The following is a 90,616-nucleotide window of genomic DNA, read 5'->3' on the forward strand; positions in this document are numbered from 1 at the left end:
GGGCAGGGGAGGGGCGGCGGGCAGCCGGCCCGGTTGTTGCTAAGTCTGCGGTGGCTGCTGGTCAGCAGCGGCGGTTCTGTTACCGGCGGCGGCACTTTATCGCGTCCGACGCCGGTGCCGGCTGGTCAGGGGAGCGTGAGGATCTCGGCGCCGGTATCCGTGACCAGCAGGGTGTGCTCAAACTGGGCGGTGCGCTTGCGGTCCTTGGTCACCACTGTCCAGTCATCGGCCCACATGTCCCATTCCACCGTCCCCAGCGTGAGCATCGGTTCAATGGTGAACACCATGCCGGCTTCGATGACGGTGTTGTAGGCGGGGGCGGCATCGTAGTGCGGGATGATCAGCCCGGTGTGGAACGCTTCGCCAACGCCGTGACCGGTGAAGTCCCGGACCACGCCGTAGCTGAAACGCTTGGCGTAGGACTGGATGGCGCGGCCGATCACGTTGATCTCCCGCCCCGGGGCAACCGCCCTGATGGCCCGGTTCAGGGATTCCTGCGTCCGTTCCACCAGGAGACGCGATTCCTCGTCAACATCGCCCACCAGGAAGGTGTAGTTGGTGTCCCCGTGGACGCCGCCGATAAAGGCGGTGATATCGATATTGATGATGTCGCCGTCCTGGACCACTGTGCTGTCCGGAATCCCGTGACAGATGACCTCGTTCACGGACGAGCACAGGGACTTCGGGAATCCCCGGTACCCGAGGGTGGAGGGATAGGCGTGGTGGTCAAGGAGGAACTCGTGGCCCACCTTGTCCAGGTGGTCCGTGGTGACGCCGGGTTCGATGTGCTTGCCCACCTCGACGATCGCCTGTGCGGCGATTTTGGCGGCCACCCGGATCTTCTCGATGGTCTCTGCGGACTTGACCTCCGAGCCGGTGAATTTGGCGGGCGCCGGCTTGCCGACATACTCCGGCCGGGGGATGGACGCCGGTACTGGACGCTGCGGGCCCACGGTTCCCGGGGTGAGGGTGCCGATGGGTGCAGTGGAGGCAAGGGAAGGCATAGATTGATCATATAAGGCACCACAGAAGGCCTAACAACCGGGAGCCGCGTCCGTGCCGCGTAAGAATTTAAGTTACGCGCGTCACGTAAGCAGCTTCCTGCCGGCGGAACGGGGAAGAGCGATGACCGAGTACTGGTACAACATCAAGACCCACGAGGTGGAGGAGGACCGGCTTTCGGACTGGAGCCAGCTGATCGGACCCTACAAAACCAGGGAAGAGGCCGAGCACGCACTTGAAAAGGTCCGCGCGCGCAATGAGGCGTGGGACAAGCAGGACGACGACGACTGAGGGCTTTGCCGGGCAGGGCGTCTTGGCGGCACTACTCCGCGGACTGCCTCGGCCGCGGGCGGCCTCACCTTGACGTCCGCTTCCGCAGTACCCCCAAGACACCATCAAGGCGCCCCGACGGTTGCTGGCTGCCGGCCCCGTGTCAGTAGGCGCCGCCGGGCTTAGAAGGTGTGTTCCGGGCCGGGGAACTGGCCTGACCGTACGTCCTCACCGTACGCAGTGGCTGCATCAAGCAGCGTGGTGCGCAGGTCCGCGTACTGCTTGACGAATTTGGCCATCCTGCCGCCCCGGAGGCCGGCCATGTCCTGCCACACGAGCACCTGGCCGGTGGTTTCCTTACCGGCGCCGATGCCAACGGTGGGAACCGTGACGGCCGCGTCCACCGCCGCCGCAGTCTCGGCGGGAACCATTTCCATCAGGACGCTGAAGGCGCCCGCCTCAGCCAGCGCGACGGCGTCGTCAATCAACCTTTGGGCATCGTCGCCGCGGCCCTGCACCCGGTACCCGCCCAGCGCGTGCTCGCTTTGCGGCGTGAAGCCGATGTGGGCCATAACGGGAATCCCGGCCTGCACCATGGCCCGGACAGTAGGGGCGTAATACTTGCCGCCCTCGATCTTGACCGCGTGCGCGAGGCCCTCCTTCAGGAACCGCACACCAGCGGCGACAGCCTGCTCCGGCGAGACCTCGTAGCTGCCGAACGGCAGGTCGGCCACCACCAGCGCGCGCTTGGCCGAACGCGCCACAGCCCGGCACAAGGGAAGCAGTTCGTCCACAGTCACCGGAAGGCTGGTTTCGTTGCCGAAGACATTGTTTGAGGCCGAGTCCCCCACGAGGAGCACCTCGATGCCGGCGGCATCGAAGATCTCTGCCGTGTACTGCTCATAGGCGGTCAGCATGGCAAACTTCGTGCCGGCATCCTTGGCCTGCTGGAGGTGGTGGATCCGGACCTTTGCCGGTTTCCGCGCGGAGGCAGCCGCGCCGCCCTGGGCAGGTCCGCTGCCATAGGGGGCGGGAACGTCTGCGGGCACGCTGGAATCGGAGCTGTTGCTTGAGGCCATGGCATGAGCGTAGTGCCGCACCTGCCGTCCTAGCTACCGGTTGAGGGCACCGCCCAGGTGATTCGCGTCATATGGGCGGGGGAGCCTGGCCGCGATGCCGGTGGTGTGGCCCGTGCGCGTCAGGGGTTCCGGTGTGTTAATGCTGTGTTACGCGCCCCGCCGTCTCCAGCATCGCCGCCAATTGCTTAGTACAGTGTTGGTGAACTGCTTTCCGGCTTCCTCCTCTGCGGACCGGGGCATGGACGTTGACCGACAGAAGAGGCCATCATGGACCGCCAGCAAGAGTTTGTCCTGCGCACTATCGAAGAGCGCGACGTACGTTTCGTGCGCCTGTGGTTCACCGACGTCGTGGGTTCACTCAAGTCCGTGGCCCTGGCGCCCGCCGAAGTTGAGGGCGCCTTCGAGGAAGGCCTCGGCTTCGATGGTTCAGCCATTGAAGGGCTCGCCCGCGTTTTCGAATCCGACATGCTGGCACAGCCGGACCCCTCCACCTTCCAGATCCTGCCGTGGCGCGGCGAAACCGAGCAGACCTCGCGCATGTTCTGCGACATCCTCACCCCCGACGGCGAGCCCTCCGCCGCCGATCCCCGCAACGTCCTCAAGCGCACCCTGGCCAAAGCGGCGGACATGGGGTTCACCTGCTACACCCACCCCGAGATCGAGTTCTACCTCCTCAAATCGCAGGAGCCGGGACCGGACGGGGCTCCCGTGCCCGTCGATGAGGGCGGCTACTTTGACCACGTACCGGGCGGCGTAGCGCAGGATTTCCGCCGGACCGCCGTGACCATGCTGGAATCCGTGGGAATCTCCGTCGAGTTCAGCCACCACGAGGCCGGGCCGGGCCAAAACGAAATCGACCTCCGGTACGCCGATGCGCTGCAAACCGCGGACAACATCATGACGTTCCGCACCGTGATCAAGGAAGTGGCGCTCCAGCAGGGCACCTACGCCACCTTTATGCCCAAGCCCTTCACCGCGCACCCCGGCTCCGGCATGCACACGCACTTCTCCCTGTTCGAGGGCGACACCAACGCCTTCTACGAGGCCGGCGCGGAGTTCCAGCTGTCCAAGACCGCCCGCCAGTTCATTGCCGGCATCCTCAAGCACGCCCCTGAATTCACGGCCGTCACCAACCAGTTCGTGAACTCCTACAAGCGCCTCTGGGGCGGCGGCGAGGCCCCGAGCTACCTGAGCTGGGGACACAACAACCGTTCCGCGCTGGTCCGCGTTCCGCTGTACAAGCCGGGCAAGGGCCAGTCCGCGCGGATCGAATACCGCGGCATCGATTCAGCAGCCAACCCCTACCTTGCCTACGCCGTCCTGCTGGGCGCAGGCCTCAAGGGCATCGAAGAGGGCTACGACCTGCCGGCCGCTGCCGAGGACGACGTCTGGTCGCTGAGTTCGGCCGAACGCCGCGCCATGGGCCATGACCCCCTTCCCGCGAGCCTGCATGACGCCATCAGGTCCATGGAGGATTCGGAGCTGATGCCGCAGATCCTGGGCGAGCAGGTCTTCGAACACTTCCTGCGCAACAAGCGCGCCGAGTGGCAGGACTACCGTCTCCAGGTCACGCCCTACGAACTGCAGCGCAACCTGGGCATCCTCTAGGGAGCGGTGGTGAGCCTCGCACGGCGCCTGATCTCCGCCGGCTTCAGCGATCTCGAAAAGGGCGAGCGGTTCCTCGCTGCCCGCGAGCTCGAAGGACTGGACGAAGACAGGCTCTTTGCCGGGCTCCAGATGGCTGCCAGCCCGGATACAGCCCTGCAGTCCCTGGTCCGCCTGATCGAAAAGCATCCGGCCCTGCGGGAGCTTGCGGCCGCCGACCCCGAGACCAGCGAGCCGCTGTACCGCGTCCTGGGAGCGTCCGAGGCGCTGGGGGAGTTCCTGATCCGCCACCCTGAACACCTGTCCGCCTTTGAAGTGCGGCCCAGCCCTGAACCCCAGCCGGCCGATCCGCAGGAGCTTCGCGCCACCCTGTTGCAGTCCGTGGGCGCCGATCCCCGGGCCGCGCGGCCGGTGGCAGCAACCACCGGAACCGACGCCTACGCGGCCCTTCGGACGGCCTACCGCAGGGGCGTTGTGGACCTGGCAGTCAAAGACCTGTGCGCCGCGGACCCGCTGGACTTCATGCCGTCGGTGGGCGGGGAGCTCGCAGATCTCGCGGGCGCCGCCATCGAGGCCGCCCTTGCCGTCTCGCGTGCCGAAGCGGCCGGCCAGTTCAGCGCCGCGGACGTGGCCGACGTCGGCCTGGCTGTTATTGGCATGGGCAAATGCGGGGCCCGCGAGCTGAACTACATTTCCGACGTCGATGTGATCTATGTGGTGGAGCCGGGCAGCCTGGACGACGCTGCCGCTGCCACCATCGGCACGGCCCTGGCCAGCGGGATCTCCCGGGCCATCTCATCGGTGGCCCGCGAACCCGGGCTCTGGGAGGTGGACGCGAACCTGCGGCCTGAGGGTAAATCCGGGCCCCTGGTCCGGACCCTGGCCTCACACCAGACGTACTATGCGCGGTGGGCGGAGAGTTGGGAGTTCCAGGCACTGCTCAAAGCACGCACCATCGCCGGTGACGCCGCCCTTGGCCAACTGTACGAAGAGGCCATCACGCCGCTGATCTGGAGTTCGGCCAGCCGCGACGGCTTTGTCGAATCAGTCCAGGCCATGCGCCGCCGCGTCACCGAACACATCCCGCCTGCGGAGGAACAGCGGCAGATCAAACTGGGCCGCGGCGGACTGCGGGACGTTGAATTCACCGTCCAGCTGCTCCAGCTGGTGCACGGCAAATCCGATGAATCGCTCCGCCGGCGCGACACTACGTCCGCCATTGCCGCCTTATCCGCAGGCGGCTACATTGGGCGTGCCGATGCTGCAGCCTTCGACAACGCCTACCGGTACCTGCGGCTCCTGGAGCACCGCATCCAGCTTTTCCAGCTGCGCAGGACCCACCTCATGCCGGTGGGGGAACCGGCACTGCGTGCACTGGCCAAGGCAGTGCTCGGCCCGTTTTCCAACGAACGCCCGCACCCGGACGCCCTGCTCGCTGCCTGGCAGAAGACCAAGCGCTCGGTGCGTGAGCTGCATGAACGGATCTTTTACCGGCCCCTGCTCAACACCGCCGCCAAGCTCAGCAGCGAGGACGCCAAGCTGACGCCCGAGGCCGCCGAGGGCCGGCTCGCCGCCCTCGGTTACCGGGACCCGAAGGGTGCCATGCGCCATATCGAGGCCCTCACGGCGGGCGTGAGCCGGCGGGCCGCACTGCAGCGGCAGTTGCTGCCCATCCTGCTGGACTGGCTGGCCGAAGGCGTGGATCCCGACGGCGGCCTCCTCGCCTTCCGCCGGGTCAGCGAAGCCCTGGGCACCACCCACTGGTACCTGGGCATGCTCCGGGACTCCAAGGCCGCCGCGGAGCGGTTGTGCCATGTGCTGGCCAACTCGCGGCTCATCGCCGACCTGCTGGAAGTGTCCCCGGAATCGGTAGCCTGGCTTGGCCATGACAAGGACCTAGTGCCGGTCACCTTTGAGGCACAGTGGCAGGAGATCACCTCCAAGATGTCCCGCCATGCAGATCCGGAAAGTGCCATGCGGCTGATCCGGCTGATCAGGCGGCGCGAGACGCTGCGGGTCGCCATCGCCGACTCCGCCGGACTCCTGGACCAGGATCGTGTGGGAGCCGCCCTGGCGGACGCCGACAGGGCCGCGGTGCTGGGCGCACTGCGCGTGGCCGAAGGAATCGTCTCAGCCAAGGGGCCACTGAAAACCGCTGTCCTGGTGGTTGCCATGGGCCGGCAGGGCGGGCGCGAGATCGGCTACGGGTCCGACGCCGATGTGATGTACGTCCACCGCTCGTTGCCGGGCTTCTCCGAGGAAGAAGCGCAGGAGCAGGCCTCGCGGATCGTGTCCAAGGTCTCCAGCCTCCTCACCCAGCCGCTGAAGCCGGCCATCATGGCCGAACGGGTCCTCCAGGTGGACGCCGACCTGCGCCCCGAGGGCAAGAACGGTGCGATGGTGCGCTCCCTGGATTCCTACGCCGAGTACTACCGCCGCTGGTCCCTGATCTGGGAGGCCCAGGCCCTGCTGCGTGCCAGGCCCATGGCCGGCGACGACTCCCTGGCTGCGGACTTCCTCGAACTCATCGATCCCATCCGCTACCCGGAGTCTGTATCCGAGCATGACGTACGCGAAATCAGGCGGATCAAAGCACGGGTGGAGTCCGAACGCCTGCCCCGCGGAGCGGATCCGGCCCGGCACCTCAAGCTGGGCCGCGGCGGGCTCAGCGACGTCGAATGGCTGGTCCAGTTGCTGCAGCTGCAGCATGCGGGCAAACACCCGCAGCTGCGCACCACTTCAACCGTGGGTGCGCTCCAGGAGGCAACCCAACTTGGCCTGCTGGCGGCCGACGATGCCGACCTCCTGGCGGCTGCCTGGCGTTTGGCCAGCCGGATCAGGTCCGCCAACGTCATCTGGAGCGGCAAGGCCTCGGACCTGCTGCCGTCTTCGCGGCGCGACCTGGAAGCCGTGGCACGCTGGTGCGGTTACGAACCAGGCCAGGCCGCGGCCCTGGAGGAGGACTACCTGCGGGTCAGCCGGAGGGCCCGTGCCGTCTTCGAACGGGTCTTCTACGGCCAGTAACCGTGAACCGCCCATAGTGCGCGGCTGACAGTTGTCAGGGCCCGGTGTTACGTTGAGCCCATGGCTAACCAACTCTTCCTCAACCTGCCCGTCCAGGACCTCAAGCGCTCGGTGGACTTCTTCAGTTCCCTCGGCTTCACCTTCAACCAGGACTTCACCGACGAGAACGCCACCTGCATGGTGGTCAACGAGAACGCGTACGTGATGCTGCTCGTACAGGACTATTTCAAGACCTTCACCAGGAAGGACGTCGCGGACAACACGGGTTCAGCGGAAGCAATCATCGCCTACTCTGTGGACAGCCGGGAAGCCGTGGAAGAGGCAGTGCGCACCGCGCTGGCCAACGGCGGCTCCGTGTCCGAGGATCCCCACGACTACGGCTTTATGTACAACCACAGCTTCCAGGACCCTGACGGACACCTCTGGGAGGTCTTCTGGATGGATCCCGCAGGAGCGCCCGCCGAGGCCACCGCGGGCGGCGAATCCGCGGGCCAACAATCCTGAACGGAACGGGTGGGGGCGTCTGGCTGATTTCACTCCGGGATATCGACGACGACGCCCGGGCCATCCAGCTGGAAGCCGTGGCCGGACTCGAACTTTTGCCCGGGCAGGAGAAATTTGTTGGCGATCCGCTGCGGATGGCCCTGGCCGGCCTGGCTGAGGAGTCACGACGTCCGTACGTGATTGAAGCCAATGGGCAGGCCGTGGGGGTGCTCACGCTGCAGGCAGGGGCGGCCACGCTTGCCGGCTGGCCCGACGACCATTCCGCCTGGCTGCTGCGCGGCTTCCTCATCGACCGGCGGCAGCAGGGCAAAGGGTACGGTCCGCAGGGAGCGGCCGCCGCTGCGGCGGCCGCCGAGAAACTCAGCAGCCGGCAGCAGAGCCGGGAGGCCGGCGTCGTCCTCTCCGTCAACGAAGCCAATCCCGCGGGCCTGGCCGCCTACCGCCGTGCCGGATTCGAGGACCGCGGCCAGTACCTGGGCGGGTCCTCAGGCCCCCAACGAACCCTGTACCGGGCCTTTGCTGCGGTCCGCCGGCCGTAATCGGACCGCCCGGCGTTGCACTCGGTGCCGGATTGGCACATCATGTGGACTGGCAGTGTTCTTCAAACCTTGTTGGGGGGAAGGCTTCATTTAGTCTTCGTCTCGGGGGACATTCGCCAGGGGATCCGGCTCCCGGTCTCAGCACGTCTGGAGCCGGATCCCCACCTTATGGGGAGTTGCTCCCGGTTCCCGGGATACCGGGCGATCCGGCACTTCCACAGTGTTCCCCGGGCCCCTATGCTGGGGGCTACATACAGATAGCTCTGGGGGCTGCAAACATAGTTTGGGAAGCCATGAAGCAGATCAGGACCGCCGCGCCGGCTGTTGTTTTGTTGCTCGCAGCGTGTTCAGCGCCGGCGCCTGTGCAAGGCGGCCCGCCGGCTGGCGGGGCCGGCCCAAGCGCGGCTCAATCATCGGCCACGGCACCAGGCGCGACGCCGGCAGGACTCTACGGGCTCACTACGGCCTCGGGCGCCCATATTACTTTTACGTTGCCGGCACCTGCGACCGACCCTGCTGTAGCTGCAATCGAGGCCTACCGGGTCAAGGTCGGAGCAGCGCCTGTTTCATACCTCGTGGCGGACGTGGACAACCGCACCGGCACGGCACCAGTGAATCTGTACATGGTGAGCGCCTCCAGTCCGGAAGGGCGGCAAGCCACGTTCACCAGTGTCGCCGATGCGCTCCATAGCTGGGCACCCACGTTTAGTTACGACTACAAGTGGTCCATGGATGGCAAACGCCTGGACGAGGCACAAGGCGCCGGGTTGAAGCGTGAGGCTGATGAGTTGTACAACGCGGACATCAGTGATGTGGACATAGCGGAGCGCACTACTGTCATTCTCGCGTCAAGTGACGCCGACCTGCCCGCGGGGTTCAGCAGGGTGGCCGTACAACCATCAGTTACGGGCAGTGAAGAGGAAGCACAGCCGGTCCGTTGACCCTGCATCCTGCGCATGCGGGCCGGAAACCTTGGCGGATCCGGACAGCAGTAAGGCCGGCCCCAAGGGAAACCTTGAAGCCGGCCTTTCCTGTATAAAAGATCCTTGCGGACTGTTTGCGGGCTATGCCCGCGTCAGCCGCAGAGCCTGACTAGACGCCGTAGTAGAGCTCGAACTCGTAGGGGTTCGGGCGCAGGGACAGCGGGCGGATCTCGTTTTCGTACTTGTACTCGATCCAGGTGTCGATCAGGTCCTGGGTGAAGACACCACCGGCCTGCAGGAACTCGTTGTCCTCGGCCAGGGCTTCCAGGGCTTCCTCGAGCGTGCCCGGAGCCTTGGGGATGTCCTTGGCTTCCTCAGCGGGGAGCTCGTAGAGGTCCTTGTCGATGGGTGCCGGCGGCTCGATGCGGTTGCGGATGCCGTCGATGCCGGCCATCAGCTGGGCGGCGAAGGCCAGGTACGGGTTGGAGGAGGGGTCCGGCGCGCGGAACTCGATGCGCTTGGCCTTGGGGTTGGTGCCCGTGATGGGGATACGGATACCGGCGGAGCGGTTGCCCTGCGAGTAGACCATGTTGACCGGGGCTTCGAAGCCCTTGACCAGGCGGCGGTAGGAGTTCACCGTCGGGTTGGTGAAGGCCAGGACGGCGGAGGAGTGCTTGAGCAGGCCGCCGATGTACCAGCGGGCGGTGTCGGACAGGCCGGCGTAGCCCTTCTCGTCGTAGAACAGCGGCTCGCCGCCGTTCCACAGCGACTGGTGGCAGTGCATACCCGAGCCGTTGTCACCGAAGACCGGCTTGGGCATGAAGGTCACGGACTTGCCCCAGGCGTCTGCGGTGTTCTTGATGACGTACTTGAACTTCTGCAGGTCATCGGCAGCGTGCGTCAGGGTGGTGAACTTGTAGTTGATCTCGGCCTGGCCGGCAGATCCAACTTCGTGGTGGCTGCGCTCGACCTCAAGGCCGGCTTCGTCCAGGGCAACACACATGGCGTCGCGGAGGTCGGCCTGCTTGTCAGTGGGGGAGACCGGGAAGTAACCGCCCTTGACGGGGGTCTTGTAGCCGAGGTTTCCGCCCTCTTCCTCGCGACCGGTGTTCCAGTGTGCTTCTTCGGAATCGATCTTGTAGAAGCTGCCCTGCGGGGAGGACTGGTACTGGACGTTGTCGAAGACGAAGAACTCTGCTTCGGGAGCGAAGAATGCGGTGTCTGCGATGCCTGTGGAGGCCAGGTAGGCTTCGGCCTTCTCAGCCACGCCACGGGGGTCGCGGTGGTAGGGATCACCCGTGCGGGGGTTGACGATGGAGAAGTTCAGCGCGAGAGTCTTTTCCATGCGGAAGGTGTCCAGGAACGCGGTGGTGACGTCCGGGATCAGCTGCATGTCGGACTCGGCGATGCCCTGGAAGCCGCGGATGGAGGATCCGTCGAAGAGCTGGCCGTTGATGAAGAAGTCGGCGTCAACGCTCTTGGCCGGGACGTTAAAGTGCTGCTGGACACCCGGGAGATCGGTGAAGCGGATATCGACGAACTTAATATCTTCGTCCTTGATGAACTTGAGGACTTCGTCCGCAGTCTTGAACATCTATGCTCCTAACGCATATGTAAATATCTGGCGTGACAGCCATCTGATCCAACGCAATCCAAAGGCAGGGAGACCACAAGGTTTCCCTGCTGATGTGCACCCTGCCGGGGGATTCGCTTGAAACTGCTAACAGCCTATGGATGGGGCATTTCCCGTCCGTGTCCGTATTGTTTCGGGCAGGTTACAGAATGCCCTGATATGGCAACGCTACTGGCCGTCCACACTGTGGTCTAACCGCATCCACACTGTGGGCGGGTGAACACGCGTAAGCTTGGACGGTGGTAGATCGCAAAGACCTCGGTTCCTGGCTCACTGGCCCCGACACCTCCGGCATATCCAGGTATCCGGGTGAGCGGCTTGGCCTGCCGGAGTCCGGTCCCGGTTCCATCGCACGGGCAGGCCGCCGGATCGTTGCGCTCATGATCGACTGGGGCATCGCGCTGTTGATCAGCAACTTCGCTTTTGGCGGCGACGCCTGGGCAAACCTGGCCATTTTCGCCGTCGAGCAGATCCTCCTGGTCGGCACCCTCGGCTACAGCATCGGGCACCGCGCCATGGGCATCCACGTCGTGCGGGCCGGCGGCGGAGCGCCGGGACCGCTCGCTGGCCTGGTGAGGTCTCTGCTGCTGTGCCTGGTTTTCCCTGCCGTGATTTTCGATCCCGACCATCGCGGACTCCATGACAAGGCGATGAATACGCTCCTGCTGCGCCGGTAGGATCCGCGGGCGTCAGGCCCGGCTGGTTTCCCTGAGGGGTCCCGACCCGACCGCCGAAAGATGTCCGCGCCTGCCCGCCCAGCGCTCGAACCAGAGGGTGGCGAAGGGGAAAACAGCCGAGATCCCGGCAAAGAACGCCACCATGAACGGCCACCGCTGCAGCCGCCAGAGTGCCAGCGCCGTGATCCCGTAGCCAACGAACAGTGCTCCGTGGATGGGGCCGGCCACCTGCACGCCGATTTCCGTGGTAACGGCAATCCACTTGAAGTACATGCCGATCAGGAGCGCGGCCCAGCTGAACGCTTCAGCGATGGCGAAGATCCGGAAGGCGCGCAGCGCCAAGGTTTTGACGGGCGGTATGGCGTCGCCCTGGGTTGTCTGTTCCTCGTTGACGTGGGCCTGGTTGACCTGGACGTCTGCCTGGTCCTCTGTCAGATTGCTGTGGTTCACGCTGTCCTGTCCTCCTGGCAGTATTGGTGCACTAAAAAGCCCCGGTACCGGCAGGTAGCCGGTACCGGGGCTTTTGGCCTAACGTCCGCGGTTGGGGCGGGCCTTGTAGGGGTCGATGCCCTTGGGAATGGGGAGCCGGGTGCCCAGCGAAGCGATCCGCTTGGAGACCGCATTGACTTCGAGCTTGGTCAGTTCGTTCTTCATTTTGCCCATTTTCTTTGCCACCTGGCTGATGGGCACCTGGCCCTCGCCGCGTCCGCTTTCAATGACGTGGACGGTGACGTTGGGCAGGATCCGGGCAAGGCGCTTGCGTTCTGCGTCCAGCAGCGGCTTCACGCGGTGGCTGGGCCCTTCACTGACCAGCACGACGCCGGGGCGTCCAATGGCGCGGAACACGGCGTCCTGCGTGCGGGGGTTGACGGCGACGGGCTGGTCCTCCGTGATCCAGCCGCGGCGGAGCGTTCCCAGTGCGGCGCCGGAGGCGCCCGGCTGGTTTTCGATCTGGGCGAAGGCAGCGCGCTCGGCGCGGCGCGACAGGATCAGCGTGGCACCGAGCAGGCCCAGCGGGATGCCGATGATGAGGCCGGTAATCCAGTTCTCCAGCCAGAAGCCCACCAGGAAGCTGACGGCCACAACACCGAGGAACACCAGCAGCATCAGCCACGGGACCATGGGGTCATGGCGGCGGGTCATGTTGAAGACCTCACCGATCTGCTTGAGCCGGCTGGGCTTCTTGACCTTCGCTTCTTTCGGCTTGCGGGAGAAGAGGCCGCGCTTCACTGCGCTCGAGCCCGCAGGAGTGGGGTTGCTGGAATCAGGGGATTTCGCCATAGTGCCTCAATTCTACGTGACCAAAGCCGAAGGGCCGGCACCGGAGTTCTCCGGTGCCGGCCCTTCGGGGTGTTGTCTTTTGGCGTCTGGGATGGTTGGTGTCAGGAGTGCGCGGCGAGCAGTGAGCTGGCTTCCTGGCGGGTGGTTCCGGAGTCCTGGATGCCCTCGGCGATGTGGGCGAGTTCGGCGGGGATGTCCCGGCCCTTCTTGCGCATTGCGGTGGCCCAGAGCCGGCCTGCCCTATAGGAGGAGCGCACCAGCGGGCCGGACATTACGCCGAGGAAGCCGATCTCGATGGCCTCGTCCTGGAGGTCCACGAACTCCTGGGGCTTGACCCACCGGTCCACCGGCAGGTGCCGCTCGGACGGGCGCAGGTACTGGGTGATGGTGATCAGGTCGCACCCCGCCTCGTGCAGGTCCCGCAGCGCTTCGGAGATCTCTTCACGGGTTTCGCCCATGCCCAGGATCAGGTTGGACTTGGTCACCATGCCCAGGTTCCGGCCCTGCGTGATCACATCCAGGGACCGCTCGTACCGGAAGGCCGGCCGGATCCGCTTGAAAATCCTTGGCACGGTTTCCACGTTGTGCGCGAAGACTTCGGGCTTGGAGTCGCAGATCGCGGCGATGTGTTCGGGTTTGCCGGAGAAGTCCGGGATCAGCAGCTCCACCCCGGTGCCCGGGTTCAGCTCGTGGATCTTCCGGACCGTTTCGGCGTACAGCCACACGCCCTCGTCCGCCAGGTCGTCGCGGGCCACCCCGGTGACGGTGGCGTAGCGCAGCTGCATGGCCTGCACGGACCGGGCCACCTTGGTGGGTTCGAACATGTCTACCGGGGAGGGCTTGCCGGTATCGATCTGGCAGAAATCACACCGGCGCGTGCACTCGGACCCGCCGATCAGGAACGTGGCTTCCTTGTCCTCCCAGCACTCAAAAATGTTGGGACAGCCGGCCTCCTCACACACCGTGTGCAGGCCCTCTTTTTTCACCAGGTTCTTTAGCCCGACGAACTCCGGACCCATCTGGACCTTGGCCTTGATCCACTCCGGCTTGCGCTCCACCGGAACAGCAGAATTACGCTGTTCAACGCGCAAAAGCTTCCGGCCTTCAGGTGCCAATGTCACAGTAGAGCTCCTTCGGGGGTAGCGACCAGGGCGTCTTCATTCTTGCGCAGTTCTTCGGTGATCCGGGAAACGAGGTCTGCCGGGGCAACGTCATAACCGGTTTCCTGGGCGATGGTGGTCACGCCCGCATCGGTGATGCCGCAGGCGATGATCTGCGAGTACGGGGTGAGATCGTTGTTGCAGTTGATGGCGAAGCCATGCATGGTGACGCCCTCGTGGACGCGGATGCCGATGGCTGCGATCTTCCTGTCCGGGCCCTTGTCATCGGCAGTGAGCCAGACCCCGGCACGGCCTTTGATCCGTACAGCCTCGATGCCATAGTCGGCGAGGACGGCGATGATCACGGACTCGAGGCGTTCCACATAATCACGGATGCCCGCGCGGTTCTTCAGCTTGATAATGGGGTATCCCACCAGCTGGCCCGGGCCGTGCCAGGTAAGTTTACCGCCACGGTCCACCGGGACAACGGGGGTACCGTCAAAGGGCCGCTCATGGTCCTCGGTGCGTTTGCCGGCCGTGTAGACCGGGGCGTGTTCCAGGAGAAGGACGGTGCTGGGGGCCTTGCCGGCGACGACGTCGTCATGGAGTTCGCTCTGAACGGCCCAACCGCGGGTGTAGTCCACAAAGTCCGGAGCAAGACCCAGCTGTGAAAACTCAAGAGTCATGGGAACCAGCTTAGACCTTGGGGGGCCGCAGGCCCGGTTTAGTGCTGAAGCTCACCCCGGGCAGTGAGCCAGCCCCCATCGGCCGAAAAAGCCCTTGGAGCCAGGCCTGTGCCTACCTGTGGATAACTTCTGCACGGGGTTCCGGATTCGGCTAGACATAGGTCATGGAAGAATCGCAGCGCCCAAGGGTCCCCGGATATGCGGTGGGGAGGTTGCTCGGCCACGGTGGCAGCTCTTCAGTCTGGCTGGTCAAGGAGGAGAGGACTGGCCGTGAGTTTGCCCTGAAGTGCCTCCGCCGGACCGCGCGGCGGGCAGCACGCCGGGAAGAGATGACGGAAGAGGGGATCCGCCGCGAAATCCGTATCCTCTCAGTGCTGGACCACCCCCACCTTATTAAGGCCCATAGCGCCGTCAGGGTGGAAGACGGGCAAGACAGTACGGCCGGCCTGATCATGGACTATGCACCCGCCGGTTCGCTCGGTGGGCTGGTGGCGGCACGGGGCAGGTTGAGTGCCGGCGAGACGGTGACAGTCTTGACGCCCATCGCGCAGGTGCTCGGATACCTGCACAGCAAGGGGTTCACGCATGCCGACGTCTCGCCGGGCAACGTCCTGTTTACCGGCCAGGGGAAGCCGATGCTGTCCGACGTCGGAATCGCCCGGATGCTTGGCGATCCTGCGTCCGCGCCGGGCCGTGGCACGCCGGGCTTTACGGATCCGGCACCCGTGGACGCCGTCCGGGCCGGCCTGCAACCCGAGCGCGACGTGTATTCGGCTGCCGCCCTGGGCTGGTTCTGCCTGACCGGGTCGCCGCCGCAACGCACGGTGGACCGCCCACCGCTGACACTCCTGGTTCCGGCCGTCCCCAAAGAGCTCGCCGTGGCTCTTGAGTCCGGGCTTAACGAAGACCGGCGGCTGCGGCCCACGGCAGCAGCATTCGGGACCGCCATCTACCGGAGCGCATCGCCATTGCCACTTGATCTCGCGTCTGCGGTCCATCCCACAGTCCTTCCTGAACTGGTGACGCGCCTGCACGCGCCGGCATCACCCAGCGGACTGCGCGAAAGGCTCGATTTCTTGCGGCGCCGGCTGGCAACATCGACATGGGCCGGTTGGTTCCCTAACCCGCAGAAGTTGCCGTTCCCGGCGTCGGACTCCACGGTGTCCACGGCAGCCCAGGCCATGCCCGGCCAGGCCCCCGGGGACCAGCGGAAGGACCAGATCGCGCGTGGGCAAGGAATAGGACAGCCCGCGCTGGACAAGCGGAGGGGCAAGCCCGCGCCGGACCGGCGGAACAACCAGGCCGCGGTAAACCGGGAGAAGAGCCGGCCTGCCGGGATGCGGGGCAGGGCCCGGCACGCTCAGGCGGAACCCAGGGGAGCGCTGCGGCGGGGTGCTGTTGCCGCCGCAGCCCTTACCGCGGCCGTCTGTGCCTGGTGGCTTGTTGGAGCGGGGCTCACAGCAGCAGGACCGGGTTCGCCGCCCGCCGGCCAAAGTGCCGGAACCGCAGGTGCCTACCCGGAAACGCCTTCCGTGGAGGCGCCGCAGCGGCAGGACCCGGCCGACGCCGCGCGGCTGCAGGCGGGTTCGCCGGATCCCGGGGTGGCAGTCCAGGGACTGTCGTCGCTGAGGTCCCTGGCCTTCAGTTCCGGCAGGCTGGAACTGCTGGACGAAGTGAACCAGCCGGGCGCAGGTGCCGCAGCAGCAGACCGGCGAATTGCCGAGCGCCTGCAGGCATCCGGGCATAGGCTTGCGGGCTTCTCCACGGCACTGTCGCAGGTGCACACAGAAGAGGGCGCAACATCGGCCCGTGCAGTGGTGGCGGTGACGTCCGCCTCGTCCGCCTACGAGGAGAAGGACGCCCAGGGTGCCGTTGTCGCGGCCGGTGCCGCCGGTGCTGAGCAGCGGATCCGCGTTGTGCTTGTATCCGTCGACGGCAGGTGGCGGGTCACTGAAATCCTTCCAGGCCCTTGACTTGTCTGCGGCCGGAGAGCCGCTACTCCTTGCCGGCCACCCACTCGGCTGCCTGGGCGAGCGTTGGGTGCTGCCAGGTGAATCCCGCAGAGGACAGGCGTGCGGGCTCCATCCGCTGGCTGGCGAGCAGCAGTTCATCGGCCAGATCGCGCATGACAAACCGCAGCACCGGACCCGGAACCCTCAGGGCAGCGGGACGGTGCAGGGCATGGGCCAGGGCAGCCACCAGCTCGTTGACGTTGGCTTCCTCGGGGGCGCACAGGTTGACCGGGCCGCTTACGTCCGATTCCAGCAGGAAGAGGAAAGCCGCGGAGACGTCCGGCAGGGTGATCCAGGGCCAGTACTGGCGGCCATTCCCCAGCGGGCCGCCAATCCCCAGCCGGATCAGCGGCAGCAGCCTGCCCAGTGCTCCTCCCTTACGGCTGAGCACCACCGCCGTGCGCGGAGTCACCACCCGTATACCAGGGGGAGCGGCGGCAGCTGCAGCCTCCCACTCGGCGCAGATCCGGGCCAGCGTCCCGGCACCTTGCGGCGCATCTTCCCGGAGCACGGTGTTCCCGGCGTCACCGTAGTAGCCGGCACCGGACTGGCTGATAAATACGGGCGGCGGGGAATCCAGTTGGCGCATGGCGCTGGTCAGGGTGCGGGTGGCATCCAGCCGGGAGCTGAAGAGCTCCGCAACCCGTTTTCGCGTCCACGGCCTGTCCCCGATGCCGGCGCCGGAAAGATTAACGACGGCGTCAGCGCCTTCCAGCGCCTTGGGGTCCAGTTCACCGGCGGCCGGGTTCCACTGGACTTCCGCGGCTGAGGAGGCCTCGCGCCGCACCAGGGAAATCACCTGGTGGCCGGCCGTACGGAAGGTTGCGGACATGTGGGTTCCGATCAGCCCGGAGGCCCCGGCGATGACTATGCGCATGCTGTCCATCACACCACGGCTGCCACACCGGCACCTCCAACGGCGCCGCGTGGGGGATGACTATGATCGAACGATGACCTCTTCGAGCTACTTCCGTTACCCGCACGTGCACGGCGATCTGGTCACATTCGTGGCCGAGGACGACGTGTGGATTGCACCCTTGGACGGCGGCCGCGCATGGCGTGTCTCCTCGCTCCAGCTTCCTGCCCGCAATCCGCGCTTCACCCCCGACGGGCAGCGGCTGGTGTGGACGGTGGTGCAGGGAACGGCGCCGGAGGTGGTGTCGGCGGCAGTAGACGGCGGGGATTACCGGCAGCTGACGTACTTTGGTCACAGCACCACCAAAGTCAAAGGCTTCACCGCCAGCGGCTCAGTGGTTGTCACCAGCGCGTTCCGGCAGGCCGAAAGCAGGCACACGCACGCCTACAGCGTCCCGCTCGACGGCGGCTGGGCGGAAGAGCTGCCGTTCGGCCCGGTGGAGTCGGTGGCCTTCGGCCCCGAGGTGGGTGATGAGCGGCCCGTAGTGGTGGGCAGCGTATTGTCCCGCGAGCCCGCCTGGTGGAAGCGCTACCGCGGAGGCACTGCAGGAAAGCTCTGGATCGACAACGACGGCAATGGAGAGTTTGAGCGCCTGCTGCCGGACCTGGACGGCAACCTCGCCGACCCCATGTGGGTGGACGGGCGGATTGCATTCCTGTCCGACCAGGAGGGTTACGGCAACCTGTATTCGGTGTTGCCCAATGGAAAAGACCTGCAGCGCCACACGGACCACGAGGACTTCTATGTCCGCCATGCCAGCACGGACGGCAAGCGGATCGTCTTCGAGTCTGCGGGTGAACTGTGGGTGCTTTCCGGGCTCGGGGCCGACGCCGTGCGGCTGGACATCACGTTGGGGTCGGCCTCGCAGTCGAGGCGGCCGGCACTGCTTAATACAGCCAAACACCTGGGCGAGGCAGTCCCGGACGCTGCCGGCTCGGCCAGTGCGGTGGAAGCCCACGGCACCATCTCCTGGCTCCGCCACAAAGACGGTCCATCGCGCATCATCGAAGCAACCCCAGGGGTCCGCGCGCGCCTCCCAAGGCCGCTGAACAACGGGCGACTGGCCTACGTCGCCGATCATGACGGCGTCGAAGCACTATTCATCAAGGATGTCGCCGGGCCCGTCCCCGGCACCTCCGACGCACCCTCCGCAGCCAGGCCCGCCGGACCTCAGGACGGTGGGGCAGCCGCCCCGGCACAGGGCCGTGACGAGGAGCACGCGCCTTTGCCGCAGCCGGTCCCTGCTGCCGGCGCTGCAGTCCTGGCCGCGAACACAGCGAAGACCGCCGTCCGGGATGACCAGCAGGCTGACGTCGCTCCTGAGGAAACGCCGTCTCCTGACAACGCGAAGGCCGAGCCGGCTGCGCACGCCCAAACGCTGCGCATCGGTTTTCCGCGCCCCACCCGGACCAGTTCGCTGGAGGCAAGCCCGGACGGCAACTGGCTTGCGCTGGGCACATCGTTCGGCGAGGTCTACGCGGCCGATACGCGGACCGGCGAACTGACCCTGGTGGCAAGCATCGGCGAAGGCACCGTTTCGGACCTCGCCTGGTCCACGGACTCCCAGTGGCTGGTCTGGTCCGAGCCGGTCACCTCTTTCGGTTCGCGCAGCCGGCTCCGGCTGGCAAAGGTGTCGGATCCCGGGGCCGGCCCGGTGGACGTCACGGATGGCCGGTTCCGGGACACGTCTCCCGCCTTCACTCCGGACGGGAAGTTCCTGGCCTTCCTGTCCAACCGCAGCTTCGACCCCGTCTATGACGGGCACTCCTTCGACCTCTCCTTCCCCAGCCCCATCAAGCCCTACCTCGTGGCACTGGCTGCAGACACGCCGTCGCCCTTTGGTCCTTCAGTGGATCCCGATGCCGGTGAGGCTGAGGCGGCAAAGGCTGACCCGAAGCAGGATGAGGCGGCCGCCCCCGAAGTCATCGTGGATCCCGAGGGCCTGGCCCACCGCGTTATCGGCGTTCCCGTGCCGCAGGGCAACTACACGTCACTGAAGGCGGCCGACGGCGCTTTGCTGTGGCTCGACTGGGCCCTCGCCGGGGTAACCGGTGACGGCAAAGCCAGCCAGGAGGACAAGGATGCACGCCCCAGCCTGTCCCGTTTCGACCTCGCCCGCCGGAAGCAGACCACCCTGGTGGAGTCTTTGGACAGTTTCCGGCTCTCCGGAGACCGCAGCAAAGTGGTGCTGATCTCCGAAAAGAAGGTCACGGTGGTCCCGGCGGACAAAAAGGTGGACGAGGAATCCGGCGACCTTGTCAAGGTTGACCTGGGGCGGATCCGGGTCATGATGGAACCGCTCCGCGTCTGGGGCCACGCCTTCGACGAGGCCTGGCGGCTGCAGCGCGACTTCTTCTGGGCAGAGGACATGGCCGGGCAGGACTGGGAGTCCATCCACAAGCGCTACCGCCCCCTGGTGGACCGCCTGGGCTCGCACGATGACCTGGTGGACCTCCTGTGGGAGCTGCACGGCGAACTTGGAACGTCCCACGCCTACGTCAAGCCGGCGCCGGTCACCGAAAACGGCAGCCACGGCCAGGGGCGCCTGGGCGCGGACCTATCGCTCACCCCGGCCGGCTGGGAAATCACACGGATCCTTGCCGGCGAGTCCTCAGACCCGCTCGCTACATCTCCGCTGACCCGCCCGGGCGTGGGCGCCAAGGCAGGCGACATCCTGCTGGCCGTCGACGGGGTTCCGCTGTCCGCCTCCGTCACCCCGGCCATGCAACTGGTCGGAGCCGCGGGCCGGGCCGTGGAACTGACGCTGCTCAACGGCACCGCGCACGGCGGACGTGCCGGCACGCAGCGGCGGGTTGCCGTCGTTCCGGTGAAGGACGAGGAGCGCCTGCGGTACCAGGAGTGGGTGGCATCGAACCGGCGCACCGTGCGTGAGGCGTCCAGCGGAACCTTCGGTTACCTGCATATCCCGGACATGATGGCCAACGGCTGGGCCCAGCTCCACCGGGACCTCGATACGGAAACGGCCCTGGATGGACTCATCGTAGACGTGCGGCGCAACCGCGGCGGGCACACGTCGCAGCTGGTGGCCGAGCTGATCGGGCGTAAAGTCACCGGCTGGAGCATGCCGCGCGGCGAAAAGCCGCGGACGTACCCGCACCATGCCCCGCGCGGGCCCGTCATCATCCTCGCCGATGAATTTGCCGGTTCCGACGGCGACATCATCACCCAAGTGTCCAAGCTCCGCGGCATTGGCCCTGTGATCGGAACCCGCACCTGGGGCGGTGTGGTGGGCATTGATAACAGGTTCTCCCTGGCCGACGGCACTGGGGTCACCCAGCCGCGGTACGCCAACTGGTTCAGCGGCGGCGTGGGCTGGGGCGTTGAGAACTACGGCGTGGACCCGGACATCGAAGTGGCGTACCCGCCGCATGCCTACGCGGCCGGCCGGGATCCCCAGCTGGAGTACGGCATCGGTGCGCTGAAGGAAATGGTGCAGGAGCTTCCCACGGACCGGCCGCCGGCCCGCGAGGGCTACCGCCGGCTCCGCCCGGCCCCGCTGCCGGCCCGCCGGCCGGGAAGCCGGCAGCCCTAGCCGCAAAGCCCAACGAAAGGCCCTGCCCGGCCGGAAAATCTTCCGGCCGGGCAGGGCCTTTGTTTTGCCTGGGGAGAGGCTTAGGACTGCAGCGTGGCGTCCAGGGTGATATCGATGCTGGCGAGGGCGCCGGAGACGGGGCAGCCCACCTTGGCTTCTGCTGCGATTTTCTGGAACTCGTCCTCGGAGATGCCCGGGATCCGCGCAGACATGGTCAGGTGGCTCCCGGTGATGCCGGTGCCCGGCACGAACGTGACATCAGCCTTGGTGTTGACTTCCTCAGGGGAATGTCCGGCCTGGGCAAGTGCGTGGCTGAAGGCCATGGAGAAACAGGCCGAGTGGGCTGCCGCAATGAGTTCTTCCGGGCTGGTCTTGCCGCCGGCAGCCTCGGTGCGGGCCTTCCACGTGACCTCGTAGGTACCAAGGCCGGAGCTGTCCAGCGTGGTGTTTCCGGAACCCGTCATCAGGTCGCCGTTCCATACGGTGTGCGCGGTGCGTGTTGCTGCCATAACCACTCCTCAAATCGATTCGAACCGGGGCAGGCTGCTGCCAGGACCCCGCCGCTACCCATCCTATGGATTCGGCACCCCGGGTGCACGGGTTGTCCGCTGTCAGAGGATTGTGACCATGGCGTTAAAACGCCGACGGCGACGCCCCCGCAGAAGGGAGCGTCGCCGTCGTACGGTGCAGATAAAATTGCCTACTGCCAGATGGTGGCAATGGCTACGTTCAGCAGCGCCAAACCGCCCACAGCGTGCGCCAGGCCCATGCTGACGGGCTCGTTGTTCTTGTACTTGCGGCGGCCGATGAAGGCCACCACGCCAACCGCAAGGGCGATGGCGAACTTGATGCCCAGCTTGGCGTAGTTGGCGTCCATGTCCAGGGCCGGGATCAGGCCCATCAGGGCGATGCCGGTGAGCAGCTGGAGCATGGCGCCGTCGAACTGGCGGGGGTGGACGGTGGGATTTTTCATCTGGCCGATCCAGATGCCCACGATCATGGCGGCGCCGACGATGTGCAGGAAAACCACAATGTTATAGACGATGTTCATGGGACCAGTGTAGCCAGAGGTTCTACAGCTTGTAGTAGTTAAACGCCGACGGCGGTGCAGGCGTTGCGCTGGTTTCCCACCGCTGCCTGCACCGCCGTGCGTGCGTTGTTGGCCTGTTACAGCCCCAGGTCCGCTTCGAAGGCGCCCTCTTCCAGGCGTGCCTTCAGGGTCTGGAGGAACCGGCCGGCGTCCGCGCCGTCCACCAGGCGGTGATCATACGTCAGCGACAGGTACATCATGGAGCGGATGGCGATCGAGTCGTCACCGTTTTCATCCGAAACAACCACGGCGCGCTTGACGATGGCGCCGGTGCCCAGGATGCCCACCTGCGGCTGGTTGATGATCGGGGTGTCGAAGAGGGCCCCGACCGAACCGATGTTGGTGATGCTGAAGGTGCCGCCGGACAGCTCGTCCGGGCCGATCTTGCCGTCGCGGGTGCGGCTGGCAACGTCGGCGATCTTGCCCGCCAGGCCGGCGAGGTTCAGGTTGCCGGCGTCGGAAATGACCGGAACCAGCAGGCCCTTGTCCGTGTCCACGGCAATCGCGAGGTGCTCGGCGTTGTGGTAGGTGATTTCCTGCTTGGCCTCGTCGTAGGCAGCGTTGAGCTTGGGGTGCTGCTTGAGGGCCTCGGCGACGGCCTTGGCGATGAACGGCAGGAAGGTCAGCTTGACGCCGTTCTGCGCCTGGAACGAGTTCTTGGCGCGGGCACGGAGCTTGGCCACCTTGGTCATGTCCACCTCGTGGACCTGGGTCAGCTGGGTGGAGATCTCCAGGGATTCGCGCATGCGGCGGGCGATGACCTGGCGGATGCGCGGTGCCTTCTGCGTGGTGCCGCGCAGCGAGGAAACTGCGGCGTTGGAGGCTGCGGGAGCAGACGCGGCCGGTGCTGCTGCCGGCGCTGCGGCCGGTGCGGCCTTGGCCTCGGCGGCGGCGATGACGTCCTGCTTGCGGATGCGTCCACCCACGCCGGTGCCGGAGAGTGAGGCGATGTCCACGCCGTGCTGGTTCGCCAGCTTGCGGACCAGGGGAGTGACGTAACCGGACTCGGATCCGCCGTTTGAGGGTGCAGCCTCGGCTGCGGCAGGTGCTGCTGCCGGAGCGGGTGCCGCGGCCGGTGCGGGAGCGGCCTGCGGGGCAGGTGCTTCAGCCTTCGGCGCTTCAGCCTTGGGGGCTTCCTGTGCCGGCGCTTCCTGTGCCGGGGCGGGTGCGGCCGGCGCTTCGGCGGGGGCAGCAGCTGCACCGGAGCCGATGACGGCCAGGACGGAACCGACCTCTGCGGTTTCGTCTTCGTTGACCCGGATTTCCTGCAGGGTGCCGGCAACGGGGGACGGGATCTCGGTGTCCACCTTGTCGGTGGAAACTTCCAGGAGCGGCTCATCCACCTCAACGGAGTCGCCCACGGCCTTCAGCCAGCGGGTGACGGTGCCTTCGGTGACGCTTTCGCCCAGGGCAGGGAGGGTGACCTCGTGGCCTTCGCCGCCGCCGGCTGCCGGAGCTGCCGGTGCTTCCTGGGCGGGCGCAGACTGTGCAGGTGCTTCCTGGGCGGGGGCTTCTTCAGCCGGAGCGGCAGCGGGAGCTTCCTGCGCAGGAGCTTCTTCGGCCGGTGCAGCGGGGGCGCCGCCACCGGAGCCGTCGCCGATCCGGACCAGGGGAGCGCCTACCTCGGCGGTCTCGTCCTCGGCAACCAGGATTTCCTCAATCACGCCAGCTACAGGAGAGGGGATTTCAGTGTCTACTTTGTCGGTGGAGACTTCGAGCAGCGGCTCGTCCACCTCTACCCGGTCACCTACCTGCTTGAGCCAGCGGGTGACGGTTCCTTCGGTGACGCTCTCACCGAGGGCGGGCAAGTTAACGGATTCAGACATGTCGTCCCCGTTCTCCTTATTGATCTTTAGTGCGGATGATTGCTGCCTTGTTGGCCAGCCTAGTGCACCCGGCATTTCGTGCCGGGTGCACCAGGCCCTTTGGTGCTTGGGGGGAGACTAGCCGTGAAGGGGCTTGCCCGCGAGTGCCAGGTGGGCTTCGCCCAGGGACTCGTTCTGGGTGGGGTGGGCGTGCACCAGCTGCGCCACATCCTCGGGGTACGCTTCCCAGTTCACGATCAGCTGGGCTTCGCCCACCTGCTCGCCCATGCGGGCGCCGATCATGTGGACGCCCACCACGGGGCCGTCCTTCTGGCGGACCAGCTTGACCAGTCCGGAGGTGCCCAGGATGGAGCTCTTGCCGTTGCCGGCGAGGTTGTATTCCTGGGTCTGGACCTGGTCGTCGCCGAACTTTTCCTTGGCTGCCTTTTCGGTGTAGCCCACGGTGGCGATTTCGGGATCGGAGTAGGTGACCTTGGGGATGTTGATGTCCTCGACGATCACCGGCTTGAGGCCGGCGATTTCCTCGGCCACGAAGATGCCCTGCTGGTAGCCGCGGTGCGCCAGCTGCACGCCGGGGACTATGTCGCCGACCGCGTAGATGTTGCCGACGCCGGTGTGCAGGCGCTCGTTGGTGATGACGAAGCCGCGGTCGATGGTGATACCGGCTTCCTCGTAGCCCAGGTTGGCGGTGACGGGGCCACGGCCGACGGCGACGAGCAGGAGGTCCGCTTCGAAGGTCTTGCCGTCCACGAGGGTGACCTTCACGCCGTCGTTGTTCTGCTCAACGCCCTGGAAGAAGACTCCGGTGGAGAACTTGATGCCGCGCTTCTTGAAGGCACGTTCGAAGTTCTTGACGATGGTGGCGTCCTCGTTCGGGACCAGCGAGGGCAGGCCCTCCACGATGGTGACGTCCACGCCGAAGGACTTCCAGACGGAAGCGAACTCGACACCGATCACGCCGCCGCCGAGGATGATGGCGCTCTTGGGGATGGAGTCCATGGTCAGGGCCTGGTCCGAGGTGATGACCTTGCCGCCGATTTCCAGGCCCGGAAGGGTGCGGGAGTAGGAACCGGTGGCCAAAACGATGTTCTTGCCCTTGTAGGCGGTGCCGTTCACCACAACGGTGTCGGTGCCCTGGAGCTTGCCCTCACCTTCGATGACGGTGATGCCCTTGGACTTGATCAGGCCCTGGAGGCCCTTGTACTTGCCGGCGATGATGCCGTCCTTGTACGCGTTGACGGCGGTGATGTCGATGCCGTCCAGGGTGACGTTCACGCCGTACTTGGCGGAATCACGGGCGTGGTCGGCGAGCTCTGCCGAATGCAGCAGCGCCTTGGTGGGGATGCAGCCGTTGTGGAGGCAGGTGCCGCCCAGCTTTGCCTTCTCCACGAGGCCGACGGTCAGGCCAAGCTGTACGGCCCGCAGGGCGGCGGCGTATCCACCGCTGCCTCCACCGAGTACCAGGATGTCGAATTCTTGCGCAGTTGCCTGATCGGCCACTTAAACGCTCCCTCGCGTGAACGATGACGCGTTCTTCCGCGCATCATCTGGTCTTGGAACTTGCACTGCCGTGATTATGTCAGCGTGCCTGTTCTCTTGCATTTGTGACTACCGTGGTTCACCTTAGCGAACCACTTATCCATGCTCCACCTTGGCGCCGCGTTTGTGGAGCGCTTGTGTCGAGTGTCACGCGGCCCTGCGGCGCAGGGAACATCCCGTGCCGCAGGGCGCGCAGTTACCGGGCTACGGCTGCCCGTTGGCCTCAGGCGGCTGCTGCCAGGATGTCCTCTACATAGGCCACCAGGGTCCGGACCGTGCAGCCCGTTCCCTGCTTGTGGGTGTAGCCGTAGGGGCTTCCGTTGTTGAAGGAAGGCCCGGCGATGTCGATGTGGGCCCAGGGGATCTGTTCCCCGTCCTTGCCCTTACCCACGAATTCGCGCAGGAAAACGGCCGCCGTCATCATGCCGCCGTGGCGTTCGCCGATGTTGGCCAGGTCGGCCACCTGCGAATCGAGGCTGGGGCGCAGTTCCTCCGGCAGCGGCATGGGCCAGACCAGTTCGCCCGCACGGTCCGCCGCGGTCTTCAGGGCACCCGTGACGCTCTCCGACCCCATCACGCCGGCGGTGCGGTTGCCCAGGGCGATCAGCTGCGCGCCGGTGAGCGTGGCGACGTCGATGATGGCGTCCGGGTATTCGCGGCTGGCGGCCACGATGCCGTCTGCCATCACCAGGCGGCCCTCGGCGTCGGTGTTCAGGACCTCAACCGTTTTGCCACCGAACATGGTGAGGACGTCCGCCGGGCGGGACGCCGCCCCGGAGGGCATGTTTTCGGCGATGCAGAGCCATGCGGTCGCCTTCACCGGCAGGCCCAGTCCCGCCAGGGCCAGGACAGTATTAAGGACGACGGCGGCGCCGGCCATATCGCTTTTCATGTCGCCCATGCCGAGGGCCGGCTTGATGGAGATGCCGCCGGTGTCAAACGTGATGCCTTTGCCAACGAGGGCGATCTTCGAGGTTGCCTTGGCAGGGGAGTATTCCACCTTGACCAGCCGGGGCTGGCGGGCTGAGCCCTTGCCCACGCCCATGATGCCGCCGAAGCCTTCCTTTTCCAGCCGCTTCTCATCCCAGACGGTGACTTTGACGGGCAGGCCTTTGGCCAGGTCCTTTGCGGCCTCGGCGAACGTCTCCGGGTAGAGGTGGCTCGGCGGCTGGTTGACCAGTGACCGGGTGGCGTTAACGGCCTTGCCGAGCAGGCCGGCACGCTTCAGTGCTGCGTTGACGCCGTCGTTGCCGGCCAGGTCCGTGAAGATGACAGCATTTTTGACCGGATCCTTCAGCCCGTCCGTGGAGGACCGGAATTCGGTGAAGGAATAGGCGCCCAGGGCGGCACCTTCGGCGACTGCCGCCACGTCGGCGACGGACGCCGTCGGAAGGGCCAGGACAACCGTGGCGAGGCCGGAAAGCTGGCGGACGGCGGAGCCGGCAGCGCGGCGGAGCGCTTCTTCCGTCAGCGGCTTTCCGGCCGCCACGCTGCCGGTGCCGGCGAGGACCAGGATTCCGGCTCCCGTTTCCGGAAGGCCGGGAAGGCGGACAATCTGGTCTGCGGCGCCCGTGACGCCCAGCGACTTGAGGGACTCCGCCAGGGCCTCGGCACTCTTGGCCGTCAGCGGGTTGTCCAGGAGCACCGGACCGTCAGTGCCCTTCCCCACACCGATGACCACTGCGTCACTGGGGCTCTTCTTCAGGTCCCTGGTGAGGGTACTAAGGTTGATTTCAGTATTCTTGACCACAGGGATCAGTCCTCAATTCTCGCGAGATGTTCGAAGCAGGGGTGCATGTTCGGCGCTCTGCCATGGATGCCCGGATTGCCGTCGTTCGGGACGCAGCCCGGGTGTCTGCAAGCCCGTCTGGCAGGCCAGTTCCGATCGTAGCCCGTCCCCGCCTGAGCAGGTGAATTTCCTGAGATGTGCGCCACACCAGCCGCAGGAATGCGGGGCTGTCCCGGGGCGTTGTAGAGGATGTCCACCCGCACCCATGAAAGGAACACGCCGTGCTTGAACGGATCTCCGGCTCCCTGCTGGACCCCGACGCGCTTTATGCAAGCAACATTGAGCTGTTCCACAGCCCGGAGCTCAAGGGGCTGAATCTGGTGATGGGCTTCACCGGATTCGCCGACGCCGGGCAGGTGGTGAAGCAGATCAATGCCGAGCTGCTGGACTCGCTCGACGCCCAGCCCGTTGCCGTCTTCGACGCCGACCAGCTGATCGATTACCGCTCGCGCAGGCCGCACCTGACCTTTGTCGAGGACCACCTGCAGGACTACCAGGAACCCCGGCTCGCCCTCTACCGGCTCGTGGACGGCCTGGGCAGCCCCTTCCTGCTGCTGGCCGGCTTCGAACCGGACCTGCAGTGGGAGCGTTTTGCCCGCGCAGTGGTGGGCATCGTGGAGAAACTCGACGTCAACCTGGTCACCTGGATCCACTCAATCCCCATGCCCGTTCCGCACACCCGCCCCGTGGGCGTCACGGTGCACGGCAACCGGCCGGAGCTCATCGAGGGCATCTCGGTGTGGAAGCCCACCGTGGAAGTGCCCGCGGCAGTGGGGCACATCCTTGAACTCCGCCTCGTGGAGGCAGGCCGCAACGTTGCCGGCTACGTCATCCACGTGCCGCACTACCTGGCCGAGGCCGAATATCCCACGGCCGCCGTGGCCGGCCTGGAGTACCTGGGTGCCGCCACCTCCCTGATGCTTCCCTCGGACCGGCTCCGCGAAGCCGGCCGTGAGGTCAGCCGCCAGATCGCCGAGCAGATCGACGCCTCCGAGGAAGTCCAGCAGGTGGTGTCCCGGCTTGAGTCCCGGTATGACGAAAAGGCCGAAGGTACCGTCCGGCGATCCCTCCTGGCGGATGAAAATGACGAGCTGCCCAACGCCGATGTCCTCGGCGCCGCTGTGGAGGCCTATCTCGCCCGTGAGAATCCCGGCCAGTAGACGCGCCTGTGTGGTGAACCCTTTCCGCGCCCGGGCCGCCGTCGAAAGCCCTGCTGCCGGGGCGCGGACGGGTGTCCGGGCATAATGAAGAGGTGACTGCACCCCGAGCCTGGCTGATCTGGACCATTGGAATCTTCGGGTACCTGGTGGCCGTTTGCCAGCGCACCTCCTTCGGGGTGGTGGGGCTGGAAGCGACGGAACGCTTTCACGCCAGCGCCTCCGCAATCTCGTTCTTCACCGTCCTCCAGCTCCTTGTCTACGCCGGGCTCCAGATCCCGGTGGGGCTGCTGGTGGACCGCTTCGGCTCCCGGGCCATGATCGCCGGCGGTGCCGTGCTGATGGGCCTCGGCCAGCTTCAGCTGGCCTTCGCCGACAGCATCCCCGGCGGCGTGGCCGGCCGGGTCCTCGTGGGCGCCGGCGACGCCATGACCTTTATCTCGGTGATCCGCCTGATTCCGCTCTGGTTCGCTCCCGCCCGCGTGCCGCTGGTCACCCAGCTGACCGGGATGTCCGGGCAGCTGGGACAGCTGTTCAGTGTCCTCCCGTTCGCGTTCGTGCTGCACTCTGCCGGCTGGACCCCGGCGTTCCTGATGCTGGCCGGGATGTCCGGACTCGCCGTCGTCCTGGTGGTTCTGCTCCTGCAGGATGTGCCGCCCGGTACCGCCCGGCCGCAGGGGCAGCAGGGCTTGAAAGCCACCGGTGCCTCGCTGGCCCGCGCGTGGCGCCAGCCGGGGACGCGGCTGGGCCTGTGGAGCCACTTCACCATCCAGTTCAGCGGCACCGTTTTTGCGATGACGTGGGGCTACCCCTTCCTGATTTCCGGACAGGGCCTGGACGCCGGAACCGTTGCCGCCCTGATGGCGCTGTACGTGGCGGCCGCTATGGCGGTAGGTCCTTTCATCGGGCGCTTTGTGTCCCGCCATCCCCTGCGGCGTTCCACCATGGTCCTCCTGATTGCCGCCGCGACTGCCGGGGCGTGGGCCGCTGTCCTGCTGACGCCGGGGCGTTCGCCGTTGTGGCTCCTGGCCGGCCTGGTCATGGTGCTTGCCATCGGCGGCCCGGGCTCGATGATCGGCTTCGACTTTGCGCGGACGTTCAACCCGGCCCACCGGATCGGGACGGCCACCGGCATTGTTAACGTGGGGGGCTTCATCGCCGCGCTTGTTGCCATCTTCCTCATCGGCCTGGTGCTGGACGTGCTGTACGCCAGCGGCTTCTCCAACGGAGAGCTGTACGGGCTGGCTCCGTTCCGGATTGCCCTGAGTGTCCAGTTCGTGCTGCTTGGCTTCGGCGTTGTGGCCATGCTCGTCTGCCGGCGGAAGGTCCGGCGGCAGATGGCGGCGCAGGGCGTTGTGGTACCGCCCCTCCGCAGTGCCCTGGCCCGCCAGCGCCGGGAAAACCTGGCCCGGCGCAGCAAGGCAGCGGCTTCGGACGACTAGTCCCGCACAGGCCCGGTTTTCGCCTCGTCCGCCGGGGGGGGCGGCGGACTCGTTATCCACATAGCCGTGCCTGGTCCTTCTGAGGCTTCCGCCGCAGGCGAAAGCTGGAACCATGACATCTCCAGAGCGCCTCACAGTCCGCGGCCCCGAAGACATCCTGGGCTTCATTCCGCACTCGTTGGGATACTGGCCGGCCAACAGCCTGGTGGCCATGACGCTGCAGGGCAAGAGGCTGGGTGCAACCCTCCGGCTGGATCTTCCCGGGCCGGCGGTGCTGGCCGATCCGGCACCCTTCGCCGAAACGGTAGCCGGGTACCTGGCGGCAGACGAGCACGCCGACGGCACCCTGCTGGCTCTTTTCACCAACAACGGCTGGCTGTCCGGGCCGGGATGCTATGACGGGCTGCTGTTCAGCCTTGAAGCGGCGCTGGCCGGAGCCCGCATGCCCGTCAAGGAGGCCTGGTATGTGGGGGACCGCTACTGGCGGGACGCCTGGTGCACGGACCCGGCCTGCTGCCCGCTGCCGGGCCGGCCCCTGGAACAGATCCGGGACAGCCTGCTCAACACGGAAATGGTGTTCCGCGGAAGCAGTGTGGGGCCGCCTCCGGAGGAACGGCAGGCCCGCACTGTCCCCAGCCTGTACCGTGCAGCTGTCCTGGAGGCCGAGGCTTCCTGGTCGGCCCGCCTGGACTGCCAGCGGCAGAGCCGGGCGCAGTTTGACGTTGTGCTGGGCCTCTGGACCGGGTTGCTCGCAGGCCCGCGGGAGGAATTAGGCCAACCGCTGGTGGACCGGGACGCCTTCCTGCGGGCTTCGCTCCTGGTGCCTGCCTGGCGCGACGCTGTCCTGGTGATGGCGGCGGCCGGACAGGCGGCTGCCGCAGCCGGAGCCGAGGAGTTCGGGAATTTCGACGAGGAGCAGGGACCTGAGCCCGTGGTCTTTACGGGCGTTGTTCCATTGGAGACCGGTCTAGCGGAGACCGAGCCGGCCGGAGCTCCATCATCAACCGGGGGACCCCCGGCCCCCGAGACCCTGCTAAAGACCGGACAACACCAGGGGACTCCCGGTTACGGTGATGTCCTCATGGGGCATGAGCCGCCTGTCCCGCAGTGGCTGACCATGGACGCGCTGGATCTGGTTTTGGGGCAGTTGGCCCTCCTGGGCGGGGCGCCGGCCGCGGCCGCATTAACGGGGAGAGGCTGGATTGCGTGGTGCCGCGGGCGCGGCTCGTACTCCGCTGCGTATTACGAGGAAGCCCTGGAGATCGACCCCGGCTACCGTCTGGCGGAACTGCTGCTGGAGCTGGTGCGCCGCGGTACTTTGTGCGGGTGGGCAGCCCGGAAGGAGGCAGCCTGGCAGAAATTCGGTCCGGACGCCGCCTGAAGCCCAGCGCTCCGGTCCTTGTTGGCCAGGCCGCGGGACCGTGGGGAGGTCCTATTCGGGGAAACGTGAGACAATGGTTGCCGAGACCCGGTTGGGTCCGTGTATCAAGTGCCTGTAACTGGTCCTTTCGGGGAACATTACAGCCGCTCCGGCAGTTCTATTTATAGACTCTGCCGGCCGTGGTGGCGCTTGGTTTCCACCACGGACTTGACAGGGTCATAGTGGTGTTGCCCGTATGGTGATTCCACAGACCACCGCTAGAAAGGTTTTCTGTGACCCCGTCTTCCACGAAGAAGGACCCCGCCGCCCAGGACGAACTGTCCGCTGAGCAGAAGCAGGCTGCGACAAACGCCAAGCGGGCCGCCACTCGGGCAGCCAACAAGGCTTCTGCCGGTGAAGCTGGTGCGGACGGCAAGCGTGAGCCCAAAAAGCGCGGCCCCAAGCCCGGCGCGAAGGCCGCCGCCGAGGCAGCCGGCAAATCGGCGTCTGACGCCGACGATGACGTAGAAGAAGTTGAGGAAGACCTCGACGACATCATCCTCGAAGGCCCCGACGTTGTTGAAGAGGACGCCGAAGCCGATCCCGTGAAGGGTGCTGCCGGATCGGGCAAGGGCTTCGTCTACTCTGATGCTGATGACGACGACGCACCTGTCCAGCAGGTCATGTCAGCCGGCGCCACCGCCGACCCCGTCAAGGACTACCTGAAGCAGATCGGTAAGGTTGCGCTGCTCAACGCCGAGCAGGAAGTGGACCTTGCGCTCCGGATCGAAGCCGGTCTGTTTGCCGAAGAGAAGATCAACGCGGACGACGGGTCCATGGACCCCAAGTACAAGCGTGAGCTTGAGTTCATCATCCACGACGGCAAGCGCGCCAAGAACCACCTGCTCGAGGCCAACCTGCGCCTGGTGGTCTCGCTGGCCAAGCGCTACACCGGCCGCGGCATGCTGTTCCTTGACCTGATCCAGGAAGGCAACCTGGGCCTCATCCGCGCTGTGGAGAAGTTCGATTACACCAAGGGCTTCAAGTTCTCCACCTACGCCACCTGGTGGATCCGCCAGGCGATCACCCGCGCCATGGCGGACCAGGCCCGCACCATCCGTATTCCGGTGCACATGGTTGAAGTCATCAACAAGCTGGCCCGTGTCCAGCGCCAGATGCTGCAGGACCTTGGCCGTGAACCCACGCCTGAAGAGCTGGCCCTCGAACTGGACATGACGCCCGAAAAGGTGGTCGAAGTCCAGAAGTACGGCCGCGAGCCCATTTCGCTGCACACGCCCCTGGGCGAGGACGGCGATTCCGAGTTCGGCGACCTCATCGAGGACTCCGAGGCTGTTGTCCCGGCCGATGCCGTGAGCTTCACCCTCCTGCAGGAACAGCTCCACTCCGTCCTGGACACCCTGTCCGAGCGCGAGGCCGGGGTTGTTGCGATGCGGTTCGGCCTCACCGACGGACAGCCGAAGACTTTAGACGAAATCGGCAAGGTCTACGGCGTCACGCGTGAGCGGATCCGCCAGATCGAATCCAAGACCATGTCCAAGCTGCGCCACCCCTCGCGGTCGCAGGTCCTGCGGGACTACCTGGACTAGGACCAGCAAGTCAGCGATAGCGGCCCGCCGGCTGCCGTGCCCCTCCCGGGGTGCAGCAGCCGGCGGGCCGCTTTGTTGAGCACCAGGCACCGCTGGGAGCGGCTGAGGTTAAAACGAAGAGGGACCCCACCTTCCGGTGGGGTCCCAACTGCTTCGGGTGTGCTAGTCGATTTCTACGGCAGCCTTCTCGTGCAGCTTGCCCGTCTCATCGTGCCAGTCGGAGCTCAACGGCTTGAGCGTTGCCTCAACTGCACGGGCGTGGTGGCCGCAGAACAGCAGCTCACCGCCGGAGGACTCGAGTACAACCCGCACATATGCCTGGGCTCCGCAACGGTCGCACCGGTCGAGTGCGTCGAGTGTGCGGTCTGCCACTGCTGTTGTCATGTCGGCCTCCTTAGTAGATCAGTACGTCTATATAACCAGTATTCGTAACAAAACCATCGCAAGGATGGGGCAAGTTCGCTGTCCGCGTATCCGCAAGAGTGCGTCAAGATCTGCACAGTCCCGTTCAAGAAGCGCTAAGTGGCGCGGGGCACAGGCCCCGCCAGGTGTGGCAGTCGGTGGTGCACGGCCCGGCCGACTACCCTAGGAAGAGCGAATCCCAGCCCGCTGTTCCATCCTTGAAGGAGTTCACCACCGGTGACACCAAGTTCTGATTACACTGCCCGGCACCTGTCTGTCCTGGAGGGCCTCGAAGCCGTCCGCAAGCGCCCCGGCATGTACATCGGTTCCACCGACTCCCGCGGGTTGATGCACTGCCTCTGGGAAATCATCGACAACTCCGTTGACGAGGCTTTGGCCGGGTTCGGCCACGACATCAAGATCATCCTCCACGCCGACAACTCCGTGGAAATCCACGACGACGGCCGCGGCATCCCCATCGACAAGGAACCAAAAACCGGGCTGACCGGCGTCGAAGTGGTCTTCACCAAACTCCACGCCGGCGGAAAGTTCGGCGGCGGCTCCTACACCGCCTCAGGCGGCCTGCACGGTGTGGGCGCGTCCGTGGTCAACGCCTTGTCCTCACGCCTCGACGTCGAAGTGGACCGCGGCGGCAAAACCTACAAGATGTCCTTCCGCCGGGGCGAACCCGGCCGCTTCAAGGACGTCGGATCCAAGGTCGACCCGGCCGCACCCTTCACCCCGTTTGTGGACGATTCCGTCCTGGACGTGGTGGGCAAGGCCAAGCGCGGCGTCACCGGCACCAGGATCCGGTACTGGGCTGACCGGCAGATCTTCACCCCGGACGCAAAGTTCTCCTACGACGAACTCGCCGCCCGGGCCCGGCAGACGTCCTTCCTGGTGCCCGGCCTCAAGCTCACCGTGCGCGATGAGCGGAAGGTCCCGGGAACCCCCGGCGAAGCCGGCCCGCACGAGGAGGTCTTCCACCACGACGGCGGCATCTCCGAATTCGTCGAGTTCCTGGCTGCCGATCCCGCGGTCACCGACGTCTGGCGGCTGCACGGCTCGGGCAAGTTCAAAGAGACCGTTCCCGTGCTGGACGAACGCGGGCACAGCCAGCTCGCCGAGGTGGAACGCGACTGTGAAGTCGATGTGGCCCTGCGCTGGGGAATCGGCTACGACAGCAGCGTCCGGAGCTTCGTCAACATCATCTCCACCCCCAAAGGTGGAACGCACCAGTCCGGCTTTGAGCAGGCCCTGGTCAAGACCTTCCGCAAAGCCGTGGAAACCAACGCCCGCAAACTCAAAGCCGGCAACGACAAAATCGAAAAGGACGACATCTTCGCCGGCCTCACCGCCGTCCTGACCGTGCGCCTGGCCGAACCCCAGTTCGAAGGCCAGACCAAGGAAATCCTGGGCACCTCCGCCGTGCGCGCCATCGTGGCCAAGGTGGTGGAGCGCGAAATCACCGCGAAGATCAACTCCGCCAACAAAAACGACAAGTCCCAGTCGGCCCTGCTCCTGGAAAAAATTGTCAGCGAGATGAAGTCCCGCATCTCGGCCCGGGTGCACAAGGAAACCCAACGGCGCAAGAACGCGCTGGAAACGTCCTCAATGCCCACCAAGCTTGCCGACTGCCGCACAGACGACGTCGACCGTTCCGAACTGTTCATCGTGGAAGGCGACTCGGCGCTGGGAACCGCCAAGCTGGCCCGGTCCTCGGACTTCCAGGCGCTGCTGCCCATCCGCGGCAAGATCCTCAACGTCCAGAAGGCGTCCGTGGGGGACATGCTCTCCAACGCCGAGTGCGCCGCCCTCATCCAGGTGGTGGGTGCCGGCTCCGGCCGCAGCTTTGACATCAGTGCCGCCCGCTACGGCAAGGTCATTCTCATGACGGACGCGGACGTGGACGGCGCGCACATCCGCACCCTGCTCCTGACGCTTTTCTTCCGCTACATGCGCCCCATGATCGAAGAGGGCCGCGTCTTCGCCGCCGTCCCGCCGCTGCATCGCGTGGAGGTCATCAATGCCGGCCAGAAGGCCAACGAGATGATCTACACCTACTCGGAGGCGGAGCTGCACGTGCTCCTGGCCCGGCTGGCCCAGGAGGGCAAGCGCTACAAGGAGCCCATCCAGCGCTACAAGGGCCTGGGCGAGATGGACGCCGAGCAGCTCGCCGAGACCACCATGGATCCGCGGCACCGCACGCTGCGGAAGGTGGGGATCGAGAACGCCAAGCAGGCGGAGGAAATCTTTGACCTGCTGATGGGCTCGGACGTCTCGCCGCGCAAGGACTTTATCATCGCGGGCGCCTCCAGCCTGGACCGGGAGCGCATCGACGCCTGACCTTTTTCACCGGTGGTTGAGCTTGTCGAAACCCGGGTTTCGACAAGCTCAACCACCGGCATAGCGTACGACGGCGGGGACTCAGCCGAACAGGCCGGGCACCATCAGCAGGGCTGTGGGCAGCGCCAGCAGGAGTACGCAGCCGGCCAGGACCAGGCTGCGGACCGGGGCCGGCAGTTGCGGCTGGGGGGAGAGCAGCCGGCTGACCCGGGAGGCCGTGGTGCGGGCTGAGTCCGCGCCGGCGGCCGCTGCCGGGTCGAGCCCGGCCAATGACAATCCGGACGCGGCGAGCCCGGCCGGGGCAGGCTGGATTTCTGCTTCGCCCGGCGTCCTGGCGGATCCGCTGGCAACGATGGCAATGGCCTTGATGAGCGTGGCTTTGCTTTCGGTTTTGAGCGCGACGTCGTCGGCCAGCATTTCGATCAGGGAGTTCACGGACTCCTGCGCAAGCCGGGTGGTGGGAAGCCAGGGGAGCGCCTGCCGCCAGGCGGCGAACGCCCACAGGAGCAGGTGGTGCCGCTGGCTCAGGTGCGCGTTTTCGTGGATCAGCACGGCGCGCAGTTCGGCCGGCTCAAGGGCGGCCATCAGGCCGTCGGACAGCACGGTTACCGAGCGTGCCCCGCCGGGAAGGCAGTAGGCCACGGGCGAATCGTGGCTGATGACCAGCGTTCCGGCCCCTTCGGCGGACGGGGAGGCCAGGAGCGCGAGAAGCTCCCGGTGCCGCCGCCGCTGCCGCTCGATCTTGTAGTAGGTCAGCAGCAGGGTGAAGACGAGATGGGCGGTCAGCAGCGCGGCGGCGGACAGCGCGAAGATATGCCAGAAGCCCAGGTCCGTGGTGGGGGCGTTGAAGAGCACCATGCCTGCAAGGGCCCGAAGGCCGGCGATCAGGTTGTCACCGACAGGCTCCAGCCCGTACACCAGCATGGCGCCGATCATGGACAGGCCACCGGCAAGTGCGATGGCCTGCCAGAGCACCATGGCCGTAAAAGGAGACCGCCCGGGCCACTGTGCACGCGAGAGGAGGATAGGCACCGGCCACGCCAGGACTATCGCAAGGACCGCCAGCAGGTATGAGGCCCAGAACATGGTCCGCTAGATGTGGCCAAGCAGTTTGCGCAGAGTCTCGGCTTCACCTTCGGAAACGGAGCCAATGAAGCGTGCCAGCACGGCTTCACGGTCCGGGGCTGACCCCAGTACTTCGTGCATCAGCTCCGCTGTGTGGTCCTCGCGGCTGGATACTGCCTGGTAGCGGTGCGGACGGGTTCCGCGTTCGCGCTCCACCAGGCCCTTCTTCTCGAGCCGGGACAAAACGGTGAGCACGGTGGTGACGGCCAGTTCCTTGCCTTCATGGCCGGCGCTGCCATCCTGCCCCGCTGACGTCTGTGCCAGCCGATCCCGCAACGTGTTGGCGGTGGCTGCTTCATGGCCCGCCCAGAGCAGGTCCATCACTGCCCGTTCCAGTTCACCAAGACTAGCCATTTGCACTTTTCCTTTGTTTCCCCGCACCACTGCCATGGACAGCGGTGACATCATGCGTTTTGCTACTACTACAGGATCCAATTTACCCCGATTCCGTTTCACTTTCTACATCGGGTAGAACACGAGCAGGTCACGGCCCCACTGCACGCGCGGCGGAGCCGCAGCCCCAGTTTTTACAGTGCTGCCGGCGTTGTTCTACACTGTGTAGAAGTTAGAGTTTCTACAGAACGTAGAAAACCTTCGCCCGGACAGTAGGGACCGCCATGGACGCTTTGGACGCTCTGGAAATCGCACGCTGGCAATTCGGCATCACCACCGTCTATCACTTCATGATGGTTCCGCTCACCATCGGCCTGGGCCTGGTGGTGGCCGTCATCCAGACCATCTGGCACCGCACCGGAAAGCCCGAATACCTCCGGATGACCAAGTTCTGGGGCAAGCTCTTCCTGATCAACTTCATCATGGGTGTGGCCACCGGCATCGTCCAGGAGTTCCAGTTCGGCATGGCCTGGAGCGAGTACAGCCGGTTTGTGGGTGATGTCTTCGGGGCGCCGCTGGCACTGGAGGCGCTGCTGGCCTTCTTTGTGGAGTCCACCTTCCTGGGCCTGTGGATCTTCGGCTGGAAGCAGCTTAAGCCCGCCATCCACCTCGCCTGCCTCTGGATCGCCGTCGTCGGCTCCGTGTTCTCCGCATACTTCATCATCGTGGCCAACAGCTGGATGCAGCACCCCGTGGGCGTCGAGATGATCGACGGCCGGCCGGTCATGACCGATGCCTGGGCAGTCTTCACCAACAACACCGCCCTCGTTGCCGTACCGCACACCCTTTTCGGCGCACTCGCCGTGGCCGGCGGCTTCCTGCTTGGCATCGCCTGGTACCACCTCTGGCGGAGGCGGCGCGACGGCGTGGACACCGTGGGTGCCGACGGCAAGGTCATTGCAGGGGAAGCAGCAGAGATCCCCGGCCGTGACCGGGACGACCACAAGGTCTGGCTCCGGTCCCTGCGGATCGGCGCCGTGGTGGCCATGATCTCCTTTGCCGGAACCGCCCTTACCGGCGACCTCCAGGGCAAGCTCATGTTCGAGCAGCAGCCCATGAAAATGGCCGCCGCCGAAGCAGCATGCCACGACGGCACCGGATTCTCGGTCCTGAGCATCGGCAACATCGGCTCGCAGAGCTGCGACGACATTGTGGCCCTGATCGAGGTTCCCGGCATCCTCTCCTACCTGGCCAAGGGCGATTTCACCACCGAAGTCCAGGGTGTTAACAGCCTGCTGCCCGAGTACAAGGAAAAGTACGGCACGCACCTTCCGGACAACCCGATCTACGGCGAGCGCGCCGGGCAGGAAATCGACTACCTTCCCGTCATGGAGGTCACCTACTGGGGCTTCCGCATGATGATCGGCTTCGGCGGCCTCGCGGCCCTCGCAGCCCTGGTGGCCCTCTGGCTGACCCGCAAAGGCACCGTCCCGGAGTCCAAGTGGCTGATGCGGCTTGCCGTCTTCGGGATCCTTGCCCCGTTCGGCGCCAACGCGGCCGGCTGGATCTTCACCGAGATGGGCCGCCAGCCGTTCGTAGTGGCACCGAACCCGGACCCCAGCGGCATCGACCAGGTGTTTATGTTCACGGCAGCCGCAGTTTCGCCCGGTGTCTCCGCCGGTGAACTCATGACGTCCCTGGTCACGCTGACCGCCATCTACGCCGTGCTGCTGGTGGTGGAGGTCAAGCTGCTGGTCAAGTACATCCGGGGCGGCGTGGTGTCCGCGATGCCGGAGCTCGTCCACGCCCCGGTGGACGAAAACGAAGACGCCACCCCCGGGCCCGGCGGCCCTGGCGGCAAACCGGCCGACGACGTCCTGGCCTTCGCCTACTAGCCCCGCCACGAGCAGAGGAAACAAAGAATGGAACTGCTGCCAACCATCTGGTTCATCGCCATCGCAGTGCTCTGGACCGGGTACCTCTTCCTGGAGGGCTTTGACCTGGGCGTGGGCATGCTGATGAAGCTGTTCGCCCGGAACAACACCGAACGCCGCGTCCTGCTCAACACCGTGGGCCCGGTGTGGGACGGCAACGAGGTGTGGCTCCTGACCGCCGGCGGTGCCACCTTCGCTGCCTTCCCGCTCTGGTACGCCTCGCTGTTCTCCGCCCTGTACCTGCCGCTGCTCGTGGTCCTGGTGGCACTGATCTTCCGTGCCGTGGCCTTCGAATACCGCGGCAAGGTGGACACCGAGCAATGGCGGGCCCGGTGGGACTGGGCCATTGCCCTGGGCTCCTTCTTCGCGGCCTTCGGCGTGGGGGCAGCGCTTGCCCTGACCACCACCGGCCTTCCCCTGAACGCCAACGGCGACCGCGAGGGCGGCCCGTTCGCGTGGTTCAACGGCTACGCGGTCCTCGGCGGACTCGCCGTCGTCGGCTTCGCGCTGGTCCATGCCCTGGCCTTCCTTGCCCTGAAGACCGACGGCGAGGTCCGCCACCGTGCCCGCGCATGGTTTGTCCGGCTGCTCCCCGTCCTGCTCCTGCCCATCGCGGCGTGGGCGGTGACGGTGCAGGTCCTCGAAGGAAAGCCCTGGACATGGGCGCTGGTCCTGCTGGCGGTAGCGGCGGCAGCCGCAGCCTGGTCGATGGCCCGGAAAGGTGCGGAGGGAAAGGCGTTTGTGGCCCTGGGAGCATTCCTGGCCCTGGGCTCCGCATCCATCTTCGGGGCGGCGTTCCCGGTGGTGCTGCCCTCCACCCTTAATGAGGCCTTTGACCTCACCATTTCCAACGCCTCATCCTCGGACTACACTCTGGGCCTCATGAGCGCAGTGGCCGCGTTTGGACTCCCGCTGGTCATCGCCTACCAGGCCTGGACCTACTGGGTCTTCCGAAAACGCGTCAGTGCTGCCCACATCCCGGAGGCCCACAGCTTCCTGCCGGCAATCGCCGCCAAGGCTTTTACCACCAAAGGCTGACATGCGCCCCACCTTCCCGCCCGGCCCGGCCACCCGTTCCGCCATCTACTGGCTGGGACTCCTCGCCGCCCTCAAGGCGCTCTCCCTGGTCCTGATCGGCCAGGCGGTAGCGTCGGTGCTCGCCGGCCTGGTGGCGGGGAACCCGGCGTGGGCGGAGCAGATCGCCGCCGGCATGGCTGGCGTGGTCCTCCGTTCGGTGACCGTGTGGGGACAGGCCGTTGCGGCCCGCCGCGCAGCACTGGGCATCAAGGAGGAACTCCGCGCCGGGCTGCTGGACAGGGCACTGCGCAACGGCGTCCGTGGCACGGGACCGGCCGACGGCGGACTGGCCGTGCTGGCCACCCGCGGACTGGACGCGCTGGACAGCTACTACACGCAGTTCCTGCCCGCCCTGGTGAACTGCGCCGCGGTTCCACTGCTGGTGGGTGCGCGGATCCTTTTCGCTGACTGGGTTTCCGCGGTGGTCATCGTCCTGACCGTTCCGCTGGTGCCGCTGTTCATGGTGCTGATCGGCCGGTACACCGAGGACAATGTCCGCGAAGCACAGGCCGCCCTGGCCCGGCTCTCCACGCACATGCTGGAGCTGGCCAAGGGACTTCCTGTGCTGGTGGGCCTCGGACGTGCCTCCGCCCAGCGGAAGGCGCTGGAGGAGATCTCCGAGGAATACCGGTCCCGCACCATGGGGACCCTGCGGACCGCATTCCTCTCGGCCCTGGCGCTGGAACTGATCGCCACCATCTCCGTTGCCGTGGTGGCCGTGTTCATCGGTGTCCGGCTGGTGCACGGCGACATGCCGCTTGAAGCCGGACTGCTGGCCCTGATCCTGGCGCCGGACTGCTACCTGCCTTTGCGCGAGCTTGGCACCGCCCACCACGCCAGCGACGACGGCAGGGTGGCGCTCGCCGAAACCACCGCCGTCACCGGGGCCCCCGAGCCGCAGCCGCTGCCCGCAGCCCGCGCCGGCCGGCCAGGTGCCCCCATCACCGTCACCGCACTCACGGTGAGTTACGACGGAAGGCCGCAGCCCGCCGTCGGCCCGCTCACCTTCACCGCGCCGCAAAGCCGGATCACCGCCCTGGACGGCCCAAGCGGAGCCGGCAAGAGCACCGTCCTGGGTGTCTTGGCGGGGACCATCGGGCATGGAGCGGGTACTTCCGTCAGCGGCGCCATCTCCGGCCTGGACCGGCACGACATCGCCTGGGTCCCGCAGCACCCTGTGATGGTGGCGGAAACGGTCCTCGACGAGGTTGTGCTGTACCTGACCGGTAAGACGGGCATAGAGGCCAACCGTCCTCGCCGGCACGCCGCCGAGGCAGCCGCCCGAGTCTGCCTGGCGCGGGCAGCGGCCGCCCATCTTGCCGGCAAGCACCCGGCAGAGCTCAGTCCCGGCGAACTGCGCCGCGTGGCGCTGGCCCGCGGGCTGGCCCGGATCGAGGCCGGCGCCACGGTGCTCCTGCTGGATGAACCCACTGCGCATCTTGACGATGAGTCGGCGATGCTCGTGGAGGACACCATCAGGAACCTCCGCGGGCAGGTGACGGTCATCCTGGTAGCCCACGAGGAACGCACGCGGGCGCTCGCCGAACACCTCGTGCCCGTGGCCGGAAGCGGCCTCACATCCCCGGCTCCTGCGGCAGCGGTGCACGCCGGCCCGACAGCTGATCCGAGCAGCAGAAGCTCGGCAGCGGTCTCCGCGAAAGCCCGGCCGGATGCAACGGAACCCCTGGCGGACAACGCGGAGCAGGGCAACACCACCCAAACCAGTGCCAGCCAAGCCAGCCCCGTGCACCTGCTGTCCGCACTCCTGGCGCCCGTGCAGGGCAAGTTCGCGGCCGCAGCAGTGGTGGGGACCCTGGCGGCGGTCTTCGCCGTCGCCCTGTCCGGATTGTCCGGCTGGCTCATTATCCGCGCTGCCGGGCAGCCGCCCATCCTGTACCTGCTGACCGCGATCGTTGGCGTGCGGTTCTTCGGGATCGGCCGGGCGGTGTTGCGGTACTGCGAACGGTTGCTCCTGCACGATGCCGTGTTCGCGGCGCTGACCCGGCTCCGGGGCCGGCTTTGGGAGTCGCTGAGCCGGCGCGCGCTGCCGCTGCGGCGCCTGCTGCAGGGCGGCAACGTCCTGGGAACGGTGATTGACGACGTCGATACCGTCCGCGATCTCCTGCCGCGCGTGGTCCTGCCGCCGGTCACGGCGCTGGCAGTGGCTGTGCTGGCCCTTGTCACCACGTCGGTGCTGGTGCCTGCCGCGCTTCCGGCCGTGCTCGGTGCCTGCGCGGTGAGCCTCCTGCTCGCCCCCGCAGCAGCACTCTGGGGCGACCGCAAGTCCGCCACCGCTGAGCAGCTCCTCCGCGCCGGTGTCCTGCGGCGCGTGGCGGCAGCCCTTGACGCCCGGGCTGACCTGCACGCGAACGGCGCAGCTTCCCGCGTCCTGGATGGCCTCCGCGCCCAGGACCGCAACGCCACTAATGCTTCCCAGCGGTCGGCCTGGGCGGACGGCCTGGGCCAGGCCCTCACCACGGCTGCCTGCGCAAGCGCCGCGCTCGGAGCCGCCTGGCTGGCGGGCCCGGCCGTGCTCGCTGGCCAGCTTGCCCCGGAAACAGCAGCAGTGGTGGTCTTGCTGCTCCTCGCGCTGGTGGAACCTTTTGCGGCGATGACGACGGCGGTACGCCAGTTCCCGGCGCTGCGGACCGTCATGGAGCGGGTGGCGGAGTCGGGCGCCCTGGACGACGCGTCCGGCAGCGGCGAGGGTGATGGACTCCAGACTGTTCCTGCCCGCCCGGGCGGCCGTCCCGGCGTCGAACTGGCCGGGCTGTCAGCGGCCTGGCCAGGCGGTGCACCCGTGTTCGCCGGGCTGGACGCCGTGGCTGAACCCGGGCGGTGGCTGGCCGTGACCGGCCCGTCGGGGTCGGGAAAGTCCACCCTGCTGTCAGTCCTGCTGGGATTCCTTCCCGTGGCCGCAGGGCGGATCGGCGTAACTGGCCGTGCCGCGTGGTGCCCGCAGGAAGCACACCTGTTTGATTCGACGATCCGCGGCAACCTCCTCCTCGGGAAGCCCGGCAACGAAACAACCGACGACAAAGAGCAGGCAGATGCCCGGCTGCTGGAGGTGCTCGCATCGGTGGGCCTCACCGGTCTGCTGGAGCGGTTGCCGGCAGGCCTGGATACGAGGATCGGGCCGGGCGGGGCGTTCCTGAGCGGCGGGGAGCGCCAGCGCCTGGCCGTTGCCCGCACCCTGATGACCGGGGCCGAGGTGATCCTGCTGGATGAGCCCACCGCGCACCTGGATGCGGAGTCCGCCCGGGCCATGCTGGCGGATCTCCGGCAGGGACTGCGCCACCGCACCGTGGTGCTGGTGACGCACAACCCGGCTGATATCCGGCCCGAGGATGCCCGCCTGGTGCTGGCGGCCGGTTCGGAAAACCCGGGGTCTGAGGACCCACGTGCAAAGGGCTCCGCTTCAGGAACCGCTGGTGGACACCTGGTGCCGTCCTAGGCGGGGGATCAGCCGTCCACGTCGTGAAGGTGGTGGACCACGTCGTGCAGGAAGTACTGGGACAGCGTCAAGACCGTGAATTCGGAGCCGTTGCTGCGCAGCCCTTTGCGGCCCCACTCTGACTCCCGCACGGCGGCAAAGGACTCGGCGGCCTGCTTGCCTTCCGCCGTCAGTTCGGCGCTGACAACGGCGGGATCGGCGTTGGCGTAGTCCTTGTCGACGGCCGTCTGGTCCTGGTCCCAGTTCTCGAACCGGGCGTCGTCTGAATCCAGCATCAGGTTCAGCCGCTGGTCAAACAGGCTGAACACGTCCCGGACGTGGCAGGCGTACTCCAGCGCTGACCACGTGTGGTCATCCGGGCGCTCGGCCACGCCAGGGCGGCGGAGAACGGCGCGCCAGCGCGGCAGCATGCTCTCGATTGTCCCGGGCACCGTGGAGGGCGTGGTCGTGGAGGCGTCGAACGAGCATTCCGGGCAGGGACGGGTCAGCACCCAGGTCCAGTCCTTTTCATCAGGAACGATAGGCATGGAAGCAGTCTAAGCGGGATCGGGCCAGGCCATGGCAGGGCCCACCGCATCCACCGGCTGGGACAGCGGGACACCCGAACCGTCGCGCCGGCCGTGCTCCTGGGGAAGGGACCGCGCTACGCCGGCGGCGGACGAAGCCTTGGCCGGGCCGTGGCCGGCCCACGCCAGCAGGAGGATGTCCTCACCCTTCAGGAACCGGTGCGCGCGGACGCCCGCCGTCGCACGTCCCTTGGCCGGGTATTCGGAGAACGCCGTCACCTTGGCGGTGCCTGGAGCAGTTCCCGGCAGGGCGCCTGTGGTGCCGGCGATGGTCACCACCACGGCCGCTTCATCCTTGGGATGGATGGCGCCGAAGAACAAGACCTTGTCACCCGCGGCGAGTTTGATGCCGGCCATTCCACCGGCCGTCCGGCCCTGCGTCCGCACGGCGGCAGCCCCGAACTTGAGCAGCTGGGCCTGGCTGGTGAGGAACACCAGTTCGGCGTCGTCCTCGCCGGCAGGCGCCACGCCCACCACGAAGTCCATGTCCTTGAGCGAAATGATTTCCCAGTCCTCGCGGTTCAGGGGGTAGTCCGGCTGGACCCGCTTCACCACGCCCTGCGCGGTGCCGATGGCCAGGACTTCGTCCAGCCGGGCGAAGGCCACCAGGAATTCCCCCTTCTGCAGGGTGATGAAGTCCTTCGCCGGGACACCGCCGGCAAGGTTGGGCAGGCCGGAAACAGGGGGGAGGACCGGCATGTCCATCACCTGCAGGCGGAGCATGCGCCCGGAGGAGGTAACGGCGGCAATCTCGCCGCGTGCCGACGTCTTCACCACGGAAGTGAACACGTCGTGTTTGCTCCGGGGCCCGGCTTCTGCCAGGGGCTCCTGGTTGCTGGTGCGGGCGATCTGGCCGGAGGCGGTGAGGATGGCCCAGCAGGGATCGTCGGCGATCTCCAGTGCCAGGGGCACCGCCTTGCCCTTCTTGCCCGGGGCCGCGAGTTCGGCGGCCACGGTGGGGGAGACGGCTTCGGATTCGAGCAGGAGGGTGCGGCGCGGTGTCCCGTGCTCCTCCGCGATGGCGCCCAGTTCGTCCGAGACCAGGGTGCGCAGCCGCTCGTCCGAGGCGAGGATGGCTTCCAGTTCCGCGATCTCGCGGCGCAGCTCGTCCTGTTCCTTCTCCAGCTCGATCCGGGAGTACTTGGTCAGCTGGCGGAGGCGCAGTTCCAGGATGTAGTTGGCCTGGATTTCGGTGAGGTCGTAGATGGACATCAGGCGGGCGCGGGCGGCGGCTGCTTCATCCGAGGAGCGGATGATCTGGATGACCTCGTCGATGTCCACGATGGCGATGAGCAGGCCCTCCACCAGGTGGAGGCGGTCCTTCTTCTTCCCCAGCCGGTACGCCGTGCGCCGGCGCACCACGTCGATCCGGTGGTTCACGTAGACAGTCAGCAGCTGCACCAGGCCCAGGGTCTGCGGCTGGCCATCCACCAGGGTCACGTTGTTGATGCCGAAGGAATCCTCCATCGGCGAGTAGCGGTAGAGCTGCTGGAGCACGGCGTTGGGGTTGAAGCCGTTCTTGAGTTCGATCACCAGCCGCAGCCCGTGCTTGCGGTCCGTCAGGTCAACGATGTCGCTGATGCCGGTCAGCTTCTTGGCGTTGACGGCGTCCTTGATCTTTTCGATGACCTTTTCGGGGCCCACCATGTAGGGCAGTTCCGTGACCACCAGGCCCGTCCGGCGGGCCGAGAGCTGCTCGACCTCCACCTTGGCGCGGGTCTTGAAGGAACCGCGACCGGTGGCGTAGGCATCGCGGATGCCGTCCAGCCCCACGATCCGGCCGCCGCTGGGCAGGTCCGGGCCGGGGACGAACCGCATGAGGTCATCCAGGGTGGCGTCCGGGTTGGCAATCAGGTGCCGGGCGGCGGAGATGACTTCCACCAGGTTGTGCGGGGCCATGTTGGTGGCCATGCCGACGGCGATGCCCGTGGCACCGTTGACCAGCAGGTTGGGGAACGCGGCGGGGAGGACTTCCGGCTGGGTCAGCTGGTTGTCGTAGTTGGGGACAAAGTCCACCACGTCCTCATCGAGGTGGTCGGTGAGGGTGAGGGCGGCGGCAGCCATGCGGGCTTCGGTGTAGCGCGGGGCCGCCGGGCCGTCGTCGAGCGAGCCGAAGTTGCCGTGCCCGTCGATCAGGGGCAGCCGCAGGGAGAAGTCCTGGGCCATGCGCACCATGGCGTCGTAGATGGCGGTGTCGCCGTGCGGGTGCAGTTTGCCCATGACCTCGCCCACCACGCGGGCGCTCTTGACGTGGCCGCGGTCCGGGCGCAGGCCCATGTCGCTCATCATGTAGAGGATGCGCCGCTGCACGGGTTTCAGGCCGTCCCGGGCGTCCGGAAGCGCGCGGGAGTAGATCACCGAATACGCGTACTCCAGGAAGGAGCCTTCCATTTCGGAGGTCACATCGATGTCCACGATGTTCTCCGTGTAGGGCGTGCTGTCTTCCACAGCGGGGGTGGAACTTTGGCGGCGGGCCATGGGGGTTGGTAAATCCTTCTGGGTACTGAGCAGCGAACGGGGGTGTGCTGCCATAGTTTTTGGCTAGGCTAAGCCTATGGTGGATCAGCCCGGGGACGGCGAATATCCGGAACATTGGGAAGCCGATGTCGTACTGCGTGACGGCGGAACGGCCCACCTGAGGCCAATCCACCCGTCCGATGCCGATGCCGTCCAGGCCTTCCATATCGGGCAGTCGCAGGACTCAATCTACATGCGCTTCTTCGCGTTCAAAGCCAGGTTGTCCAGTAAAGAGCTTAAGCGCTTCACGGAGGTTGACTACAAAGACCGGGTGGCTTTTGTGATCACCATCCGCGGCGAAATTGTCGGCATCGGCCGGTATGACCGGCTCGATGACCCCGCCGAGGCCGAGGTGGCATTCAACATTTCCGACGCCCACCAGGGCCGGGGGATCGGCTCCATCCTGCTGGAACACCTGGCCGCGGCCGCCCACGAAAACGGGATCCGGCGGTTCAGCGCCGAGGTGCTGCCGGAGAACCGGAAGATGCTGATGGTGTTCTCCGACGCCGGGTACGACGTCCGGCGGCATTTCGACGACGGTGTGGTCAGCCTCGAGTTCAACATCGATCCCACCGAGAAGTCGCGGGCGGTGATGGAATCCCGCGAGCACCGTGCCGAGGCGAGGAGCGTGCGGGACCTGCTGACGCCGTCGTCCATTGCCGTCATCGGTGCCAGCCGCAAATGGGGCACGGTGGGATACCAGCTGCTGGAGCACATCATCGAAGGCGGGTTCCACGGCCCGGTCTACGCGATCAACCCCGAAGCGCTGGAGCTTGCCGGCATGCTGTCCTTCGGCAAACTGTCCGAGGTTCCGGAGCCCGTCCAGCTTGCCGTCGTGGCCGTGCCCTATGAGGAAGTGCCCGCCGTGGTGGCGGACTGTGCAGCCGCGGGCGTCAGGGGACTTGTGGTGGCGTCGGCAGGCTTCGCGGACGACGGCGAACGCGGCCTTCTGCGCCAGCGTGACCTCGTGCGGCAGGCGAGGGCCAGCGGCATGCGCGTGATTGGGCCGGCCTCCCTGGGCATCGTGAACACCAACCCGGACGTGTCCCTGAACGCCTCCATGGCGCCTACGCTGCCGCTGCGCGGGGGACTGGGCCTGTTCAGCCAATCAGCGGCGATTGGTGTCTCGCTCTACGCTGCCTCGAGCCGGCGCCGGCTGGGACTCTCCACATTCCTGTCAGCCGGGAACCGGGCCGATGTTTCGGGCAACGACATGATGCAGTACTGGGAAGACGATCCCGACACGGCCGCCGTCGGCCTTTACCTTGAATCGATTGGCAACCCGCGCAAGTTTTCCCGGCTCGCACGGCGGCTGGCCCGCACCCGCCCGGTGATCGTTGCGAAGTCCGACGCCATGGGGCTGCGGCTGCCGCCGGGGCATGCCGTCCGGACCACGCAGGCGCCTTCCGGGGCGCTGGACGCCATGCTGCGCCAGTCCGGAGTGATCCGGGTGGAAACCATCGAGCAATTGATGGACGTGGCGCAGGTGGTGTCCGGCCAGCCCCTTCCCCTGGGGCCGGGACTCGCGATCTTCAGCAACTCGCACGCGCTGGGCAATGTGGTGGCGGACAGCGCCTCGTCCCAAGGGCTCACCGTCGAAGAACTGGTGACGGGCGTGGATCTCGACGCCGGGCAGTCGGTTGCGCTGCCTGCCCTGCGCGCCAGCCTGCTCAAGGTGCTGGAGCAGGACGATGTCCACTCGGCGGTGGCCGCGCTCCTGCCCGCGCGGGGACTGACCGTGGACAGCATCGCCGAAATACTGGCCGAGTGTTCGGCCATAGCCGGCAAGCCCGTGGTGGCGGCGTTCACCGGCATCCTGGACGCGTCGATTTACGTGGAGGGAATGGTGGGTTCGCATGAACGCGCCGTGCCTTGCTTCTCCAATCCGGGTGCTGCGGTGGCTGCGCTCGCGGCTGTGGCCAGGTACTCGGAATGGGTGTCCCGGGACCAGGGCCATTTTGTGGAGCCCGACGGCTGCAGCCCGGAGCTCGCGCGGACCGAACTCGAAGCCCTGCTGCGGGACGTTAAGGGCGAGCAGCTCAAACGCCTGGATCCTGCAGCTACCGCCTCATTGCTGGGCCACTACGGCATCACGGTGCTGCCTTCCGTGGGCTTTGACACTGCGGATGAGGCAGTGCAGGCGGCGGAATCGCTTGGCTGGCCGGTGGTGTTGAAGACCACCGATCCTGCCTTGCGGCACCGGCTTGACCTCGGCGGCGTGCGTTTGGACATCCAGGATGCCGATTCGCTGCGGCAGAACGTACTGCAGATGCGGCGGGTCCTGTCCAACTATGGCGACCCCGCGCTGGAAGTGCAGAGCATGGCCCCGGTTGGCCAGGCGTGCACGTTCCGGGCCATCGAGGACCCGCTGCTGGGGCCGGTCATCTCGTTCGGGCTCGCCGGGGACGCCGTGAACCTGCTGGACGACTGGTCGCACCGGGTGCCGCCATTGTCCGCGGCGGACGTGGACGACTTCATCCGCGGCCCGCGTGCCTCGCGGAAGCTGTTCGGTTACCAGGGCCTGCCGGCCGTGGATGTGGCTGCGCTGGAGGACCTGGCCGGCCGGCTTGCCTGGCTGAAGGACAACCATCCAGAAATCGCCCTGGTGGAATTCAACCCGGTCCTGTGCGGCACGTCGGGTTTGACCATCCTTGCCGCGGACATCCGGATCGGCAACCCCGCCCAGCGCACGGACAGCGCGCGCAGGGCCATGCTGGGCTGACGCGGTTAGCAAGAGTCCGGCCGATCTGTGAAAATGGGGTAATGAGCTCACAGCCTCCCGCTTCGGCGCCCGAAACGCCCGGCAACGAAACCCAGGCAGTCCGCCACCACAGCTCACACAGCCACACCGCACAAGGCCAGAGCCTGGAAGGCGCCCTGCAGAAGGCCGGCTTCTACCCCCGCCTCGTGGCAGATGTTGTGGACGACGCCCTGGACGGCCGCGACTGCGTGGCGCACCTGGTGCACCTGGAGACCCACTTCGACCGCGCCGAAGTCCGCCGCCACATTACGGTGCTGGTACTGACCGCGGACATGCTTGTCATCACCCACGTCGATGACCAGCAGCTTGATGAAGCCGGCGAACAGATTGTGGCCCAAATTTCCACTGAATCCGTCCCCGTGGCCCAGATCCGCTCCGTGGTGCTCAGCTACATGTACTCGCAGCCGCAGAACTACAAGCCTTCCGACCCCGTCCGCGAAGTCACCTTGTCCATTGCGTGGTCCGGCGGGCAGCGCCTGGATATGGGACCCGCCAGTTGCGGCGACCCCCAGTGCGAAGCAGACCACGGCTACAGCGGCACCATTGCCCAGGAGGACATCGTCCTGCGGATCAGCGCCGAGGCGGACGGGCTGCAGGCAGTCCAGGACGCCAAGCTCTTTGCCCGGGCACTTCGGGCCGTGAACACAGGGTCGCCGGCCCCGCAGCCGCACGTCCAGTCCATGCCGCCGCGGCCGCGTGCCGGTGTTTTCGGCAACCGCCTCAGCCGCGGGCACCAGCAGCGCTGATGCCCGAAGACCGCCAGCCGACAGATATCGTTCCGCCCGCCCGGCCAGGCCTCGAGTTTGTTATGCCGCCGGCCCCCGCATACGGGCAGCGTTCCATTGCCGAGGTGCTCACGAGCGCCGCGGCCAGCATGGGTTTGGACGGGTTCGCCAACACGCTCGGCCTTCCGGCAGCCTCGCGGGTGTGCGTTGTCCTCGCCGACGGGCTGGGCCGGAACCTGCTGAAGCAGAAATCCGCCCACACGCCGTTCCTGCGCTCCGTGATGCAGGCCGGGCAGGGCGAAGTTCCCGTATGGCTCGATTCCACCTTTCCGTCCACCACCGCAGCGGCCTTATCCAGCTTCGGCACCGGCCAGGCTCCGGGCCAGCACGGCATGGTGGGCTACGACGTCCTCGATCCGCGGCAGGACAAGGTGGTCAACCTGCTGGGGAACTGGGATCCCGGCGTCGACCCCGCCGCCTGGCAGCCCTTTCCCACCGTGCTCGAACGCGCTGCGGAGCATGTGGATGTCACCACCGTGAGCCTTCCGCAGTTCGCGGATTCCCCCATGACCCGCGCCGCCCTGCGTGGCGGCAGGCATATTTCCGGAGTCACTTCGCATGCCCGCACGGCCTCCGCAGCCGAGGCCATGGCCTCTGCGGGTCCGTCGCTGATGTACTTCTACGTGAACGAACTGGACAAAGCCGGGCACCGCCACGGCTGCCAGTCCGAGCAATGGGAGCACCAGCTCGAAGAGCTCGACGCCACCGTGAAGCGCCTGAGTAATACCCTGCCCGCAGGCACCACTATCCTGCTCACGGCGGACCACGGCATGCTGGATGTCCCCGAGCAGCAACGGATCGACTACTCCGCCGAACCTGCGCTGCTGGAGGGGGTCCGGCACACGGCCGGCGAACCGAGGATGGTCCACCTTTACCTTGAAAATGGAACCGGCCCGGACGTCCGGGACCGGCTGCTCGCGGCATGGCGGGCGCGTTTCGGTGACCGGATCTGGGCCTTCACCAGGGAGGACGCCATTGCGGCGGGCCTCTTCGGTACGGTGCGTCCCGCCGTCGAAGGCAGGATCGGTGACGTGATGATCGCTGCACGGGATCCACTGGCGCTGTACGACACCCGCCGTGTCCGTCCCGCCGCCATGGAAGTGGTAGGCCAGCACGGTTCCTTGACCAAGGCTGAGCGGGAGGTCCCCCTGCTCTGCTTCCCAGCCGGCGGCAGGAGCCCCCGGCGTGGCTGAACTGGTCTTTTTCTCCGGCACCATGGACTGCGGAAAGTCCACCTTGGCCCTGCAGATGGACCACAACCACCGCGCCAGGGGACGCGGCGGCGTACGGTTCAGCCGGAACGACCGCGCCGGGGAATCACGGATCTCCAGCCGCCTGGGCCTGCAGACCGACGCCGTAGAGGTGCTGGACAGCACGGACTTCTGGGAGGAAGTCATGCTGCGCCGCACCCAGGGGCAGCGCATCGATTACCTGATTTGTGACGAGGCCCAGTTCTACACGCCGGAGCAGGTGGAACAGCTGGCGAAGGTGGTGGACGAGATTGACGTGGACGTCTTCGCGTTCGGCATCACCGCAGACTTCCGCACCAGACTGTTTCCGGGCTCCCAGCGGCTCGTGGAGTTGGCGGACCGGGTGCAGGTCCTGCAGGTGGAGGCACTGTGCTGGTGCGGCCGCCGCGCCACGCACAATGCCAGGACGGTCGACGGCGTGATGGTCACCGAGGGTGCGCAAGTGGTGGTTGGTGATGTGGACATGGCGATGGACGCCGCCCCTGGAACGCCTGAGCTGGACCATGATCCGGTGGTGGGATACGAGACGCTGTGCCGCCGACATTACATGCGGCGGGTGACTGCCCACGGGGCCGCCCTGATGGGCCGGCAGGATCCGCTGCTGCCGTTCGAGGTTGATGCGTGCTTGTGGCGTGGCTCCGGCGGTACAGGAGCATCAGGGGCTTAGGGCCGGCCTGACTCTCCGCGGCGACGCCACATGGCGCTGCTGCGCTTCGGCGCCGGCGACTTTTGCCGCTTACTGCTCCTTCGTCGCTCTGACGCAAGCTACACAGATGACCCCGGCACCTACGCTGGGTGCCCGGCCTCTGACCGCCTACTCGCTGCGCGTGCCGAACACAATCTCGTCCCAGGACGGAACGCTCGAACGCTTGGGCCTGCCCGGCTGGCGCTCGGGTGCGCTGGTTTCCGGGAGCTGGCCGGTAACGGGGGAGCTGTCGTCGGGCCGGGGAGCCGGACGCCGCGGGTTGTTGCCCAGTAACTCGTTCAGGCCAGCGCCACTGGAGGGATTGACGCTTTCGGAAGAGGCAGCGGCGCTCCCGCCAGCCTCACTGCTGCCTTCGTCCCCGGAAACCTGCCCCTGAGTGCCGCCCGAGGGCCGCTGGGGGGAGGCCACAATGGTGATCTCGCGGGTTTGGGTGCTGACGCCGTCGTGCAGTTTGAGGGCATCTTCCATCGCCTCCCGGTGCGGAGGTATGAGGCTGAGCCGCGACAACATGGAAGGCCTGGCATCACGCCGCCGGGTGAAGGAGTTGGCCTGGGCGGCTGGAGTTTCGGTGGTTTCCTCTGGCGACTCGTCGGCATGCTCCTCAGCCTCGGGGATGACCTCCGACGGCCGGGGGTGGGCGGCGGGGACGCCATGGGTCAGCAGCAGCGCCAGGGCGTCGTCGGAATCCTCGTCCACACCCAGCCGCTGGCCCCGGCGGGACCGCAGCATGTCCAAAAGTCCATCCGATTCCTTGCCGTCGGGTTGGCCCTCGGCGCCCGGTGACGGGCGGGTGGAATCGGCGTCGGTTTCAAAGTCGAAGGGGCGGTCGGTGACGGCGGAGAGCCTTCGGGCCGGAACGGGCCCGTCCAGGGGCTCGAGCTCGCTGAGCTGCTGGGCCCAACGGTTGGCATTGTGCAGCGACTTCCGGGTAGGACTGAATGTCCAAAGTGCTGGCGGTTCTTCACCGATCCCGGCTTTTCCACCGGTGTTTGCCTCGAAACTGGCCGATACTGTCCACGTGCCATCCTGGCGCCGCCAGGAATCCCACTCCACGGAGGAGGGGTCGATGCCGTGGGCAGAAAGCCTGTGGGCGACCATGTCATCCAGGGTGGCCGGATTGTCGCCGAACGCGGACCGGTAGATGTCGTGGCCGGGCGAAGGGGAAGCCACTTCCACCTTGCGGGCCTGCTGGGCCACGTACTCGCGTTCCGCCAGTACGGGTCCCTCGTAGCGTTCCACTTTTGCCAGCGGCAGGCCGGACAGCTCGGCCACCTCCGCAGCCGTGGCGCCGGCCCGGATACGGGCCTGGATGTCCCTCGGGGACAGGGGAATGGCGGGCCGCTCGGCAGCAGGCCTGGGAGCAGGCCTGCTTGCGGTCCTCAGCGCTTCATCGATCGGCAGCTGGAACATCTCGCCGCCGGCCCCGCTCAACAGGAGATGCGTCCCGTCGTCGTGTACGCCTACAAGCCGTAGATCCTGCATACAAATCCTCCACCCTGGCATTACTATCAACCGAAACTCTGCCACCCGGTGAACCCGTTTTGGGTCAAGGGGCAGGGCGCGCCGCGATATTCCGGCTGCCCGCTGTGCTGGGGAGCTGCAACTGGCAAAGCCACTGGTCTTCCATACGGACTCAAACGCGACGCCTGCAGCCTTGGAATGTGTTGGGCAGCAAGCGCAGGCAGTACGACGGCGGGACTGGCACCTGCAGTCGGCGTCACTTATGCGCCAGGGCAGGCAGCCCGGGTCACCTGCGTGCCAAGGCCGCCGTCAGTTTGTCCGGATGCCGCGAGGAGGTCAGCCAATACGGGGTCTGGTCCGACGGATCCGTGATCTGGATCTTGACCACGGGGTCAATCCAGCCCCGGATGCACAGGTAGGCCAATCCGTTGAGCCGGGTTCCGCGTTCTGCCGTGGCCTCCTCTTTCCGGAACGCCTCCACTGCACCCACAAAACGCCGTTCAATGCTGGCCCGGCCCACGGTCAGCGAATCGTCAGTCACCACAATGGCCGGGGTGGACAGGACCAGGAGGATGGCGATGATTGCGAAGAGCACCGCTGCGGCCGTGTATCCCGCCGTCATGCTGATGGGTGCGAACACCAGGATGCCGGCCCCCGCCACACCGGCAGAGATGATCCAGATCCACACGTTGGGCCACAGCTTCTCCCGATAGATCACCGGCGCCCCTGGGGAAGGTATCTCGGGCACGGGCGCAGGGGAGGTTGATTCGGGCATAAGCCAAGCTTTCCATTTTTGCCCGGCTATTTCACCTTGGCTCAACCCGGCTGTTTCCCTTGCACGCAACCCTTCCCTCACCGGTACCCCGTGAGAAGCGAAACCCCCGCCGGTACCGCGCTCCCGGCCGGTGGACCTAGGACTGATTTGGGGGCGCGGGTTAGAGTGAGTGACTGTGACTGATCATCCCGCCACAGTAGACACGTTCCCTGACGAAGCCGCCGCGTCCGCGGTTCCGGCCACCCTCGGCGCTCCCACCCTGCAGGTCCAGCTGAAGATGCTCGACCCGGAGCTTGAGGCGCCGTCCTATGCCCACCCGGGCGACGCCGGTGCGGACCTCCGTGCACGCGAGGATGTTGTCCTGAAACCGGGGGAGCGGAAACTTGTCCCCACGGGCGTGGCCATCGCCCTCCCCGACGGCTTCGTTGCGCTGATCCACCCCCGCTCGGGCCTGGCCACCAAACACGGCCTCACCATCGTGAACGCTCCGGGAACGGTGGATGCGGGCTACCGCGGTGAAATCTCCGTCACCCTGCTGAACACCGATGCGACGCAAAGCATCGAGCTGCGCCGCGGCGATAGAATTGCCCAGATGGTCATTCAGCGTGTTGAGTACGCGCAGTTCGTCGCTGTCGACGAACTGAGCGGGTCCGTGCGTGGCTCGGGAGGATTCGGTTCCACGGGCGGCTTCAACGTGCCAGGCGCCTGAACCTTTTTCTTCCCCCCAGCCGTTCCCAGGTCAGGAATGTTTCCTGCCGGACGGTCATAAAGCACCACGGCGGGACCCCCACGGGCCAGCCCGGCAACCAACTAAGGAGACACCCAAATGGTCTTTGGGCTCGGCAGGAAAGCCAAGAAGGAACAAGCAGCCGAACCGGATGAACTGTTGCCTGCCGCGGAGACCGCGCAGGAGGCGAAGGACAGTTCCGGACACCGTGCGGACGGCCCTTTCGATGAGTCAGAAATCAGCAGCCGTGATGGCTACGTTGACCTGGGCGCGCTCCTGATCACCCCCAGTGAAGGGCTCCAGCTCCGGCTCGAGGTGGAAGAAGCGACGCAGCGCGTCGTCGCGGTCACCATGGACCTGAACGGTTCCAGCCTCCAGCTCCAGGCATTCGCAGCCCCCAAGAGCGAGGGCCTCTGGGACGAGATCCGGGAACAAATCGGCCAGTCCGTCGGTGTCCAGGGCGGCCAGGTGGAGGAGATCGACGGTCCCTTCGGAACCGAGCTCGTGGCAAAACTGCCCGCAGGCCTGCCGGACGGGAGCCAGGGCTACCGGGTGGCCCGCTTCATTGGCGTGGACGGCCCCCGCTGGTTCCTGCGCGGCGTCCTGGGCGGAGCCGCGGCACTGGAACGGCCCGCCGCGGAACCCCTCGAAGCACTGTTCCGGCAGGTAGTGGTGATCCGGGGAGACAACCCGATGCCGCCGCGCGATCTGCTGCAGCTGCGCCTGCCCAAGGACGCTACCCCGACGCCGCCGCCAGGCGCGGCAGCACGTCCGGAACCATCACTGCAGGAACCTGAACGTGGTCCTGAAATCACCCAGATTGGCTGATATCGCATCAGGTGGAGCCCCGCTTGGCGACAGCGGAGATGTTCCCCTCAGCCAGTTGCCGGTCAAGGGACGCGTTGTGTGCCGCGGGTGGATCGAATCGGTCACCTACGTTCCAACCGACCGGACCGCGGAGTTCAGCGCCATGGTCTCCGACGCCGATGCCCGCCACCGCACCGCCGGCGCCGCTGCAGGACAGCCCGCCAGGCTGCGCGTGGTATGGCTGGGACGGCGGCGCGTACCCGGTATCGACGCCGGCACCGAGGTGCGGCTGGAAGGAATGCTCTCGGCGGTGCAGGGCCTGCCCACGATGTTCAACCCACGCTACGAAATACTGTCCCGCCAGGAGAATGAATGACCGTGCCCAATCCAGACCCTTCCACTGGACCTGGACCCGACGGCCAGGAGGCCGGCCAGGCAAAACCGGAAGAGGGGCGGATCCCTGGCGAGGGCGAGACGCCGTCGCCGATGGCAGGACTTGCTGCCGAATACGCTGCGAAGGCGGGGCTGCACCGCACGCATGACGGACGTGTGGACGTACTGCGCAGCGCCGGCGGAGTCCAGGGTATTGCCGAAAGTATCCTGCCGGGCCTGGTGTTCCTCGTGGCGTACACCATCAGCCGGGACCTCACTGTTTCACTCGTGGCCGCCTTGGCCGCTGCCGCGGCGTTCACCGTGGTCCGGCTGGTGCAGCGGCGCCCCCTGACGCAGGCATTGGCGGGTGTGGTGGGCGTGGGCATTTCCGCCTGGCTGGCGAACACTACCGGCAAGGCTGAGGACTTCTACCTGCCGGGCTTTTTCACCAACGCGGCCTACATCGTGGCCATGGTGATTTCGATCCTGGTCAAGTGGCCGGTGGCCGGGCTGTTGTTCGGGTTCATCCGCAACGAGGGCCTGGACTGGCGCAAGGAACCCGCGCGGCTCAAGGCTTACCGGCTCGGCACCTGGATCATCGTTGCCGTCCTGGTGCTCCGGCTTGTGGTCCAGGTACCGCTCTATCTCCTGGGACCCGAGGGGCTGGCCGCCCTCGCCACCACCAGGCTCATTATGGGCGCTCCGCTGTACATCCTGGGCATCTGGGTGGCCTGGCTCATCACCCGGCCGGCACCGGCAAGCACGGGGGCAGAGGACGGCGCAGCCTCAACGGACGCAACAGCCCGCGACTAGCCGTCGAACAGAACTAGCCGTCGAACCCGTCGTCCTCCGGGCTCTGCTGCTCTGCGTGGCCCGTGCCGGCGTCAACCCGCGGCCGCGGCGGTTCCGAAGAATCGGGAGAGAGCAGCGCGCGAAGCTCGTCCTCCGCGGCAATGGTGGTGACAAAGAACAGTTCGTCGCCACCGTCAATAACGTCGTCGCGGCTCGGCGTAATCGGTGCGTGGTCCCGGAGGATGGCCACCAGGGTGGAGTCCTCGGGCCACTGGATGTCGCCCACCGTACTGCCGATAACGTGGGAGTCGTGCGGAACGGTGAACTCCACCAGTGAGGACACGCCGGTCTGGAGCGTCAGCAGCCGGACGAGGTCGCCAATCTCCACAGCTTCCTCCACCAGCGCCGTCATCAGCTGGGGAGTGTTAACGGCAACGTCCACGCCCCATGAATCGTTGAACATCCAGTCGTTCTTGGGATTGTTCACCCGGCCCACAGTGCGGCCAACTCCGAATTCGGTTTTCGCCAGCAGGGACACCACCAGGTTGACCTTGTCATCACCGGTTGCCGACACCACCACGTCAGCGTCCTCCACCTTGGCGCCCTGCAGCGTACTCAGCTCGCAGGCGTCGCCCACCAGCCAGTGGGCGCCGCGGAGCCCGCTGCGCCCAATGACCTCAGGCTTGAGGTCGATCAGCAGGATTTCGTGCTTGTGCGCCAGGAGTTCCCGGGCGATGGACGACCCGACACTGCCGGCACCCACAATCACAACTTTCATTGGTACTCCTTGGCGGGTGCTTTGGCGAGGATCTGGGCGACTTGGGCGCTGCGGTCTACCTGCAGCATGGCGTGGACGGTATCGCCGTCCTGGTAGGCAGTACCGGCGTCGGGAAGCAATCCTTCGCCGAAGCGGGTGAGGTACGCGATGCGGATGGCGGCCGCCTTTTCGATGCTGCTGATCCGGTGGCCGATCCAGCCGGCGTCGAGATCCAGTTCGGCCAGCACCAGGCGTCCTGAAGGCTCCCGGAAATCGCCGGCCAGGTGCTGTTCGGGAAGGATGCGCCGCAGCACCTGGTCTGCGCTCCAGCGGACCGCCGCCACGGTGGGGATTCCCAGGCGCTGGTAGATTTCGGCCCGGCCGGGATCGTAGATCCTGGCGACAACATGGGGGACATGGAACGTTTCCCTGGCCACGCGGGTGGCAAGGATGTTGGAATTGTCACCGCTGGAGACTGCGGCGAAGGCGTACGCTTCGGCGACGCCGGCCTGCTTGAGGGTGTCCCGGTCGAACCCCACTCCGGTGACCTTGCGGCCCGTGAAGCCCTGGCGGAGCCTGCGGAAAGCGCGGTCGTCCTGGTCGATGATGGCCACGGAGTGCCCGGCGTCTTCAAGGGTGTGCGCCAGCGTGGCCCCTACCCGGCCACATCCCATGATCACGAAATGCGCCACCAGTATCTCCTCTTGTTTCTTTCCGGTTCGTCCTGCCGCTAGAACTCTACCGTCAGGGCCCGGAATGCCGCTGTTCACCGGCCGTCATGACACAGCCCGGGAATCAGACTAGCTTTGTGGGGTGCTGACAATATTCAACGCGGTCAAGCGCGTGCTGGTGGGACGGCCGTTCCGGAACGACCGGATGGCCCACACCCTGCTTCCGAAAAAGATCGCACTTCCGATTTTCGCGTCGGACGCGCTGTCCTCGGTGGCCTATGCGCCGGACGAAATCCTGCTGACCCTGGCCCTGGCCGGTGTCAGCGCTGTGGCGTTCTCGCCGTGGGTTGGTTTGGCCGTGATGGTGGTGCTGCTGACGGTGGTGGCCTCATACCGGCAGAATGTCCACGCGTACCCTTCCGGCGGCGGCGACTACGAGATCGCCAACGAGAACCTGGGCAAGTTCGCCGGCCTCACGGTGGCGTCCGCCCTGCTGGTGGATTACGTGCTGACCGTCGCGGTGTCCATGTCCTCGGCGGCCGCGTACCTGACGACGGCGATCCCGTCCCTGCACGGCCGGCAGGCCGTGATTGCCACGATCGGCGTCGTCATCCTCGCCCTGGTCAACCTGCGCGGCATCAAGGAAGCCGGCAGCGTGTTCGCGGTTCCCACCTACATCTTTATGGCATCCATCTTCGGTATGACCGCTGTAGGCATTTTCCAGGCCGCCACCGGGCAACTGGGCGAAGCACCGTCCGCAGCCTTCACCATTGTCCCCGCGGCGGGCTTCGACGAGGGGCTGGTGGGCCTGGCGGGCGCCTTCCTCCTGCTGCGTGCCTTCTCTTCCGGGGCCGCGGCACTCACCGGAGTGGAGGCCATCAGCAACGGCGTCCCCAACTTCAAAGTCCCCAAGAGCAAAAACGCCGCCACCACGCTGCTGCTGCTGGGCGTTATCGGCGCAGCCATGCTGGCGGGCATCATCTACCTGGCCAACGCCATCAAGGTCCACATTGTGCTGGACCCGGCCAAGGAGTTCCTGCTCAACGGAAACCCGTTGCCCGAGGACTACATCCAGAACCCGGCCATCAGCCAGATCGCACAGACTATCTTTGGCCCCGGCTCCATCCCGTTCTATATCGTGGTGGCTGCCACCGGCGTCATCCTGGTTTTCGCCTCCAACACCGCCTTCAACGGCTTCCCTGTCCTGGGCTCCATCCTCGCCCAGGACGGTTACCTTCCGCGCCAGCTCCGCACCAGGGGCGACCGGCTCGCCTTCAGCAACGGCGTCCTGGCCCTCGCCGCCGGCGCCCTGGTGCTGATCATCGCGTTCAACGCCGATGTCACAAAACTCATCCAGCTCTACATCGTGGGCGTCTTTATCTCCTTCACCGCCAGCCAGCTGGGCATGATCCGGCACTGGGGCCGGGAACTGAAACTGGCCAAGGACAAGGCTGTGCGGCGCCGGATGGCGAAGTCCCGGGCCATCAACACCGTGGGCTTCGGCATGACCGCCCTGGTGCTGGTGATTGTGCTCATTACCAAGTTCGAGCAGGGCGCCTGGATCGCGCTGCTCGCCATGTTCGTCCTCTTCCTGATCATGTGGAGCATCCGGGCGCACTATGACAATGTGGCCAGGGAACTGGCAGTGGACGCGGATTCCTCACCGCGTGCCCTGCCCACCCGCGTCCATGCCGTCCTGCTGGTGTCCCACGTCCGCAAGCCCGTCCTCCGGGCCCTGGCTTACGCACGCGCTTCCCGGCCATCAAGGCTGGACGCCATCACCGTGGACATCGATCCCGAGGAAACGGCGCACACGGTGGCTGACTGGGAGAAGCTGGACATTCCGGTGCCGCTGACCGTGCTGGCCAGCCCCTACCGGGAGACCGTCACGCCCATCATGGAGTACGTCAAGCAGATGCGGCGGGATTCACCCCGGGACCTCGTGGTGGTGTACATCCCCGAGTACGTGGTGGGTAAGTGGTGGGAGCAACTGGTCCATAACCAGACCGCCCTGCGCATCAAGACCCGGCTGCACTTTGAGCCCGGCGTGATGGTGGCCAGCGTTCCGTGGCAGCTCAAATCATCCGAAGAAGCGAAGAACCTGCAGGACGTGCAATGACCGCAAAGACACAAACCCAGCCGGCACCCACCGGAGAAACCGGCACCGAAGTAGTGCTCGACGTCGGGCCCGTTGCCCACGGCGGCCACTGCGTGGCCCGGCACGAGGGCCGCGTCATATTTGTCCGCCACGCCATCCCCGGCGAGAAGGTGCGGGCCAGGCTCACCGACGCCGACGACAAGGCCAAGTTCTGGCGGGCTGACGTGGTGGACGTCCTTGAAGCCTCGCCGGACCGGATGGACCATTTCTGGCACCCGGCCGATTCACGCCGCGCCTGGGGGCACGGCCACCCGCCGGTTGGCGGAGCCGAGTTCGGCCACATTGCACTGGCCCGCCAGCGCAGCCTCAAGGCAGATGTGCTCACCGAACAGCTCAAGCGGCTCGCCGGCGTCGAGCAGTTGCCGGACAGCTGGGCAGGAACGTCCGTGGAGGCAGTAGGGGACGCGTCCGACGGCGGCAGCGGCCTCGGGTGGCGGACCAGGGCGAGCTTCTCGGTCACCCCCGGCGGCAAACTGGGCATGCACGCCCACCGGTCCGGCGACATCATCCCCGTGCGTGAGATGCCGCTGGCCATCGATGCCATTAATGACCTGCGCCTGTGGGACATCGACCTGCAGGGCGTGGACCGGGTGGAGGTGGCTGCGCCTGCCAACGGCTCGCGCCCGCTGGTACTGCTGGCCCCGGCGGAGGGCACCAAGCCGAAACGGCTCAACGCCATCGCCGCCCAACTGCCCGACGACGTATCCGTGGCTGCTTTTGATCCCCTGACAGAGGCCGTTGAGCGGGTGCGCGGACGGCAGTGGGTGCAGGAATCAGCGGCCGGCCACGACTACCGGGTGACCGGCGCCGGGTTCTGGCAGATCCACCGCGACGCGCCCGGGACACTTGTGGGGGCTGTCACAGAATTCCTTCAGGGCGGCGGCTTCCTGCATCCCGGCGCCGTCGTGGCGGACCTGTACGCCGGAGCGGGCCTTTTCACGGCGGTCCTTGCCGATGCAGTGGGTGAAACCGGTTCCGTCCTGTCCGTTGAAGGCGCCCCGGGCACCAGCCGGGATGCACGAAAGAACCTGCACGCAGCGCCGCACGTGGAGATCATCCAGGGCCGGGTGGAGCGTGTCCTGCGCCAGAAACCGCGGGATTTCGATGCCCTGGTCCTTGACCCGCCCCGGGCAGGCGCCGGGAAAGCCGTGGTGGGGCAGCTTGTTGCCTCGCACCCGCGCGCCATTGCCTATGTGTCCTGCGACCCGGCGTCGTTCGCCCGTGACGTGGGGTACTTCCGGCAGGCCGGCTGGGAGCTCTCGGCCCTGCGGGCCTTCGACCTCTACCCCCACACCCACCACCTCGAGACGGTGGCTTTGCTCACTCCGGTTCCCTGATGCCCTAACGTATTTCGACTACTATGGCGGTAGTAGTCCCACGTCGCGCTCCGTAATCACGGCCGGCCGTGTGCAATTTTCGGGCCTTGAACATAATTAGGGCCTCCTAACTAGCAGGCGGTCAACCGCGCGACAAAGATGAAACTGTTGCGAGAGGAGTCCTGCGATGAGCACTGTGGACAGCTTCGGTTCAAAAGGCAAACTTAATGTAGCCGGAACCGAGTATGAAATTTTCCGGTTGAACTCCGTTGAAGGTGCAGAAAACCTTCCGTTCAGCCTCAAAGTATTGCTTGAAAACCTGTTGAGGACCGAGGACGGCGCGAACATCACTGCCGATCACGTCCGCGCCTTGGCAGGCTGGGATCCCAACGCCCAGCCAGATACAGAAATCCAGTTCACGCCGGCCCGCGTGATCATGCAGGACTTCACCGGCGTTCCCTGCGTGGTTGACCTGGCGACGATGCGCGAAGCGGTCAAGGAACTGGGCGGCGACCCCAAGCGGGTGAACCCGCTGGCACCGGCCGAAATGGTCATTGACCACTCGGTCCAGATCGATGCCTTCGGCAACTCCGGCGCACTGGAGCGCAACATGGAGATCGAATACCAGCGCAACGGGGAGCGTTACCAGTTCCTGCGCTGGGGCCAGACGGCGTTTGACGACTTCAAGGTTGTCCCCCCGGGAACCGGCATCGTGCACCAGGTCAACATCGAGTACCTGGCCCGCACCGTGATGACCCGCGAAGTTGACGGCGTGGTGCGTGCCTACCCCGACACCTGCGTCGGTACCGACTCGCACACCACCATGGTCAACGGCCTGGGCGTGCTCGGCTGGGGCGTCGGCGGCATCGAAGCCGAGGCGGCCATGCTCGGTCAGCCCGTTTCCATGCTGATTCCGCGTGTTGTGGGCTTCAAGCTCAGCGGCAGCATCCCTGCCGGCGCCACGGCAACCGACGTGGTGCTGACCATCACCGAAATGCTGCGCAAGCACGGCGTCGTGGGCAAGTTCGTGGAGTTCTACGGCGAAGGCGTCGCGGCTGTGCCGCTGGCCAACCGCGCCACGATCGGCAACATGAGCCCGGAATTCGGTTCCACGGCAGCCATGTTCCCGATCGATGACGTCACCCTGGACTACCTGCGCCTCACCGGCCGCTCCGAGCAGAACGTTGCGCTCGTTGAGTCCTACGCCAAGGAACAGGGCCTCTGGCACGACGCAACCCGCGAGATTAAGTTCTCCGAGTACCTGGAGTTGGACCTGTCCACGGTTGTTCCGTCGATCGCCGGCCCCAAGCGCCCGCAGGACCGCATCGAGCTGACCGAGGCCAAGGACGAGTTCCGCCACGACTTGAAGAACTACGTCTCGCACGATGCCGACGCCGGTACCTTGGACGAATCGCTCGAGGAGACCTTCCCGGCCTCTGACTCGCCCTCCTTCACCAGCGGCGCAACCCACGTCTCCGACACTGACCGCGAGCCCCCGAAGTACTCGGCAGGGCACGGGGGAGCGGGCCGCATCACCAAGCCGGTGCCCGTGAAGATGGCTGACGGACGCGAATTCGAACTGGACCACGGTGCAGTCACCATCGCCTCCATCACCTCCTGCACCAACACGTCCAACCCCTCGGTCATGCTGGCCGCCGCGGTCCTGGCCCGCAACGCCGTGGACAAGGGCCTCACGTCCAAGCCGTGGGTCAAGACGTCCGTCGCACCCGGCTCCAAGGTGGTCACCGACTACTACGAGAAGTCCGGCCTGACCCCCTACCTGGAGAAGCTCGGCTTCTACATCGTGGGCTACGGCTGCGCCACCTGCATCGGCAACTCGGGTCCGCTGGAAACCGAAGTCTCGGAGGCCATCCAGGCCAACGACCTCGCCGTCGCGGCCGTCCTCTCGGGCAACCGCAACTTCGAAGGCCGCATCAACCCTGACGTCAAGATGAACTACCTGGCCTCCCCGCCGCTGGTCATCGCCTACGCCCTGGCCGGTTCCATGGACTTCGATTTCGAAACCGACGCCCTGGGCCAGGACCAGGCCGGCAACGATGTCTTCCTGAAGGACATCTGGCCCAACCCGGTTGAGGTCCAGCAGGTCATCGATTCCTCGATCGACAAGGAAATGTTCGCCAAGGGCTACGAGGGCGTCTTCGACGGCGACGACCGCTGGAAGGCGCTCGACACCCCTGCCGGTGACACCTTCGCCTGGGATCCGAGCTCCACCTACGTCCGGAAGCCCCCGTACTTCGAGGGCATGAAGGCGCAGCCGGAGCCGGTCAAGGACATCGCGGGTGCACGCGTGCTCCTGAAGCTGGGCGACTCGGTCACCACCGACCACATCTCCCCGGCCGGTTCCTTCAAGTCCGACACCCCCGCCGGACAGTACCTCCTGGCCAACGGCGTGGAGCGCAAGGACTTCAACTCCTACGGTTCCCGCCGCGGCAACCACGAAGTGATGATCCGCGGAACGTTCGCGAACATCCGCATCAAGAACCAGATCCTGGACGGCGTCGAAGGTGGCTTCACCCGCGACTTCACCCAGGAAGGCGGCCCGCAGGCCTACGTCTACGACGCTGCGCAGAACTACCAGGCAGCCGGCACCCCGCTGGTGGTCCTGGCCGGCAAGGAATACGGTTCCGGCTCATCCCGTGACTGGGCTGCCAAGGGTACCGCCCTGCTGGGTGTCAAGGCTGTCATCGCCGAGAGCTACGAGCGTATCCACCGCTCCAACCTGATCGGCATGGGCGTCCTGCCGCTGCAGTTCCCGGCGGGCGAATCAGCCGCAACCCTGGGCCTGAGCGGCACGGAAACGTTCTCCGTTGAAGGCGTCACCGCCCTGAACGAGGGCACCACGCCGAAGACCCTGAAGGTCACCGCCACCGCCGAAGACGGATCCGCAAAGTCCTTCGACGCCGTGCTGCGCATCGATACCCCCGGTGAAGCGGACTACTACCGCAACGGCGGCATCCTGCAGTACGTCCTGCGCCAGATCTCCGCAAATTAGCGGGTTCTGTCCAGCAGGCAGCACCTCCCGAAGCCCCGGCCGGTCACCGACCAGCCGGGGCTTCGGCTTTGCATGTGAGCTTTCCATTTGAGCCGAGGCGTTAGAGTTAAGCGGCACGTCTACCACCCGAAGGAGGGGTCATTGGGAATCTTGGACACCATCCGGAATCCGCAGGACCTGAACGAGTTGTCCGAAGAACAGCTGAACCAGCTGGCTTCGGAGATCAGGGATTTCCTGATCACTAACGTCTCCCAAACGGGCGGCCACCTCGGACCAAACCTCGGCGTAGTGGAACTCACGCTGGCCGTGCACCGCATCTTCGACTCGCCGCGTGACAGCATCGTTTTTGACACCGGACACCAGTCCTACGTCCACAAACTCCTGACCGGGCGCCAGGACTTCAGCACCCTCCGCCAGGAAGGTGGCCTCTCCGGCTACCCCTCCCGCGCCGAGTCCGACCACGACATCGTGGAAAGCTCCCACGCCTCTTCGTCACTGTCCTGGGCAGACGGCATTTCCCGCGCCCGCCAGCTGACTGGTGAAGGCCACCGGCACGTCGTCGCGGTGGTGGGGGATGGCGCCCTGACCGGCGGCATGGCCTGGGAAGCCATCAACAACATCGCAGCGGACAAGCGCCGCCGCGTGGTCATCGTGGTGAATGACAACGGCAGGTCCTACGCCCCCACCGTTGGCGGCTTCGCCGACTACCTCGCCTCCCTGCGCCCCACCATCGATTCCTTCCGCGCCACCCCCGCCTACGAGCGCGCGCTGGACTGGTGGAAGAAGAAGCTGCAAAACGGCGGACCCGCAGGCCAGTTCACCTATAAAAGCCTGCATGCCATGAAGAAGGGCATCAAGGACTGGTGGGCCCCTCAGGGCATGTTCGAGGACCTCGGCATGAAATACATCGGTCCCGTGGACGGCCACAACCTCCAGGCCATGGAGCACGCCCTGTCCACGGCCAAGAACTACGCCGGACCGGTCATTGTCCATGCCATGACCGAAAAGGGACACGGGTATGCACCGGCCCGGGCCCACGAGGCTGACCAGTTCCACGCCGTGGGCATCATCGACCCCGAAACCGGCGAGCCCACCGGCACCGCCGGCGCCAAATCCTGGACCTCCGTCTTCGCTGATGAGATCGCCGCCATCGCCGATGAGCGCAAAGACGTGGTGGGTATTACCGGCGCCATGCTCATCCCCGTTGGCCTGCACAAGTTCGCCGCCCGGCACCCCGAACGGGTCATCGACGTCGGCATTGCCGAACAGCATGCCCTCACCTCCGCGGCCGGCATGGCCTTCGGCGGGCTGCACCCTGTGGTCGCCGTCTACGCCACCTTCCTGAACCGCGCCTTCGACCAGCTCCTGATGGACGTGGCCCTGCACAAGGCAGGGGTCACCATCGTGCTGGACCGCGCCGGTGTCACCGGCCCGGACGGTGCCAGCCACCACGGCATGTGGGACATGTCCATGGTCCAGATCGTCCCCGGCCTGCACCTGGCCGCACCCCGCGATGCCAGCAGGCTGCGCGAGGAACTCCGTGAAGCCGTAGCCATCAGCGACGCCCCCACGGTGGTCCGTTTCTCCAAGGGGTCAGTCGGTGCCGAAGTGGAGGCGCTCGAACGCCTCAGCGATGGCGTGGACGTCCTCTCCCGGCGCCCCTCCGGCTCCACCGAGAACGACGTACTGATCATCTCCGTGGGCGCCATGTCGGAGCTGGCGCTGGATGTTTCCAACCGTCTGGGCGCGCAGGGCATCAGCACCACCGTGGTGGACCCTCGCTGGGTCCTTCCGGTCCCGCGGTCCATCATCGCGCTGGCATCGCACCACCGCCTGGTGATCTGCATCGAGGACGGAGTCCGCGCCGGTGGCGTAGGCTCCCGCATCCGCCAGGAAATGCGCGCAGCCGGTGTGGACACGGCCCTGAACGAGGTGGGCCTGCCGGTCGAGTTCCTCGACCACGGCACCCGCAACCAGGTCCTGGAACGCGTAGGCCTCACGGCCCAACAGATTACGCACGACGTCGTAGCCCAGGTCCTGGGAACAAAGGTTCCCTTTGCGCGTCCCCTGCCGGGCCAGCAGCATCCCACCACCGGCAGCCTTCCGATCCTGTGAGGGGAGAGGACCTACTGAAGTATCCGGGCGTTGTGGGGGAGCCGGCAGGAGAACGGCATCCCGGGCCCGCACGTGAACCACAAGGGCTTGAACCGGGCCACCTGGTGGTGGCGCGCAACCGCAAATGGGACGGCAAAGCGCACTGGGTGGTACCCGGGCGCTACCTGGGCGAGGACCGGCACGGCTGGTGGATCTTCCAGGGAACCAACGAATTCTGCTCCCGGCCCGGTGCCGCGTTCTACACAAAGTCAGACGCGGTCCTCCTGATACCCCGCGAGGGCGACTGGGTGGCTACGTTCTACGACGACGCCCATCCCGGCGGTGTGCGGATCTACATCGACCTGGCCGTGGCGCATGAATGGAACCCCATCCGTCCCACCGTCACGGAATTCCATGTCATCGACATGGACCTGGACGTGGTGCGGACAGCGGACCGGGGCGTGTTCATCGACGACGAGGACGAGTTCGCCGAACACCGCGTGGCCATGGACTACCCGGCAGCCCTGGTGGAATCCCTCGAGGCCTCCGCCGGACAGCTTTACCAGGCCGTGAAGGCGGAGCAGGCACCCTTCGACGGCACCGACGTTGAATGGTTTACAAAGGGACGGTTATGAGCGGAATTGTCAGGGTCTATAAGCGCGACGACGAGGGCACGCTGCACTTCCGGGAAGCCTGGTTCGACGAGGACTACGAGCAGTTCGTCATGAACTACGGCGTGGTGGGCCACCAGAGCAAAACCGAGGAAACCGACGTGCCGGATGCTGCGGCCGCCGAAGGACTCCTGGACGCTTTTGCGGTCCAGTGCGCCGAGGACGGCTACGCCGAAATCCCGGAGGACGAGCAGTACTGGGTAGTGGCCCAGTTCGCCCTCAAAACCAGGGAAGGCACCGATCGGGACCGCTACCTGGAGGAAAAGGCCAAGGACGCCCTGATCAGCCACCTCGCCTGGCGGGGGCTCGGCACGGTGGAACGCTCCGAATTCACCGACTTCAAGCTCAATATTTTCTGCCTCTGCCCCGAGGTCAACAAAGCCGTCAACGCCATCAAAGTCTGTGCGCGGAACGAGGACCTGGACTTCACCAAGCTCAGCATCGGCGCAGCCCCGCACAGCGATCCAGAAAACTTCAAGCTCAAGCATTCAGCTAAGCCCGCCAACACCTTCAGCCTTTAGGAGTTTCCGTGACCACCTACCGCCGCGTTGGAAAGTCCGGCCTGACCGTTTCCACGGTTGGACTGGGCTGCAACAACCTTGGCCGGCCCAACACCCCGACCGAGTCCCAAGAGGCCACCGACGCCGTGGTCAACGCGGCCGTGGATGCCGGAATCACCCTGTTCGACGTCGCCGATACCTACGGCAGGGAACCCGGACTCAGCGAAACGATGCTCGGCAAAGCGCTCCGCGCCCGGCGGGCCGACGTCGTCGTTGCCACAAAGTTTGGCATGGACATGAAAGGCGCCAGCGGCCCGGACTTCGGCGCCCGCGGCTCCCGCCGCTACATCCTCCAGGCCGTGGAAGCCTCGCTCCGCCGGCTGGGCACCGAATGGATCGACCTCTACCAGTTCCACACGCCGGACCCGCTGACCCCCATTGATGAAACCCTGTCCGCCCTGGACACCCTGGTCACCAGCGGCAAGGTCCGCTACATCGGCCACTCCAACAGGGCTGGATGGCAGATAGCGCAGGCGGAGTACGTTGCCCGCGAACTTGGAGGGGCGCGGTTCATCTCCACCCAGAACCACTACAACCTCCTGGACCGGCGGGCTGAGCTGGAAGTCACCCCGGCCGCCGGGGAGTTCGGCCTGGGCGTCCTGCCCTACTTCCCGCTGGCCAACGGCCTGCTGACGGGCAAATACGCCCCGGGCCATGCGCCGGAGGGCTCGCGGCTCAGCCACACCCGCAAGAACATGGTCCACGACGCCGACTGGGAGCAGTTGGGCAGGTTCAGCAGCTTCGCCAAAGAACGGGGCCTGAGCGAAATCCAGGTCGCATTCTCCTGGCTGGCAGCCCAGCCGTCCGTTGCCAGCGTGATCGCCGGGGCCACCCGCCCGGAACAGGTCCGGCAGAACGCAGAAGCGGCGGACTGGATCCCCTCCGAAGAGGACCTCGCGGAGCTGGACAGCATCTTCCCGGCCGCGCCCAAGGTGGCGCTTTTCTAGGGCACGGGCATGACCGCCTTCCTGCTGGACGTGGACACGGGCATCGACGATGCCCTTGCCCTCACCTACCTTGCCGCCCTGCCGGACACTGAGTTCGTGTCCGTCACCGCCACACCCGGAAACGTCGACGCGGACCAGGTGGCGCGCAACACCCTGGCACTCCTGGAGCTGTGCGGACGCCCGGGGGTGGAAGTGGCCATCGGCGCCCGCGGGCCGCTTTCCATACCCCTGTTGACGACGCCGGAAACCCACGGCCCGCAAGGCATCGGATACGCCGTCCTTCCGGAACCCGCAGGCGCTGTCTCAGCGCGGAACGCCGTGGACCTCTGGGTGGAGCACGCCCGCGCCCGGCCCGGGGAGCTCACCGCCCTGATCACGGCACCGCTGACCAACTTCGCGCTGGCGCTGCGGAAGGAACCGCGGCTGCCCGAGCTGCTGGCGAAGGTGGTCATTATGGGCGGAAGCTTCTACTACCAGGGCAATACCACTCCTACCGCCGAGTGGAACACGCACGTGGACCCGCACGCGGCCAAGGAGGTCTATGCCGCCTTCCAGGGCCGGCCGCTGGAAAAGCTCCCCATCGTCTGCTCCCTGGACACCACAGAGCGGATGGAACTGCACCCGGAGCATGTCCGGCTTTTGGCGGAGGCTGCCGGCGCCGAAGTTCCCGAACTGGTACTTCCCGAACAGACGGAGGGCCTTCGCAGCACCTCGGACAACACCCTGGTGCGGCATTTGTCCGATGCCCTGCGGTTCTACTTCGAATTCCACCGCCACTATGACCAGGGCTATATCGCCCACGTCCACGACTACTTCGCCGCAGGTGTCGCCGCGGGCACCCTGGACTTCGAATCCCGTCCCGCCACGGTGGATGTGGAGACTGTTTCAACGATGCTGATGGGCACTACCGTGGCGGACTTCCGCGGCCTCTGGGGAGTACCGCCGAATGCCCGCGTTGTGTCCACAAACCATCCGGAAGCTGCCTTCCGGGAGCTGGTGTCCGTCGTCGGAAGCCTGGCACGGCGCCTGGGCTGAGACGGCGCGGTTGAGGGAGCACCGCGGTAGAATTGTCCGCGGACCGGACAGGCGCTGACTGCCTGCCGGCTGCTGCGAGGTGACATAAGCAGCGTTCCATCCGGCCCGGGCTTCCCGGGCCGTCCGTGCGCACCCTGAAGGAACTCCATGTCATCGCACTCCCTGACGTTGCCGTCCACCTCACCGGCCGCCGCCCGCAAACGCCGACTCCTGGAAATCCTCGGCGCCCTGGCCATCGCCGGCACCTACATCTACCTGGTCCTCAACCAGCCCGCAGACATTACCGGCGGACCCGGTAGCGCCTCCGCCCTGATCGCCCTGTCAGGGTTCCTGGCCGGCGCCATCCTGCTCATCGTGGCCGTCCTGCCTGCCCTGCCGACGTCCACCCTGGTGCTGATTCCCGTGGCACTGGTGCTCAATATCGTCCTGGGCCAGTTCGTGGGCAGCACTCTGGTGCCGTTCTATCTCGATGCGATCGGGACCGTCCTGGTGGCAGTCCTCGCAGGCCCCGCCGCCGGTGCGGCAACCGGGGCGTTGAGCAGCATCGTCTGGTCCTTCTTCAACCCCACCGTGCTGCCGTTCGCTGCCGGGGCGGCCCTGATCGGCTGCCTTGCCGGCCTTGCCGCCCGCTACGGCCTCTTCCGCCGCTTCTACCTGGCGCCCGTGGCGGGATTCGTTACGGGCATCATCGGCGGCGTGGTATCGGCCCCGGTGGCCGCCTTCGTCTTCGGCGGCACCTCCGGTGTGGCCACGGGTGCGATCGTCAGCGCCTTCCGCTCCATGGGGGACAGCCTCCTCGCAGCCATCACCAAGCAGGCACTGATCTCCGATCCCATGGACAAAGCAATCGTGTTCACAGCCGTGGCTGTGCTTATCTACGCCCTGCCCCGCCGCGCGAGCCTGCAGTTCCCGTTTGTCCGGCGGCACCGCGTGCTGGCCGGCAAGGCCCCGGAACAGGGCGCCTGACCGCCTCCTGATGCGATTACATCCGCTGACCTCCCTGGCGGCCGCCGGCAGTACGGCAGTAATTACGACGGCGGCAGCCTGCCTTCCGCTGTCGATCGCCGTGATCGCGGCGGCAGCGGGCCTCGCGGCCTGGGGCGGTACGTTCCGCAGACTCCTGCCCGCGGCGGCTGCCATCCTGGTCCCGCTGTGCTTGTCACTGCTGGTGCTGCATGGACTGTTTTTCCCGGAAGGCATTACTGTGCTGGCCGAGTGGGGACCGGCGCGTGCCACCTCCGAGGGGCTCTCCTTCGCAGTCCAGCGGGCGGCCCAGCTTTCCGCCGCGGTCCTGGCCCTGTTGGTGTTCTCCTTCAGCGTGAGTGTTCCGGACCTGGTCGCGGCGTTATCGGCCAAAGGCGTGCACGGGCGGTTTGCCTTCGTGCTGGCGTCCACCCTCACCCTGCTGCCCGCCATCACCTCCCGCCTGGAGCGCATCCGCCAGGCCCAGGAAGCACGGGGGCTGGTGATCCGGCGCGGCATCCTGGCACGGGCTGCGGCGTTCCGGCTGCAGGCAGTACCGCTCGTGTCCGTCCTGGTGGAGGACGCCGCGACCCGCGCCGCAGCCCTTGACGCCCGCGGTTTCGGCAGCACCGGCCCGCGGACCAGCTACCGCGACGTGCCGGACCGGCCGTGGGAGCGGATGCTCCGGATGGTCCTGCTGCTGGCAGCCGCAGCAGCCGTGGCCGCCCGTCTGGTGCAGGAGGGCACCTAGGTGGAATCCAATATCGTCCTGGGTGCCGGCATCAGGAGCTTCGCTTTCCATGAGGACGACGCACCGGTCCTCCGCGACGTGCACCTCTCCTTCGAACCCGGGACTTTGACGGCAATCCTGGGGCCGTCCGGCAGCGGCAAAACCACCCTTGGCCGGCTCCTGGGAGGCTGGCTTCCGCCAGGACCCGGGGGACGGCTGCAAGGTTGCCTGTCGCTTTCCGGAACCACGCTGCAGTTCCAGGGCGCGGCAGATGATCCGCGGATCAACCCGGCACAGTGGGGCCGGCGGGTGGGTTTCGTCCCGCAGGACGCCTCGGCCATCCTGTCCACGGTCCGGGCCACCGTCGCCGAAGAACTGGCGTTCGGCCTGGAAAATGCCGGCACGGACCGGCTGGCCATGAAGGCCGCGGTGGAACGAACGGCGGTTCTGCTTGGCCTTTGCGGGCTGCTGGACCGCCAGCCGGACACACTATCCGGCGGGCAGCTGCGCCGCCTCGCCATCGGTTGTGCTGTCATCGCTGAACCCGACGTGCTCATCATGGATGAGCCCTTCGCCTCCCTGGACGCAGCCGGGACGGATGAACTGACAAACCTGCTGGGCCCGCTCCTCAGGCGGGGGACCGCCGTCGTGATCCTTAGCCAGGCCGTGGAGGAGACGCTGCTCGCTGCGGAACGGTGTATTGTGCTGGACGGCGGCACGCTGACGGCCAGCGGCACCCCTTCCGAACTCTGCGCCACGCCCGGACTCCTGCCGGCAGGCATCCGTCGGGCCCGCACAAGTCGGATTGGCGCCCGGCCGGAGACCCGGCAGCAGCCCCAGCGCAGGCCTTCGCACCCAGCGCAGGCTTCGGCGCCCGTCCTGGAGCTCCGTGACGTGGCTTTCGGGTACACAGACAAGGCGGCGAAAGGCAGGAGGGCCCGGGCAGCCACGGGCGGGTCAGCGGGGGACAGGCCACAACAGGTGCTCCGGGGCGTCGACTTCCAGCTCATGGCCGGCGAGATCGTTGCCGTCACCGGACCGAACGGGGCGGGGAAATCCACCTTCCTGCGCCACCTCAACGGGTTGCTGCGGCCCACTTCCGGCACTGTCCTGGTGCACGGCGAGGACATTTCCGGTCGGCCTGTGGGCGAGGTGGCGGCAGCTGTGGGGCTGCTGTTCCAGCACCCGCGCCACCAGTTGTTTGAACGGACAGCCGCCCGGGAGGTGCGGTTCGGCCTGGACCGGCGGTTCGGCGGCAGTGAAGCGGCGGCCCGAACCGGGGCTGCGCTGGCTGATGTGGGGTTGTCCGCGCACGCGGATGCCCACCCCGCAGAGCTGCCGGCCTCCCGGCAGCGGCTCCTGGCATTGGCAACGGTCCTCGCCCGGAGGCCGGCGGTCCTGGCCCTGGACGAGCCTACGGTGGCCCTGGACGGGGACGGGCTCAGCCTGCTGGACGCAGCGGTGAGGAACGCGGCAGCGGCGGGCGCCGCCGTCGTCCTGGTCACCCACGATGTGCCCTACGCGCGCTCGGTGGCGGACCGCCTGTTAACGCTCGACGGCGGGCGGCTGGCACCGCTCTGACCCGGCCGGGGATGAGGGGCAACAAACACAAAGGGCCTGTCATACACAAGGGCTCCGTCCGGAGGAACCGGACGGAGCCCTTGTGTGATGCTTCAGCTGAGGCGCCGGCCGTTAGCGCTTTTACACGTTCGCCGGGTTGTCCGCTGCCTTGCGGGAGGCCACTCCCGGCGGGAGGAAGCGCTTGCCGTTCACCCGTTCCGAGGCTCCCACCCGGTCAAGGTAGGGGGTGATGCCGCCCAGGAAGAGCGGCCACCCGGCCCCGAGGATCATGCAGAGGTCGATGTCTTCGGGCCCCGCCACCACGCCTTCGGCCAGCATCAGGCCGATCTCCTCGGCGAGGGCGTCCTGTGTGCGGCGCAACACCTCGTCGCCGGTGGATGGGTTGGTGCCAAAGGACAGCAGGGACAGCGTGGATTCACGGATCACCTGGCCGCCGTCAGGCCCGGCAGCCCACAGGCCCTTGACGCCGTTGTCGATGAGCTTTTGCAGGTTGGCGGACACTGTGAAGCGGTCGCCGAAGGCCGCATGCAGCGACTCCTGGACGTGCTGCGCCACGGGAAGGCCAACCATCGCGCCGAGGGTGAAGGGGGTCATGGGCAGGCCCATGGGGCGGAGGGCGTTGTCCGCCACCTCGGCCGGAGTGCCTTCATCGAAGGCCGCGGTCACTTCGCCCATCAGCCGCAGCAGGATGCGGTTCACTACAAACGCGGCGGCGTCTTTGACCAGCACCCCGGTCTTCTTCAGGGCCTTGGCCAGTTCAAAGGCGGTGGCCAGCACGGCGTCACCGGTCTCCGGGGCGCGGACGATTTCCAGCAGCGGCATCACGGCCACGGGGTTGAAGAAGTGGAAGCCCACCAGCCGTTCGGGATGCTGAAGGTCCTCCGCCATGGCCGTGACAGACAGCGACGAGGTGTTGGTGGCCAGGAGGCACTCCGGAGTAACGATCCGCTCCAGTTCGGCGAACACCTGCTTCTTGACGTTCAGCTCTTCGAAGACCGCTTCGATCACAAAGTCCGCGTCGGCGAAAACATCCTTCGAAACGGAACCGGTCACCAGCGCCTTGGTGCGGTTGGCAGCATCCTGGCTGATGCGCTGCTTGGCCAGCAGCTTGTCCACTTCGGCGTGGACGTAGCCCACGCCTTTGTCTACCCTTGCCTGGTCAATGTCCGTCATTACGACGGGCACCTTCAGTTGGCGTGCAAACACCAGCGCGAGCTGGCTTGCCATCAGGCCCGCGCCCACCACCCCTACTTTGGTCACCGGGCGCGCCAGTTTGCGGTCCGGGGCGCCGGCCGGACGCTTGGAGCGCTTCTGGACCAGGTCCAGGAAGGCATACACGGTGGAGCGGAATTCGTCGGTCTGCATAAGTTCCGCGAGCGTCTCGCACTCAAGTGCCGCGGACTCGGCCTGGGTCATGGTCCGGTTGGCTTCCAGGATGTCCAGGACCTTGCCGGGGGCGGGGGCCGCATTGGACGTTTTCGCTTCCACCAGTGCCCGGCCGGCAGCCACCGCTGCGGACCAGCGCGCGGCCGTTTCCGGATCAGCGGGGTCGACGGCGTTGGGACGTTTTGCCGCCACCTCACCGGAGATGACCTTCCCGGCCCAGGCCAGGGACTGCTCGAGGAAATCCGCGGGTTCGAACATGGCGTCGGCGATACCGAGTGCGAAGGCCTGCGGGCCGGTGAGCGTCCGGTTGTTGCTGAGCGCGTTCTCGATCATGACCTTCACCGCGTTCTCCGGGCCGATGAGGCGCGGCAGGAGGTACACGCCGCCCCAGCCGGGAACCAGGCCAAGATAGGCCTCCGGCAGGGCCAGCGCACCCGCGCCGGTGGACACAGTGCGGTAGGTGGACTGCAGGGCGACCTCAAGGCCGCCGCCCAGGGCTGCGCCGTTGATGAATGCGAAGCTGGGAACGCCGAGGTTGGCGAGTGTGCCGTACACGTCGTGGCCCAGCTGGGCCATCCAGAGTCCGTGCTCGCGCTCTTCCAGGTTCTTGACGGCGGAGAGGTCCGCTCCGGCCACCAGGAAGTAGGGCTTACCGGTCACGCCCACACCGACGATCTCGCCGCGGCCGGCCCGCTCCCGGAGCTCCTCAAGCACCGTGCCCAGCTCCACCAGGGTGTTCGGCCCCAGGGTGGTGGGCTTGGTGTGGTCCAGGCCGTTGTCCAGCGTGATGAGGGCGAAGGTGCCGGGGCTGGGCTTGCCGGCCGGTGCCGGGAGCTCGATATCCCGGACGTAGGAGTGCGTCACGGTCTCGTTGGGGAACAGATCGGCAAGCTTGGTGAAATCTGCGGCGCTCATGCGGCTCCTTCGGAAACGGTTTCGGCGTTGATAGTCCGGGCTTCGGACGGCCCCGGCAGGGTTCGGCTGTAATCGGCGTGGTGCGGGTTCTCCCAGATCACTGTGGCTCCCATCCCCAACCCTACGCACATGGTGGTGATGCCGTACCGCACGGAGTGATCCTCCTCAAACTGGCGGGCCAGCTGGTTCATCAGGCGCACGCCGGAGGACGCGAGGGGATGGCCCACCGCGATGGCACCGCCGTAGCGGTTGACGCGGGAGTCGTCGTCGGCAATGCCGAAGTGCTCCAGGAAGCTCAGGACCTGGACGGCAAATGCTTCATTGATTTCGAACAGGCCGATCTCGTCGATGGACAGGCCGGCGTTTTTCAGTGCCTTTTCAGTGGCGGGGACGGGCCCGATGCCCATCACTTCAGGTTCAACTCCCGCATAGGCGTAGCTGACCAGCCGCATGCGGACCGGCAGTCCCAGTTCGGCAGCGGCATCGCTGGACGCCAGGATGGCGGCCGTGGCGCCGTCGTTCAGTCCCGCGGCATTTCCTGCGGTAACCCGTCCGTGTGGACGGAACGGGGTGCGGAGCGCTGCCAGGTCTTCCACTGTGGTGCCCGGCCGCGGCGGTTCATCAACGGTGTTGAGGGACCAGCCCTGGCCCGGCTTCAGGGTTGCCACCGGAACCAGGTCCGGCTGGATGCGGCCGTTGCGGCGGGCTGCATCAAATTTGCTTTGTGACGCCACTGCATAGGCGTCGGTCCGGTCTTTGGTGATGGAAGGGAACCGGTCATGGAGGTTCTCTGCGGTGTTGCCCATGTTCAGCGCTGCCGGGTCCACCAGCCGTTCGGACATGAACCGGGGATTGGGGTCGGCGCCCGAGCCCATCGGATGGTTGCCCATGTGCTCCACACCGCCGGCGATGACCACGTCGTAGGCGCCGAAGCCGATGCCGCCGGCGGTGGCGGTGACGGCGGTCATGGCGCCCGCGCACATCCGGTCGATGGCAAAGCCGGGCACGGTCCTGGGAAGTCCCGCCAGCAGGGCTGCGGTCCGGCCCAGCGTCAGGCCCTGGTCGCCGGTCTGGGTGGTGGCGGCGATGGCCACTTCGTCAACGCGTTCCGGCGGGAGCGACGGGTTCCGCCGCAGCAGCTCCCGGATGCATTTCACTATCAGGTCGTCCGCCCGGGTTCCGGCATAGATGCCTTTTTCTCCCGCCCGGCCAAAGGGGGTGCGGAGGCCGTCGACAAAAACGACGTCCCGGACAGTGCGCGCGGGTGCGCCGCTGCGCTCTCCGCTGTTGCGGGCTGTGCTCACGTGTAACTCCTCATCGAGACATGGGCGCCGGTGCGCGCCGGTAGACGGCGGCAGCCAAACGGCAATGCTCTCGATGTTACTCGCCAGTAACATAAGCGGCAAGGCCCTCACAGGGGACGCTCTCTCACTTAATGCGGCTCACAGCCCAACGCTCCATCACTTACCGCTGGAAAAACCCAAACGCTCCATCACTTACCGCTGGAAAAACCGGAACGCTCCATCACTCTCTTCAGGAGAGTGATAGAGCGTTCCGGTTTAAGGCGCATCAAGTGATGGAGCGTCGGGGAAAAACGAGCGTTAAGTAAGGTAAGGAGCGTCGGGGCTGCTACCCGGCTGCGGCCACGTCCGGCTTGGGTTCCTTGGCCGGAAGCGGCTGCGGGTGGAGGAACGCATCGGTAATCAGGGGCGCTGCCAGTTCAACCTGCCACTCGCGGGCACCCAACGCCCGGAGCTCGGCAGCGATGGAGGACTCACTGGTCTCCGCCGGGGGCCGCCACGCTACCCGGCGCAAATAATCCGGGGTCAGGAGGTTCTCCAGCGGGAGCTTCAGCTGGTCGGCCTTCTCCTGCAGCATGGGCCTTGCTGTGGCGAGCCGTGCGGCGGCTTCGGGGTCCCGGTCAGCCCAGACCCGGGGAGGCGGCGGGGCATTGGTGGCCAGGTGCAGCGGGGGGAGTTCTTCCAGGTCCCGGGCTGTGGCAATGCAGCGCAGCCAGCGGGGAGCTTCGCGCTGGGCTGCCCTGCCGTGGAAGCCCTTGGTTCCCAGCAGCTGGGGCACAGTGGACGGCATGGCCTTGGCTGCGGCAACAAGCGCAGAATCGGGGATCAGCCGGCCGGGCGCGACGTCCCTCTTTTGGGCCAGGGAATCGCGTTCCAGCCACAGCTCCCGGACAGCGGCCAACTGCCGCCGGTCGCGGATCTGGTGCAGGCCGGAGGTTTTCCGCCAGGGGTCGACGCGGGCCGGAGGCAGTCCGGCAGCCAGGATGGCGGCGAACTCCTGTTCCGCATACTCGAGCTTGCCGTCCGCTTCGAGGAGCTCGATGAGTTCTTCCCGCAGTTCGGTGAGGACCTCCACGTCGAGGGCGGCGTACCGCAGCCACGGCTCGGGAAGGGGTCTGGTGGACCAGTCTGCCGCGGAGTGCTCCTTGGCGAGTCCGAAACCCAGCAGCTGTTCGATGACGGCGGCTAGTCCCACCCGGGGCAGGCCGGCCAGCCGGGCAGCCAGTTCGGTGTCGAAGAGCTTGTCCGGCCACATGCCCAGCTCGTGCAGGCAGGGCAGGTCCTGGCTGGCGGCGTGCAGGATCCACTCCACGCCGCGCAGGGCCTCGTTGATGACGTCCAGGTTGTCGAAGGGTTCAGGGTCGATCAACCAGGTCCCGGCACCTTCGCGGCGGATCTGGACCAGGAACGCGCGCTGTCCGTAGCGGAAGCCGGAGGCACGTTCGGCGTCCACGCCGGCCGGTCCGGTGCCCGCGGCGATGGCGGCTGCGCACCGCTCCAGCCCGGCCTGCGTTTCGATGACCAGCGGAACGCCGTCGCGGGGCGAATCGAGTTCAATGATCTGGGGGATGGGGGCGTCGAAGCCCTCCACCGTGATGTGGGGTGCGGTATCAGCAGCCGGGACGCCGGCCGTGGTGTTTTCCGGAATGTTAGGGGTCATGATGCCTTCAGTTTACCGGCCGGCCGTTTCCGGGCTGACGCCGAGACCCCTCCGGGCTTTCGTCCGGAATTCGCCGCACGCCACCGGCGCTAGTTCCGGCGCCGCTGCGGCAGCGGGGTGACGCCGTCCGGAAGCGGCGGCAGGCCGGCGAAGGTGCACACCATGTCGGACCAGGCTTCGAGGTGGGCGGTGACATCGGAGGTGGCGGGAGTCCAGGAGGCGCGGAGTTCAATGTCGATGGACCCCGGCCTGTCCGCCAGCGTTCCAAAGCTTTCGGAGAGGACCCGGGTGGCCGTGCCGCCGGCGGCACGGTAGGGGGCCTTGTGGTTTTCGAGCGCCTCCACCAGCCAGGTCCAGGCCACGGTTCCCAGCATTTCGTCGTTGCCCATCTCCGGTTCGAGCTGCGCCCGGATGTAGGTGACGATCCGGAACTCGCCGTCCCACACCGCGGAGCCTTCGGGGTCGTGGAGCAGGATAAAACGCCCCGTTGCCAACTCTGCCTCGTCACCGTCCGCTGTTCCCGAGGCAGCAGCCAGCGCCATGGCGGCCGGACCGTGCAGGGGAGTAGTGGCAGTCTTTGGCCCTGGCGCAAGGACTTCAGCACCCAGGGCTACGGCAAAGGGCGCCAGGCGTGCAGGCGCGGGGATCTCCGCCAGGCGGAGTTCCCCGCGGCACCGGGCTTTCCTGAGGGTTCCCAAGGCGTGGAGAAATTCCGGGGGAACCTGGTCAAGTGCGTTCACCTTCGCAGGTTACGCAACCGGGCAGGGGACGGCGGGAAGGCTCGCCGTCGCCGCGCGACTAGCTCGCCGTGCTGCCGCGGTAAGCGTGAAGCTCATGCCTGATGGCATCGGCAAAGGCATCGATATCCTCCTCGGTGGTATCGAACGAACACATCCAGCGCACCTCCCGGGCGGCCTCGTCCCAGTCGTAGAAACGGAAGGACTGCCGCAGCCGGTCGGCCACGCCCTCGGGAAGGATGGCAAAAACGCCGTTCGACTCGGTCTTCTGCGTGGGCTGCACGCCGTCAATGGTGTCGACGGCGGCCCGCAGCCTGGCTGCCATCGCATTGGCATGCGAGGCGGAGCGCAGCCACAGGTCGCCTTCCAGGAGGGCGATGAACTGCGCGGACATAAAGCGCATCTTGGACGCCAGCTGCATGTTCATCTTGCGCAGGTACACCAGCCCGTGCGCAGCCTCGGGGTTCAGTGCAACCACCACTTCGCCGAACAGCAGCCCGTTTTTGGTGCCGCCGAAGGAGAGGATGTCCACGCCGGCGTCGCGGGTGAATGCCCGCAGCCGCACCTGGAGGTGGGCGGCCGCGTTCGCCAGCCGGGCGCCATCCATATGGAGCTTCATTCCCTTGGCATGGATGTGGTTGGCGATGGCCCGGACTTCTTCCGGCGTGTAGCAGGTGCCCAGTTCGGTGGTCTGGGTGATGGAGACGGCGAGCGGCTGGGCGCGGTGCTCGTCGCCCCAGCCCCAGGCCTCACGGTCGATCAGTTCAGGCGTGAGCTTGCCGTCCGGGGTGGGGACGTGCAGGAGCTTGATGCCGCCGATGCGTTCCGGCGCGCCGTTTTCATCCATGTTGATGTGGGCGGTGGACGCGCACACCACCGCACCCCAACGGGGAAGCAGCGACTGCAGGGACAGGACATTGGCGCCGGTGCCGTTGAAGACCGGGAAGCTCTCGATGCCGGGGCCGAAGTGGCCTTCCAGCACCTCCTGCAGCCTGGCCGTGTACTCGTCTTCGCCATAGGACACCTGGTGGCCGTCATTGGCGGCGGCCAGGGCCGCGAGGACTTCCGGATGGACGCCGGAATAGTTGTCCGAGGCGAACCCTCGGACGTTGGGATCGTGCAGCCGGATCCCGGCGGCAGTTTCTGCTGTTGTGGTCATGGCTTTGGTCACGCTTTCAGTCTAGGTTTCGCCGGGCTGTGCCGTCAGGGCGCAAGCCGGAGCCTTGTGCCGTTCAGCTGGTCCGCGGATGCGTCGAAGAGGCCGACGACGGCACGGGCAAGGTCTTCCACGTCCGTGGCGCCGGGGAAGCTGCGTTCCGGGTGGCTGCGGCGCATCGCGTCGTCCACCAGCGCTTTGACGACCAGGACGACGGCGGCCGGTCCGGTGCCGTTGTCCGCGCCTGGACGGTCGGCGGCTGCCCGGCGGAAACCATCCGCCATAGCCATGGTCCAGGCCTCCGCCGCTGCCTTGGCGGCGACATAGCTGGCCGTGGCCGCTGCCGGTTTTTCCACGGCGGTGGAGGACACCATGGCGAAGCGGCCGCGGCGCGACGCGGCAATGTCGTCGTAGAACACCCGAGACACGTTCCGGAGCGTGGTGATGGCGCCGCGTTCCAGGAAGTCCCAGTCCTCATCGGTCTGGTCGTTGATGCCTTTGGCTCCGCGCCAGCCGCCCACCAGGTGGATCACGGCATCAACGGTACCGGCGTTCCCGTTTCCGCCGGCCGCGCCCACGTCCTTCCTCAACTGCCTCACGTCCGCCAAAGCGGCGAGATCGCACACAAGTCCCGTGACGCCGTCGCCTGCCTGTTGCGCTGCCGCTTCGATCCTCGCCTGGTCCGAGCCCACGGTGATCACACGGTGGCCGGCGTCGTGCAGCGCGCGTGCGACGGCGATGCCGGACGCGCCGCTGCCGCCGGTCACCAGGATGTTGAGCCGGGGTACGTCCGCCACCGGCGCTGTTTGAGCTGTTGCCGGTTCCTCCGTCACAGCGCGGAGGCTCCAGTGATTCCGGCGGTGGATTCGATCACGGGGCGCATTTTCTTCTCCAGTGCTTCGTAGAACATGGACAGCGGGAACTCGTCGTCAAGCACCTGGTCCGTCAGGCCGCGCGGGGGGCCGGCCAGCGCCAGCCCTTCCGGTCCCTTGGCCCAGGCTGATGCCGGGTTAGGAGTAACGGTAGCGGAGATGAGCTTGTATGCGGCGAGCCAGTGAGCGGTTTTCGGCCGGTCGATGGAACGCCAGTACAGCTCGTCGATGCTTGCTCCCAGGGCGATGACGGCGTCGGCCACTTCGTCCCAGTCGATGGTGAGCCGCGTGTCAGTCCAGTGCAGGACGTGCTGCTGGTGCAGCCAGGCGAACAGCAGCTGGCCGCCGAGTCCGTCATAGTTGCGGACGCGGCTGCCGGTGATCGCAAAGCGGAAGATGCGGTCGAAGATGATGGCGTACTGCACCAGCTTGGCGTGGCGGCGTGCCTCGGGGTCGGCGTCGTCGTCCTTCTCGATCCGGACCGATTCGCGGAAGGCGGTCAGGTCGCAGCGCAGTTCCTCCAGCGAGTACAGGAAGTACGGCATCCGCTGCTTGATCATAAAGGGATCGAAGGGCAGGTCGCCGCGCATGTGGGTGCGGTCGTGGATGAGGTCCCACATCACGAAGGTGGCCTCTGTCAGGTCCTGGTCAGCGAGGAGCTCTGCCGCTCCTTCAGGGAGTTCCAGGCGGGTGGTTTCCGCGGCGGCCTTGAGCACGCGGCGGAAGCGGGCGGCTTCCCGGTCAGCGAAGATGGCGCCCCAGGTGAAGGTGGGGGTTTCGCTGACGGCGACTGTCTCCGGGAACAGTACTGCGGAGTTGGTATCGTAGCCGGCCGTGAAGTCGAGGAAGCGGATGGGAACGAACAGTTTGTTCGAGTACTCCCCGGCTTCGAGGCCTGCGATGAACTCCGGCCAGATCACTTCAATCAGGACGGCCTCAACCAGCCTGTTGCTGCTCCCGTTCTGGGTGTACATGGGGAAGACCACCAGGTGCTGGAGGCCGTCCTGGCGCAGTTCCTGCGGCTGGAAGGCGAGCAGCGAGGACAGGAAATCGGGGATGGCGAAGCCCTTGGCTTCCCAGGCGGCGAAATCCGCGCAGACCGAATCCAGGTAGTCGGCATCGTGCGGGAAGGCGGGGGCCAGGGCGCGGACCGCATCAACGATGCTGCTGACATACAACGATGCCTCGGCATGGTTTGCGGGGTCGGGAATGGAGCCGTCCTTCACCTGCAGCAGCTGGATGGCCGTGGCGGCCGCCTTGAGCCTGGTCCAGTCCTGGTTTTCCGCGGAAATACCGGTGGAAGCGGTGATCAGTGTTTCGGTCATCGTCGGCGCCTTTCTGGTTGCTTGCTATCTATGGCGAGCGTAACAAGCAACCAGCAGGACTAATCTGAAAAGCAGCCTAGCCTAAGAAAAGCTTTTCCTTCAGGCCGTAGGACCAAGGAGAAGGTCCAGCCTTTCCTGATCTCAGGCTTCCGATACTGGCCCGCTGGCCTGCGGCTCTTCGCGCGGAACGAGCTTCAGGGAGACGGAATTGATGCAGTACCGCTGGTCCGTGGGTGTGGGGTAGCCCTCGCCGTCGAACACGTGCCCCAGGTGGGAATCACAGGTGGCGCAGCGCACCTCCACGCGCTCCATGCCGAGGGTGCGGTCGTGGATGTAGCGGACGGTGCCTTCTGCCAGCGGTGCGAAGAAGGAGGGCCACCCGCAGTGGGAATCAAATTTCTCGTTGCTGGTAAACAGTTCCGCCCCGCACGCCCGGCACTGGTAGACGCCGGCAGTATGGGTGTCCCAGTATTCACCCGTGAATGGACGCTCGGTGCCGGCCTGGCGGAGTACGTGGTATTCCTCCGGCGTGAGCTCCTGCCGCCACTGTGCATCGGTCTTCTGGACGCCGGGCTCGGCGGCGGGGGACTCGGCAGCCGGATCTGCGTCCTTGTTTCCGAAGAGGTTCTTTCCCAGGATGTTGTTTCCGAAGATGCTCATAGCCTTCTCAACGCTCAGGAGTCGCCGATAAATCCCGAACCTGCATACAGGTGCAGGACGGGCAGGCCCAGCTGGTCCTGGGCCTTGTTCGCCCAGTCAGTATGGAACGTGTCCGCCACGGCGTGCGGCCGGGTGACCACCACGGCCTGGGAGGCACCGCTTTCCTTCACTTTGGCTACCAGGCCCTGCACCGCGCCGCCGTCGACAACTTCTCCCGTGACGCCCGCGCCGAGCCCCGCCAGCGCTGCCAGCGACACTGCGAGGGTCTCCGCCGCCTGCGCCCGCTCGGAGGCAGGATCCGGGGCATGGGATGTCAGTTCGCGGAATGCCTTGGCGATGTCCAGCATGGAAAGGTTCTCAAGGAAGTCCACCAGCAGATGGCGTTCGGTATTGGCCGGAACCAGGACCAGGAGCCGCGTGTCTCCTCCGTCCACGAGACGCTCGATGTTCAGGCGGTCGTCCGCGCCCAGGGGTTCTTCGGTCAGGATGACGATGGGATCACTCATGGCCTTAGCCTAGTCCCGCCCAAGGTGCGCCCGCACTGGTTCAGGGGTCTGCCGGGTTCAGGGATGTGCAGGGCCGTTGCGTCCCCGGGCGGCAAATACGGCCTGCCGGTGCCGGGGCGGTAAGAATAGTTCCATGGCACTTTTCCAGCGCAGCAGCCCCGCACCCCTCCTGAATACCAAGGATGCCGGCACCGGCCTGTCGTTGCGGACCAAATGGGCCATCGGCGGGGCTATCGGCGGAGGTGCGCTGGCCGGGCTGCTGGCCACGGGATCGTCAGCGCTCGCCGTGTACTTTGCTCGCCGCGTCATCACCCCCGCGCGCCAGCGGGCGGCAAACCAGGAAGTGCTGGCCGTGATCCGGGACGGCAACGGGCAGCAGGTGATCATGGCAGCCAATGAGGACACCACCGTTGACGGCGTGTACGGGTTCTTTTTCGACGGCGGCAAGGGGCACGCCCGGATCGGCCGCATCGTTTCCTATTCACCGGCTGAGCGCACGGTGTCCCGCGAGGTGGAAGCGGTCTACGCAGGGGACCTCACCAAAGCGCGCTGGGGCTGGTGGAGCGGGGCCCTCTACCCGGACCCGGCCGCCGTCGGGATCCCTGCCGAAGACGTCATGATCGAGGTGGACCGCGGGCAGGCGCCGGCCTGGCTGGTCCGTGCCGGCGGGACGGCGCGGACCTGGGCGGTGATGGTCCATGGACGCGGCGCCACACGGCAGGAGGCCCTGCGCGCCGTCGGGCCCGCGCTGGAGCTGGGACTGACCAGTCTGGTGGTGTCCTACCGCAATGACGGGCTGGCGCCGTCCGCCGACGACGGTCGTTACGGCCTGGGGTCCACGGAGTGGCGCGATATCGAGGCGGCCATTGAGTATGCCTTGGCGAACGGGGCCGAGGAGATTGTGCTGTTCGGCTGGTCCATGGGCGGCGCCATCTGCCTGCAGACTGCGGATCTGTCCCGCTACCGTCATTTGATCCGGGCCATGGTGCTGGATGCGCCCGTCATTGACTGGGTGACCGTGCTGGCCCACCACGCCCAGCTGAACAAAATTCCGTCACTGGTGGGGCGGTACGGGCAGCTCATGCTGGGGCACCCGCTGGGCCGGCGGCTCACCGGGCTGTCCGCACCGGTGGACCTCAAGGCGATGGACTGGGTGTCGCGGGCAGTTGAACTTCGGACGCCCACCTTGATCATCCACAGCGTGGACGATGAGTATGTGCCCTACGGCCCGTCCGCGCTGCTGGCAGAACGCAATCCGGAAATGGTCACCTTCGAGGCCTTCAACCATGCCCGGCATACCAAGGAGTGGAATGTTGATCCGGAGCGCTGGGAGCGCGTGGTCAAGGCGTGGCTGCGCAAACAGCTGGCGCCCCGCCTGAATCCGGGTGCAGCCCGGCAGGGACGCGATGCTGCACTGGGCGGGGAACGCGCCTAGAAATCGCTGGTGGGTATGTCCGGACGGGTGGCATGCGGGTGGTCGCGGTCCGACAGCCGTTCCGACCACATGGTGCCGTGCCGGTCCACTTTTCCGCAGTTCACGCAGTGGCGGCTGAAATTGCCGTCAGCGTCCTCTTGGGCCAGCCAGTGGTGTCCCAGGTTGATCTTGCACAGCAGGGCCTTGAGCATGGCGTTGCTCCTGAAAACGGCGGCCCCGGCAGCTAACGGGACTGATGGATGGTGCCGTAATTATATGCCTGTGGCACCTGGTTCAGTCTCCCCTTTTTCTAGTCCTTCGAAGCCTGCACCGAGCTGATGGGCGCGGTGACGGCGTGGGTGAGATGGATCAGGTCCGCGGGTGCCAGCTCGATGTCCAGGCCCCGTTTGCCGCCCGAAACCAGCAACGTCTCCAGCGCCAGGGCGCTGTGGTCCAGGACTGTAGGGGAGGGAAGCCGCTGGCCGAGCGGGGAGATGCCGCCAAGGACGTATCCGGTGCGCCGCTGGGCGGCAGCAGGGTCCGCCATCGCCGCCTTCTTGGCTCCCATGGCGGCTGCGAACGCTTTGAGGTCGAGTGTGCCGCTGACCGGCACGATCCCCACCGCCAGCTTCCCTTCGACCTCCACCATCAGCGTTTTGAAGACCTTTCCAGGTTCGATTCCCAGCGCCTGGGCAGCTTCGGCGCCGTAACTTGCGGCGGCGGGATCGTGATCGTAGGGATGCAGCACAAAGGGAACCCCGGCGGCCGCCAGTACGGCGGTGGCCGGAGTTCCCTGTGATGCGTTTTTGCGTGCCATCGGTTCCGGGCGGACTGCTAGGAGCGCACAGCCGTGGAAGCGGCAACCTTGCGCTTGATCCTTCCCAGCATTGCGGTCATTCCGCGCATCCGCAGCGGCGTGATGGCGCGGGTCAGGCCCAGCAGTTCGGGCATGTCATCCGGGACCGAAAGGATCTCCTCGGCGGACAACCCGTCCAGGCCTTCATGCAGCACACCGGCAAAACCCCGCGTAGTGGGAGCCTCTGCGGGAGCCTTGAAGAAGAGCCGGACGGCGCCGGCCGGGCCGCGGCCCTTTTCCGTCTCGATGGTCAGGAACAGCGGGGACTGGCATTCCACCACCTGTTCGAGCAGTTCGGGATGGTCCTTCAGGCGCTCGGGCAGTTCCGGCAGGCCCTGCGAGAACTCGAGCAGCAGTTGCAGCCGCTCGGGCTCCGTCAGGGCCTGGAAGTCGTCCACAATGGCCGCAAGGGCGGTGGGGAGTGCTTGAGTAGTCATCAATTCCAAGTTTACGCAGGATCCACAGGGGAGGCGGCGTCAGGCTCCGACGGCGACGGGAAAGGACCCGCGCTCGGCGCCCTTGACGATGGGCACGCGCACGGCGTTGCCCCACTCGGTCCAGGAACCGTCGTAGTTGCGGACGGTTTCGAAGCCCAGGAGGTACTTCAGGGCGAACCAGGTGTGGCTGGAACGCTCGCCGATGCGGCAGTAGGCCACAACGTCGTCGCCTTCGGCCAGGCCGGCCTCGCCCAGGTAGAGGGCGTCGAGTTCCTCACGGCTGCGGAAAGTTCCGTCCGGCGCGGCCGCCCGGGCCCATGGAATGGAGGCAGCTGTAGGAATGTGGCCGCCGCGCAGCGCGCCCTCCTCGGGGTAGGCCGGCATGTGGGTGCGCTGGCCGGTGTATTCCTCGGGGGAGCGGACGTCGATCAGGGGCTTGCCCAGGTGGGCCAGCACATCTTCCTTGAAAGCGCGGATCGGAGCATCGTCGCGCTCAACAACCGGGTAGTCGCCCCGTGCCGGTGCAGGCCGGTCTGTGGTCAGTTCCCTGCCCTCGGCGATCCACTTGTCCCGGCCGCCGTCGAGCAGCCGCACATCCTGGTGTCCGAAGAGGGTGAAGACCCACAGCGCGTAGGCAGCCCACCAGTTGGATTTGTCGCCGTAGATCACCACGGTGCTGTCGCGGGAGATGCCTTTCGACGCCGCCAGCTCGGCGAAAGCGGCGCCATCGACGTAGTCGCGGGTCACTTCGTCATTGAGGTCGGTGTGCCAGTCAATTTTCACGGCGCCCGGGATGTGCCCTGTTTCGTAGAGGAGCACGTCCTCGTCGGACTCCACTACTACCAGCTGGCCGCTGGTCACGGCACCGTTTTCGACGGCGGCTGCAAGCCACTCAGTGGAGACCAGGCGCTCCGGGTGGGCGTAGGCTGCAAACTTTTCGTTCTGTTCAACCGGGTAGGACATGGCGTTGCCTTTCATCGAGAGCACGGGTAATCCGCGGGACCGGTGTTGGGACCTGCTCCCACACTAGCCAGCGCCCCAAGTGATGTCCGTATTCCGTTAACAGGAGGAAATGTTGCCTTCATCACGCATCCGCCAAGTGTGGCCGGCGCCACCGGGAGCGGCAGTACATTGCCGGTATCCTTTCTGGGGACCAACCACCAGCAGAACGGACCACCTTGGTACAGATCGAACAGCTTGCCGCCCGAACCCCCTCGGTATCGGTGGATGAGCTCCTCAAGGGTTTCTATCCTTCACCGCGGTTCGGCCAGGTGTCATTTGCAAGCTACCGCCCCGATCCCAAGCAGCCCAGCCAGGCGCACGCAGTACACGCCCTGCAGGGTTTTGCCGGAGGAGTTGGGTCCAGTGACGGGGGTGGCCTGTTCAAGAAGCTGTTCGGCAAAAAGGACACGTCCCGCGCCGGCATCTATCTGGACGGCGGCTTCGGTGTGGGCAAGACGCACCTGCTGGCCTCGCTGTGGCACGCTTCGCCCGGGCCCAAGGCCTTCGGCACGTTCGTGGAATACACCAACCTGGTGGGGGCGCTCTCCTTCCGCAAGACTGTGGAGGCGCTAAGCGGTTACAAACTCGTCTGCATCGACGAATTCGAGCTCGACGATCCGGGCGATACCGTGCTGATGTCGCGGCTGATGCGTGAACTCGCGGACGCCGGTGTGAAGCTTGCCGCCACGTCCAACACCCTGCCGGGCTCACTAGGTGACGGCAGGTTCGCCGCAGTGGACTTCCAGCGTGAAATCCAGGTGCTCGCGGACCAGTTCGACGTGGTCCGCATTGACGGCGAGGACTTCCGCCACCGCGGGCTTCCGGCAGCTCCGGCCCCCTTGAAGAACAGCGAACTGTCCGCCCATATGAAAGCCGAGTTCGATGGCAAGACGGTGGCGCAGGATGAGTTCAGCACCCTGATCGCCCACCTGGCCGGGGTGCACCCCAGCCGCTACCGCCAGCTGATCGACGGCATCGACGGCGTGGTGTGGCGGAACGTGGGAACCATTACCGAGCAGGCGGTGGCGCTTCGCTTTGTGGTGCTGGCTGACCGGCTCTACGACAAGGATGTGCCTATCCTCGCCAGCGGGGTTCCGTTCGACAAGCTGTTCACCGAGGAAATGATGACCGGGGGCTACATGAAGAAGTACTTCCGCGCCGTCTCCCGCCTCACCGCACTGGCCCGCGAAGGCCAGAACCACGAGCCCTCCTAGCTTGAAGCCGGTGGCCGGCGCGGACTGAGTACCGCCCGCACTGCCAGGCCAACGGCCAGCGCCCAAAACGCGGAGCCGACGCCGGCAAAGCTCAGCCCCGAGGCTGCCATCAGGAAAGTGACGGCCGGGGCGATCCTGTCCTCCGGGTCCGCCAGGGCCGCCGATACGGAACTTGCCAGCGTGCCCAGGAGCGCCAGGCCCGCCACTGCTTCCAGCATGCCTGGGGGTGCTGCGGCCACCAGGGTGACCAGTGCCGTGGAGAACGCAGCCAGCACAAGGTAGGCAAGTCCGGACGTAAAACCGGCGATCCACCGCCTGCTCCGGTCCGGCCCCGCTTCCTCACCCGCGGCCAGCGCGGCGCTCAGTGCGGCGAGGTTGATGGCGTGGGCGCCGAACGGGGCCGCCAGGGCAGTCCCGGTGCCCGTTATCAGCATGGACGCACGCCACGGGGTTGTGTAGCCGAACGAACGGAGTACGGCCACGCCCGGAACATTCTGGGATGCCATCGTCACCACAAAAAGCGGCAGGGCGATGCCCGCCATCGCCTGCAGGCTGAACGTGGGGGTGGTCCAGTCGAAGGCAGGAAGGACCGTGGTCCCGTTCAGGGACGTGCCGCCCGCCGCCAGGGAAATGCCAATCACCACCAAGGCCACCAGCAGCGCCGCGGGCACTGACCATCGGGGTGCGAACTTCATCATCACCAGCCAGCAGGCAATGACCGGGGCTATGAACAGCGGCACATCGGCCAAGGCTTTGAATGGCGCCAGGCAGAGCTGCAGCAGGACGCCGGCGAGCATCGCCTGCGCCAGTGTTGCCGGGATCTTTGCCATCAGCCGTCCCAGGGCGGGGACCAGGCCTGTCATGGCGATCAGTATCCCTGCGGCAAGGAAGGCGCCGACGGCGGCCGGCCACCCGCCGTCGACCGTTCCTGACGTTGCCAGCAACGCAGCCCCGGGAGTGGACCACGCGAGGGTCACCGGCACTTTTGACCGCCAGGAAAGCCACAACACGCCCACTCCCACCGCCACGGTGAGTGCCAACAGCCCGGAGGCGGCCTGCGCGGGGTCGGCCCCCACTGCCTTCAGCCCGGACAGGACCACGGCGAAAGACGAGGTAAAGCCCACCAGCGCGGTGACGATTCCTGCCACAACCGGCCTGGAATCCAGTGTGGATTGCCTGCCGGGCCGGGGGGTTTTGAGGGAAACGGGGGACTTCGCCATACGGGCAGGTTATCGGGACTGGCTCATCAGCCTTCAATCGGGCCGCAGCGTACAAGCGCCGGCAACCTGTGGCGTGTCCTTAAACGCCAAAGGTGCGGGTGCCGCCTCCCGGCGGGACCCGCACCCCGTTGACGTACTAGGGCAAAGCCCTGGCCAAATCCTGTTTACGGAGCCTTATCAACCGGCGGAACCGGGTTGACCGGCGGGACCTGCTCAGCGGCAGGTGCCGTGCCTGGGTTTCCGTTCTTGTCAATGAGCTTGGAAGCGCCATCCTGGATCTTGTTGACGTGACCGGAGTACTTGCCTCCGGTCTTGGTGTCGACTAAATCGCCGGCCTTGGTGATGCCGTTCTTGATGGCCTGCTCGTTGCCGCGGATGAGACCTTGAGCCTTGCCCTTTAGATCGTCAATCAGTCCCACGAGCACCTCCCTTCAATCGCGGAGCCAGGTCGCTCCTCGCGCCTTCGATCCTAGCCCTGCCAAGGAGGCGTGCCAAGGAAACCAGGCACTTTGGGCGTTCGCCCGGAGCGGATGCAGGAACGCCGGCAGCCAAGCGGGGCATAAAAAAAGCAGCTCCGGGGGAGCTGCTGAGTGTGGGCGATACTGGGATCGAACCAGTGACCTCTTCCGTGTCAGGGAAGCGCGCTACCGCTGCG

At 66.4% G+C, this 90,616-nt stretch carries 75 protein-coding genes; 38 read left to right on the forward strand and 37 right to left on the reverse strand.

The window, feature by feature from the left end; translation table 11 throughout:
- Positions 1-125: 125 nt before the first annotated feature.
- Positions 126-1,004, reverse strand: coding sequence for a type I methionyl aminopeptidase (gene map / locus FNL14_RS04685; RefSeq protein WP_142058053.1), 879 nt, complete (start codon positions 1,002-1,004; stop codon positions 126-128).
- Positions 1,005-1,125: 121 nt separating this feature from the next.
- Here map and FNL14_RS04690 point away from each other — a divergent pair, with 121 nt between their 5' ends.
- Positions 1,126-1,293 carry an SPOR domain-containing protein gene (locus FNL14_RS04690; RefSeq protein ID WP_139205017.1) on the forward strand — a complete coding sequence of 56 codons (168 nt, stop codon included), beginning with the start codon at positions 1,126-1,128 and terminating at the stop codon, positions 1,291-1,293.
- A 161-nt stretch (positions 1,294-1,454) separates the two neighbouring features.
- Here FNL14_RS04690 and panB read toward each other — a convergent pair whose 3' ends face one another.
- Positions 1,455-2,351 (reverse strand): 3-methyl-2-oxobutanoate hydroxymethyltransferase, encoded by an 897-nt coding sequence (panB, locus tag FNL14_RS04695; RefSeq protein WP_142058055.1) that lies wholly within the window; start codon positions 2,349-2,351, stop codon positions 1,455-1,457.
- Positions 2,352-2,618: 267 nt separating this feature from the next.
- On the opposite strand from panB, the gene glnA (FNL14_RS04700) reads away from it, so the two are divergent.
- From glnA (FNL14_RS04700) to FNL14_RS04720, 5 genes are all read left to right on the forward strand, one after another.
- Positions 2,619-3,959: a type I glutamate--ammonia ligase gene (gene glnA, locus FNL14_RS04700; protein WP_091421917.1), complete on the forward strand. Its 1,341-nt coding sequence runs from the start codon at positions 2,619-2,621 to the stop codon at positions 3,957-3,959.
- 9 nt (positions 3,960-3,968) lie between these two features.
- Entirely contained in the window at positions 3,969-6,980 is a 3,012-nt protein-coding gene (locus FNL14_RS04705) for a bifunctional [glutamine synthetase] adenylyltransferase/[glutamine synthetase]-adenylyl-L-tyrosine phosphorylase (RefSeq protein ID WP_142058057.1), read from the forward strand.
- A 60-nt stretch (positions 6,981-7,040) separates the two neighbouring features.
- A complete protein-coding gene (locus FNL14_RS04710; RefSeq protein ID WP_142058059.1) occupies positions 7,041-7,484 on the forward strand; it encodes a VOC family protein in 444 nt (147 codons plus the stop codon).
- Positions 7,478-8,023, forward strand: a complete 546-nt coding sequence (locus tag FNL14_RS04715) for a GNAT family N-acetyltransferase (protein WP_181762545.1) — start codon at positions 7,478-7,480, stop codon at positions 8,021-8,023. The genes FNL14_RS04710 and FNL14_RS04715 overlap by 7 nt, the downstream gene beginning before the upstream one ends.
- Before the next feature lie 491 nt (positions 8,024-8,514).
- Positions 8,515-8,964, forward strand: a complete 450-nt coding sequence (locus FNL14_RS04720; protein WP_139205015.1) for a hypothetical protein — start codon at positions 8,515-8,517, stop codon at positions 8,962-8,964.
- 151 nt (positions 8,965-9,115) lie between these two features.
- On the opposite strand, the gene glnA (FNL14_RS04725) is transcribed toward FNL14_RS04720, so the two are convergent.
- Positions 9,116-10,540: a type I glutamate--ammonia ligase gene (gene glnA, locus FNL14_RS04725; protein WP_142058063.1), complete on the reverse strand. Its 1,425-nt coding sequence runs from the start codon at positions 10,538-10,540 to the stop codon at positions 9,116-9,118.
- Positions 10,541-10,818: 278 nt separating this feature from the next.
- Between glnA (FNL14_RS04725) and FNL14_RS04730 the strand changes: the two genes are divergently transcribed.
- Positions 10,819-11,256 carry an RDD family protein gene (locus tag FNL14_RS04730; protein WP_142058065.1) on the forward strand — a complete coding sequence of 146 codons (438 nt, stop codon included), beginning with the start codon at positions 10,819-10,821 and terminating at the stop codon, positions 11,254-11,256.
- 12 nt (positions 11,257-11,268) lie between these two features.
- Here the strand turns inward: FNL14_RS04730 and FNL14_RS04735 are convergent, their stop codons facing one another.
- From FNL14_RS04735 to lipB, 4 genes are all read right to left on the reverse strand, one after another.
- Positions 11,269-11,616, reverse strand: a complete 348-nt coding sequence (locus tag FNL14_RS04735) for a DUF3817 domain-containing protein (RefSeq protein ID WP_142058192.1) — start codon at positions 11,614-11,616, stop codon at positions 11,269-11,271.
- Positions 11,617-11,784: 168 nt separating this feature from the next.
- A complete protein-coding gene (locus FNL14_RS04740) occupies positions 11,785-12,537 on the reverse strand; it encodes a DUF4191 domain-containing protein (protein WP_091421905.1) in 753 nt (250 codons plus the stop codon).
- A 101-nt stretch (positions 12,538-12,638) separates the two neighbouring features.
- A complete protein-coding gene (gene lipA / locus FNL14_RS04745; RefSeq protein WP_142058068.1) occupies positions 12,639-13,658 on the reverse strand; it encodes a lipoyl synthase in 1,020 nt (339 codons plus the stop codon).
- Entirely contained in the window at positions 13,655-14,323 is a 669-nt protein-coding gene (gene lipB, locus FNL14_RS04750; RefSeq protein ID WP_142058070.1) for a lipoyl(octanoyl) transferase LipB, read from the reverse strand. The genes lipA and lipB overlap by 4 nt, the downstream gene beginning before the upstream one ends.
- A 164-nt stretch (positions 14,324-14,487) precedes the next feature.
- Between lipB and FNL14_RS04755 the strand changes: the two genes are divergently transcribed.
- On the forward strand, positions 14,488-16,296 hold the full coding sequence (locus FNL14_RS04755) for a serine/threonine-protein kinase (RefSeq protein ID WP_142058071.1): 1,809 nt from the start codon (positions 14,488-14,490) through the stop codon (positions 16,294-16,296).
- A 22-nt stretch (positions 16,297-16,318) separates the two neighbouring features.
- On the opposite strand, the gene FNL14_RS04760 is transcribed toward FNL14_RS04755, so the two are convergent.
- Positions 16,319-17,212, reverse strand: coding sequence for a TIGR01777 family oxidoreductase (locus FNL14_RS04760; RefSeq protein ID WP_142058073.1), 894 nt, complete (start codon positions 17,210-17,212; stop codon positions 16,319-16,321).
- A 73-nt stretch (positions 17,213-17,285) separates the two neighbouring features.
- Here FNL14_RS04760 and FNL14_RS04765 point away from each other — a divergent pair, with 73 nt between their 5' ends.
- A complete protein-coding gene (locus FNL14_RS04765; protein ID WP_142058075.1) occupies positions 17,286-20,804 on the forward strand; it encodes a S41 family peptidase in 3,519 nt (1,172 codons plus the stop codon).
- Between the two features lie 80 nt (positions 20,805-20,884).
- On the opposite strand, the gene FNL14_RS04770 is transcribed toward FNL14_RS04765, so the two are convergent.
- From FNL14_RS04770 to FNL14_RS04790, 5 genes are all read right to left on the reverse strand, one after another.
- Positions 20,885-21,313, reverse strand: a complete 429-nt coding sequence (locus FNL14_RS04770; protein ID WP_142058077.1) for an OsmC family protein — start codon at positions 21,311-21,313, stop codon at positions 20,885-20,887.
- A 191-nt stretch (positions 21,314-21,504) separates the two neighbouring features.
- Positions 21,505-21,855, reverse strand: coding sequence for a hypothetical protein (locus FNL14_RS04775; RefSeq protein ID WP_142058079.1), 351 nt, complete (start codon positions 21,853-21,855; stop codon positions 21,505-21,507).
- 116 nt (positions 21,856-21,971) lie between these two features.
- Positions 21,972-23,720, reverse strand: coding sequence for a 2-oxoglutarate dehydrogenase, E2 component, dihydrolipoamide succinyltransferase (gene sucB, locus FNL14_RS04780; protein WP_142058081.1), 1,749 nt, complete (start codon positions 23,718-23,720; stop codon positions 21,972-21,974).
- A gap of 117 nt (positions 23,721-23,837) precedes the next feature.
- The gene (lpdA, locus tag FNL14_RS04785) at positions 23,838-25,220 is read right to left on the reverse strand and encodes a dihydrolipoyl dehydrogenase (RefSeq protein ID WP_142058083.1); all 1,383 of its coding nucleotides are present in this window, start codon (positions 25,218-25,220) and stop codon (positions 23,838-23,840) included.
- 262 nt (positions 25,221-25,482) lie between these two features.
- The gene (locus FNL14_RS04790) at positions 25,483-27,009 is read right to left on the reverse strand and encodes a leucyl aminopeptidase (protein WP_142058085.1); all 1,527 of its coding nucleotides are present in this window, start codon (positions 27,007-27,009) and stop codon (positions 25,483-25,485) included.
- 260 nt (positions 27,010-27,269) lie between these two features.
- Between FNL14_RS04790 and FNL14_RS04795 the strand changes: the two genes are divergently transcribed.
- From FNL14_RS04795 to FNL14_RS04810, 4 genes are all read left to right on the forward strand, one after another.
- A complete protein-coding gene (locus tag FNL14_RS04795; protein WP_091420047.1) occupies positions 27,270-28,208 on the forward strand; it encodes a proteasome assembly chaperone family protein in 939 nt (312 codons plus the stop codon).
- Between the two features lie 92 nt (positions 28,209-28,300).
- Positions 28,301-29,647 carry a nitrate/nitrite transporter gene (locus FNL14_RS04800; protein ID WP_142058087.1) on the forward strand — a complete coding sequence of 449 codons (1,347 nt, stop codon included), beginning with the start codon at positions 28,301-28,303 and terminating at the stop codon, positions 29,645-29,647.
- Positions 29,648-29,759: 112 nt separating this feature from the next.
- Positions 29,760-31,028 carry a DUF4192 domain-containing protein gene (locus tag FNL14_RS04805; protein ID WP_142058089.1) on the forward strand — a complete coding sequence of 423 codons (1,269 nt, stop codon included), beginning with the start codon at positions 29,760-29,762 and terminating at the stop codon, positions 31,026-31,028.
- Positions 31,029-31,300: 272 nt separating this feature from the next.
- Complete coding sequence (locus tag FNL14_RS04810) at positions 31,301-32,614, forward strand: RNA polymerase sigma factor (RefSeq protein WP_142058091.1); 1,314 nt, start codon at positions 31,301-31,303, stop codon at positions 32,612-32,614.
- Between the two features lie 162 nt (positions 32,615-32,776).
- Here FNL14_RS04810 and FNL14_RS04815 read toward each other — a convergent pair whose 3' ends face one another.
- A complete protein-coding gene (locus FNL14_RS04815; protein WP_142058093.1) occupies positions 32,777-32,998 on the reverse strand; it encodes a hypothetical protein in 222 nt (73 codons plus the stop codon).
- A gap of 255 nt (positions 32,999-33,253) precedes the next feature.
- Here FNL14_RS04815 and FNL14_RS04820 point away from each other — a divergent pair, with 255 nt between their 5' ends.
- Entirely contained in the window at positions 33,254-35,362 is a 2,109-nt protein-coding gene (locus FNL14_RS04820) for a type IIA DNA topoisomerase subunit B (RefSeq protein WP_142058095.1), read from the forward strand.
- An 81-nt stretch (positions 35,363-35,443) separates the two neighbouring features.
- On the opposite strand, the gene FNL14_RS04825 is transcribed toward FNL14_RS04820, so the two are convergent.
- Positions 35,444-36,448, reverse strand: a complete 1,005-nt coding sequence (locus FNL14_RS04825; protein ID WP_142058097.1) for a M56 family metallopeptidase — start codon at positions 36,446-36,448, stop codon at positions 35,444-35,446.
- Positions 36,449-36,454: 6 nt separating this feature from the next.
- Positions 36,455-36,841, reverse strand: coding sequence for a BlaI/MecI/CopY family transcriptional regulator (locus FNL14_RS04830; protein ID WP_050055484.1), 387 nt, complete (start codon positions 36,839-36,841; stop codon positions 36,455-36,457).
- A gap of 272 nt (positions 36,842-37,113) precedes the next feature.
- Between FNL14_RS04830 and FNL14_RS04835 the strand changes: the two genes are divergently transcribed.
- Genes FNL14_RS04835 through cydD form a run of 3 tightly spaced genes read left to right on the forward strand, consistent with a single transcriptional unit; the run spans position 37,114 to position 43,285 of the window.
- Positions 37,114-38,715 carry a cytochrome ubiquinol oxidase subunit I gene (locus FNL14_RS04835; protein ID WP_142058194.1) on the forward strand — a complete coding sequence of 534 codons (1,602 nt, stop codon included), beginning with the start codon at positions 37,114-37,116 and terminating at the stop codon, positions 38,713-38,715.
- Between the two features lie 27 nt (positions 38,716-38,742).
- Positions 38,743-39,792 (forward strand): cytochrome d ubiquinol oxidase subunit II, encoded by a 1,050-nt coding sequence (gene cydB, locus FNL14_RS04840; protein ID WP_142058098.1) that lies wholly within the window; start codon positions 38,743-38,745, stop codon positions 39,790-39,792.
- A gap of 1 nt (position 39,793) precedes the next feature.
- Positions 39,794-43,285, forward strand: a complete 3,492-nt coding sequence (gene cydD, locus FNL14_RS04845; RefSeq protein ID WP_142058100.1) for a thiol reductant ABC exporter subunit CydD — start codon at positions 39,794-39,796, stop codon at positions 43,283-43,285.
- 8 nt (positions 43,286-43,293) lie between these two features.
- Here the strand turns inward: cydD and FNL14_RS04850 are convergent, their stop codons facing one another.
- The gene (locus tag FNL14_RS04850) at positions 43,294-43,812 is read right to left on the reverse strand and encodes a DinB family protein (RefSeq protein ID WP_142058103.1); all 519 of its coding nucleotides are present in this window, start codon (positions 43,810-43,812) and stop codon (positions 43,294-43,296) included.
- Between the two features lie 9 nt (positions 43,813-43,821).
- Entirely contained in the window at positions 43,822-46,329 is a 2,508-nt protein-coding gene (locus FNL14_RS04855) for a DNA topoisomerase (ATP-hydrolyzing) subunit A (protein WP_142058196.1), read from the reverse strand.
- A 76-nt stretch (positions 46,330-46,405) separates the two neighbouring features.
- Here FNL14_RS04855 and FNL14_RS04860 point away from each other — a divergent pair, with 76 nt between their 5' ends.
- The 4 genes from FNL14_RS04860 to FNL14_RS04875 are packed head-to-tail and all read left to right on the forward strand — an operon-like array spanning position 46,406 to position 51,831.
- Complete coding sequence (locus FNL14_RS04860) at positions 46,406-49,090, forward strand: GNAT family N-acetyltransferase (protein WP_142058105.1); 2,685 nt, start codon at positions 46,406-46,408, stop codon at positions 49,088-49,090.
- Between the two features lie 41 nt (positions 49,091-49,131).
- Positions 49,132-49,875 carry a DUF5998 family protein gene (locus FNL14_RS04865; RefSeq protein ID WP_142058107.1) on the forward strand — a complete coding sequence of 248 codons (744 nt, stop codon included), beginning with the start codon at positions 49,132-49,134 and terminating at the stop codon, positions 49,873-49,875.
- On the forward strand, positions 49,875-51,107 hold the full coding sequence (locus tag FNL14_RS04870) for a nucleotide pyrophosphatase/phosphodiesterase family protein (RefSeq protein WP_142058109.1): 1,233 nt from the start codon (positions 49,875-49,877) through the stop codon (positions 51,105-51,107). Before FNL14_RS04865 ends, FNL14_RS04870 begins: the two co-directional genes overlap by 1 nt.
- Positions 51,100-51,831 (forward strand): thymidine kinase, encoded by a 732-nt coding sequence (locus FNL14_RS04875; RefSeq protein WP_142058111.1) that lies wholly within the window; start codon positions 51,100-51,102, stop codon positions 51,829-51,831. Before FNL14_RS04870 ends, FNL14_RS04875 begins: the two co-directional genes overlap by 8 nt.
- 147 nt (positions 51,832-51,978) lie before the next feature.
- On the opposite strand, the gene sepH is transcribed toward FNL14_RS04875, so the two are convergent.
- Both sepH and FNL14_RS04885 read right to left on the reverse strand, forming a co-directional pair.
- Positions 51,979-53,352, reverse strand: coding sequence for a septation protein SepH (gene sepH, locus FNL14_RS04880; RefSeq protein WP_142058113.1), 1,374 nt, complete (start codon positions 53,350-53,352; stop codon positions 51,979-51,981).
- Between the two features lie 265 nt (positions 53,353-53,617).
- Positions 53,618-54,106, reverse strand: coding sequence for a DUF3093 domain-containing protein (locus FNL14_RS04885; protein WP_142058115.1), 489 nt, complete (start codon positions 54,104-54,106; stop codon positions 53,618-53,620).
- A 175-nt stretch (positions 54,107-54,281) separates the two neighbouring features.
- Here FNL14_RS04885 and dut point away from each other — a divergent pair, with 175 nt between their 5' ends.
- From dut to FNL14_RS04905, 4 genes are all read left to right on the forward strand, one after another.
- Positions 54,282-54,815 (forward strand): dUTP diphosphatase, encoded by a 534-nt coding sequence (gene dut, locus FNL14_RS04890; RefSeq protein WP_142058117.1) that lies wholly within the window; start codon positions 54,282-54,284, stop codon positions 54,813-54,815.
- Between the two features lie 117 nt (positions 54,816-54,932).
- On the forward strand, positions 54,933-55,661 hold the full coding sequence (locus FNL14_RS04895) for a DUF3710 domain-containing protein (RefSeq protein WP_142058119.1): 729 nt from the start codon (positions 54,933-54,935) through the stop codon (positions 55,659-55,661).
- Positions 55,654-56,016: a hypothetical protein gene (locus FNL14_RS04900; protein WP_142058121.1), complete on the forward strand. Its 363-nt coding sequence runs from the start codon at positions 55,654-55,656 to the stop codon at positions 56,014-56,016. Before FNL14_RS04895 ends, FNL14_RS04900 begins: the two co-directional genes overlap by 8 nt.
- Positions 56,013-56,825, forward strand: a complete 813-nt coding sequence (locus FNL14_RS04905) for a DUF3159 domain-containing protein (protein WP_142058123.1) — start codon at positions 56,013-56,015, stop codon at positions 56,823-56,825. The genes FNL14_RS04900 and FNL14_RS04905 overlap by 4 nt, the downstream gene beginning before the upstream one ends.
- Positions 56,826-56,838: 13 nt before the next feature.
- Here the strand turns inward: FNL14_RS04905 and FNL14_RS04910 are convergent, their stop codons facing one another.
- On the reverse strand, positions 56,839-57,582 hold the full coding sequence (locus FNL14_RS04910; RefSeq protein WP_091420080.1) for a TrkA family potassium uptake protein: 744 nt from the start codon (positions 57,580-57,582) through the stop codon (positions 56,839-56,841).
- On the reverse strand, positions 57,579-58,253 hold the full coding sequence (locus FNL14_RS04915; RefSeq protein WP_142058125.1) for a TrkA family potassium uptake protein: 675 nt from the start codon (positions 58,251-58,253) through the stop codon (positions 57,579-57,581). Before FNL14_RS04915 ends, FNL14_RS04910 begins: the two co-directional genes overlap by 4 nt.
- Positions 58,254-58,374: 121 nt before the next feature.
- On the opposite strand from FNL14_RS04915, the gene FNL14_RS04920 reads away from it, so the two are divergent.
- From FNL14_RS04920 to FNL14_RS04970, 11 genes are all read left to right on the forward strand, one after another.
- The gene (locus FNL14_RS04920; protein ID WP_255470700.1) at positions 58,375-60,351 is read left to right on the forward strand and encodes an APC family permease; all 1,977 of its coding nucleotides are present in this window, start codon (positions 58,375-58,377) and stop codon (positions 60,349-60,351) included.
- The gene (locus FNL14_RS04925) at positions 60,348-61,727 is read left to right on the forward strand and encodes a class I SAM-dependent RNA methyltransferase (RefSeq protein ID WP_142058127.1); all 1,380 of its coding nucleotides are present in this window, start codon (positions 60,348-60,350) and stop codon (positions 61,725-61,727) included. The genes FNL14_RS04920 and FNL14_RS04925 overlap by 4 nt, the downstream gene beginning before the upstream one ends.
- Positions 61,728-61,893: 166 nt before the next feature.
- The gene (locus FNL14_RS04930; protein ID WP_142058129.1) at positions 61,894-64,719 is read left to right on the forward strand and encodes an aconitate hydratase; all 2,826 of its coding nucleotides are present in this window, start codon (positions 61,894-61,896) and stop codon (positions 64,717-64,719) included.
- Positions 64,720-64,860: 141 nt separating this feature from the next.
- Entirely contained in the window at positions 64,861-66,834 is a 1,974-nt protein-coding gene (gene dxs, locus FNL14_RS04935) for a 1-deoxy-D-xylulose-5-phosphate synthase (protein WP_091420087.1), read from the forward strand.
- A complete protein-coding gene (locus FNL14_RS04940; protein WP_091420089.1) occupies positions 66,831-67,448 on the forward strand; it encodes a DUF402 domain-containing protein in 618 nt (205 codons plus the stop codon). The genes dxs and FNL14_RS04940 overlap by 4 nt, the downstream gene beginning before the upstream one ends.
- A complete protein-coding gene (locus FNL14_RS04945; protein ID WP_091420090.1) occupies positions 67,445-68,005 on the forward strand; it encodes a hypothetical protein in 561 nt (186 codons plus the stop codon). Before FNL14_RS04940 ends, FNL14_RS04945 begins: the two co-directional genes overlap by 4 nt.
- A gap of 8 nt (positions 68,006-68,013) precedes the next feature.
- Positions 68,014-68,991, forward strand: coding sequence for an aldo/keto reductase (locus FNL14_RS04950; protein WP_142058131.1), 978 nt, complete (start codon positions 68,014-68,016; stop codon positions 68,989-68,991).
- A 9-nt stretch (positions 68,992-69,000) separates the two neighbouring features.
- Positions 69,001-70,026 carry a nucleoside hydrolase gene (locus FNL14_RS04955; RefSeq protein ID WP_142058133.1) on the forward strand — a complete coding sequence of 342 codons (1,026 nt, stop codon included), beginning with the start codon at positions 69,001-69,003 and terminating at the stop codon, positions 70,024-70,026.
- 147 nt (positions 70,027-70,173) lie between these two features.
- Entirely contained in the window at positions 70,174-70,992 is an 819-nt protein-coding gene (locus tag FNL14_RS04960; protein WP_142058135.1) for an ECF transporter S component, read from the forward strand.
- A gap of 10 nt (positions 70,993-71,002) precedes the next feature.
- Positions 71,003-71,740, forward strand: coding sequence for an energy-coupling factor transporter transmembrane component T (locus FNL14_RS04965; RefSeq protein ID WP_142058137.1), 738 nt, complete (start codon positions 71,003-71,005; stop codon positions 71,738-71,740).
- Positions 71,741-73,300 (forward strand): ABC transporter ATP-binding protein, encoded by a 1,560-nt coding sequence (locus FNL14_RS04970; RefSeq protein ID WP_142058139.1) that lies wholly within the window; start codon positions 71,741-71,743, stop codon positions 73,298-73,300.
- A gap of 120 nt (positions 73,301-73,420) precedes the next feature.
- Here the strand turns inward: FNL14_RS04970 and FNL14_RS04975 are convergent, their stop codons facing one another.
- The 9 genes from FNL14_RS04975 to FNL14_RS05015 all read right to left on the reverse strand — a co-directional run bounded on the left by FNL14_RS04975 (position 73,421) and on the right by FNL14_RS05015 (position 83,818).
- Positions 73,421-75,601, reverse strand: coding sequence for a 3-hydroxyacyl-CoA dehydrogenase NAD-binding domain-containing protein (locus tag FNL14_RS04975; RefSeq protein ID WP_142058141.1), 2,181 nt, complete (start codon positions 75,599-75,601; stop codon positions 73,421-73,423).
- Positions 75,598-76,905, reverse strand: a complete 1,308-nt coding sequence (locus FNL14_RS04980; protein WP_142058143.1) for an acetyl-CoA C-acyltransferase — start codon at positions 76,903-76,905, stop codon at positions 75,598-75,600. Before FNL14_RS04980 ends, FNL14_RS04975 begins: the two co-directional genes overlap by 4 nt.
- Before the next feature lie 325 nt (positions 76,906-77,230).
- A complete protein-coding gene (locus FNL14_RS04985) occupies positions 77,231-78,562 on the reverse strand; it encodes an HRDC domain-containing protein (RefSeq protein ID WP_142058145.1) in 1,332 nt (443 codons plus the stop codon).
- 89 nt (positions 78,563-78,651) lie between these two features.
- Positions 78,652-79,302, reverse strand: a complete 651-nt coding sequence (locus FNL14_RS04990; protein ID WP_142058147.1) for a DUF3000 domain-containing protein — start codon at positions 79,300-79,302, stop codon at positions 78,652-78,654.
- A 58-nt stretch (positions 79,303-79,360) separates the two neighbouring features.
- Positions 79,361-80,458, reverse strand: a complete 1,098-nt coding sequence (locus FNL14_RS04995) for a low specificity L-threonine aldolase (RefSeq protein ID WP_142058200.1) — start codon at positions 80,456-80,458, stop codon at positions 79,361-79,363.
- Positions 80,459-80,502: 44 nt separating this feature from the next.
- Complete coding sequence (locus tag FNL14_RS05000; RefSeq protein WP_255470701.1) at positions 80,503-81,288, reverse strand: SDR family oxidoreductase; 786 nt, start codon at positions 81,286-81,288, stop codon at positions 80,503-80,505.
- Positions 81,285-82,652, reverse strand: a complete 1,368-nt coding sequence (locus FNL14_RS05005) for a DUF6421 family protein (RefSeq protein ID WP_142058149.1) — start codon at positions 82,650-82,652, stop codon at positions 81,285-81,287. Before FNL14_RS05005 ends, FNL14_RS05000 begins: the two co-directional genes overlap by 4 nt.
- A gap of 141 nt (positions 82,653-82,793) precedes the next feature.
- Positions 82,794-83,312 (reverse strand): peptide-methionine (R)-S-oxide reductase MsrB, encoded by a 519-nt coding sequence (gene msrB / locus FNL14_RS05010; RefSeq protein WP_142058151.1) that lies wholly within the window; start codon positions 83,310-83,312, stop codon positions 82,794-82,796.
- A gap of 14 nt (positions 83,313-83,326) precedes the next feature.
- Positions 83,327-83,818 carry a hypothetical protein gene (locus FNL14_RS05015; RefSeq protein WP_142058153.1) on the reverse strand — a complete coding sequence of 164 codons (492 nt, stop codon included), beginning with the start codon at positions 83,816-83,818 and terminating at the stop codon, positions 83,327-83,329.
- 133 nt (positions 83,819-83,951) lie between these two features.
- Between FNL14_RS05015 and FNL14_RS05020 the strand changes: the two genes are divergently transcribed.
- Positions 83,952-85,253, forward strand: a complete 1,302-nt coding sequence (locus tag FNL14_RS05020) for a S9 family peptidase (RefSeq protein WP_255470702.1) — start codon at positions 83,952-83,954, stop codon at positions 85,251-85,253.
- On the opposite strand, the gene FNL14_RS05025 is transcribed toward FNL14_RS05020, so the two are convergent.
- The 4 genes from FNL14_RS05025 to FNL14_RS05040 form a co-directional block, all read right to left on the reverse strand.
- Positions 85,250-85,444: a hypothetical protein gene (locus tag FNL14_RS05025; protein WP_142058155.1), complete on the reverse strand. Its 195-nt coding sequence runs from the start codon at positions 85,442-85,444 to the stop codon at positions 85,250-85,252. The genes FNL14_RS05020 and FNL14_RS05025 overlap by 4 nt on opposite strands.
- Before the next feature lie 98 nt (positions 85,445-85,542).
- Complete coding sequence (ybaK, locus tag FNL14_RS05030) at positions 85,543-86,049, reverse strand: Cys-tRNA(Pro) deacylase (RefSeq protein ID WP_142058157.1); 507 nt, start codon at positions 86,047-86,049, stop codon at positions 85,543-85,545.
- A 17-nt stretch (positions 86,050-86,066) separates the two neighbouring features.
- Positions 86,067-86,525 carry a SufE family protein gene (locus tag FNL14_RS05035; RefSeq protein ID WP_142058159.1) on the reverse strand — a complete coding sequence of 153 codons (459 nt, stop codon included), beginning with the start codon at positions 86,523-86,525 and terminating at the stop codon, positions 86,067-86,069.
- Between the two features lie 39 nt (positions 86,526-86,564).
- Positions 86,565-87,488 carry a sulfurtransferase gene (locus FNL14_RS05040; RefSeq protein WP_142058207.1) on the reverse strand — a complete coding sequence of 308 codons (924 nt, stop codon included), beginning with the start codon at positions 87,486-87,488 and terminating at the stop codon, positions 86,565-86,567.
- A 215-nt stretch (positions 87,489-87,703) separates the two neighbouring features.
- On the opposite strand from FNL14_RS05040, the gene zapE reads away from it, so the two are divergent.
- Complete coding sequence (gene zapE, locus FNL14_RS05045) at positions 87,704-88,741, forward strand: cell division protein ZapE (RefSeq protein WP_142058161.1); 1,038 nt, start codon at positions 87,704-87,706, stop codon at positions 88,739-88,741.
- On the opposite strand, the gene FNL14_RS05050 is transcribed toward zapE, so the two are convergent.
- Positions 88,738-89,961, reverse strand: coding sequence for a benzoate/H(+) symporter BenE family transporter (locus FNL14_RS05050; protein ID WP_142058163.1), 1,224 nt, complete (start codon positions 89,959-89,961; stop codon positions 88,738-88,740). The two genes, zapE and FNL14_RS05050, sit on opposite strands and share 4 nt — an antisense overlap.
- A 164-nt stretch (positions 89,962-90,125) precedes the next feature.
- Entirely contained in the window at positions 90,126-90,380 is a 255-nt protein-coding gene (locus FNL14_RS05055; protein ID WP_142058166.1) for an antitoxin, read from the reverse strand.
- Between the last annotated feature and the right edge of the window lie 236 nt (positions 90,381-90,616).

The organism is Pseudarthrobacter sp. B4EP4b, assembly GCF_006680095.1.
Taxonomy (GTDB): domain Bacteria; phylum Actinomycetota; class Actinomycetes; order Actinomycetales; family Micrococcaceae; genus Arthrobacter.

Bases quoted from the DNA above. Each gene is read 5' to 3' on its own strand.
- FNL14_RS05020 (WP_255470702.1), top strand. From the start codon at position 83,952: ATGGCACTTTTCCAGCGCAGCAGCCCCGCACCCCTCCTGAATACCAAG.
- FNL14_RS04760 (WP_142058073.1), bottom strand. From the start codon at position 17,212: ATGCGCATAGTCATCGCCGGGGCCTCCGGGCTGATCGGAACCCACATG.
- FNL14_RS04710 (WP_142058059.1), top strand. From the start codon at position 7,041: ATGGCTAACCAACTCTTCCTCAACCTGCCCGTCCAGGACCTCAAGCGC.
- FNL14_RS04955 (WP_142058133.1), top strand. From the start codon at position 69,001: ATGACCGCCTTCCTGCTGGACGTGGACACGGGCATCGACGATGCCCTT.
- FNL14_RS04995 (WP_142058200.1), bottom strand. From the start codon at position 80,458: ATGACCACAACAGCAGAAACTGCCGCCGGGATCCGGCTGCACGATCCC.
- FNL14_RS04870 (WP_142058109.1), top strand. From the start codon at position 49,875: ATGCCCGAAGACCGCCAGCCGACAGATATCGTTCCGCCCGCCCGGCCA.
- FNL14_RS04830 (WP_050055484.1), bottom strand. From the start codon at position 36,841: ATGGCTAGTCTTGGTGAACTGGAACGGGCAGTGATGGACCTGCTCTGG.
- panB (WP_142058055.1), bottom strand. From the start codon at position 2,351: ATGGCCTCAAGCAACAGCTCCGATTCCAGCGTGCCCGCAGACGTTCCC.
- FNL14_RS04770 (WP_142058077.1), bottom strand. From the start codon at position 21,313: ATGGCAGCAACACGCACCGCGCACACCGTATGGAACGGCGACCTGATG.
- map (WP_142058053.1), bottom strand. From the start codon at position 1,004: ATGCCTTCCCTTGCCTCCACTGCACCCATCGGCACCCTCACCCCGGGA.
- FNL14_RS04805 (WP_142058089.1), top strand. From the start codon at position 29,760: ATGACATCTCCAGAGCGCCTCACAGTCCGCGGCCCCGAAGACATCCTG.
- FNL14_RS04860 (WP_142058105.1), top strand. From the start codon at position 46,406: ATGGTGGATCAGCCCGGGGACGGCGAATATCCGGAACATTGGGAAGCC.
- FNL14_RS04910 (WP_091420080.1), bottom strand. From the start codon at position 57,582: ATGAAAGTTGTGATTGTGGGTGCCGGCAGTGTCGGGTCGTCCATCGCC.
- FNL14_RS05050 (WP_142058163.1), bottom strand. From the start codon at position 89,961: ATGGCGAAGTCCCCCGTTTCCCTCAAAACCCCCCGGCCCGGCAGGCAA.
- FNL14_RS05015 (WP_142058153.1), bottom strand. From the start codon at position 83,818: ATGAGTGATCCCATCGTCATCCTGACCGAAGAACCCCTGGGCGCGGAC.
- lipB (WP_142058070.1), bottom strand. From the start codon at position 14,323: ATGACTCTTGAGTTTTCACAGCTGGGTCTTGCTCCGGACTTTGTGGAC.
- FNL14_RS04755 (WP_142058071.1), top strand. From the start codon at position 14,488: ATGGAAGAATCGCAGCGCCCAAGGGTCCCCGGATATGCGGTGGGGAGG.
- FNL14_RS04895 (WP_142058119.1), top strand. From the start codon at position 54,933: ATGGTCTTTGGGCTCGGCAGGAAAGCCAAGAAGGAACAAGCAGCCGAA.
- ybaK (WP_142058157.1), bottom strand. From the start codon at position 86,049: ATGGCACGCAAAAACGCATCACAGGGAACTCCGGCCACCGCCGTACTG.
- FNL14_RS04815 (WP_142058093.1), bottom strand. From the start codon at position 32,998: ATGACAACAGCAGTGGCAGACCGCACACTCGACGCACTCGACCGGTGC.
- msrB (WP_142058151.1), bottom strand. From the start codon at position 83,312: ATGAGCATCTTCGGAAACAACATCCTGGGAAAGAACCTCTTCGGAAAC.
- FNL14_RS04960 (WP_142058135.1), top strand. From the start codon at position 70,174: ATGTCATCGCACTCCCTGACGTTGCCGTCCACCTCACCGGCCGCCGCC.
- FNL14_RS05040 (WP_142058207.1), bottom strand. From the start codon at position 87,488: ATGTCCTACCCGGTTGAACAGAACGAAAAGTTTGCAGCCTACGCCCAC.
- FNL14_RS04965 (WP_142058137.1), top strand. From the start codon at position 71,003: ATGCGATTACATCCGCTGACCTCCCTGGCGGCCGCCGGCAGTACGGCA.
- FNL14_RS04930 (WP_142058129.1), top strand. From the start codon at position 61,894: ATGAGCACTGTGGACAGCTTCGGTTCAAAAGGCAAACTTAATGTAGCC.
- FNL14_RS04690 (WP_139205017.1), top strand. From the start codon at position 1,126: ATGACCGAGTACTGGTACAACATCAAGACCCACGAGGTGGAGGAGGAC.
- FNL14_RS04855 (WP_142058196.1), bottom strand. From the start codon at position 46,329: ATGGCCCGCCGCCAAAGTTCCACCCCCGCTGTGGAAGACAGCACGCCC.
- FNL14_RS04925 (WP_142058127.1), top strand. From the start codon at position 60,348: ATGACCGCAAAGACACAAACCCAGCCGGCACCCACCGGAGAAACCGGC.
- FNL14_RS04865 (WP_142058107.1), top strand. From the start codon at position 49,132: ATGAGCTCACAGCCTCCCGCTTCGGCGCCCGAAACGCCCGGCAACGAA.
- FNL14_RS05035 (WP_142058159.1), bottom strand. From the start codon at position 86,525: ATGACTACTCAAGCACTCCCCACCGCCCTTGCGGCCATTGTGGACGAC.
- glnA (WP_142058063.1), bottom strand. From the start codon at position 10,540: ATGTTCAAGACTGCGGACGAAGTCCTCAAGTTCATCAAGGACGAAGAT.
- FNL14_RS04765 (WP_142058075.1), top strand. From the start codon at position 17,286: ATGACCTCTTCGAGCTACTTCCGTTACCCGCACGTGCACGGCGATCTG.
- FNL14_RS04825 (WP_142058097.1), bottom strand. From the start codon at position 36,448: ATGTTCTGGGCCTCATACCTGCTGGCGGTCCTTGCGATAGTCCTGGCG.
- FNL14_RS04945 (WP_091420090.1), top strand. From the start codon at position 67,445: ATGAGCGGAATTGTCAGGGTCTATAAGCGCGACGACGAGGGCACGCTG.
- FNL14_RS05005 (WP_142058149.1), bottom strand. From the start codon at position 82,652: ATGACCGAAACACTGATCACCGCTTCCACCGGTATTTCCGCGGAAAAC.
- cydD (WP_142058100.1), top strand. From the start codon at position 39,794: ATGCGCCCCACCTTCCCGCCCGGCCCGGCCACCCGTTCCGCCATCTAC.
- glnA (WP_091421917.1), top strand. From the start codon at position 2,619: ATGGACCGCCAGCAAGAGTTTGTCCTGCGCACTATCGAAGAGCGCGAC.
- FNL14_RS04905 (WP_142058123.1), top strand. From the start codon at position 56,013: ATGACCGTGCCCAATCCAGACCCTTCCACTGGACCTGGACCCGACGGC.
- FNL14_RS04985 (WP_142058145.1), bottom strand. From the start codon at position 78,562: ATGACCCCTAACATTCCGGAAAACACCACGGCCGGCGTCCCGGCTGCT.
- FNL14_RS04775 (WP_142058079.1), bottom strand. From the start codon at position 21,855: ATGAACATCGTCTATAACATTGTGGTTTTCCTGCACATCGTCGGCGCC.
- sucB (WP_142058081.1), bottom strand. From the start codon at position 23,720: ATGTCTGAATCCGTTAACTTGCCCGCCCTCGGTGAGAGCGTCACCGAA.
- cydB (WP_142058098.1), top strand. From the start codon at position 38,743: ATGGAACTGCTGCCAACCATCTGGTTCATCGCCATCGCAGTGCTCTGG.
- FNL14_RS04975 (WP_142058141.1), bottom strand. From the start codon at position 75,601: ATGAGCGCCGCAGATTTCACCAAGCTTGCCGATCTGTTCCCCAACGAG.
- FNL14_RS04850 (WP_142058103.1), bottom strand. From the start codon at position 43,812: ATGCCTATCGTTCCTGATGAAAAGGACTGGACCTGGGTGCTGACCCGT.
- sepH (WP_142058113.1), bottom strand. From the start codon at position 53,352: ATGCAGGATCTACGGCTTGTAGGCGTACACGACGACGGGACGCATCTC.
- FNL14_RS05025 (WP_142058155.1), bottom strand. From the start codon at position 85,444: ATGCTCAAGGCCCTGCTGTGCAAGATCAACCTGGGACACCACTGGCTG.
- FNL14_RS04740 (WP_091421905.1), bottom strand. From the start codon at position 12,537: ATGGCGAAATCCCCTGATTCCAGCAACCCCACTCCTGCGGGCTCGAGC.
- FNL14_RS04885 (WP_142058115.1), bottom strand. From the start codon at position 54,106: ATGCCCGAATCAACCTCCCCTGCGCCCGTGCCCGAGATACCTTCCCCA.